This is a genomic window from Micromonospora sp. NPDC049175 (assembly GCF_043197345.1).
GTDB lineage: Bacteria > Actinomycetota > Actinomycetes > Mycobacteriales > Micromonosporaceae > Micromonospora.
Genome location: NZ_JBICSY010000001.1, coordinates 1,030,546 through 1,145,888, shown reverse-complemented (window position 1 = coordinate 1,145,888; position 115,343 = coordinate 1,030,546). Strand labels below are relative to the sequence as shown.

104 protein-coding genes and 2 pseudogenes (2 of these 106 only partly in view) are annotated in these 115,343 nt (G+C 72.3%); 77 read left to right on the top strand and 29 right to left on the bottom strand.

The features are described 5' to 3' along the window. A protein-coding gene (locus ACGFH8_RS04800) for a MurT ligase domain-containing protein (protein WP_393364511.1) crosses the window boundary here: on the bottom strand, positions 1-1,015 show its 5' portion. 233 nt of this gene lie to the left of the window's left edge; the window shows 1,015 of its 1,248 coding nt (coding positions 1-1,015); the start codon lies at positions 1,013-1,015; the stop codon falls past the left edge of the window. A gap of 355 nt (positions 1,016-1,370) precedes the next feature. On the opposite strand from ACGFH8_RS04800, the gene mraZ reads away from it, so the two are divergent. The 25 genes and pseudogenes from mraZ (at position 1,371) to ACGFH8_RS04675 (ending at position 28,358) form a co-directional block, all read left to right on the top strand. Then, positions 1,371-1,802: a division/cell wall cluster transcriptional repressor MraZ gene (gene mraZ / locus ACGFH8_RS04795; protein WP_393363395.1), complete on the top strand. Its 432-nt coding sequence runs from the start codon at positions 1,371-1,373 to the stop codon at positions 1,800-1,802. Positions 1,803-2,007: 205 nt separating this feature from the next. After that, a pseudogene (rsmH, locus tag ACGFH8_RS04790) lies at positions 2,008-3,117 on the top strand (16S rRNA (cytosine(1402)-N(4))-methyltransferase RsmH). Continuing rightward, positions 3,107-3,712, top strand: a complete 606-nt coding sequence (locus ACGFH8_RS04785; RefSeq protein WP_393363393.1) for a hypothetical protein — start codon at positions 3,107-3,109, stop codon at positions 3,710-3,712. The pseudogene rsmH and the gene ACGFH8_RS04785 overlap by 11 nt, the downstream one beginning before the upstream one ends. A gap of 3 nt (positions 3,713-3,715) precedes the next feature. Beyond that, a complete protein-coding gene (locus tag ACGFH8_RS04780) occupies positions 3,716-5,920 on the top strand; it encodes a peptidoglycan D,D-transpeptidase FtsI family protein (protein ID WP_393363390.1) in 2,205 nt (734 codons plus the stop codon). A gap of 91 nt (positions 5,921-6,011) precedes the next feature. Continuing rightward, positions 6,012-7,535 (top strand): UDP-N-acetylmuramoyl-L-alanyl-D-glutamate--2,6-diaminopimelate ligase, encoded by a 1,524-nt coding sequence (locus ACGFH8_RS04775; protein ID WP_393363387.1) that lies wholly within the window; start codon positions 6,012-6,014, stop codon positions 7,533-7,535. Next, positions 7,532-8,929 carry a UDP-N-acetylmuramoyl-tripeptide--D-alanyl-D-alanine ligase gene (gene murF / locus ACGFH8_RS04770; protein ID WP_393363384.1) on the top strand — a complete coding sequence of 466 codons (1,398 nt, stop codon included), beginning with the start codon at positions 7,532-7,534 and terminating at the stop codon, positions 8,927-8,929. Before ACGFH8_RS04775 ends, murF begins: the two co-directional genes overlap by 4 nt. Next, the gene (mraY, locus tag ACGFH8_RS04765) at positions 8,926-10,050 is read left to right on the top strand and encodes a phospho-N-acetylmuramoyl-pentapeptide-transferase (protein WP_393363381.1); all 1,125 of its coding nucleotides are present in this window, start codon (positions 8,926-8,928) and stop codon (positions 10,048-10,050) included. The genes murF and mraY overlap by 4 nt, the downstream gene beginning before the upstream one ends. Before the next feature lie 222 nt (positions 10,051-10,272). Further along, entirely contained in the window at positions 10,273-11,718 is a 1,446-nt protein-coding gene (locus tag ACGFH8_RS04760; RefSeq protein WP_393364508.1) for an FtsW/RodA/SpoVE family cell cycle protein, read from the top strand. Beyond that, complete coding sequence (murG, locus tag ACGFH8_RS04755; RefSeq protein WP_357556319.1) at positions 11,718-12,824, top strand: undecaprenyldiphospho-muramoylpentapeptide beta-N-acetylglucosaminyltransferase; 1,107 nt, start codon at positions 11,718-11,720, stop codon at positions 12,822-12,824. Before ACGFH8_RS04760 ends, murG begins: the two co-directional genes overlap by 1 nt. Continuing rightward, complete coding sequence (murC, locus tag ACGFH8_RS04750; protein ID WP_393363378.1) at positions 12,821-14,386, top strand: UDP-N-acetylmuramate--L-alanine ligase; 1,566 nt, start codon at positions 12,821-12,823, stop codon at positions 14,384-14,386. Before murG ends, murC begins: the two co-directional genes overlap by 4 nt. After that, positions 14,383-15,201, top strand: coding sequence for a cell division protein FtsQ/DivIB (locus ACGFH8_RS04745; RefSeq protein ID WP_393363375.1), 819 nt, complete (start codon positions 14,383-14,385; stop codon positions 15,199-15,201). The genes murC and ACGFH8_RS04745 overlap by 4 nt, the downstream gene beginning before the upstream one ends. 245 nt (positions 15,202-15,446) lie before the next feature. Further along, complete coding sequence (gene ftsZ / locus ACGFH8_RS04740; protein ID WP_357251061.1) at positions 15,447-16,562, top strand: cell division protein FtsZ; 1,116 nt, start codon at positions 15,447-15,449, stop codon at positions 16,560-16,562. Between the two features lie 9 nt (positions 16,563-16,571). Beyond that, the gene (locus ACGFH8_RS04735) at positions 16,572-17,315 is read left to right on the top strand and encodes a YggS family pyridoxal phosphate-dependent enzyme (protein ID WP_393363372.1); all 744 of its coding nucleotides are present in this window, start codon (positions 16,572-16,574) and stop codon (positions 17,313-17,315) included. A 189-nt stretch (positions 17,316-17,504) separates the two neighbouring features. Then, entirely contained in the window at positions 17,505-18,197 is a 693-nt protein-coding gene (locus ACGFH8_RS04730; protein ID WP_393363369.1) for a cell division protein SepF, read from the top strand. Between the two features lie 31 nt (positions 18,198-18,228). Continuing rightward, the gene (locus ACGFH8_RS04725; protein WP_030334503.1) at positions 18,229-18,534 is read left to right on the top strand and encodes a YggT family protein; all 306 of its coding nucleotides are present in this window, start codon (positions 18,229-18,231) and stop codon (positions 18,532-18,534) included. A 44-nt stretch (positions 18,535-18,578) separates the two neighbouring features. Further along, entirely contained in the window at positions 18,579-19,385 is an 807-nt protein-coding gene (locus tag ACGFH8_RS04720; RefSeq protein WP_357251070.1) for a DivIVA domain-containing protein, read from the top strand. Positions 19,386-19,465: 80 nt separating this feature from the next. Further along, on the top strand, positions 19,466-20,290 hold the full coding sequence (locus ACGFH8_RS04715; RefSeq protein WP_393363365.1) for a hypothetical protein: 825 nt from the start codon (positions 19,466-19,468) through the stop codon (positions 20,288-20,290). Between the two features lie 11 nt (positions 20,291-20,301). Continuing rightward, positions 20,302-20,607: a DUF167 domain-containing protein gene (locus tag ACGFH8_RS04710; protein WP_393363362.1), complete on the top strand. Its 306-nt coding sequence runs from the start codon at positions 20,302-20,304 to the stop codon at positions 20,605-20,607. Positions 20,608-20,629: 22 nt separating this feature from the next. Beyond that, the gene (locus ACGFH8_RS04705) at positions 20,630-22,129 is read left to right on the top strand and encodes a potassium/proton antiporter (RefSeq protein WP_393363359.1); all 1,500 of its coding nucleotides are present in this window, start codon (positions 20,630-20,632) and stop codon (positions 22,127-22,129) included. 227 nt (positions 22,130-22,356) lie between these two features. Beyond that, positions 22,357-22,776: a TraR/DksA C4-type zinc finger protein gene (locus ACGFH8_RS04700; RefSeq protein ID WP_124770807.1), complete on the top strand. Its 420-nt coding sequence runs from the start codon at positions 22,357-22,359 to the stop codon at positions 22,774-22,776. 65 nt (positions 22,777-22,841) lie between these two features. Then, positions 22,842-23,456, top strand: coding sequence for a signal peptidase II (gene lspA, locus ACGFH8_RS04695; protein ID WP_393363356.1), 615 nt, complete (start codon positions 22,842-22,844; stop codon positions 23,454-23,456). Continuing rightward, positions 23,453-24,397, top strand: a complete 945-nt coding sequence (locus ACGFH8_RS04690; RefSeq protein WP_393363355.1) for an RluA family pseudouridine synthase — start codon at positions 23,453-23,455, stop codon at positions 24,395-24,397. The genes lspA and ACGFH8_RS04690 overlap by 4 nt, the downstream gene beginning before the upstream one ends. Before the next feature lie 42 nt (positions 24,398-24,439). After that, positions 24,440-25,471, top strand: a complete 1,032-nt coding sequence (locus tag ACGFH8_RS04685) for a hypothetical protein (RefSeq protein WP_393363352.1) — start codon at positions 24,440-24,442, stop codon at positions 25,469-25,471. 95 nt (positions 25,472-25,566) lie between these two features. After that, entirely contained in the window at positions 25,567-27,321 is a 1,755-nt protein-coding gene (locus ACGFH8_RS04680; RefSeq protein WP_393363349.1) for an ATPase, read from the top strand. Positions 27,322-27,377: 56 nt separating this feature from the next. Further along, positions 27,378-28,358 carry a DUF2567 domain-containing protein gene (locus ACGFH8_RS04675; RefSeq protein WP_393363346.1) on the top strand — a complete coding sequence of 327 codons (981 nt, stop codon included), beginning with the start codon at positions 27,378-27,380 and terminating at the stop codon, positions 28,356-28,358. On the opposite strand, the gene ACGFH8_RS04670 is transcribed toward ACGFH8_RS04675, so the two are convergent. Beyond that, complete coding sequence (locus tag ACGFH8_RS04670; RefSeq protein WP_393363343.1) at positions 28,273-28,977, bottom strand: LON peptidase substrate-binding domain-containing protein; 705 nt, start codon at positions 28,975-28,977, stop codon at positions 28,273-28,275. The genes ACGFH8_RS04675 and ACGFH8_RS04670 overlap by 86 nt on opposite strands. Before the next feature lie 106 nt (positions 28,978-29,083). Between ACGFH8_RS04670 and hisD the strand changes: the two genes are divergently transcribed. From hisD to hisF, 12 genes are all read left to right on the top strand, one after another. Further along, positions 29,084-30,406: a histidinol dehydrogenase gene (gene hisD, locus ACGFH8_RS04665; RefSeq protein WP_393363340.1), complete on the top strand. Its 1,323-nt coding sequence runs from the start codon at positions 29,084-29,086 to the stop codon at positions 30,404-30,406. Continuing rightward, positions 30,403-31,494 carry a histidinol-phosphate transaminase gene (locus tag ACGFH8_RS04660; RefSeq protein WP_393363337.1) on the top strand — a complete coding sequence of 364 codons (1,092 nt, stop codon included), beginning with the start codon at positions 30,403-30,405 and terminating at the stop codon, positions 31,492-31,494. Before hisD ends, ACGFH8_RS04660 begins: the two co-directional genes overlap by 4 nt. Beyond that, a complete protein-coding gene (gene hisB, locus ACGFH8_RS04655) occupies positions 31,491-32,102 on the top strand; it encodes an imidazoleglycerol-phosphate dehydratase HisB (RefSeq protein WP_393363334.1) in 612 nt (203 codons plus the stop codon). The genes ACGFH8_RS04660 and hisB overlap by 4 nt, the downstream gene beginning before the upstream one ends. Further along, positions 32,102-32,275, top strand: a complete 174-nt coding sequence (locus ACGFH8_RS04650; protein WP_393363331.1) for a hypothetical protein — start codon at positions 32,102-32,104, stop codon at positions 32,273-32,275. The genes hisB and ACGFH8_RS04650 overlap by 1 nt, the downstream gene beginning before the upstream one ends. Beyond that, on the top strand, positions 32,272-32,904 hold the full coding sequence (hisH, locus tag ACGFH8_RS04645; RefSeq protein ID WP_393363328.1) for an imidazole glycerol phosphate synthase subunit HisH: 633 nt from the start codon (positions 32,272-32,274) through the stop codon (positions 32,902-32,904). The genes ACGFH8_RS04650 and hisH overlap by 4 nt, the downstream gene beginning before the upstream one ends. A 36-nt stretch (positions 32,905-32,940) precedes the next feature. Further along, positions 32,941-33,264 carry a hypothetical protein gene (locus ACGFH8_RS04640; protein ID WP_393364505.1) on the top strand — a complete coding sequence of 108 codons (324 nt, stop codon included), beginning with the start codon at positions 32,941-32,943 and terminating at the stop codon, positions 33,262-33,264. 14 nt (positions 33,265-33,278) lie between these two features. Beyond that, positions 33,279-34,004 (top strand): bifunctional 1-(5-phosphoribosyl)-5-((5-phosphoribosylamino)methylideneamino)imidazole-4-carboxamide isomerase/phosphoribosylanthranilate isomerase PriA, encoded by a 726-nt coding sequence (gene priA, locus ACGFH8_RS04635; RefSeq protein WP_393363325.1) that lies wholly within the window; start codon positions 33,279-33,281, stop codon positions 34,002-34,004. Next, a complete protein-coding gene (locus ACGFH8_RS04630; protein WP_393363322.1) occupies positions 34,001-34,390 on the top strand; it encodes a RidA family protein in 390 nt (129 codons plus the stop codon). Before priA ends, ACGFH8_RS04630 begins: the two co-directional genes overlap by 4 nt. A gap of 80 nt (positions 34,391-34,470) precedes the next feature. After that, entirely contained in the window at positions 34,471-34,917 is a 447-nt protein-coding gene (locus ACGFH8_RS04625; protein WP_393363319.1) for a MarR family winged helix-turn-helix transcriptional regulator, read from the top strand. 5 nt (positions 34,918-34,922) lie between these two features. Continuing rightward, positions 34,923-35,354: an organic hydroperoxide resistance protein gene (locus ACGFH8_RS04620; RefSeq protein ID WP_393363316.1), complete on the top strand. Its 432-nt coding sequence runs from the start codon at positions 34,923-34,925 to the stop codon at positions 35,352-35,354. A gap of 46 nt (positions 35,355-35,400) precedes the next feature. Then, positions 35,401-36,396, top strand: coding sequence for an NADP-dependent oxidoreductase (locus ACGFH8_RS04615; protein ID WP_393363312.1), 996 nt, complete (start codon positions 35,401-35,403; stop codon positions 36,394-36,396). Between the two features lie 76 nt (positions 36,397-36,472). Next, a complete protein-coding gene (gene hisF, locus ACGFH8_RS04610) occupies positions 36,473-37,240 on the top strand; it encodes an imidazole glycerol phosphate synthase subunit HisF (protein ID WP_393363309.1) in 768 nt (255 codons plus the stop codon). Between the two features lie 5 nt (positions 37,241-37,245). On the opposite strand, the gene ACGFH8_RS04605 is transcribed toward hisF, so the two are convergent. Both ACGFH8_RS04605 and ACGFH8_RS04600 read right to left on the bottom strand, forming a co-directional pair. Beyond that, on the bottom strand, positions 37,246-37,707 hold the full coding sequence (locus tag ACGFH8_RS04605; protein WP_393363307.1) for a hypothetical protein: 462 nt from the start codon (positions 37,705-37,707) through the stop codon (positions 37,246-37,248). 102 nt (positions 37,708-37,809) lie between these two features. After that, the gene (locus ACGFH8_RS04600; RefSeq protein WP_393363304.1) at positions 37,810-38,478 is read right to left on the bottom strand and encodes a YitT family protein; all 669 of its coding nucleotides are present in this window, start codon (positions 38,476-38,478) and stop codon (positions 37,810-37,812) included. Between the two features lie 59 nt (positions 38,479-38,537). Between ACGFH8_RS04600 and ACGFH8_RS04595 the strand changes: the two genes are divergently transcribed. After that, the gene (locus tag ACGFH8_RS04595) at positions 38,538-39,995 is read left to right on the top strand and encodes a PLP-dependent aminotransferase family protein (RefSeq protein WP_393363301.1); all 1,458 of its coding nucleotides are present in this window, start codon (positions 38,538-38,540) and stop codon (positions 39,993-39,995) included. Between the two features lie 63 nt (positions 39,996-40,058). Here the strand turns inward: ACGFH8_RS04595 and ACGFH8_RS04590 are convergent, their stop codons facing one another. The 3 genes from ACGFH8_RS04590 to ACGFH8_RS04580 form a co-directional block, all read right to left on the bottom strand. Continuing rightward, entirely contained in the window at positions 40,059-41,885 is a 1,827-nt protein-coding gene (locus ACGFH8_RS04590) for an AMP-dependent synthetase/ligase (protein ID WP_393363299.1), read from the bottom strand. 138 nt (positions 41,886-42,023) lie between these two features. After that, the gene (locus tag ACGFH8_RS04585) at positions 42,024-42,899 is read right to left on the bottom strand and encodes a terpene synthase (protein ID WP_393363296.1); all 876 of its coding nucleotides are present in this window, start codon (positions 42,897-42,899) and stop codon (positions 42,024-42,026) included. A 199-nt stretch (positions 42,900-43,098) separates the two neighbouring features. Continuing rightward, on the bottom strand, positions 43,099-43,728 hold the full coding sequence (locus tag ACGFH8_RS04580; protein ID WP_393363293.1) for a TIGR03085 family metal-binding protein: 630 nt from the start codon (positions 43,726-43,728) through the stop codon (positions 43,099-43,101). Positions 43,729-43,951: 223 nt separating this feature from the next. Here ACGFH8_RS04580 and ACGFH8_RS04575 point away from each other — a divergent pair, with 223 nt between their 5' ends. From ACGFH8_RS04575 to ACGFH8_RS04565, 3 genes are all read left to right on the top strand, one after another. Continuing rightward, a complete protein-coding gene (locus ACGFH8_RS04575) occupies positions 43,952-45,835 on the top strand; it encodes an ABC transporter ATP-binding protein (RefSeq protein WP_393363290.1) in 1,884 nt (627 codons plus the stop codon). Between the two features lie 56 nt (positions 45,836-45,891). Next, a complete protein-coding gene (locus ACGFH8_RS04570) occupies positions 45,892-47,670 on the top strand; it encodes an ABC transporter ATP-binding protein (protein ID WP_393363287.1) in 1,779 nt (592 codons plus the stop codon). A 92-nt stretch (positions 47,671-47,762) separates the two neighbouring features. Further along, positions 47,763-48,512, top strand: a complete 750-nt coding sequence (locus ACGFH8_RS04565; RefSeq protein ID WP_393363284.1) for a DUF2470 domain-containing protein — start codon at positions 47,763-47,765, stop codon at positions 48,510-48,512. Between the two features lie 124 nt (positions 48,513-48,636). Here ACGFH8_RS04565 and ACGFH8_RS04560 read toward each other — a convergent pair whose 3' ends face one another. The 3 genes from ACGFH8_RS04560 to ACGFH8_RS04550 all read right to left on the bottom strand — a co-directional run bounded on the left by ACGFH8_RS04560 (position 48,637) and on the right by ACGFH8_RS04550 (position 50,803). Then, positions 48,637-49,233 carry a TetR family transcriptional regulator gene (locus ACGFH8_RS04560; protein ID WP_393363281.1) on the bottom strand — a complete coding sequence of 199 codons (597 nt, stop codon included), beginning with the start codon at positions 49,231-49,233 and terminating at the stop codon, positions 48,637-48,639. Between the two features lie 62 nt (positions 49,234-49,295). Further along, entirely contained in the window at positions 49,296-50,051 is a 756-nt protein-coding gene (locus ACGFH8_RS04555; RefSeq protein ID WP_393363278.1) for an ABC transporter permease, read from the bottom strand. Beyond that, positions 50,048-50,803, bottom strand: coding sequence for an ABC transporter ATP-binding protein (locus ACGFH8_RS04550; RefSeq protein ID WP_393363275.1), 756 nt, complete (start codon positions 50,801-50,803; stop codon positions 50,048-50,050). The genes ACGFH8_RS04555 and ACGFH8_RS04550 overlap by 4 nt, the downstream gene beginning before the upstream one ends. 194 nt (positions 50,804-50,997) lie before the next feature. On the opposite strand from ACGFH8_RS04550, the pseudogene ACGFH8_RS04545 reads away from it, so the two are divergent. From ACGFH8_RS04545 to ACGFH8_RS04530, 4 genes and pseudogenes are all read left to right on the top strand, one after another. After that, positions 50,998-51,684: pseudogene (locus tag ACGFH8_RS04545) on the top strand (phosphoribosyl-AMP cyclohydrolase); the annotation flags it as partial. Between the two features lie 180 nt (positions 51,685-51,864). After that, entirely contained in the window at positions 51,865-52,296 is a 432-nt protein-coding gene (gene hisI / locus ACGFH8_RS04540; RefSeq protein ID WP_393364502.1) for a phosphoribosyl-AMP cyclohydrolase, read from the top strand. Positions 52,297-52,354: 58 nt separating this feature from the next. After that, the gene (locus ACGFH8_RS04535) at positions 52,355-53,908 is read left to right on the top strand and encodes an anthranilate synthase component I (RefSeq protein WP_393363272.1); all 1,554 of its coding nucleotides are present in this window, start codon (positions 52,355-52,357) and stop codon (positions 53,906-53,908) included. Continuing rightward, positions 53,905-54,495, top strand: coding sequence for a Trp biosynthesis-associated membrane protein (locus tag ACGFH8_RS04530; RefSeq protein ID WP_393363269.1), 591 nt, complete (start codon positions 53,905-53,907; stop codon positions 54,493-54,495). Before ACGFH8_RS04535 ends, ACGFH8_RS04530 begins: the two co-directional genes overlap by 4 nt. Positions 54,496-54,524: 29 nt before the next feature. Here the strand turns inward: ACGFH8_RS04530 and ACGFH8_RS04525 are convergent, their stop codons facing one another. Then, a complete protein-coding gene (locus ACGFH8_RS04525) occupies positions 54,525-54,794 on the bottom strand; it encodes a hypothetical protein (protein ID WP_393363266.1) in 270 nt (89 codons plus the stop codon). A gap of 488 nt (positions 54,795-55,282) precedes the next feature. Here ACGFH8_RS04525 and trpC point away from each other — a divergent pair, with 488 nt between their 5' ends. The 3 genes from trpC to trpA are packed head-to-tail and all read left to right on the top strand — an operon-like array spanning position 55,283 to position 58,165. Next, a complete protein-coding gene (gene trpC / locus ACGFH8_RS04520) occupies positions 55,283-56,086 on the top strand; it encodes an indole-3-glycerol phosphate synthase TrpC (RefSeq protein WP_334631255.1) in 804 nt (267 codons plus the stop codon). Positions 56,087-56,121: 35 nt separating this feature from the next. Then, the gene (gene trpB / locus ACGFH8_RS04515; protein WP_393363264.1) at positions 56,122-57,360 is read left to right on the top strand and encodes a tryptophan synthase subunit beta; all 1,239 of its coding nucleotides are present in this window, start codon (positions 56,122-56,124) and stop codon (positions 57,358-57,360) included. Position 57,361: 1 nt separating this feature from the next. Beyond that, entirely contained in the window at positions 57,362-58,165 is an 804-nt protein-coding gene (gene trpA, locus ACGFH8_RS04510; protein WP_393363261.1) for a tryptophan synthase subunit alpha, read from the top strand. A 50-nt stretch (positions 58,166-58,215) separates the two neighbouring features. Here trpA and ACGFH8_RS04505 read toward each other — a convergent pair whose 3' ends face one another. Next, positions 58,216-58,854 carry an NUDIX hydrolase gene (locus tag ACGFH8_RS04505; protein WP_393363259.1) on the bottom strand — a complete coding sequence of 213 codons (639 nt, stop codon included), beginning with the start codon at positions 58,852-58,854 and terminating at the stop codon, positions 58,216-58,218. Positions 58,855-58,956: 102 nt separating this feature from the next. Between ACGFH8_RS04505 and lgt the strand changes: the two genes are divergently transcribed. Together lgt and ACGFH8_RS04495 are read left to right on the top strand one after the other, a co-directional pair. Beyond that, on the top strand, positions 58,957-60,129 hold the full coding sequence (gene lgt / locus ACGFH8_RS04500; protein ID WP_393363256.1) for a prolipoprotein diacylglyceryl transferase: 1,173 nt from the start codon (positions 58,957-58,959) through the stop codon (positions 60,127-60,129). A 15-nt stretch (positions 60,130-60,144) separates the two neighbouring features. Continuing rightward, positions 60,145-61,332: an FAD-dependent monooxygenase gene (locus ACGFH8_RS04495; RefSeq protein ID WP_393363253.1), complete on the top strand. Its 1,188-nt coding sequence runs from the start codon at positions 60,145-60,147 to the stop codon at positions 61,330-61,332. Between the two features lie 18 nt (positions 61,333-61,350). Here the strand turns inward: ACGFH8_RS04495 and ACGFH8_RS04490 are convergent, their stop codons facing one another. Further along, a complete protein-coding gene (locus tag ACGFH8_RS04490) occupies positions 61,351-62,196 on the bottom strand; it encodes a GNAT family N-acetyltransferase (protein WP_393363250.1) in 846 nt (281 codons plus the stop codon). Between the two features lie 166 nt (positions 62,197-62,362). Here ACGFH8_RS04490 and gltB point away from each other — a divergent pair, with 166 nt between their 5' ends. The 4 genes from gltB (at position 62,363) to ACGFH8_RS04470 (ending at position 70,739) form a co-directional block, all read left to right on the top strand. After that, on the top strand, positions 62,363-67,048 hold the full coding sequence (gene gltB / locus ACGFH8_RS04485) for a glutamate synthase large subunit (protein ID WP_393364499.1): 4,686 nt from the start codon (positions 62,363-62,365) through the stop codon (positions 67,046-67,048). Further along, a complete protein-coding gene (locus tag ACGFH8_RS04480; RefSeq protein WP_393363247.1) occupies positions 67,041-68,576 on the top strand; it encodes a glutamate synthase subunit beta in 1,536 nt (511 codons plus the stop codon). Before gltB ends, ACGFH8_RS04480 begins: the two co-directional genes overlap by 8 nt. A 174-nt stretch (positions 68,577-68,750) precedes the next feature. Further along, on the top strand, positions 68,751-70,136 hold the full coding sequence (locus ACGFH8_RS04475; RefSeq protein ID WP_393363244.1) for an MFS transporter: 1,386 nt from the start codon (positions 68,751-68,753) through the stop codon (positions 70,134-70,136). A 69-nt stretch (positions 70,137-70,205) separates the two neighbouring features. Continuing rightward, complete coding sequence (locus tag ACGFH8_RS04470; RefSeq protein WP_393363241.1) at positions 70,206-70,739, top strand: hypothetical protein; 534 nt, start codon at positions 70,206-70,208, stop codon at positions 70,737-70,739. A gap of 592 nt (positions 70,740-71,331) precedes the next feature. Here the strand turns inward: ACGFH8_RS04470 and ACGFH8_RS04465 are convergent. Then, positions 71,332-72,867 (bottom strand): M1 family metallopeptidase, encoded by a 1,536-nt coding sequence (locus ACGFH8_RS04465; protein ID WP_393363239.1) that lies wholly within the window; start codon positions 72,865-72,867, stop codon positions 71,332-71,334. A 169-nt stretch (positions 72,868-73,036) separates the two neighbouring features. Between ACGFH8_RS04465 and ACGFH8_RS04460 the strand changes: the two genes are divergently transcribed. The 3 genes from ACGFH8_RS04460 (at position 73,037) to ACGFH8_RS04450 (ending at position 79,358) form a co-directional block, all read left to right on the top strand. Beyond that, positions 73,037-75,754 carry a hypothetical protein gene (locus ACGFH8_RS04460; RefSeq protein ID WP_393363236.1) on the top strand — a complete coding sequence of 906 codons (2,718 nt, stop codon included), beginning with the start codon at positions 73,037-73,039 and terminating at the stop codon, positions 75,752-75,754. 116 nt (positions 75,755-75,870) lie between these two features. Then, positions 75,871-78,414, top strand: coding sequence for an FtsK/SpoIIIE domain-containing protein (locus tag ACGFH8_RS04455; protein ID WP_393363233.1), 2,544 nt, complete (start codon positions 75,871-75,873; stop codon positions 78,412-78,414). A gap of 2 nt (positions 78,415-78,416) precedes the next feature. After that, a complete protein-coding gene (locus ACGFH8_RS04450) occupies positions 78,417-79,358 on the top strand; it encodes a hypothetical protein (protein ID WP_393363230.1) in 942 nt (313 codons plus the stop codon). A 127-nt stretch (positions 79,359-79,485) separates the two neighbouring features. Here ACGFH8_RS04450 and ACGFH8_RS04445 read toward each other — a convergent pair whose 3' ends face one another. The 3 genes from ACGFH8_RS04445 to ACGFH8_RS04435 are packed head-to-tail and all read right to left on the bottom strand — an operon-like array spanning position 79,486 to position 80,896. Then, positions 79,486-79,959: a hypothetical protein gene (locus ACGFH8_RS04445; RefSeq protein WP_393363227.1), complete on the bottom strand. Its 474-nt coding sequence runs from the start codon at positions 79,957-79,959 to the stop codon at positions 79,486-79,488. After that, entirely contained in the window at positions 79,953-80,744 is a 792-nt protein-coding gene (locus ACGFH8_RS04440; RefSeq protein WP_393363225.1) for a hypothetical protein, read from the bottom strand. Before ACGFH8_RS04440 ends, ACGFH8_RS04445 begins: the two co-directional genes overlap by 7 nt. Continuing rightward, positions 80,741-80,896, bottom strand: a complete 156-nt coding sequence (locus ACGFH8_RS04435; RefSeq protein ID WP_357374398.1) for a hypothetical protein — start codon at positions 80,894-80,896, stop codon at positions 80,741-80,743. Before ACGFH8_RS04435 ends, ACGFH8_RS04440 begins: the two co-directional genes overlap by 4 nt. Before the next feature lie 346 nt (positions 80,897-81,242). Here ACGFH8_RS04435 and ACGFH8_RS04430 point away from each other — a divergent pair, with 346 nt between their 5' ends. The 3 genes from ACGFH8_RS04430 (at position 81,243) to ACGFH8_RS04420 (ending at position 82,714) form a co-directional block, all read left to right on the top strand. After that, complete coding sequence (locus ACGFH8_RS04430) at positions 81,243-81,461, top strand: winged helix-turn-helix domain-containing protein (protein ID WP_393363222.1); 219 nt, start codon at positions 81,243-81,245, stop codon at positions 81,459-81,461. Between the two features lie 179 nt (positions 81,462-81,640). After that, positions 81,641-81,928, top strand: a complete 288-nt coding sequence (locus ACGFH8_RS04425; protein WP_231394634.1) for a DUF6244 family protein — start codon at positions 81,641-81,643, stop codon at positions 81,926-81,928. A gap of 342 nt (positions 81,929-82,270) precedes the next feature. Then, a complete protein-coding gene (locus ACGFH8_RS04420; RefSeq protein ID WP_393363219.1) occupies positions 82,271-82,714 on the top strand; it encodes a hypothetical protein in 444 nt (147 codons plus the stop codon). A 167-nt stretch (positions 82,715-82,881) separates the two neighbouring features. Here the strand turns inward: ACGFH8_RS04420 and ACGFH8_RS04415 are convergent, their stop codons facing one another. Together ACGFH8_RS04415 and ACGFH8_RS04410 are read right to left on the bottom strand one after the other, a co-directional pair. Continuing rightward, positions 82,882-83,337, bottom strand: a complete 456-nt coding sequence (locus ACGFH8_RS04415; protein WP_393363217.1) for a Fic/DOC family protein — start codon at positions 83,335-83,337, stop codon at positions 82,882-82,884. Positions 83,338-83,455: 118 nt separating this feature from the next. Then, complete coding sequence (locus ACGFH8_RS04410; protein WP_393363214.1) at positions 83,456-84,046, bottom strand: Panacea domain-containing protein; 591 nt, start codon at positions 84,044-84,046, stop codon at positions 83,456-83,458. A gap of 241 nt (positions 84,047-84,287) precedes the next feature. Between ACGFH8_RS04410 and ACGFH8_RS04405 the strand changes: the two genes are divergently transcribed. The 5 genes from ACGFH8_RS04405 (at position 84,288) to ACGFH8_RS04385 (ending at position 91,552) form a co-directional block, all read left to right on the top strand. Next, complete coding sequence (locus tag ACGFH8_RS04405) at positions 84,288-87,779, top strand: DEAD/DEAH box helicase family protein (RefSeq protein ID WP_393363211.1); 3,492 nt, start codon at positions 84,288-84,290, stop codon at positions 87,777-87,779. Next, positions 87,776-89,266: a hypothetical protein gene (locus ACGFH8_RS04400; protein ID WP_393363208.1), complete on the top strand. Its 1,491-nt coding sequence runs from the start codon at positions 87,776-87,778 to the stop codon at positions 89,264-89,266. Before ACGFH8_RS04405 ends, ACGFH8_RS04400 begins: the two co-directional genes overlap by 4 nt. Continuing rightward, the gene (locus ACGFH8_RS04395; RefSeq protein WP_393363205.1) at positions 89,263-90,762 is read left to right on the top strand and encodes an N-6 DNA methylase; all 1,500 of its coding nucleotides are present in this window, start codon (positions 89,263-89,265) and stop codon (positions 90,760-90,762) included. Before ACGFH8_RS04400 ends, ACGFH8_RS04395 begins: the two co-directional genes overlap by 4 nt. 77 nt (positions 90,763-90,839) lie before the next feature. Continuing rightward, the gene (locus ACGFH8_RS04390; RefSeq protein ID WP_393363202.1) at positions 90,840-91,151 is read left to right on the top strand and encodes a hypothetical protein; all 312 of its coding nucleotides are present in this window, start codon (positions 90,840-90,842) and stop codon (positions 91,149-91,151) included. Then, a complete protein-coding gene (locus tag ACGFH8_RS04385) occupies positions 91,148-91,552 on the top strand; it encodes a hypothetical protein (protein ID WP_393363199.1) in 405 nt (134 codons plus the stop codon). The genes ACGFH8_RS04390 and ACGFH8_RS04385 overlap by 4 nt, the downstream gene beginning before the upstream one ends. Here ACGFH8_RS04385 and ACGFH8_RS04380 read toward each other — a convergent pair. Together ACGFH8_RS04380 and map are read right to left on the bottom strand one after the other, a co-directional pair. Then, positions 91,549-91,995: a nitroreductase family deazaflavin-dependent oxidoreductase gene (locus ACGFH8_RS04380; protein WP_393363197.1), complete on the bottom strand. Its 447-nt coding sequence runs from the start codon at positions 91,993-91,995 to the stop codon at positions 91,549-91,551. The two genes, ACGFH8_RS04385 and ACGFH8_RS04380, sit on opposite strands and share 4 nt — an antisense overlap. A 56-nt stretch (positions 91,996-92,051) precedes the next feature. Then, positions 92,052-92,870, bottom strand: coding sequence for a type I methionyl aminopeptidase (gene map / locus ACGFH8_RS04375; protein ID WP_393363194.1), 819 nt, complete (start codon positions 92,868-92,870; stop codon positions 92,052-92,054). Positions 92,871-92,970: 100 nt separating this feature from the next. Here map and ACGFH8_RS04370 point away from each other — a divergent pair, with 100 nt between their 5' ends. Then, the gene (locus ACGFH8_RS04370; protein WP_357374410.1) at positions 92,971-93,237 is read left to right on the top strand and encodes a helix-turn-helix transcriptional regulator; all 267 of its coding nucleotides are present in this window, start codon (positions 92,971-92,973) and stop codon (positions 93,235-93,237) included. Positions 93,238-93,409: 172 nt separating this feature from the next. Here ACGFH8_RS04370 and ACGFH8_RS04365 read toward each other — a convergent pair whose 3' ends face one another. Continuing rightward, positions 93,410-94,399 carry an SEC-C domain-containing protein gene (locus ACGFH8_RS04365; RefSeq protein WP_393363191.1) on the bottom strand — a complete coding sequence of 330 codons (990 nt, stop codon included), beginning with the start codon at positions 94,397-94,399 and terminating at the stop codon, positions 93,410-93,412. A 105-nt stretch (positions 94,400-94,504) separates the two neighbouring features. Then, positions 94,505-95,971, bottom strand: a complete 1,467-nt coding sequence (locus tag ACGFH8_RS04360; protein ID WP_393363188.1) for an MFS transporter — start codon at positions 95,969-95,971, stop codon at positions 94,505-94,507. 206 nt (positions 95,972-96,177) lie between these two features. Between ACGFH8_RS04360 and ACGFH8_RS04355 the strand changes: the two genes are divergently transcribed. Then, positions 96,178-96,753, top strand: coding sequence for a TetR/AcrR family transcriptional regulator (locus tag ACGFH8_RS04355; RefSeq protein ID WP_393363186.1), 576 nt, complete (start codon positions 96,178-96,180; stop codon positions 96,751-96,753). 110 nt (positions 96,754-96,863) lie between these two features. On the opposite strand, the gene ACGFH8_RS04350 is transcribed toward ACGFH8_RS04355, so the two are convergent. After that, positions 96,864-98,222, bottom strand: a complete 1,359-nt coding sequence (locus ACGFH8_RS04350) for a pentapeptide repeat-containing protein (RefSeq protein ID WP_393363183.1) — start codon at positions 98,220-98,222, stop codon at positions 96,864-96,866. Positions 98,223-98,384: 162 nt separating this feature from the next. Here ACGFH8_RS04350 and ACGFH8_RS04345 point away from each other — a divergent pair, with 162 nt between their 5' ends. Continuing rightward, positions 98,385-100,589 carry a M48 family metalloprotease gene (locus ACGFH8_RS04345; protein ID WP_393363180.1) on the top strand — a complete coding sequence of 735 codons (2,205 nt, stop codon included), beginning with the start codon at positions 98,385-98,387 and terminating at the stop codon, positions 100,587-100,589. A 12-nt stretch (positions 100,590-100,601) separates the two neighbouring features. Further along, the gene (locus ACGFH8_RS04340; protein WP_393363177.1) at positions 100,602-100,994 is read left to right on the top strand and encodes a hypothetical protein; all 393 of its coding nucleotides are present in this window, start codon (positions 100,602-100,604) and stop codon (positions 100,992-100,994) included. A gap of 27 nt (positions 100,995-101,021) precedes the next feature. Here ACGFH8_RS04340 and ACGFH8_RS04335 read toward each other — a convergent pair whose 3' ends face one another. Next, entirely contained in the window at positions 101,022-101,894 is an 873-nt protein-coding gene (locus ACGFH8_RS04335; protein ID WP_393363174.1) for an aldo/keto reductase, read from the bottom strand. 86 nt (positions 101,895-101,980) lie between these two features. Between ACGFH8_RS04335 and ACGFH8_RS04330 the strand changes: the two genes are divergently transcribed. From ACGFH8_RS04330 to ACGFH8_RS04315, 4 genes are all read left to right on the top strand, one after another. Then, a complete protein-coding gene (locus tag ACGFH8_RS04330; RefSeq protein ID WP_393363171.1) occupies positions 101,981-102,433 on the top strand; it encodes a YciI family protein in 453 nt (150 codons plus the stop codon). A gap of 133 nt (positions 102,434-102,566) precedes the next feature. After that, positions 102,567-103,949: an FAD-binding oxidoreductase gene (locus ACGFH8_RS04325; protein ID WP_393363168.1), complete on the top strand. Its 1,383-nt coding sequence runs from the start codon at positions 102,567-102,569 to the stop codon at positions 103,947-103,949. Between the two features lie 199 nt (positions 103,950-104,148). Beyond that, positions 104,149-105,597: a pyruvate kinase gene (pyk, locus tag ACGFH8_RS04320; protein ID WP_393363165.1), complete on the top strand. Its 1,449-nt coding sequence runs from the start codon at positions 104,149-104,151 to the stop codon at positions 105,595-105,597. Continuing rightward, on the top strand, positions 105,594-106,478 hold the full coding sequence (locus ACGFH8_RS04315) for an acyl-CoA thioesterase (protein ID WP_393363162.1): 885 nt from the start codon (positions 105,594-105,596) through the stop codon (positions 106,476-106,478). Before pyk ends, ACGFH8_RS04315 begins: the two co-directional genes overlap by 4 nt. A 74-nt stretch (positions 106,479-106,552) precedes the next feature. Here ACGFH8_RS04315 and ACGFH8_RS04310 read toward each other — a convergent pair whose 3' ends face one another. Next, on the bottom strand, positions 106,553-107,221 hold the full coding sequence (locus ACGFH8_RS04310; RefSeq protein ID WP_393363159.1) for a YceI family protein: 669 nt from the start codon (positions 107,219-107,221) through the stop codon (positions 106,553-106,555). Positions 107,222-107,478: 257 nt separating this feature from the next. Between ACGFH8_RS04310 and ACGFH8_RS04305 the strand changes: the two genes are divergently transcribed. From ACGFH8_RS04305 to ACGFH8_RS04295, 3 genes are all read left to right on the top strand, one after another. Continuing rightward, positions 107,479-107,943, top strand: coding sequence for an Rrf2 family transcriptional regulator (locus ACGFH8_RS04305; RefSeq protein WP_357410768.1), 465 nt, complete (start codon positions 107,479-107,481; stop codon positions 107,941-107,943). A gap of 255 nt (positions 107,944-108,198) precedes the next feature. Beyond that, entirely contained in the window at positions 108,199-109,215 is a 1,017-nt protein-coding gene (locus tag ACGFH8_RS04300) for a sulfite exporter TauE/SafE family protein (protein WP_393363154.1), read from the top strand. A 704-nt stretch (positions 109,216-109,919) separates the two neighbouring features. Continuing rightward, on the top strand, positions 109,920-112,205 hold the full coding sequence (locus ACGFH8_RS04295; protein WP_393363151.1) for a cellulose binding domain-containing protein: 2,286 nt from the start codon (positions 109,920-109,922) through the stop codon (positions 112,203-112,205). 200 nt (positions 112,206-112,405) lie between these two features. Here the strand turns inward: ACGFH8_RS04295 and ACGFH8_RS04290 are convergent, their stop codons facing one another. Next, on the bottom strand, positions 112,406-113,416 hold the full coding sequence (locus tag ACGFH8_RS04290) for an LLM class flavin-dependent oxidoreductase (RefSeq protein WP_393363148.1): 1,011 nt from the start codon (positions 113,414-113,416) through the stop codon (positions 112,406-112,408). Between the two features lie 72 nt (positions 113,417-113,488). Then, the gene (locus tag ACGFH8_RS04285) at positions 113,489-113,968 is read right to left on the bottom strand and encodes an Lrp/AsnC family transcriptional regulator (RefSeq protein WP_393363145.1); all 480 of its coding nucleotides are present in this window, start codon (positions 113,966-113,968) and stop codon (positions 113,489-113,491) included. Between the two features lie 102 nt (positions 113,969-114,070). On the opposite strand from ACGFH8_RS04285, the gene ACGFH8_RS04280 reads away from it, so the two are divergent. Then, a complete protein-coding gene (locus tag ACGFH8_RS04280; RefSeq protein ID WP_393363142.1) occupies positions 114,071-115,231 on the top strand; it encodes a trans-sulfuration enzyme family protein in 1,161 nt (386 codons plus the stop codon). 11 nt (positions 115,232-115,242) lie between these two features. On the opposite strand, the gene ACGFH8_RS04275 is transcribed toward ACGFH8_RS04280, so the two are convergent. Then, positions 115,243-115,343 carry the 3' end of an NAD-dependent epimerase/dehydratase family protein gene (locus ACGFH8_RS04275; RefSeq protein ID WP_393363139.1) on the bottom strand. The gene runs 550 nt beyond the window's last position, so only the last 101 of its 651 coding nucleotides appear in the window; its start codon lies off the right edge, out of view; the stop codon is at positions 115,243-115,245.

Genomic DNA, 115,343 nt, shown 5'->3' with positions numbered 1-115,343 from the left:
CGAGGCCGTCGGGGTCGCGCGCGTTTATGGAGAGCAGGGTCGGTGCGTCGTCGGCCATGTCGAACGCCTCCAGCCAGCTGGCCGGGTTCTTCGCCAGCAGCAGCCGGATGTTGCGCCCGTCCTTGTCGACCTGCGCGTAGCGGCCGGCCACCGAGGTGACGATGCCGAGGCGGGACACCGCGTCGACCGGGCGTACGCCGAACTCGGCGGCCACCGCCAGCGCGGTCGCCGCGTTGCCGAGGTTGACCTTGCCGGGCAGTTGGAGGGAGACCTTGTGCCAGGCGCCGGTGGGGTCGAGCACCCCCTCGTCCTCGACGACCCAGTGCGGCTCGGGTCGGCGCAGTGGGCAGCCGGTGCACCACCACTGCTCGCCGGAGCGCTGGATGGTGGAGCCGCACTCCGGGCAGACCCAGGAGTCGTCGTGCCAGCGCTGACCGGCACTGAACCAGGTCACGTGCGGCGGGTTGATGCCCTGGGCGGGGTCGCCGGGCGGGGTGGCCGCCCAGACCACGAGCGGGTCGTCGGCGTTCGCCACCACCCGGACGTTCGTGTGCCGGACCAGCGCCGCACGCCAGAGCTGCGCCATCATGGCGACCTCCTTGGCGCGGTCGAGCTGGTCGCGGGAGAGGTTGAGCAGCGCGACCACGTGCGGCTCGGTCGCCTCGAGGACCTGGGCGAGGTAGTGCTCGTCCACCTCCAGCACCGCGTACGGGGTGCTGCCGGCCTTGGCCAGTGCCGAGGTGTGCCCGCTGGGCATGTTGGCGCCGAACGAGTTGGTGGCGACCCGGCCGAGCACGCCGACCGCAGCGGAGGTCAACCGGGTGGTGGTGGTCTTGCCGTTGGTGCCGGAGACGAGCGCGATCGCACGCCCGGCCGACAGGTGGGCCAGCAGGTCCGGGTCGATCTTCAGGCCGATCCACCCGCCGATCACCGAACCGTCGCCACGGCCGGCCGCCCGGGAGAGCGCCGCGGCGGTCCGTGACACGGAGCTGGCCACCTTGGCCCGTAGGGGCATTTTCGCGTCCGTCACGCGAGCGAGGTTACCGGACCGCCAGCCCCGCCAGATCGCCGCCGACGGTGAACCGTTCGGCCGTGGTGGCGGCGCGGGCGGCCGGGAGGACCTCCACCGGACGGAGTCGATCTATGTCGGAAAGCGGACCACGCCGGCGGGCCGGCGCGGCCCTCCACTCCGCTCCACCCCTTGTGACGTGCTGTTTTGCCGCCGGATCGGACACGCCACGCGGGCGAATCTGGTTGCAGGTGGAGGGAAGTGGAGTAGAGTGGGGACCAATGGTGAGGCCGGGAGGGCTCACCGGCCCGGGGGGTCAGCGGCGCCGCGAACGCCGCTCAGGGGCGAGGGGGTTGGGCCGGTGTTTCTCGGCACCCACACTCCACGCCTGGACGAAAAGGGCCGGTTGATCCTTCCGGCCAAGTTTCGGGATGAGCTGGCGGGGGGTGTCGTGGTCACCAAAGGGCAGGAGCGCTGCCTCTACGTCTTCCCGACCCCTGAGTTCCAGCGGATCGCGGACCAGTTGCGCGCGCAGCCGATGACGCACAAGGCGGCCCGGGCCTACAGCCGGGTCTTCTTCGCCAGCGCGCACGACGAGGTTCCGGACAAGCAGGGTCGGGTAACCATCCCGGCCCACCTGCGGACGTACGCCGCGCTGGACCGCGACCTGGTGGTGATCGGCGCGAGCACGCGGGTGGAGATCTGGGACAAGACAGCCTGGGAGACCTACCTCGCCGACAGCGAGGACGACTTCGCCGACATCTCGGAGGGGGTGCTGCCCGGCGGTCTGTAGGGCGGAACGGCGCCCGACGTACTGCGAGATCTCCAGCCGCTTTCGAGTTCCTGGCACCCCTTCCCCGGTGCCAGGCGCACGATCCAGTCATCGGGCGACGGTCCGGTGTCCGGCGGGAGCGGATGGGGATCTGGCGGTACGACGGCAGCGCCGTCCGACGACAGGCGCACGAGGAGAACGGACGTTTCAACCAGTGGGGGTCAACATGGGGGAGTTGCGCGGCACGCACGTGCCGGTGCTGCTCGAGCGGTGTCTTGAGCTGCTGGCCCCCGCGCTGGGTCGAGGCGGCCGGACGGTCCACGTCGACGCGACGCTCGGCCTGGCCGGGCACGCCGAGGCGGTGCTCGAGGCGCACCCGGAGACGGTCCTGATCGGGCTCGACCGGGACACCGAGGCGCTCGCTCACGCGCGGGTCCGGCTGGCCCGGTTCGCCGATCGGGTGCATCTGGAGCACGCCGTCTACGACGAGTTGCCCGAGGTGCTGGACCGGCTGGGCTATCCGGGCATCGACGGCATCCTGTTCGACCTGGGTGTGTCGTCGTTGCAGTTGGACGCGCCCGACCGCGGGTTCGCGTACGCCCAGGACGCGCCACTGGACATGCGGATGGACCAGACCCGGGGAGTGACCGCCGAAGAGGTGGTCAACACCTACGCGCATCCGGACCTGGCCCGGGTGCTGCGGGTCTACGGCGAGGAGAAGTTCGCCGGCCGGATCGCCTCGGCGATCCTGCGGGAGCGGGAACGCGGCCGGATCACCTCGTCCGCGCGGTTGGCGGAACTGGTCCGGGAGTCCATTCCGGCACCAGCCCGACGAACGGGTGGGCACCCGGCAAAGAGAACGTTTCAGGCTTTACGGATCGAGGTAAACAGAGAGCTGGCAGCGCTGGAGTCAGCGCTGCCATCCGCGCTCGACGCACTGACCGTGGGCGGTCGCATGGTGGTCCTGTCCTACCACTCCCTGGAGGACAGGCTCACCAAGGTGGCGCTCGCGGACCGGGTCCGCAGTAAGGGCCCGGTCGACCTCCCGGTCGAGCTTCCCGGGTCGGGTCCGACGTTCCGGCTGCTCAGCCGGGGCGCCGAACTGCCCGGGGAGGCGGAGGTCGCCGCGAACCCGCGCGCCGCCTCGGTGCGGCTACGGGCCGCGGAGCGACTCGACCCGAACGCGACAGAGCAGGGGCGGACCGACCGCGAACGGTCTCGCCGACGGGTGAAGGGAATGCACCAACCGGGCACGGGGTCCGCCTGATCCGTGGGGGGTCAGGGGCACCGGGACGGCAGAGGGACGGACGTTGAGGGGGAGGGACATGAACATTGACAAGCGCGGCCGCCGGGACGTCACCGGCGGCGGGCAGCGCGCACCGCGGTCGGGGGGCCGGACCGCGGCGGAGCGGGCTCCGCGCCTCGGAAACGGTACGCCACGCATCGATCGAGTGAACCAGCAGGGGGAGACTCGCGCCCGGGGGGCGCGCGAGTTCCCGACCGAGGGCGCCGCCGCGCTGCGGCCGGTCGAGAAGGCCGCCGGCGCCACCGGCGCCCGGTCGCCGCGGCTGCGGGTGGCGCCGCCGCCGCCGATCTCGGTGCCGCGTGCGCCGTTCGCGGCGCTGATCGTGGTGCTTGTGGTCGGTGGGGTGCTGGGCATCCTGGCGGTCAACACCAAGATCAATGAGAACGCGTTCCGGTTGGAGCGGCTGCAGCAGCAGCAGGCTCGACTGGACCTGGAGAAGCAGCAGTTGGACAAGCAGATCGCCGAGTACGAGGCGCCGGGCAACCTGACCGCCGAGGCGCGGCGGCTGGGCCTGGTGGACGCCGGCGAGCCGGGCTACATCCGGCTGCCGGACGGCAAGACCATCGGCGTGCCGCAGCCGGCCACCGGTAAGCCGTCGGTGACCAGCCAGGGTGCGGGAGGCTGACCGGTGCCACGAAGGTCGGACGAGCCGCGCCGGGACCCCACGGGGTCCCGGCGCGGTTCTTCGCGTGACGGCAGCCCCACCGACCCCGAGCCGCGCACCGGCGAGCCGGGCATCGGGGGCATCTCCGGCGCCCGCGCGTACACGCCACGGGGTCGGACCGTCCGCGACGAGCGCGGCACGCCGCCGCGTGGTGTGGGCGCCGAGCAACGGCGTACCCCGCGTAGCACCCGCTCCGGCGATCCGTTCCGGCCGGCGTTGCAGGTGCTCGACGGCGGTCGGGCCGCCGCCCGGGCCGGTCGCCGCGACGCCCCGGCCGCGGGACGGGGCGGCGTGGTGCGCACCGTCGCGCCGCGTACCCCCCGTGGGCCGGGCCTCGACGAGCCGCCGCCGCGCCGACGGACCACGCCGCGCGCGCCACGCCGCGCCGAGCGCCCGGCGGCCCGGCGGCCGTCCCGTAAGCCACCGCGCCCGCCGAAGCTTGCCGACTCGCGGCTGCGGCTGCGGCTGGGCACCGCCCTCGCCCTGACGTTGTTCGTGACCATCGGGATCCGGCTGATCTTCCTGCAGACCGTCGACGCGCCGGCGTACGCCGGTGGTGGCGTCGTCGACCGCACCCGCACCGTCGAACTGCCGGCGCCGCGGGGCGCCATCTACGACTACCGGGGCGAGCCGCTGGCGCGCAGCGTCGAGGCGCGGTACGTGTTCGCCGACCCCACGAAGGTCGAGGACCAGGCGGCCACCGCCAAGGCGCTCTCCCCGCTGCTCGCCATCCCGGCGTCGAAGCTCGTCGCGCTGATGAAGCCGCGCAAGCTGGACAACGGCAAGGAGTCCACGTTCGCCTACCTGGCCCGGGGGGTGGAGATCGCGACCGCCAAGCGGGTGCAGGCTCTGGAACTGCCCGGCATCGGGGTGCACCGCGACGAGCGTCGCGAGGTGCCTGGGGGTGACCTGGCGGCCAACCTGATCGGCTTCACCAGCCAGGACATGGTCGGGCTGGAGGGGCTGGAGGCTCGCTACGACGGCGTGCTCGCCGGGCAGGACGGTCAGCGGCGGTACGAGGCCGGCCTCGGTGACCTCGCCGCGGCGATCCCGGGCGGCTACAGCCAGACCACGCCCGCCAAGCCGGGCAGCTCGCTGGGCCTCACCATCGATCGCGATCTGCAGTACCGGACGCAGCAGATCCTCAGCGCGGGCATGGCCCAGCTGCGGGGCGGCACCGGCGCGGCCGTGATCATGGAGATTCCCTCCGGCGCGGTGCTGGCCCAGGCCAGCAATCCCACCTACAGCGCGGCGAAGCCGACGGACAGCGACCCGGTCGAGCGGGAGGACGCGGCCACCAGCTTCATCGTCGATCCCGGTTCGGTGCACAAGGCGATCACCTACGGCGCGGCGCTGCAGGAGGGGGTGATCACTCCGGACACCACCCTGCCCATCGCCAACCGCATCAAGATGGGCGACACCTGGTTCTCCGACACGCACCCGGCCGGTGGCAAGCGGATGAGCATCCCCGGGATGCTCGCCTACTCGTCGAACGTCGGGGCCATCACCGTCGCCGACAAGCTCGGCCGGGACCGGTTGATCGACTACCAGAAGCGGTTCGGGCTGGGCAAGCCGACCGGTGAGGGAATGCCGGGGGAGGCCGGCGGGCGACTGCTGCCGGCCGAGGAGTGGAGCGGATCGTCGGCCGGGTCGGTGCCGATCGGGCACAGCGTCGACGCCACCCCGTTGCAGATGGCCGCCGCGTACGCCGCGATCGCCAACAACGGCACCTACGTGCAGCCGCACCTGGTCAAGGAGGTGATCGGCCCGGACGGCAAGCGCACCCCGGCGCCCGCTCCGGTGACCCGGTCGGTGCTCAGCCCGCAGAACGCGGCGGCCCTGCGCACCATGCTGGAGGCGGTCACCACAGTCGACCACGCCACCGGGCTCACCGCCGCGGTCCCCAGTTACCGGGTCGCCGGCAAGACCGGCACCGGCCTGCGGTTCGTCGACGGCAAGCAGCAGTCCGGCGAGGTGTCCTCCTTCATCGGCATGGCCCCCGCCGAGAACCCCCGGTACGTGATCGCCGTCTTCGTGTACGCGCCCAACTACGGGGGCGCGGCGGTCGCCAATCCGGCGTTTCGCGACATGATGCAGTTCACCCTGCGTCACTATCGCGTGCCGCCGTCCACAGGTTCGGCACCCAAGTTCGTGGTCTATCCGCGCTGAGCAGCGGTGGCGGGACATCATCGGTGGGTGCCGACGAACCACCGGGGCGGCTGTACGGCCGGAACCGGACGACCGGGTAGGGTCTGACGCCGTGCCTGGCAATCCACGTCCACGTACCGTGACCGGAGTCCGGCTCGGTGACCTCGCCGTCCGGCTCGCCGTCGACCTCCCGGCGGACGCCGCCACGGTGACCGTCACCGGGGCGACCCACGCCAGCCAGGAGGTCCGCCCCGGCGACCTGTACGCGGCGCTGCCCGGCGCCCGTCGACACGGCGCGGAGTTCGCCGCCGGCGCGGCCGAGGCCGGCGCGGTGGCCCTGTTGACCGACCCGGCCGGCGCCGAGCTGGCGGCGGCGAGCGGTCTGCCCGCCCTGGTGGTGCCCGACCCACGCGCGGTCCTCGGCGAGCTGGCCTCGGCGGTCTACGGCGACCCGACCGCCGCGCTCACCGTGATCGGCGTGACCGGCACCGCCGGCAAGACCTCCACCGCGTACCTGGTCGAGTCGGGGCTGCGGGCCGCCGGGCACACCACCGGGCTGATCGGCACCGTGGAGACCCGCCTCGGTGACCTGGTGATCGACAGCGTGCGCACCACCCCCGAGGCGACCGACCTGCACGCGATGCTGGCCACCGCCCGCGAGCGTGGGGTCACCGCCGTGGTCATGGAGGTCTCCAGCCACGCGCTGGCCATGGGCCGGGTGGGCGGTGTCCGGTTCGCCGTGGGGGGCTACACCAACTTCGGCTCCGACCATCTGGACTTCCACGCCGACAGCGACGACTACTTCGCCGCGAAGGCCCAGCTCTTCGACGGGCGCTGCGCGGTCGAGGTGCTCAACCAGGACGACCCGGCGTTGCAGCCGCTGCACAAGCCGGCCACCGTCACCTACTCGGCGGCCGGTGACCGGGGCGCGACCTGGTGGGCCGACGGCGTGGGCGGCGAGGGGTACGCCCAGCGGTTCACCGCGCACGGCCCGGACGGTGTGGTCCTCTCCACCGGGGTGGCGCTGCCCGGCCGGCACAACGTGGCAAACGCGCTGTTGGCCATCGCCGCCCTGGTGGGCGCCGGGGTGGACCCGGTGACCGCGGCGGCCGGCGTGGCCGCCTGCGGTGGCGTACCCGGCCGGTTGGAGCTGGTCGACAGCGTCGGGCCGGTGCGTGGGGTGGTCGACTACGCGCACAAGTCGGACGCGATCGTGGCCGTGCTGGCCGCGCTGCGGGAGCTGAGCGTCGGCCGGTTGATCTGTGTGCTCGGCGCCGGCGGGGACCGGGACCGGGGCAAGCGGCCGGTGATGGGCGCGGCCGCCGCCGAGGGCGCCGACGTGGTGCTGGTGACCGACGACAACCCGCGTACCGAGGATCCGGCGGAGATCCGCGCCGAGGTGCTCGCCGGGGCGTACCGGGCCGGCACGGCCGCCCGGATCATCGAGGTGTCCGGTCGGCGGGCCGCGATCGACGAGGCGGTTCGGTTGGCCGAGCCGGGCGACGTGATCGCGCTGCTCGGCAAGGGGCACGAGCGCGGCCAGGAGGTGGCGGGCGAGGTGTTTCCGTTCGACGACAGCGTCGAGCTGGCCGACGCGCTGCGGGCCCGCTTCGGAGACCTGGCGGGTCGGCGATGATCGCGCTGAGCCTGGCCGAGGTGGCCGCGGCGGTCGACGGGCGGCTGGTGGGCGCCGATCCGGCCGCCACCGTGACCGGTTCGGTGGAGTTCGACTCGCGCAAGGTGGGGCCCGGTTCGCTCTTCGTGGCCTTTCCGGGCGAGAAGGTCGACGGGCACGACTACGCGGTGACGGCGGTCCGGGCCGGGGCGGTGGCGGTGCTCGGCAGCCGCGAGGTGCCCGGGGTGCCGATGGTGCTCGTCGACGATGCCCTGACCGCGATGGGCCGGCTGGCCCGCGCCGCGGTGGACCGGCTGCCCGGGTTGACCGTGATCGGCGTGACCGGCTCGTCGGGCAAGACCACCACCAAGGATCTGATCGGTCAGCTCACCACCCGGCTCGGGGCCACGGTGGCGCCGCCCGGGTCGTTCAACAACGAGCTGGGGCACCCGTACACCGCGTTGCAGGCCGGGCCGGACACCCGCTACCTGGTGATGGAGAAGGGCGCGCGCGGGATCGGGCACGTCCGTTACCTGTGTGAGCTGGTGCCGCCCCGGATCTCCGTGGTGCTCAACGTCGGCACGTCGCACATCGGCGAGTTCGGCTCGCAGGAGGCCATCGCGCAGGCGAAGGGCGAGCTGGTCGAGGCCCTGCCGCCGGACGGGCTGGCCGTGCTGAACGCCGACGACCCGCGGGTGGACGCGATGGCGAGCCGGACGCGGGCCCGGGTGGTCCGCTACGGCGAGGCGTCGGACGCCGACGTGCGCGCCGAGGACGTCACGCTCGACGAGCGGGGACACCCGTCGTACACACTCGTCACCCCGGAGGGGAGCGCGCCGGTGCGGCTCGGGCTGGCCGGCCGGCACCAGGTCGGCAACACCCTCGCCGCGGCGGCGGTGGCCCGGGAGCTGGGCATGCCGCTGACGGAGCTGGCGACGGCCCTCGGCGAGTTGGGGCTGGTGTCGACCCGCCGGATGGACGTCTTCGACCGCCCCGACGGGGTGACGGTCATCGACGACTCGTACAACGCCAACCCGGCCTCGATGGCGGTGGCGGTGCGGGCGCTGGCCAGCATGGGTCACGGACGGCGTACCGTCGCGGTGCTTGGTTACATGGCCGAGCTGGGTCCGTTCGAGTACGACGGCCACGCCGAGGTCGGCCGACTCGCGGCCGAGCTGGGCGTCGACCGGCTGCTCGTGGTGGGCGAGCCGGCCGCGCCGATCCACGAAGGCGCGACAGCGGTAGCGAACTGGGGAGGAGAGTCGGTGCTGCTCACCGATCAGGCGGCGGCCGTCGAGGTGCTGCGAGGCGAGCTACGACCGGGCGATGTCGTCCTGGTCAAGGGCTCCCGGTACCGGACCTGGGAGGTGGCCGACGCCCTGCGCGCCGACACCGGTGGGGAGTCGACCCGATGAGGGCGGTCATCGTCGCCATCGGGGTGGCCTTCATCGTCTCGCTCTTCTGCACCCCCATCGCGATCAAGGTGTTCACCCGGCTCAAGGCCGGTCAGCCGATCCGGTCCGACGGCCCCGCCATGCACCAGGGCAAGAAGGGCACGCCCACGATGGGTGGCGTGGTCTTCATCCTGGCCACGGTGATCGCGTACGTGGCCGGGCACCTGGCCCTGACCACCCTGCCGGACAAGCAGATCGCCCAGGTGGAGCCGACCATCACCGCGCTGGTGCTGCTGGGGCTGATGGTCTTCTCCGGCGCGGTCGGTTTCCTCGACGACTTCCTCAAGGTGCGCAAGCGCAACAGCGCCGGTCTGAACAAGCGCGGCAAGTTGCTCGGGCAGATCCTGGTCGGTGCGGTCTTCGGGGTGATCGCGCTGTGGTTCCCGAGCACGATGACCGACGGTTCGGGCGTGGCGACGAACACCGAGACGGTGGGCAGCACGACGCTGAGCTTCATCCGGGACATCGACTTCCTGGAGGTCAGCAAGGTCGGCGCGGTGATCATCTTCATCTTCGTGGTGATGGCCGCGACGAACGGCGTGAACCTCACCGACGGTCTGGACGGTCTGGCCACCGGCGCGTCGGTGATGGTGCTGGCCTCGTACGCGCTCATCGCGTTCTGGCAGTACCGGCACTGGTGCGCCGACCCGAACTACACGCAGCCGTACTGCTACGAGGTCCGCGACCCGTTGGAGATCGCGCTCATCGCCGGGGCGGCGGCCGGGGCCTGTGTGGGCTTCCTCTGGTGGAACACGTCCCCGGCGCGGATCTTCATGGGCGACACCGGGGCGCTGGGGTTGGGCGGTCTGATCGCCGGCATGGCGATGTCGACCCGCACCATCCTGCTGCTGCCGATCATCGGCGGGCTCTTCGTGATCATCACGATGTCCGTGGTGATCCAGATCATCTCCTTCAAGACCACCGGCAAACGGGTGTTCCGGATGTCGCCACTACAGCACCACTTCGAGCTGGCCGGCTGGAGTGAGGTCAACATCGTGGTGCGCTTCTGGATCATCGCCGGCATCGGGGTGGCCATCGCCCTGGGCCTGTTCTACAGCGAGTTCCTCGCCAACATGACCTGATCCGCGGGACGACACGCCCGGTGTGTCGTTGTGGGCCGCTCGGGCGCGTTCAGCGGTGATGATGTCGGGGTGGGGGAGGATCCAGGCACCGACGACAGGACAGCCGGCCGGCCGCGACGGTCACCGGGCGCGACGCGTACCGCGGAGGCCGGCGCGCCGCCGGACGACGCGCGCGGCCCGGAACCGAATGCGACACCGCGCGCGACCGAACCGGCGACGCCCGTGCCGCTGCGCGGGTGGGACGCGGCCGGCGGGCTCGCCGCGCTGCGCGGCCTGCTGGACCGGCCGCTGGCGTCCTACTACCTGCTGTTGTCCAGCGCCGGCCTGCTGCTGCTGATCGGGCTGACCATGGTCTTCTCGGCGACAAGCGTGAAGGACTACGCCCAGGACGGCAACGCCTCGGCCTCGGTGACCAAGCAGGCCATCTTCGCGGTGATCGGCATCGGGGCGTTCTGGGCCTGTCAGCGCCTGCCCGCCAGCACCTACCGCTCGCTGGGCCGGCCCCTGCTGTTCACCTCGATCGCGTTGCTGCTGGTGCTCAACCTGCTGCTGGCCTACGCGCGCCTCACGAGCCAGAAGTCGGGGCAGATCGGCCCGATCGAGGCGCGGCTGAACTGGCTGTTCATCGGCGGAATCCAGGTGCAGCCCTCCGAACTGGCCAAGTTCGCGCTCGTGCTCTGGGGCGCGCACGTGATCGCCCGCAAGGGGGCGGCGCTGGGCTGGTGGCGGGAGCTGGCCACCCCGCTCTTCCCGGTGATGGGCCTGCTCTTCGTCCTGGTCGGCTACAACGACACCGGCACCATGCTCTGCCTGCTGGCCCTGGTGGTCGGTCTGCTCTGGGCCGCCGGCGTACGGATGCGGGTCTTCGGCACCCTGACCGTGGTCGGTCTGCTCGGCGTCGGGCTGCTCATCGCGGTGGCCTCGCTGGGCGCCGGCTCCGGCGAGAAGGGCGCGGACAACTACCGCCTGGCGCGACTGACGCTCTTTCTCAACCCACCGCCGCCGGACAAGTGCGGAGACCCGTGTTACCAGGTCTACCAGGGTCGACTGGCCATCGAGCACGGCGGCTGGTTCGGCGTCGGGCTGGGCAAGGGCAGCGCGAAGTGGGACTGGCTGCCCGAGGCGCACAACGACTTCATCTTCGCGATCATCGCCGAGGAGCTGGGCGTGATCGGGTGCGTCGTCATCCTCAGCCTGTTCGCGGTCCTCACGTACACCGGGTTGCGGATCGCCAGGCGGGTCGACGATCCGTTCCGCCGGCTCGCCGCCGCCGCCGTGACCACCTGGCTGGTCAGCCAGGCGGTGATCAACATCGGTGGGGTGGTGGAGCTGCTGCCGATCACCGGCCTGCCGCTGCCGTTCATCTCCGACGGCGGAAGTGCCCTGGTCGTGACGTTGGCCGCGATCGGCATGCTGGCATCCTTCGCCCGTGCCGAACCCGATGCGGCCAGAGCACTGCATGCCCGTCCGCCGGCCCGGTGGGTCCGACTACTCTGGGCCCCGTTGCCGCCGCTTCCCGGCCGGCGCCGCCGACCGGCGACGCCGCCGCCGGCTGGCCGAGGGTCCGTGCCCCGGTCCCGCGAGCGGCGCCACGACGACCAGGCCGCGCCGCGCGGGGTCCGCCAGGACCGCAGCCGCGGGGGTACGGCGAGCGAGAGGAGACGCTGATGGGTCCGCTGCGTTCGGTGGTGCTCGCGGGAGGTGGCACCGGGGGGCACATCTACCCGTTGCTCGCCTTCGCCGACTGCCTGCGCCGACACGACCCGGGCGTCCGGATCACCTGCCTCGGCACACCCAAGGGCATGGAGAACGACCTGATCCCGCCGCAGGGCTACGACCTGCGGCAGATCCCCGCGTACCAGCTGCCCCGATCGGTCAACATGAACCTGGTCCGTACCCCGGGGCGGATGTGGACCGCGGCGCGCGCCGCGGGCAAGGTGATCGACGAGGTGAAGGCCGACGTGGTCGTCGGCTTCGGTGGGTACGTCTCGGTGCCGGCCTACCTCGCCGCCTGGCGCCGGGAGCTGCCCATGGTGATCCACGAGGTGAACGTGCCGCCGGGTGTGGCCAACCGGCTGGGCATGAAGTTCACCAAGAACATCGCCGTCGGCTTCCCACACCAGCCGAGCCAGGCCGAGTCGCTGCGCGACGCCACGATCGTCGGGGTGCCGCTGCGCCGCAGCATCGCGGGGCTGGACCGGTACGCGCTGCGTAACGCCGCCCGCGCCCACTTCGGGCTCCGCCCGGACCTGCCGGTGCTCTTCGTCTCCGGCGGCTCGTCGGGTGCCCGTTCGATCAACCTGGCGGTCTCCGGGGCGGCCAAGGAGCTGGCCCGCAACGGCGTGCAGGTGCTGCACGTGATGGGCGCCCGCAACGAGCCGGTGCCGATCCCCACCGACCTGCCGGTGCCGTACGTGACGTTGCCCTACCTGTCCGAGATGGAGCTGGGCTACGCCGCCGCCGACCTGATGCTGGCCCGGGGCGGGGCGATGACAGTCGCCGAGGTGGCCGCGATCGGGCAGCCCACGATCTACGTGCCGTACCCGCACAGCAACCAGGAGCAGCGGCGCAACGCGCTGCCCGTGGTGGAGGCCGGCGGCGGGCTGCTCGTCGACGACGCGGAGCTCACACCGGACTGGTTGGAGCGCACCGTCATCCCCCTCATCCGCGACCCCCAGCGGTTGTACGCGATGGGCGCCGCCGCGGCGGCGTACGGGCGGCGCGACGGTGACGAGGCGTTGCGCTCCTTCGTCATCGCGGCGGTGGCCCGATGACGGCGCAGTTCACCCCGGCCGGCACGCTCACCGCTGAGGACCTGGGGGCCGTCCACCTGATCGGGGTGGGTGGGGTGGGCATGCTCGGCGTGGCCCGGCTGCTGCTCACCCGGGGCATCCGGGTGTCCGGCAGCGACCTGCGGGAGTGGCCCTCGCTGGAGGGGCTGCGGGCGCTCGGCGGCACCATCCACCTCAGCCACGAGGCGAGCAACCTCGACGGCGTGGACACCGTCGTCTACTCGTCGGCCATTCCGCAGGACCACCTGGAGCTGGTCGAGGCGCGTCGGCGCGGCCTGCGGGTGCTGCACCGCTCGGAGGCCCTGGCCGCGGCGATGACCGGCCGTCGGGCGGTGGCGGTCGCCGGCACCCACGGCAAGACCACCACCACCTCGATGGTGACGATGGTGCTCCAGCAGGCCGGTGTGGACCCGTCCTTCGTGATCGGCGGGGAGATCTCCGAGGTCGGCTCGGGCGCCCACCACGGCACCGGCGAGCACTTCGTGGTCGAGGCGGACGAGAGCGACCGCTCGTTCCTCATCTACCGCCCGTACGTCTCGATCATCACGAACGTCGAGGCCGACCACCTGAACACCTACGGCGACTACGCGACGCTGGAGGCGGCGTTCGTGGAGTTCGCCCGCCTCACCGACCCGGACGGGTTCATCATCACCTGCGCCGACGACCCGGGCGGTCGGCGGCTGGCCGAGAGCCTGCGCGCCGAGGGGCGGCGGGTGTTCACCTACGGCGAGGCCGCCGACGCCGACCTGCGGTTGACCGAGATCGTCTCCTCCGCGCGCGGTGTTCGCTACCTGGCCGCGATCGACGGCCGGTCGCTCGGCGAGTTCCGCCTGCCGGTGCCGGGGCGGCACATGGGGCTGAACAGCGCCGCCGCCGTGCTGGCCGCGTACCTGCTGGATCTGCCGCTGGAGGCGGCCGAGACCGCGCTCGCGGTCTTTCCCGGCGTGCGACGGCGCTTCGAGCGCAAGGGTCTCGCGGACGGCGTGCTGGTCTACGACGAGTACGCCTACCACCCGACCTCGATGACCCTCGCGATGCAGACGCTGCGTGAGGTGGCCGGGGACGGACGGTTGATCGTCGTCTTCCAGCCCTACCGGCTGTACCGCACCCGCGACAACCAGGCGGAGATCGCCGAGGCGCTGGCCATCGCCGACGAGGTGGTGCTGCTGGAGGTCTTCGGGCCGGGCGAGCTGCGGCAGCCCGGCGAGGGTTCGGCGGCGCTGATCGCGGCGGTGGACCTGCCCGCCGACCGCAAGATCTTCGTGGAGTCGTGGGAGCAGGCGCCGGTCGAGGTGGCCCGCCGGGCCCGTTCCGGGGACGTGGTGGTCACCATGGGCGCCCCGCCGATCTCGCTGATGGGCGACGAGTTGCTGGCGGCCCTGGGTGAGCGCACGGACGGCCCGGTGCCGACCGCGACCGTCGACCCGGCGGCCACGTCCCCGGCGATCACCGACTCGGTGCGGGGTGGGACCACGGCCGGCGGCGACGGAGCGGCTCTCGGTGGCACCGCCGCGCCCGGCGGCGCGGCGCCCCTGGCCGGATGAGTCCCGGCCCGGCCCGGGGGCGGACCAGCGCCGCCGACGGTGGCGCCCCGCGCCGTGGCCCGGCGCGGCGGTGGCAGCTCGTCCGGGCGGGTCGCGACGCGGTACCGCCCTCGACCCGCCGGTTCATGGCTCGTGCCCGGCAGCGTCGCATGCGTGCGGCGCTGCCGTGGGCGGTGGCGGCCGGGGTGCTGGCGTTGGCCGGGCTGGTCGCCTGGACGGTGCTCGGCACCGGGTTGTTCGGGGTCCGGGAGGTGCGGGTGGAGGGTGCCGGGCTGGTCACCCCGGTCCAGGTGCACGACGCGGTCCGCGTGCCGGACGGGGTGCCGCTGGCCCGGGTGGACCTGGCCGCCGCCGCCCGCCGGGTCGGTGCGCTGCCGGCGGTGGAGCGGGCCACTGTCTCCCGGGACTGGCCCGACGTGCTCGTGGTCCGGGTGACCGAGCGGACTCCGGTGGCGGTGGTGCCGCAGGGGGCGGCGTTCGCCCTGATCGACCGGAGCGGTGTCGCGTTCCGGACGGTGGACCGGCGTCCCGCCGATCTGCCGCAGGTGTCGGTGGGCCAGCCGGCCGCCGACGACCCGGGCACCCGGGCCGCGCTGGAGGTCCTGGCCGCGCTGACCCCGCAGCTCCGCGCGCAGTTGGTGGACCTGAAGGTGGAGGGGTTGGCCCGGATCAGCCTGCGGTTGCGGGGGGATCGGACGGTGGTCTGGGGCGACGCGACCCGGGGGACGGACAAGGCCCGGGTGGCCACCGCCCTGCTGGGTGAGGACGCCAACCGGATCGACGTGAGCGCGCCCGATGTGGTGACCTTTCGCTGACCGGGGAGCGCCAACGGAGGTGACCCGTCGCGCTCGGCTCGGCGACACGCCGGTCGGGTCCTTGGCTCATCGCGCGGTGGCGCTTACGTTGCCCCGAAGAGGAACAGTGGTTGACATAACTGTAAGCCTCTAGTAGAGGGTGAGGGTTCACCTCTGAGCCTCGCTGGTGACAGCTGTCGTCGGCCGCTGGTCTGGCCACGCCGTAACCGGTCGGCCGAAGCCAATCTCGAAGGAAAGGACCGGAGATGACACCTCCGCACAACTACCTGGCGGTCATCAAGGTCGTCGGCATCGGGGGCGGCGGGGTCAACGCCGTCAACCGGATGATCGAGGTTGGGCTCAAGGGCGTCGAGTTCATCGCGATCAACACGGATGCCCAGGCGCTGCTGATGAGCGACGCCGACGTCAAGCTCGACGTGGGCCGGGAGCTGACCCGCGGCCTGGGCGCCGGCGCCAACCCCGACGTCGGCAAGAACGCCGCCGAGGACCACCGCGACGAGATCGAGGAGGTGCTCAAGGGCGCCGACATGGTCTTCGTGACCTGCGGCGAGGGCGGCGGCACCGGCACCGGTGGCGCGCCCGTGGTGGCCAACATCGCCCGCAAGCTCGGCGCGCTGACCATCGGCGTGGTGACCCGGCCGTTCTCCTTCGAGGGCAAGCGCCGCCAGGTGCAGGCCGAGACGGGGATAGACGAGCTGCGCAACCAGTGCGACACGCTCATCGTGATCCCGAACGACCGGCTGCTGGCCCTGGGCGACCGCAACATCAGCATGATGGACGCGTTCCGCACGGCGGACCAGGTGCTGCTCTCCGGTGTGCAGGGCATCACCGACCTGATCACCACCCCCGGTCTGATCAACCTGGACTTCGCCGACGTCAAGAGCGTGATGAGCGGCGCCGGCAGCGCGTTGATGGGCATCGGCAGCGCCCGCGGGGAGAACCGCGCGGTCGAGGCGGCCGAGGCGGCCATCTCCAGCCCGCTGCTGGAGCAGAGCATGGACGGCGCGCGAGGCGTGCTGCTCTCCATCGCCGGAGGTTCCGACCTGGGCCTGTTCGAGATCAACGACGCGGCCCAGCTGGTCACCGACGCGGCCCACCCGGACGCCAACATCATCTTCGGCGCGGTCATCGACGACGCGCTCGGCGACGAGGTGCGGGTGACGGTCATCGCGGCGGGCTTCGACGGCGGCACTCCGGCGTACAAGGCGGCCGAGCCGACCCGCAAGACCAACACCAACCAGCCGGCGCCGCAGAGCACCCCGGTGCCGGCGCCGGTCAGCAACCCGACACCGGCCCAGTCGCCGCGTCGCGTGCTCTTCGACGACGTGGACGTCCCCGACTTCCTCAAGAACGGGTCCTGAGCACCGCCGATGACCGACAGCTCAGCCACGGTACGACCGGACCGGCACGCCGAACTGGCGGCCGGCCTGGCCCAGATCCGGTCCCGCATCGCCGACGCCTGCGCGTCTGTCGGTCGGGACCGCGCCGAGGTCACGATGATCGCCGTGACGAAGACCTACCCGGCCAGCGACGTGGTGGCGTTGGCCGGGCTCGGGGTGACCGACATGGGGGAGAACCGCGACCAGGAGGCGGCCGGTAAGGCCGCCGAGGTGGCCGCCGCCGGAGTCCGTCCACGGTGGCACTTCATCGGCCAACTGCAGCGCAACAAGGCCCGCTCGGTGGTCCGCTACGCCGACGCGGTGCACTCCGTGGACAGCGTCCGGTTGGCCCGGGCGTTGGCGGCCGCGACGGCCGACCGGGAGGTGCCGCTGGACGCCATGGTCCAGGTGAGCATCGACGGCGACGCGGCCCGGGGCGGAGCGCTGCCCGGTTCGGCCGATCCGGGCGCCGGGTTGGAACCGGTGGCCGAGGCGATCGCCGACGCGCCGGGGATGCGTCTGGTCGGTCTGATGGCGGTGGCTCCGCTGGGTTGGGAGCCGGACCGGGCCTTCGCCCGCCTCGCGGAGGTCGCCAGTGCGTTTCGGACGGTCCATCCGGGAGCCACCGGATTGTCCGCGGGTATGAGTGGAGATTTCGACATCGCGATCCGATACGGCGCGACACATGTCCGCGTCGGTAGCGCGTTGCTCGGAATGCGTCCCACGCTGCGGTAGCCTGACCGCGAGACAAGCAAATTACATCAGTGTTGTTTCAGGGGCGGCGTCTCCTGGTCGGGGTCGTGCGCGCGACGCGAATCGCGTGCTTGGGGGATTGCGGTTCCGGTCCGATGGGCATGGTTGTCCACTCGCGACGGGCGACATGGCACGGGGGCGCGTGCCGCACGGCGGACGGAAGGGCGCGGGATGGGTGCACTGCGCAAGGCGGGGGTCTGGCTCGGTCTGGTCGAAGAAGACGACGAGCGGGCCTACGACGACGGTGGCTACGACAAGGGTGGCTACCGCGACTCGCGGTACCGGCAGAGCCGGTACGCCGAGGAGTTCGCCGACGAGGACGAGGACGACGCCGAGGAGCCGCCGGCTCCCCGGTCGCGCGCCAGTGAGCGGGGTCGACTCTCCGAGCGGACGAGCGGGCGGTTGAGCGAGTCCGAGCGTGGTGACAGCGAGCGCCCGGAGCGGGTCGAGCGGTCCAGCGTACGGTCGATCACCAGGTCGTCGGCGGGCGAGACGTCCGGCGCGCTGACGTACCACACCCGGGACAATCTGGCCCTGGCGCCGCAGGTCACGTCGCGGGAGCGGGCGCTGCCCGAGGAGGAGCAGCGATACCAGATCACCACGCTGCACCCGACCACGTACCGGGAGGCGCGCACCATCGGTGAGCACTTCCGTGACGGCGTCCCGGTGATCATCAATCTCACCGAGATGGATGAGGCGGATGCCCGCCGTCTGGTTGACTTCGCGGCCGGACTGGCGTTCGGCCTGCGCGGTACGATCGAGCGCGTGACCAATCGGGTGTTCCTGCTCTCACCGGCTAACGTCCAGGTCACCGCTGAGGACAAGGCCAAGATCGCTGAGGGCGGCTTTTTCAGTTTGAGTTGACCCCCGCCCGACCCGAGGGACGTCGCTGACCGTGTTGTCGATCTTACTGCAAGTGCTGTACCTGATCCTTTATGTCTTCCTGCTTTTGCTTCTGTCCCGGTTCGTGTTGAGCGCCGTCCTGCAGTACGGCCGACGCTGGCAACCGGGCCGTGGCGCATCGGCAGGATTGGAATCCGTGTGGAGCGTCACTGATCCCCCTCTCAACGCGTTGAGGCGTGTGATCCCTCCGCTGCGAATTGGTACCGTGAGCATCGACCTGGCCTCCCTTGTGCTCCTGGTTATCCTGTTCGTGCTGATGGAGTTCGTGTTAGGGCCGTCGATCAGGGCATCTGCCTGATGACCGACGCGCTTTCGCGGCCGCAACTGACCCGAGGAGTTTCGATGCCGCTGACCCCGGCCGACGTCCACAACGTCGCCTTCAAAAAGCCGCCGATCGGCAAGCGGGGGTATGACGAGGAGGAGGTCGACGCCTTCCTGGACGAGGTCGAGCGCGAGCTCGCCCGTCTCATCGAGGAAAACAACGAGCTGCGCGCCCAGGTAGAGCGCGGCGGCCGTGGTGGTGCCCCCGCGGGCCCCGGCGGCGACGCCCGACTGGCGGCGGAGCTCAACGACGTCAAGGCCCAACTGGACCGGGTGCAGCGCGACAAGTCGGCGGCCGAGCAGGCTGCCCGCGCGATGCAGGCCGAGCTGGAGCAGGTCCGCGCGACCGGCGGCCCGGCCGGCGGCGTCACCGGTGACGGTGAGCAGCAGGCCCTGCGCGTGCTGATGATGGCCCAGCGCACCGCCGACGACCACGTGTCCGACGCGCGCCGCGAGGCCGACCAGCTGCTGTCCGAGGCTCGTGGCAAGGCCGAGGAGGTGACCCGCGAGGCTCGCGCGAAGGCCGACGCCCTGGAGCGGGACGCCCGCCAGCGGCACCAGGAGGCCATGGGCGGCCTGGACGCCAAGCGCACGGCCCTGCAGAAGCACATCGAGGAGCTCAAGCAGTTCGAGCGCGAGTACCGCACCCGGCTCAAGGCGTACCTGGAGAGCCAGCTGCGTGACCTCGACGGTCGTGGCCAGGGCCTGGAAGCCGAGATGACCCGCTCCGAGGCAGGCCGGGTCGCCGGCGGCAACGGGCTGGCCGCTGCGGGCCTCGCCGGTTCGTACGGCAGTGGGCGTTCCGGCGCCCTCGAAGCCGGACGCTGAGCGCCGGCCGGCGATCGTTCTCCGCACATGGTGACGGTCGCCGGCCCTGTCTGGACGGTACGACGCGGCGGGGGTGAGCCGTGATAGTCGCAAGTCTTCTGCTCATCCTCGTCGCAGTGGTGCTCCTGGTGCTCGGCCTGGCCGGTGGCTCCAGCTTCATGTTGATCATCTCTATCGCGGCCAGTCTGCTGGCCGCCGTGGCGTTGGTGGTGGGTGCCCGTCAGGCAGCCGCCAACCGTGCGACGGCGGATCCCGGCCGGACCGGCCGGTGGCAACCCGACCCGCTCCGCACGGCCAGCCAGGCCACGCAGGGTGTCGCGTACGGGCCGCCGCTGGTCGAGCCGGAGGTGCCGGTCCAGCATGTGCCCACGACGGTCGGTACCGGCGGCACCGGGTGGCGGCAACCACCCGCGCCGCCGGTCGACCACGACGCACCCGCTGACGCGCCGCTCGACGACGCGCCCCCGTTCGACGGGCGGGCCGACGACGCGCTTCCGTTCGACGGGCGGGCCGACGACGTGCCGGGCTTCGACCCGCGGCTCGACGACGCGCCCCCGTTCGGAGAGTGGCCGCCGTTGGGGACGCCGGCTGACGACACGTCCCCGCCGGTCCGCCCGGTCAGCCCCGCGCCGTCGACCGACGACGATCCGAGCCACGGCGCCCCGGCCGCCGACGAGCCCGCCGAGCAGCGGGTCACTCCCGCCGAGGCCGCCCGGGTGGCGCGACTGACCGACGCCGTCGAGGTGGTGGACGGCCACCCCCGCTACCACCTCGCCAGTTGCCCGCATCTCGCCGGCCGGGTGCCCGAGACGCTGCCGGTCGCCGAGGCCGCCGAACTCGGTTTCACCCCGTGCGCGACCTGTGCGCCGGCCACCGCCCTGCTCGCCGACGCCCGGCCGATCTGAAGCGGCCCCCGGTGCCCGCGCAGGACACGCTCACCGTGGCGGTACGCGTGAAGCCCGGCGCCTCGTCCACCCGGGTGGGCGGCCGCTTCGACGGCCCGCACGGGCCCGCCCTCGTGATCGCGGTCCACGAACCGGCAGTCGACGGTCGGGCGACCGAGGCGGCTCGCCGGGCCCTCGCCGCTGCCCTGGGTGTCCGGCGGTCCGAGGTCGCCCTGCGCGCCGGCGCGGCCAGTCGGGACAAGCTCTTCCTCGTCGATCGGCCCAGCCCGGAGCTGTCCGCGGCGCTGCGCCTACTGCGCGACGGACCCGCCGAGTGAGGAACGCCCAGGCCGGGCAGCCGTGACGCCCGGCTTCGACATCGCGCTGCTGCTGGGGGCGGCCGTGCTGCTCGTCGCCGTCGGCGCGGTGCGGCTCTCCACCCGGCTGGGTGTGCCAAGCCTCCTGGTCTATCTGGCGCTGGGCGTGGCGATCGGCGAGAGTGGGCTGGGCATCCACTTCGACGACGTCGAGTTGACCCGTACCCTCGGCTTCTGCGCGCTTATCGTGATCATCGCGGAGGGCGGTCTGACCGCCCGGTGGTCCACGCTGCGACCGGTGCTGGGGCTGGCGTCGGCGCTCTCCACTGTCGGCGTGGTCGTGAGCATCGTGGTGGTCGGTGTCGCCGTGCACCTGTTGCTGGGGTTGGACTGGCGGTTGGCGCTGCTCTACGGCGCGGTGCTCTCGTCCACCGACGCGGCGGCCGTCTTCGCCACCCTGCGCCGGCTGCGGCTGCCGCCCCGCCTGGTGGCGACGCTGGAGGCCGAGTCGGGCATGAACGACGCCCCGGTGGTGCTGCTTGTGGTGCTGCTGTCGCACCAGGGCTGGTCGCACCCGTGGTGGTACGAGGTCCTGCTGGTCTGCTACGAGCTGGGCGTGGGCGCGGCGGTGGGCGTGGGCGCGGGCGTCGCCGGCATCTGGGCGCTGCGCCGGGCCGCGCTGCCCTCGGCCGGGCTCTACCCGATCGCCGCGGTGGGCATCACCGTGCTGGCGTACGCCGCGGGGGCGGTGCTGCACGCCTCGGGGTTCCTCGCCGTCTACGTGGCCGGGGTGCTGCTGGGCAATGCCCGGCTGTCGCACCGGCGGGCGATCCTCGGCTTCGCCGACGGGTTGGCGTGGCTCGCCCAGATCGGGTTGTTCGTGTTGCTCGGGTTGCTGGCCTCGCCGGGCCGGCTGGACGCGGCGGTGGTGCCGGCGGTGGTCGCGGGGCTGGCCCTGGTGCTGCTGGCCCGCCCGCTGTCGGTGGCCGTCTCAGCGCTGCCGTTCCGGGTGGGCCTCCGGGAACAGGCGTTCCTGTCCTGGGCCGGGCTGCGCGGGGCGGTGCCGATCGTGCTGGCGACAATTCCGCTCTCCGAGCGGGTGCCCGGCGCGGAGCGCCTCTTCGACGTGGTCTTCGTGCTGGTGGTGATCTTCACGCTGGTGCAGACCGGCACGCTGGGGCCGTTCGCCCGCCGGTTGCGGGTGACCGCGCCGGCGGAGGCCACCGAGATCCATCTGGAGACCGCGCCGCTGGAGCGGATGCGGGCGGACCTGCTGCAGTTGGAGGTGCCGCCGGGCTCACGGTTGGCGGGCGTGCACGTCGACGAGTTGCGGCTTCCGCTGGGCGCGTCGGTCACCCTGGTGCTGCGGGACGGGGTGGGTTTCGTGCCCAGCCCGGGCACCCGGTTGAAGACCGGCGACAGTCTGCTGATCGTGGCGACGGCCGGGGTGCGCGACGCGGCCGAACGGCGGCTGCGGGCGGTCAGTCGGCGGGGTCGGCTGGCCCGATGGTTTGGCGAGTACGGGGATGAGGCGGTCGGTTGACCTGCTAGCGTTCCCTTTGCCCCAGTTAGGCAGGGCTCGGGGTAGTTAAGCGGTGCGACGGTGCGGCACGTTGTCGGACGCCTGTACGTTCCGTATTCTTGCCAACCTCCGGAGTGCGCGGCCATCGTCGCCGTGCGCCCCTTTTCGTACATCCAGGGGACGTCGTGGTTGACGCCCCCTGACCAGGTGCCGCGGACAACGCGGCTCCGCGGCCGAGGGAGCGACCCATGGCGAAGCCAGCCGACACCAGGACCGCCGGGCGCAAGCCGGTGGCCAAGGCCACCCGCAGCACCGCGGAGACCGAGAAGATCCGGGCGGCGCTGGCGGCGCGGCGGGACGAGCTTCGCGCCGAGTACGATCAGACGCTGAGTGAGATCACCGAGCTGCAGCGCGATCGGCTGACCGACTCGGCCGGGGACGACCAGGCCGACACGGGCACCAAGACGCTCGAGCGGGAGCAGGAGATCTCCCTCGCCAACAGCATTCTGGAACGGATCACGCAGGTCGAGCGCGCTCTGGAGCGTCTCGACGAGGGTGGTTACGGCTGGTGCGAGCGGTGCGGCAACCCGATCCCGGTCGAGCGCCTCGCCGCCTTCCCGTCGGCCACCCAGTGTGTGACGTGCAAGCAGCTGGAGGAGCGGCGCTGAGGTCCGCTCCCCGGCGGCGATGAGACGGTGAGCGATCACCGCCGAGACACCTCGATGGGGAGCGCATGACCGCAGCACCGTCCGCCGAACCCGGCCGCACCGACCCGGGCGGCGACAAACGTCGCCCCCGGGCCATCGCGATTCTCGCCGGAGTCGCCCTGGTGGCCCTGCTGGCCGACCTGGTCACCAAGCACCTCGCGCTCGCCGCGTTGACCGACCGGGAGCCGGTCCGACTGCTCAGCGGGGCCGTCTACCTGAGCCTGACCCGCAACAGCGGCGCCGCCTGGAGCATCGGCGCGGACCACACCTGGATCTTCCCGCTGATCACCATCGGTGTGGTCGGCTGGATCGTCTGGATGGCCCTGCGCCTGCGCTCGCTGCCGTGGGCGATCTGCCTCGGCCTGGTGCTGGGCGGCGCGCTCGGCAATCTCGTCGATCGGATCTTCCGGGCCCCCGCGCCCTTCCACGGGCACGTGGTCGACATGATCAGCCTCTTCGACCCGTACGGCCAGGTCTGGCCGGTGTTCAACCTGGCCGACAGTTCGCTGGTCTGCGGTGTGCTGCTGGCCATGCTGTTGGAGTTGACCGGCCGCCAGCGGGACGGCCGACGGGCCGGGCGCGACGGCGCCCCGGTCGAGACGGACGCCACCCAGGGCGCGGACCAGCGGGAGCGGGCATGACCTCCGCGTTCGCCGCAGGCGGCGACCAGCGTTCCCTCCCGGTCCCGGACGGCCTCGACGGCATGCGACTGGACCAGGCGGTGTCCCGGCTCTTCGGGCTCTCCCGCACCGCCGCCGCGGCCCTTGTCGACGCCGGGGACGCGCTTGTCGACGGCGCCTCCCGTGCCAACTCGCACAAGGTCAAGGCCGGCTCCTGGCTGGAGGTCACCCTGCCCGCCCCGGTCGCGCCGCCGACAGTCGTGCCGCAGGCGGTGCCCGGCCTGCGGGTGGTCTACGCCGACGACGACATCGTGGTGGTCGACAAGCCGGTGGGCGTGGCCGCGCACCCCAGCCCCGGGTGGACCGGTCCGACGGTGATCGGCGCCCTCGCCGCGATCGGGCACCGCATCTCCACGAGCGGCGCCGCCGAGCGGCAGGGCGTGGTGCACCGGCTCGACGTCGGCACCACCGGGATCATGGCGGTGGCCAAGAGCGAACACGCGTACACGGCGTTGAAGCGGGCCTTCAAGTACCGCGAGGTGGACAAGGGCTACCACGCGGTGGTGCAGGGTCACCTGGACCCGTTGCGCGGCACCGTCGACGCGCCGATCGACAGGCACCCCACCCACGACTACCGCTGGGCGGTGGTCTCCGGTGGTAAGCCGAGCATCACCCACTACGACACCCTGGAGGCGTTCCCGGCGGCCAGCCTCGTCGACGTCCGACTGGAGACCGGCCGGACCCACCAGATCCGGGTGCACTTCTCGACCATGCGGCACCCGTGCGTGGGTGACCTGACCTACGGTGCCGACCCCACCCTCTCGGCCCGTCTCGGCCTGGCCCGACAGTGGTTGCACGCCCGCGAACTGAGCTTCCTGCACCCCCGAACGGGGGACGAGGTCCGGTTCGTCAGCGACTACCCTGACGATCTGGACCGCGCGCTCCAGATCCTGCGTGACTGAGCGGCGACCGTCCGACACCGATCCGACGAGGGGATCCCGCCCGTGCGCGCCGGCAACCTGCTGCGGCAGTTGGACCAACGGTTGCTGCCGCCGCTGACCCGGGCCGTGACCCGGTTGGGCGACCGGCCGACCCGGTCCGGGGTGCTCACCTGGGCGGCCGCGCTGTCCGCGGCGGCGGTGCTGGGCACCGCGCTCTGGGCCGCCGACGAGACCCCGCTCGGCGACCGGACGGTGGGCGAGGTGACCCGGGTCGGAGTCTCCGACGGCGACTCCGTGCCCGGCTACCTGCGGTCCGCCGCCGCCGACCTGGCCGCGCTCGCCGAGACTCCCCCGGCCGCCGAGGACGGGACCTACGCGCTCGTCACACTCGTCGCGTACCTGCCGCCGCAGCGTCTGGCGACGGTGCTCGGCGACGTTCCGGTCTCGACGGTCTTCGGGCGGGTCCCGCTGCCGGGGCGGCAGACCGAGATCGTCAAGATTCCCGCGCTGCGGGTGCCGGACGACGTGGTCGCCGGAATGGGCGAGGTGGCGGCCCGCAAGGAGACCGAGGCCGCGGACTACCGGGCCAGGGCCACCGCTGTCGACGGCGACGGCGAGAGCGAACGGGAGTTGCGCGCGCTCTACGCCAGCGGCGCCGAGGTGGCGACGGCCGAGGCGGCCGCGTACCGCACCGGCTGCGCCTGCGTCTACGCGGCGGTGGTACGAGCGGCGCCGGCGGTGTTGCGCGGCATGGCGGCCCGGCCGGACGTGCGGGCGGTCGACCCCGCCCCGGAGGTTCACCGGCTGGACCGCACGGTCTTCACGCCGCCCCTGCCGGAGCAGCGTGACGTGGTGCGCCCGCCCGCCGACACCGGAGCGAGTCCGAAGCCGACGCCAGCCCAGCGGTCGGAGCCGGCCTCGCGCACCCCGGCGCCCACGGCGTCGGTGGGCGAATCGTCGGAACCCGCACCCGTCGTGACGATTCCGTTACCCGTGCCGTCCTCGCCGGAGCCCACCGAGCCGCCCCCGTCGAGCGTCACCACCTCGCCGGACGTCACCGACGCCGGCGAGCCGCCGACGCCCACGCCGTCGTGATCTGCGTCGGCTGGTGTGCGTTCTGAGGTGTGGTCCGAATAGGGTTTGCTTCGTAGCCTGTCAGACGAAGATCGATGGTGCTGGGAGGGCGGGCCGTGGAGGGCAGTGAGACCGGCTGGGGCCGGCCGGCCGAACCAGCGCCGCGGTGGCGTGCGTTGTTGGACCGCGCCCGGCTGGGCGGTCGCGGCGCGGAGCAGACCGAGCCGGAGCGGCGGGCCGACGAGGCGCCGCCGGACCCGCTGCCGCGACGTGCGGCCCCGAACGGGCACGCCGGGAGGGCGCCCGCCGTCGGGCATCCGGCGGATTCGTCGTACGGCGCGGACCCCGCCTACCGGGCCGAGGCGACCTACCGCGTCGACCCCGCCTATCGGGCTGAACCGACGTACCGGGCGGATCCCGCCTACGGGGCCGAGCCGGACTACCGGTCGGAGCCGGCGTACCGCTCCGAGCCGGCGTACCGGGCGGAACCGGCGTACCGCGCTGAACCGACCTATCGCGCGGAGCCGGACTACCGGGCGGAGCCGGACTACCGGGCGGAGCCGAACTACCGGGCCGAGCCGACCTATCGCGCCGAGCCGGACTACCGGGCCGAGCCGACCTATCGCGCGGAACCGGGCTATCGCGCCGAGCCGGGTTACCGGGCGGAGCCGGGCTATCGCGCGGAGCCGGAGCCGGGCTACCGCGCGGAGCCGGACTACCGGGCCGAGCCGGCGTACCGGGCCGAGCCGGGCTACCAGGCGGAACCGGCGTACCGGGCCGAGCCCGAGCCGCCGCCCCGCGCGCCCGAGGCCGCCCAGTCCCGCTACGCGCTGCTGGACAACGGCTACCGGCCGGGCGACCCGCCGGTGGAGTCGCGGTACGCGCTGTTGGAGACCGGCTACCAGCCGGAGACCGGCTACCCGGCGGCCGCGCCGCCACCCCCACCTGTCGCACCCCCGCCCACCCCGCCGGTCGTGCCTCCGACCACCCCGTCCGTCGGTTCGGCGGTCTCCGAACGCGCCTACCCGGCCCGGGTCGAGTGGCGCTCGCAGGGCGCCGACCCGGAGCTGGAGCGGGCCAACGGGGTGCTCCGCCGCGACCTGGGCACGCCCCGGGTGTTCGCCTTCGCCAACCCCAAGGGCGGGGTGCACAAGACCACCGCGACCGTGCTCGCCGCGGCCACCGTCGGCAGCGTGCGCGGGAAGGGCGTACTGGCCTGGGACGACAACGAGCTGCGCGGCACCCTCGGACTGCGCGCCGGCAGCGCCCGGCACGCCCGGACGATCCGGCACCTGGTCAGCGACCTGGCCCACATCGAGATCCTGGAGGACTCGACCCTGCTGGGTCGGCTCGACGACTACCTGCGGCACGCCTCCGACGGCTCGTACGACGTGCTGGCCGGCGAGGAGAGCCCGCGCTTCGCCCAACGACTGGACCAGTTCACCGTCCGGCGGGTGTTGGAGTTGCTGCGGCGCACCCACGACGTGGTCTGCGTGGACACCGGCAACAACGTGGAGAGCCCCAACTGGCGCACCGTGATGCAGGCCGCGGATCAGCTGGTGGTGACGACCGTCCCCCGCGAGGACGCGGCGTTCAGCGCCGACTGGATGCTCGACCTGCTGCACGAGGAGGGCATGGGCGAGCTGGCGGACAACGCGATCACCCTGATCTCCTGCCCGACCTCGGGCCGCTCGCCCCTGCAGGACGACCTGGAGCGGCACTTCGCCACCCGTACCCGGGGGGTGGCGGTGGTGCCGTACGACCCGGCGCTGGAGACCGGGTCGTCGATCGAGTACCACCAGCTCCAGCCGGAGACCCGGCAGGCGTGGCTGCGCGCGGCGGCGATGATGGTGGAGCCGTTCGCCCGGTGAGCTGGTCTGCCGCCACCGGGGCCCCGGCCGCACACCGGGCCTGAGAGGATCATCGGGTGAGCCCGGACAACCCCGACCGTGAGCGGCCCGTCGACGAGCCCGACCAGTCCACGCCGCCCCGAGCGTCGGGCACGACACCGCCGACCGCCGAGCCGCCGCCCGTGGGCGAGCCGCCGTCCGCGAGTGCGCCGCCGTCCGCGAGTGCGCCGCCGTCCGTGGGTGAGCAGCCGTCCGTGGGTGAGCAGCCGTCCGTGGGTGAGCAGCCGTCCGTGGGTGAGCAGCCGTCCGTGGGTGAGCAGCCGTCCGTGGGTGAGCAGTCGGCCGCGGGTGAGCCGCCGTCCGGCGGTGCCCTTCCGGGGGCGTACCAGAGCTCTCTGGAGCTGAGCTTCGACGAGCCGCGCCGTCCGCTGCGCGCCGTGGTGACGGTGCTGGGCACGGTGCTCGCGCTCGCCGTGCTGGGTGTGCCGTTCGGCCTGCTCTGGGCCGCGCTCGCGCCGGACACGCCGGTGGTCAAGACCGTCGAGGGGGCGATCTACGCCGACCCGCAACCGGAGCAGCCGATCGCCGCCGACGGGTGGTTCAGCCTGCTCGGGCTCGGCTTCGGGCTGCTTGTCGCGCTCGCCCTGTGGTTCGTGCTGCGGCGGCGGCGCGGCCCGGTGGGGCTGCTCGCCGCGGTGCTCGGCGCGTTGGTCGCCGCACCGGTGGCCTGGCAGGTGGGTAGGCGGGTCGGCCTGGCCACCTTCGACCGGCTGCTGGCCACCGCCCCGGCCGGGCAGGCCTTCACCAAGCCGGCCGACCTGCGGGCCGGTGGGATCGACTGGGTGCTCGGCGTGCTGCCGGTGCCGCACGGAAACCTGCTGCTGCCGGCGTTCGGCGCCGCGATCCTGTACACCCTGCTGGCCGGCTGGTCACGGTGGCCGGGGCTGCGCCCGGAGCCGGACCCGGCGGGGTTCAGTTGGGTGTCGGCGGGGACGCCAACTCCGACAGCGGCACCGGCACCGCCCGCACCTGACGAAGCAGAGCCACCTCGCGGTTGAGCAGCCGCAGCTCGGCACGGAGCCGGGCGGCGGTGTCGTCGATGGCCAGCAGCCGCTGGCGGTCGTCGACGGTGAGTGCCGCGGTCGCCGCCACCAGGTGGGAGAGCACCGTCGGGTCCTCCGGCAGTTGCTCGGAGATCTCCTCCGGATCGGAGCGGATCAGGCCCAGGTACTGCCGGAACACCGCGATCACCCGGGCGGCCAGCAGCTCGGCCACCTCGTCCGGCCCGGCCGGGTCGGGCAACCACTCCACGTCGGCGGTCAGGTAGGGCGCGACGGTGTCGTCGACCTCGGCGATCCGGAAGCGACGCCGGCCGACCGTGACGATGTCGAAGCCCCCATCGGCCAGCTCGGTCACCTGGCGCAGCTCGGCGGTGCAGCCCACCTCGTGCAGGGTGACGTCACCGCCGCCCGGCGTGGAGCGGGCGCCGGGACCGGCGGGCGCGACCTCCCAGCCGGACTGGATGGCCACCACGCCGAACTCGCGCGGAGCACCCTCGGGCAGGTCGACCAGGTGCCGCACCAGCGCCCGGTAGCGATCCTCGAAGATGTGCAGCGGCAGCACCAACCCGGGAAAGAGCACTGTTGCGAGCGGGAACACCGGCAGCCGTGCGGTCACATGGTCGAGCCTAACCAATCTCGCCCCCGGGGGCGTGGCCCGGCTCACCGTCCCGGCGGTCGGGCGGCTCGGGTGCGCTCCGCGCCGGCCGCCTAGACTCCCAAGGGTGCTGAATCGGATCGACCTGCGCGACGGTCTCGGTGACCCGCGCCGCCTGCTGCCCCGTGCCCAGCTCGACGTCTCGGTTGCCGTCGAGCGGATCCGCCCGCTGGTGGAGGCGGTCCGCGAGCATGGCTACCCGGCGATCCGGGAGGCCAGCGAGCGGTTCGACGGCATCTCCCCGCAGGTGCTGCGGGTGCCGGTCGAGGCGATCGCCGAGGCCGAGGGGGTGCTCGACCCGGCCGTGCGCGCCGCGCTGCTGGAGTCGATCGCCCGAGCCCGCAGGGTGCACGACGACCAGCGGCGCACCGACCACACCACGCAGGTGGTGCCCGGCGGCACGGTCACCGAGCGCTGGCTGCCGGTCGACCGGGTCGGCCTCTACGTGCCCGGCGGCCTGGCGATGTACCCGTCGACAGTGGTGATGAACGTCGTGCCGGCCCAGGCGGCCGGTGTGCGGTCGCTGGTGGTGGCCAGCCCGCCGCAGAAGGACAACGGCGGTCTGCCCGACGCCCGGGTGCTCGCCGCGTGCGCGTTGCTCGGCGTCGACGAGGTGTACGCCGTGGGCGGAGCCCAGGCGGTGGCGATGCTGGCGTACGGCGCGGCGGTCGACCCGTTGGGTGAGCTGCGGTGCGACCCGGTCGACCTGATCACCGGCCCCGGCAACATCTGGGTGACCGCCGCCAAGCGGTTGCTGCGCGGCGTGGTCGGCATCGACGCCGAGGCCGGGCCGACCGAGATCGCCATCCTGGCCGACGACACGGCCGACCCGGCGCACGTCGCCGCCGACCTGATCAGTCAGGCCGAGCACGACCCGCTCGCCGCGAGCGTGCTCGTCACCCCGTCGCTGACGCTCGTCGAGTCGGTCGAGCGGGAGTTGGCCCGGCAGGTGCCGGCGACCAAGCACGCCGAGCGTGTCACCACCGCGTTGACCGGCGAGCAGAGCGGCGTGGTCCTGGTCGACGACCTGGAGGCGGGGTTGCGGGTGGTCGACGCGTACGCGGCCGAGCACCTGGAGATCCAGACGGTCGACGCCCGGGAGTGGGCGCTGCGGGTCCGCAACGCGGGGGCGATCTTCGTGGGCGCCTGGTCGCCGGTGTCGCTCGGCGACTACTGCGCCGGGTCCAACCACGTGCTGCCCACCGGCGGCTGCGCCCGGCACTCCTCCGGGTTGTCGGTCCAGTCGTTCCTGCGCGGCGTGCACCTGATCGAATACACCGAGGCCGCTCTGCGTGAGGTGGCCCCACACGTGGTCACCCTGGCCGGAGTCGAGGACCTGCCCGCGCACGGCCAGGCGGTCCAGGCCCGTTTCCCGGGAGCGTCGGCGTGAGCGAGCGCGGCGAGCGAACCGGCCTGGACGACCTGCCGATCCGCGACGACCTGCGCGGGCTGTCGCCGTACGGCGCGCCGCAGTTGGACGTGCCGGTGCGACTCAACACGAACGAGAACTCCCACCCGGTGCCGGAGCCGGTGGTCGAGGCGATCAGCAAGGCGCTCGCGGCCGAGCTGCGGGAGTTGAACCGCTATCCGGACCGGGACGCGGTGGCGCTCCGCGCCGACCTGGCCGAATATCTCGGGCACGGGCTCACCGTCGACCAGGTGTGGGCCGCCAACGGCTCCAACGAGATCCAGCAGCAGCTCCTGCAGGCGTTCGGCGGGCCGGGGCGCAGCGCGCTCGGCTTCGTCCCGGCGTACTCGATGCACCCGCTGCTGGCCCTCGGCACCGGCACCCGGTGGGTGCCCGCGCGGCGCGGCGTCGACTTCGGTCTGACCGTCGGGGAGGCGGTCGCCCAGGTCCGCGAGCACCGACCCGACGTGGTCTTCCTCTGCTCTCCGAACAACCCCACCGGCACGGCACTGGACCCGGCGGTGATCGCGGCGGTGCTCGACGTCGCGCCCGGCATGGTGGTCGTGGACGAGGCGTACGCCGAGTTCGCCCGCCCCGGGACGGTCAGTGCCCTCGCGGTGCTGCCCGGCCACCCCCGGTTGGTGGTCACCAGGACGATGAGCAAGGCGTTCGGCTTCGCCGGCGGGCGGCTGGGTTACCTGGCCGCGGACCCGGCGGTGGTGCAGGCGGTGCAGCTCGTCCGACTGCCGTATCATCTGTCCACGCTCACCCAGGCTGCCGCCCGTGCGGCGGTGACCCACCGCGACACCCTCCTCGGTACGGTGAGCGCGATCATGGTGCAGCGGGACCGGATCGTGGCGACGCTGCGCGAGCGTGGGTTGCGGGTCGCCGACAGCGACGCCAATTTCGTGCTCTTCGAGGTGGGCGGCGACCAGACCACCGTCTGGCATGCCCTGCTGGCGCAGGGGGTGCTGGTCCGCGACGTGGGCCTGCCCGGCTGGCTGCGGGTGACCGCGGGCACCTCGGCCGAGACCGATGCCTTCCTTTCTGCAATGGAGACAGCGCAATGAGCCGGACCGCCCGGGTGGAGCGGATCACCAAGGAGACAAAGGTTCTCGTCGAGATCGACCTCGACGGTAACGGCACCGCCGAGATCAGCACCGGGGTCGGCTTCTACGACCACATGCTGAACCAGATCGCCCGGCACGGCGGCTTCGACCTGACCGTCCGCACGGTGGGCGACCTGGAGATCGACGCGCACCACACGATCGAGGACACCGCCCTGGCCCTGGGCGCCGCGTTCGACCAGGCGCTTGGCGACAAGGCCGGCATCCGGCGGTACGGCTCGGCGACGGTGCCGATGGACGAGGTGCTGGTCCGGGCCGCGGTGGACCTGTCCGGCCGGCCGTACGTGGTGCACGACGAGCCGGCGCTGGCCCCGTACATCGGGCCGGTCTACGCGACGAGCATGACCCGGCACATCTGGGAGTCCTTCGGTCAGGCGGCCCGGGTCACGTTGCACGTCGACGTGCTGCGGGCGGCCCGGCCGGGTGGCCACCCGGACGCGCACCACGTGGTGGAGGCCCAGTTCAAGGCCGTTTCCCGGGCGTTGCGTGAGGCGACCGCGATCGATCCCCGTGCGGCGGGCGCGATCCCGAGCACGAAGGGCACGCTCTGATGGGCGCCGCGTTGCCGACGCTGCTGCTGATCCTGGCGGGGGTGCTTGTCGGCGGTGCCTGGTCGTTGTACCGCCAGGGCGCGCCGAAGGCGGCGGTGTTCGTCACCGCGGTGCTCGCGGCGCTCGCCACGGTCGCCGGGGTGCTCCGACTCTTGCCGGGGGGCGACGCGTGAGCGCCGTGGTGGTGCTCGACTACGGCTCGGGCAACCTGCGCTCGGCGGAGCGGGCGCTGGCCGCCGCCGGCGCGGACGTCCGGGTGACCGACGACCTGGCCGCCGCTGCCGCCGCCGACGGCCTGGTGGTGCCGGGGGTGGGCGCGTACGCCGCGTGCATGGCCGGGATCGAGGCGCTCGGAGCGGGCCCGGTGATCGCCGAGCGGGTCGCCGCCGGCCGGCCGGTGCTCGGCATCTGTGTGGGCATGCAGGTGCTCTTCGAGCACGGCGACGAGCACGGCGTGGTGACCAAGGGGCTGGGGTTGCTGCCCGGCGGGGTGACCCGACTGGCCGCCACCAGGCTGCCGCACATGGGCTGGAACACGGTCCGGGCGCCCGAGGAGTCGGTGCTCTTCGCGGGGCTGACCGCGCAGAGCCGGTTCTACTTCGTCCACTCGTACGCGATGGGCGACCCGGCGGCGTTGGCCGCCGCCGGCGCCGTGGTGACCACCGCGCGGCACGACACGGATTTCGTCGCCGCGGTGGAGCGGGGGCCGCTCTCGGCGGCCCAGTTCCATCCGGAGAAGTCCGCCGACACCGGTGCCGCGCTGCTGCGCAACTGGCTCGCCACGCTGCCCACCGGTGGCTGAGCGTCGTTGCCCGCCGCCCGATTCGAGGGCGTCGCGGTGAGCCGGGAACGGGCTCGCCGGCGGGCGGAGCGGGAGGCGGAGCAGGCCCGGGAGCGGGCGGCTCGGCAGCGTCGGGTGGCGCGCCGGCAGCGCCGCCGCGCGGTGGTCCGCCGGTTGACCCCGCGGTTGCGACGCGGCCGTTCCGGGCGGCTGGCCCGGCACAGCCGGGGTGAGCGGGCCGCCATCGTGCTGCTCACCGGCGCGGCGCTGATTCTGATCTGGTCGTTCGTCGACAACCTGGCGTTGCGGATCGCGCTGATCGTGTTGTTGCTGCTCGTACTGCCGGCGATCGTCGTGATCGCCCTGGACCGCCGTACCTGATCGAGGAGAAGACGTTGAGCCTCACTCTGTTACCCGCCGTGGATGTCGCCGACGGCCGGGCCGTCCGGCTCGTGCAGGGCGCCGTCGGAAGCGAGAGCCACTATGGCGAGCCGTTGGACGCGGCACTGGCCTGGCAGCAGGACGGTGCCGAGTGGATCCACCTGGTCGACCTGGACGCGGCGTTCGGTCGGGGCACGAACGCGCACCTTCTCGCCGAGGTGGTGCGCCAACTGGACGTCAAGGTGGAGCTGTCCGGCGGCATCCGTGACGACGAGTCGCTGCGCGCGGCGTTGGGCACCGGGGCGGCCCGGGTGAACATCGGCACCGCGGCCCTGGAGGACCCGGTGTGGTGTGACCGGGTGGTGGGGGAGTACGGCGACCGGGTGGCCATCGGGTTGGACGTACGCGGCCACACCCTCTCCGCGCGGGGTTGGACGCGCGACGGCGGCGACCTCTACGAGGTGCTGGAGCGGCTGGACAAGGCCGGCGCGAGCCGGTACGTGGTCACCGACATCACCAAGGACGGCACGATGCGCGGTCCGAACCTGGACCTGTTGCGCGAGGTGTGTGCCCGCACCGACCGGCCGGTGATCGCCTCCGGCGGGGTGTCCACGCTCGACGACCTGCGGGCGTTGGCGACCCTGGAGCCGATCGGGGTGGAGGGCGTGATCGCCGGCAAGGCGCTCTACGCGGGTGCCTTCACGGTGGCCGAGGCGCTGCGGACCCTGGCCGAGGTGTGACTGTCACCCGGCTCTCCTCGGGTGGCCCGTGGGAGCGGATCTACGGCTACTCGCGGGTGGTCCGGGCCGGCGATCGGGCCTTCACGTCCGGCTGCACCGCGACGGTGGATGGTCGGGTGGTGCACGTCGGTGATGCCGCCGCGCAGACCGCGCAGGCGCTGCGGATCGGGTTGGACGCGCTGGCCGAGGTGGGTGCGGAGCCGGGTGACGTGGTCCGGACCAGGATGTACGTGACCGACCGGCGGCACGCCGACGAGGTGGGCCGGGCGCACAACGTGGTCTTCGGCGCGGTCCGGCCGGCGGCGACGCTGGTGGTGGTGGCCGGGCTGCTGGACCCGGAGCATCTGGTCGAGGTGGAGTTGGAGGCGTACCTCGGCGATCGCTGAGGTCGCCGGGTGAGCGCCGCGCTGGCCGCCTCCCGGCCTGATAAGTTGTGCACAACTTAATTGTGGGCTACGGTTATGCGGTGACCGATGACCTGGTGCTGCGCCGGCAGGTGTGCTTCGCGCTCTACGCCGCGTCGCGCGCCCTGACCGACGTCTACCGGCCGATCCTCGACGAGGTCGGGCTGACCTACCCGCAGTACCTGGTGCTGCTGGTGCTCTGGGAGCGCCCCGACGACGCCCCCACGGTGTCCGAGTTGGGCGCCGAGCTGCGACTGGACTCCGGCACGCTCTCCCCGCTGCTCAAGCGGCTGGAGGGGGCGGGTCTGGTGGCCCGGCGGCGGTCGGCCCGCGACGAGCGGCGGGTCGAGGTCGGCCTCACCGAGCAGGGCCGGGCGCTGCGCGAGCGGGTCTGCGACGTCCCGCTGCGCATCGCGCAGGCCACCGGGCTGGGCCTCGGCGAGCTGGTCGCGCTGCGCGACACCCTCACCCGGGTCACCGAGACCATCCACCGACAGAAGGAGCAGTGACTCTCATGCAGGTTCTCTACACCGCGTCCGCGACCGCCAGCGGCGACGGCCGCGACGGCCGCGTCGAGACCTCCGACGGCACCCTGGCGCTCGACCTGGCCGTGCCGAAGGAGATGGGCGGCGCCGGTGGGGCCGCCAACCCCGAGCAGCTCTTCGCCGCCGGCTACGCGGCCTGCTTCCACAGCGCGCTGCGGCTCGTGGGCCGCCGGGCCAAGGCCGACGTGAGCGACTCCGTCGTCGCCGCGGAGGTGGGCATCGGCCCGAACGGCAGCGGCGGTTTCGGGCTCACCGTGCGGCTCGTCGTCGACCTGCCCGCCGTCTCCCGCGAGACCGCCGAGCAGATCGTCGAGCAGGCCCACCAGGTCTGCCCGTACTCCAACGCCACCCGCGGCAACATCGACGTCGCGCTGACCGTCCGCGAGACCCTGGCCGCGTGACCGCGCGGCTCCAGGCCCCCACCCGCGGACGAGAGGACGACACCACGTGACCGGCAATCGTGAGATCCACCTGGCCAGCCGCCCCGAGGGCTGGCCCACCGAGGACACCTTCCGGATCGTCGACACCGACATCCCGAAGCCCGGACCGGGCGAGATCGTGGTCCGCAACCAGTACCTGTCCGTCGACCCGTACATGCGGGGGCGGATGAACGACGTCAAGTCGTACGTCGCGCCGTTCGCGCTCGACGCGCCGCTCGACGGTGCCGCGATCGGCGAGGTGGTGGCCAGCGAGGCGCCGGGCACCGCCGTCGGCACCACAGTCCTGCACGGGCTCGGCTGGCGGGAGTACGCGCTGCTCGACGCCACCGCCGCCCGGCCGGTCGACACGAGCGTCGCGCCGGTCAGCGCGTACCTGAGCGTGCTCGGCATGACCGGGCTGACCGCGTACGCCGGACTGTTGGGGGTCGCCGCCATGAAGCCTGGCGAGACGGTCTTCGTCTCCGCCGCGGCCGGCGCGGTCGGCAGCCTGGTCGGCCAGATCGCCAAGCTCAAGGGCGCCGGCCGGGTCATCGGCAGCGCCGGCTCGCCGGCCAAGGTCGAGCGGCTGCGGGCGCTGGGCTTCGACGCGGCCTTCGACTACCACGACGGGGTCCGCGAGTCGCTGCGCAGCGCGGCCCCGGACGGCGTCGACGTCTACTTCGACAACGTCGGCGGCGACCACCTGGAGGCGGCGATCTCGACCATGAACCTGCACGGCCGGGCCGCCATCTGCGGCATGATCGCCCAGTACAACGACACCGAGCCGCCCGCCGCGCCGCGCAACCTGGCACTCGTCATCGGCAAGCGGCTCACCCTGCGCGGCTTCCTGGTCAACGATCACAACGACATGCGGGCGGCTTTCGTCCGCGACGTCGCCGGCTGGCTGCGCGACGGCACGCTGTCCTACGACGAGACGATCGTCGACGGCATCGAGAACGCCCCGGCGGCGTTCCTCGGCCTGCTGCGCGGCGAGAACCTCGGCAAGATGCTCGTCAAGGTGTGAGTCCCGATCCGACGCGCGGCGGTGACCGGCCGCACCGGTCGGTCGTCGCCGCGCGTGCGGGCGATAGGCTCGCGGCATGACGGTGGCGGTACGGGTGATCCCCTGTCTCGACGTGGACGCCGGGCGGGTGGTCAAGGGTGTCAACTTCCTCGACCTGCGCGATGCCGGCGACCCGGTGGAGTTGGCCGCCGCGTACGACCGGGCCGGCGCCGACGAGCTGACCTTCCTCGACGTCACCGCGTCCTCCAGCGACCGGGGCACCATGCTCGACGTGGTGCGCCGCACCGCCGAGTCGGTGTTCATCCCACTGACCGTCGGTGGCGGTGTCCGCCAGGTCGCCGATGTCGACACGCTGCTGCGCGCCGGCGCGGACAAGGTCGGCGTGAACACCGCCGCCATCGCCCGGCCGGAGCTGATCGCCGAGATAGCCGACCGGTTCGGCCGGCAGGTGCTGGTGCTCTCCCTCGACGTGCGTCGGTCGCCCGGCGACGGCACGCCCAGTGGCTTCGAGGTCACCACGCACGGCGGCCGGCGGGGCACCGGCATCGACGCGGTGCGGTGGGCGCAGCGGGGCGCCGATCTGGGCGCGGGGGAGATCCTGCTCAACTCGATGGACGCCGACGGCACCAAGGCCGGCTTCGATCTGGAGCTGATCGCCGCGGTGCGGGCGGTGGTGGACGTGCCGGTGGTGGCCAGCGGAGGCGCCGGCGAGGTGGCCCACTTCCCGCCCGCGATCGGCGCGGGCGCGGACGCGGTGCTCGCCGCGAGCGTCTTCCACTTCGGCGAGCTGACCGTGGCCGAGGTCAAGGACGCGCTGCGACACAGCGGCCACCCGGTGCGCTGAGCGGGTCAGTGCCCGCCGGAGTGCCCCTCCGGTGACCGGCGGGGCGTGGGGATCGAGCGGACCGCGTATTCCTGGACGGCCGCCGCGTGGTCGGCCTCGTCCAGGCTCCAGTCGGCCCGGCCGGGTGCGTGTCGGCGGGTCAGCACGCCCTGCACGGTGTCCACCATGGTCGCCACGCCCGCCCGGGGGCGGGTGCGCCAGAGCTGCTCACCCTCGGTGGTGATCCGGAACCAGCCGTCGGCGACGCTCACCAGCCCGGCCCCGACCAGCCGCTGGACCGCGGCCTCCACCTCGTGCCGCTGTGGAATCGCGTGGTTGAGGTGATCGGCGGTGGAGAGCACGTCGGTCAGGCGGACGCCCTCCGGCCGTCGACTCGTCGCCGACCGGCGGTGCCGGCCCGCTCCGCTCGCGATCACCAGCGACACGAAGATCCAGGCGTCCGTCCATCGCCAACCGTTCTCCCCCATGCAGAGATGATGACGGCGCGCGTCGCGGAAGGGAACACCCACCCTCCCATCCGGTCTGCCGCACCACCACGACGTACCGGCTCACGGACGGTGGGTGAGGATTCAGCCGGCGGGGGCGACCGGGGCGGGGCTGCCCGGCGAGGGCGCGGCGTCGTCCGGCGCGGCGTCGGGCACCGCGAACAGCGGAATGAAGAGCTGGGCCAACGGACCGATGGCCAGCGCGTACGCGACGGTGCCCACGCCGACCTTGCCGCCGAGGAGCCAGCCGAGCGCCAGCACGGTGACCTCGATGACGGTGCGCACCAGCCGGACCGACCGGCCCGGCCGGCGGGCCACGAAGCCGGTCATCAGCCCGTCTCGGGGCCCCGGCCCCAGTCGGGCGCCGAGATAGAGGCCGGTGGCGGCACCGTTGGCGACGATCCCGGTGCTCAGCAGCGCGATCCGGACGCCGAGCGGGCCACCGGTCGGCAGGAGGGCCAGTGTGGCGTCCACGACGAGGCCGATCACCACGACGTTGCTGACCGTGCCGAGGCCCGGCCGCTGTCGCAACGGAATCCACAGCAGCAGCACCAGCGCGCCGACGGCGATGGTGACGGTGCCGAAGGAGAGCCCGGTCCGCTTGGACAGCCCCTGGTGGAACACGTCCCAGGGGTCGAGGCCCAGGGTGGAGCGGATCATCAGGGCCATGCTGACGCCGTAGAGGACGAGCCCCAGATAGAGCTGCGCCAGTCGCCGGACCGGCCGCTGCCGCAGATTGCCAATCAGTGCCATGCATGCCACTCTAGGTGCCAATCCTCGCCGAGGAAGATGCCAATATCCGAGGAGTGGTCATGACTGGGCAGGTGCGAGGCGTCCAATTGGCCCGTCTGCTCGGCCAGTGGCACGCCCTGCCGGGCCGTCGGCGCAGCCCCGACTACGCCGCTCTGGCCGGGGCGGTGCGCGGGCTGCTCGCCGACGGCCGGCTGCCGCTGGGCGTCCGACTCCCGGCCGAACGGGAGCTGGCCGAGGCGCTGCGGATCAGCCGGACCACTGTCACCGCCGCGTACCGGCAGTTGCGGGAGACCGGGCACCTGGCCAGCCGCCGGGGCGCCGGGAGCTGGACGATGCTGCCCGGCAACCACCGGGTGGCCAGCACCGGCCTGTGGACCCCGCTCGACGACCGGGACATGCTCGACCTCGGCGTCGCGGCGCTGGCCGCCCCGCCGCAACTCCTGACGGCCGCCCGGACGGCCACCGAGGACCTACCCCGCTATCTGGGCGGGGCCGGCTACCACCCGACCGGCATCATCGAGCTGCGCGAGGCGGTGGCCGGCACGTACACCGCTCGGGGTCTGCCGACCTCGGCCGACCAGATCATGGTCACCAGCGGCACCCAGCACGCCCTGGACCTGGTGTTGCGACTCGCGCTCGCCCCCGGCGGCAACGTCCTGGTCGAGTCCCCGACCTATCCCAACGCGCTCGCCGCGCTGGCCGGCCGACGGGCCCGGATCACCACCCACGGCCTGGCCGCCGACGGCGGCGGCTGGGAGCCCGACCTGCTGCTGGGCAGCCTCCGCCAGACCCGGCCCAAGCTGGCCTACCTGATCCCGGAGTTCCAGAACCCGACGGGGCACCTGATGCCCGCCGCGCTGCGGGAACGTGTGGTGGCCGCCGCCCACGCCGTCGGCACCGACCTGGTCGTCGACGAGTCCTTCGTGGACCTCGCGCTGGACGGCACCGAGGTGCCGCCCCCGGTCGCCGTCCACGACCGGCACAGTCGGGTGATCAGCATCGGCGGGATGAGCAAGTCCTACTGGGGCGGCCTGCGGATCGGCTGGGTGCGCGCCTCCGCGCCGCAGGTGCAGCGGCTGGCCGCCGTCCGGGTCGGGGTGGACATGGCCAGCCCGGTGCTGGACCAACTGGTCGCGGTGCACCTGCTCGCCGATGCCGACGCCATCGTCGCCGACCGCCGCGTCCAGTTGACCGGCCAGCGCGACGCCCTGCTCGGCGCGCTGGCGCACCGGCTGCCGGACTGGCGGGTCACCGTGCCACGAGGTGGCGTGACGCTCTGGGCCGAGTTGGACGGCCCGGTCTCCAGCGCGCTGGCCCGGGCCGCCGAGGAGGTCGGCGTACGACTGGCGCCCGGCCCCCGGTTCGGCCTGGACGGCACCATGGAGCGTTTCCTGCGACTGCCGTTCACCCTGCCCGCCGCGGACCTGGTGGAGGCCGTCGGACGGATCGCGGCGGTCCGCTACGACCTGGACCGGACCGGGCCGCAGCGGTGGCGGGAGCCGGCCGTCATCGCCTGAGCCCCGTCGACGGGAAGCCGGTGGCACCCACCCGGGCGTGGGTGCGGGGCCACCGGCGACGCGTCACAGCTCGGCGAGGGTGCCGGCGTACATCTTGTCGATCTCGCCCGCGAAGTTGCTCTCCACACCGCGCCGCTTGATCTTCAACGACGGGGTGATCTCGCCGTCCTCGATGGTGAGGTCGCGGGGCAGGATGGCCACCTTCTTGATCTGCTCCCAGCGGTTGAGCTTGGCGTTGAGTTGGGCGACGTACTCCTCGACCATCGTCTGGGCCTCCGCCGAGGTGACGATCTCGGTGTAGTCGCGCCCCTCCAGCGGCCCGCCGGCGACCCAGCCCCGGATCGCGTCCGGGTCCAGCGTGATCAGCATCGTGCAGAAGTTGCGCGCCTGGCCGACGACGACCGCCTGCGAGGTGTACGGGCAGATGGCCTTGAACAGCCCCTCGATGTGCGACGGCGCGACGTACTTGCCGCCGGAGGTCTTGACCAGGTCCTTCTTGCGGTCGGTGATCTGGAGATAGCCCTGCTCGTCGAGGGTGCCGATGTCACCGGTACGGAAGAACCCGTCCTCGGTGAACGCGGCGGCGGTCTCCTCCGGCAGGTTGTGGTAGCCGCGCATCACCGGCCGACCGCGCAGCAGGATCTCGCCGTCGCTGTCGATCCGGCACTCCAGGTCGCCCATCGCCCGGCCCACCGTGCCGATCTGGAGCCCGCCCGGCGGGTTGACGAAGTTGCCGGCGCTGGTCTCGGTCAGGCCGTAGCCCTCCGAGATCGGCAGGTTCGCCGCGGCGAAGAAGCTGGCGATCTCCGGACTGAGCGGAGCGGCGCCGGAGACCAGCACCCGCATCCGGCCGCCCAGGCGGGCCTGGAGCTTGCTGAACACCAGCTTCTCGGCGAGCGCGTACTGCAGCTTCAGCCCGCCCGGCACCGGCATGCCGGCCTGCTCCAGGGCCACCTTCTGCTTGCCGACCCGGACGCCCCAGGCGAAGATCTTCGCCTTCGCGCCGCCCGCGCTCTGCGCGGTGGTCACCGCCCGGTTGTAGACCTTCTCGAACACACGGGGGGCGCCGCACATCAGCGTCGGACGGATCACCGACAGCAGGTCGACGAGCTTGTCCACCCGCCCGTCGACGTAGGTGGGCAGCCCCACGTGGGTGGCGCCGCAGAGCAGCGTCTTGCCGAACGAGTGGGACAGCGGCAGCCACAGGTACTGCAGATCGTCGTCGAGCAGCAGCCCGGCCTCGGCCTGCGCCACGGCCTCCCAGCACCAACCGCCGTGCAGCAGCTCGACACCCTTGGGCCGGCCGGTGGTGCCCGAGGTGTAGATCAGGGTGGCCAGGTGGTCGGGGCCGATGCCGGCCACGAGCATGTCGATCAGTTCCGGTTCGGCGGCCAGCGCACGGGCGCCCCGCTCCTCCAACTCGGCGAGCGTCAGTTGGGGGATCGTGGCGGTCGGGTCGACGGCGCCGTCGAGGAGCACCACGTGGGTCAGCGCGGGCAGGTCGGCGCCGCCGGCCTTCGCCGCCTGGGTCGGGTTCTCCGCGAACAGCACCTTCGACCCGGAGTCGGCGAGGATGTACGTCGCGTCCGCCGGCTCGGTGGTCGGGTAGATGGTGGTGGTCGCTCCACCGGCACACATGATGCCGAGATCGATGATCACCCAGTCCAGTCGGGTGTTGGCGAGGATCGCGACCGGGTCCTCCTGGCCGATGCCCAGACCGTGCAGGCCGGCGGCGACCGCCTTGGCGCGCTGGCCGACCTGCTCCCAGGTCATCCAGACCGGCCCCGAGTCGTCGGCGTTCGGGGACGCGAACGCGTGCCGGTCGGGGGTGGCCGCCACGCGCTTGAGGAACATGTCCGGGATGGAACGGTACGGTACATCGAGAGCCATCGCTGTAGCCGCCTTCGGGGGTGGTGGCGTGACGGTCGTCACGTCATGATGGTTACCGAAGAGTATTGCCTGGCGCGGTGCGTCGGCTAGCCCCGGTGATCGTCCGGCCCTCCCACCCCGCCGCCCGGTACGGGCGAATCAGGCGTACCGGGCGGCCACGACTGACCAGTCGTAGGTGGCACGGACCCAGTTCCGCCGTGCGGCCAGCGCGTGGCGCAGGCCCTCGTCCTCGTCTGCCAGCAGCGTCTTCTCGACATCGAGGTACGCGTCCAGCCCCCGGTTGAACCGGTCCGCCGCGGCCCGCAGCGCGCTCGCCTCGTCCGCGCCGCTGTCCCGGGCGAGCACCGTCACCAGGTTGTGCGCGTCCGGGTCCACCTGGCTCTCCTTGCCGTAGGAGAAGAGATCGTTGCACCAGCAGACCAGGTCCACCGCCAGCACGTCGAGGGCGACAAGCGCCGGATGGGCGCGCTGGGTCGGCCCGAGCTGCTGGGGCGCCGCCAGGTCGGTGAGCGTGAGACACGGCCGTACGCCACCGATGTGTCGCCGCAGTTGCACGTACTCCGCGACCTCGGGCACCCGCCGACGCTCCCGGTTGGCCGCCTCCCAGAGCAACGCCAACAGGTACTCCCGCATCTGGCTGACGAACCGCAACAGCAGGGCCGGGTGGTCGTGCAGCCGGGTGCGGCGGCACAGGTCGTGCAGCGCGTCGCCGAGCGGCCCGACGGCGGGCGGTACGACGTCCGGGTCGCCGCAGCGGTCCAGCACGTCGATCAGAGTGCTGATCGCCGGCCCCAGCCGGGTCGGGTCGGCGCCGAGGCCGTCCTCGTCACAGGCGTCGTCCATCACGAAGAGCCAGCTGATCAGGTCGGTGAGCAGGCGTAACCCGTCCACGGATCCGTCCGGGCAGGCGCGGCCGGCCAGGCCGGCGGCGTCGGCCCGGTGCAGCCGCTGCACACGCTGGCTGGAATCGACCAACCCGAACGCGCGCGCCCACTCGACGCTCTCGCCCGCCACCTGCTCCGTGGCCCCATGGCGCCCCGCACGAAAAGGAGGCTCCCGCAGCGCCGAAATCGCAAATTTCCGCACAGTGCGCCCCCACTTCGTACCGCTCGGCGCGGAGCGGCGCGGTGAAGCGTACGGGAGGAGGCATCAGCGTGTTTCGCTGGGTGTGGGCAACGCCACACTTGACTTGTGACCGTTTAAGCTCAGGGAGTCACATGCCCAGGTTGGCGGCCCGCAGGCGACGTGCGGCGGCTGTCGTGCCGTCCAGTTGGACCCGCGCCACCCGCTGCCGACCGGAGAGGAACAGGGTCAGCTCGGCGGGGGCGCCGACCAACCGCAGCGGCTCCCCGCCCCGACCGACGGAGATCTCGCCGTGACCGGGCGCCTGCACGTAGAGGTCCGCCGGAAAGCGGCGCAGGACCAGCCGGGCCAGCGGGGCGGCACGCTTCCACAAAGTGCGCTGCAGGCCGGCGGGCAGGTCGCGCGGTTGCCACCCGGAGCCGGCCCGCCGCACGTCCTCGTGGTGGATGAAGAACTCCATCGTGTTGGCCAGCTCGTCGGTCAGGGGATTGCTGACCGGGCTCCACAGCGGCGGACGTCGTACCTGCGCCACCAGCTCCGGGTAGGGCCGCGCGGCGAGGCGGCGACGCACCCGTTCGGCGTAGCCGCGCAGCGGCGGCAGCAGGATCCCGCCGGCCGCGTCCGGGCGGCGTTCCCGCAGCACCAGGTGCGCGGCGAGGTCACGGGTCACCCACCCCTCGTTGATCGTCGGGGCGTCCGGCCCGAGGGCCAGCAGGAGATCGGCCAGCGCCTCGCGCTCGGCTCGGGCGTACCGCGGCATCTGCCGATCGTAGGCCCGGTCGCTCGTCGGCGCGCGACACCGGCCGCCGACTCGTCGCCCGCCGCCCGCCGCCCGCCGCCCGCCGCCCGCCGCCCGCCGCCCGCCGCCCGCCGCCCGCCGTCATCCGGGTACGTGACGGTCGACATATCCCGACCGGGTCGGCAGTGCTGGCCCCGACCGGTAAGGATGAGGGAGATAATTGCGGCTTACGGCGGGGGAAAGCGTGGCGAGCAAGACAAGTCGGGACGTGCTCAGCCGAGGGCTGGGGGTCCTGCGGCAGGCGATCCGCGAGCAGCCCCGGATCTTCTCGGTCGCGGTCGTCGGCAGCGTGCTCTTCGGCGGCATGATCATCGTCAGCGCTCGGGTCGTCGGGACCGTCATCGGCGAGGTGGCGCTGCCGGCCATCTCGCGCGGCGAGGTGGGCGCCGGGACCCTGGCGTTGGCCGCGGCCGCGCTGTTCGGGATCAGCGTGCTGCGGGTGGCGGGCATCTTCGGGCGTCGGCTCGGCGCCGGCTACATGCAGTACCGCCTCCAGGCCTCCTACCGGCGCCGGGTCACCCGCCGTTACCTGGAGCTGCCGCTGTCCTGGCACCACCGCAACTCGACCGGCACCCTGCTGTCCAACGCCAACTCCGACGTGGAGGCGGCCTGGTACCCGATCGCGCCGCTGCCGTTCGCCGTCGGCACGCTCGTGATGCTCGTCGGCGCGATCGTGTCGCTCTTCGCCACCGACTGGGCGCTGGCCCTGGTGGGCCTCGCGGTCTTTCCCGCGCTGTTCGCGCTCAACGTCGTCTACTCCCGCCGGATGGCGCCCCGACAGGCTCGGGCGCAGCGCCTGCGCGCCGAGGTCAGCGGCATCGCCCACGAGAGCTTCGACGGCGCCCTGGTGGTCAAGACCATGGGCCGCGAAGCCCAGGAGACCGCCCGGTTCGCGGGTCGCGCCGGTGAGCTGCGCGACTCGCTGATCGCGGTCGGTCGGCTGCGCGGCGTCTTCGACCCACTGTTGGAGACCCTGCCCAGCCTCGGCACCCTCGCCGTGCTCGTGGTCGGGGCGTTCCGGCTGCGCCAGGGCGCGATAAGCGTGACCGAGTTGGTCAGCGTGGCCTTCCTCTTCACCGTGCTGGCCTTCCCGGTCCGGGCCATCGGGTGGGTGCTGGCCGAGCTGCCGCGCAGCGTCGCCGGCTGGGACCGCGTCCGCCGGGTGCTCGACGCGACCGGCGAGATGCCGTACGGGCAGCGCGTGCTCGACCAGGACGGCGCCGGGGCGGCCACCCTCACCTTCCGCGACGTGCACTTCTCCTACCCGCCGGCCGAGGCGCACCAGACCGGCGCGCAGGTCCTCGGCGAGGTCGGCTTCACGGTGCCGGCCGGTCGGACGGTGGCCCTGGTCGGGCCCACCGGCGCCGGCAAGTCCACAATCGCCTCGCTGGCGGTGCGCCTCGTCGACCCGGACTCCGGCGCCGTCACCCTGGACGGGGTGGACGTGCGCGAGCTGACCGCCGCCTCGCTGGCCGGCACCGTGGCGCTGGTCGCCCAGGTGCCGTTCGTCTTCGACGACACGGTCCGCGCCAACATCGCCCTCGACCGGCCGGGCATCGACGACGAGGCGGTCTGGGCGGCGCTGCGGCTGGCCGAGGCGGACGGGTTCGTCGCCGCGCTGCCCGACGGTCTGGACACCATGGTCGGCGAGCGGGGCACCTCGCTCTCCGGCGGGCAGCGGCAGCGGCTCACCCTGGCCCGCGCGCTCGCCGGCCGGCCGCGCCTGCTGGTGCTCGACGACGCGACAAGCGCTGTCGACCCGCGGGTGGAGGCGGCCATCCTGGCCGGGCTGCGGTCGTCGGCGGCCGAGCCCGGGGTGCCTGTCGCGTCGATCCTGGTGGTGGCGTACCGCCGGGCCACCATCGCGCTCGCCGACGAGGTCATCTACGTGGAGCAGGGACGGGTGCTCGCCCGCGGCACGCACAGCGAGTTGCTGGCCACCGTGCCCGGGTACGTCGACCTGGTCACCGCCTACGAGCAGGCGGAGGTCGAGCGCGCGCAGGAGAGCGCCTACGGCGACGAGGTCGCACCGTTGCCCTCGGGCCTGGAGATCGAGGTGGACCGGTGAGCGGGAGGAACGCGGCGAAGCGGAGCCCCGCGGTCGCGAACGAGAGGCGGGATCCGGTGACGACGACCGTGGACGGTGCCAAGCGGGAGGAGACGACCTGGCAGACCCTGCGCCGGGGTCTGGCGCTCTCACCGGAGTTGCGGACCGGCCTGGCCGGCACCCTGGCCCTGGCGTTGGTCTACATGATCGGCCGGGTGGCGGTGCCGGTCGCCGTGCAGCAGGGCATCGACCGGGGCATCGTCGGCGGTCTGAACCTCGACGTGGTCTGGTCGGTGGTGGCGGTCACCGCGGCGATCCTGACGGTCACGACGGTCTGCGGCTATCTGATGATGCGCCGGCTGTTCACGGTCAGTGAGACGGCGTTGGCGAACGTCCGGACGCGGGCGTTCCGGCACGTGCACGACCTGTCGATGTTGCACCAGCAGTCGGAGCGGCGCGGCTCGCTTGTCTCGCGGGTCACCAGCGACGTCGACCAGATCACCCAGTTCCTCCAGTGGGGTGGGGTGATCCTGCTCGTCAACCTCGGTCAGCTGGTGGTCACCACAGCCGTCATGCTCGCGTACTCCTGGCAGTTGACGCTCGTGGTGCTGGCCGCCTTCCTGCCCGCGGTGTTCGTGATCCGGCGGTTGCAACGCCGGCTGGGCTCGGCGTACGCGACGGTGCGTCAGCGCACCGGCACGCTGCTCGGCACGATCGGCGAGAGCGTGGTGGGCGCGCCGGTGATCCGGGCGTACGGGATCGCGGGCCGCACCGAGCGGCGGTTGGACGAGGCCATCGACGGGCAGCGGCTGGCGCAGCAGCGGGCGATCCGGATCAGCATCGTGGGCAGCTCGGTGGGCGAGCTGGCCGCTGGGCTCGCGCTGGCGGGTGTGGTGGTGCTCGGGGTGACGCTGGGGGTGGACGGCACGCTGTCGATCGGCCAGTTGACCGCGTTCCTGTTCCTGGTGACGCTCTTCATCCAGCCGGTGCAGATCGCCACCGAGGTGCTCAACGAGGCGCAGAACGCGATCGCCGGCTGGCGTCGGGTGCTGGACGTGCTGGACGTCGCCCCCGACGTGGCCGACCCGGGGGAGCAGGGGCGCAAGCTGCCGGCCGGGCCGCTGGACATCCGGTTCGCCGGTGTGCGGTTCGCCTATCCGGGTGGCCCGCCGGTGCTGCACGACATCGACCTGGAGATTCCGGCGAAGAGCCGGGTGGCGGTTGTCGGCGAGACCGGCAGTGGCAAGACCACGTTCGCCAAGTTGCTGACCCGTCTGATGGACCCGTCGGCCGGGGCGGTGCTGCTGTCCGGGGTGCCGCTGGCGGAGGTGCGGTTCGACTCGCTGCGCTCCCGGGTGGTGATGGTGCCGCAGGACGGGTTCCTCTTCGACGCGACGGTGGGGGACAACGTCCGGTTCGCCCGGCCGGAGCTGACCGACGAGGAGCTGAGCGTGGCCTTCACCGAGCTGGGCCTGTCGGACTGGCTGGAGGGTCTGCCGGCGGGTCTGGACACGCCGGTCGGCGAGCGCGGCGAGGCGCTCAGCGTCGGTGAGCGGCAGTTGGTCGCACTGGCCCGCGCGTACGTGGCCGACCCGGACCTGTTGGTGCTGGACGAGGCGACGAGCGCCGTGGACCCGGCGACCGAGGTGCGCCTGCAACGCACCCTGGACGCGGTCACCAGGGGGCGGACCACCCTCGCGATCGCACACCGGCTCTCCACGGCGCAGGCCGCCGACGAGGTGATCGTGGTGGACCGGGGTCGGGTGGTGCAGCGCGGCCCGCACGACGAGTTGGTCCGTGACGCCGACTCGGTCTATGGCCTGCTCTACGCGTCCTGGCTGGAGCAGACCCGATGACGCGCTCCGGCTGCGCCGGCTTGGTGGACGCCGACGGCGAGGTGCTCTAGGCTCCGGGTTAGGCAAGCCTAACCTTCGAAGGAGGTCGCGCCATGCGGCCCAACCCCGCCGAGATCGTCCGTACCCTCGTCGCCGGCCGCCTGCCCGGTCTCGTGCATCTCGCGCACCGGCCGGGCCCGCACCACGCCCGGCACGTGACCGACCCGGACGGGCGGGTGCTGCTGTTGGTGCCGGTGGCCAGCCACCTGGCCGCCGCGCTGCGACCGGCCGCCGGGGTCAGCGACGTCGCGGTGGTGCTCGACGTGCTCGACCTGCCACCCGCCGCCGGCGCGCCGGGTCTGGGTCGGGCCTGGGTCTCCGGCTGGGCCGGCGAGCTGCACGGCGACGAGGCCCGCCAGGCGGCGCTCGACTTCGCCGCGGTGGAGCCGACCGGCGACCTGCTCGACCTGGGCACCCGGTTCCGGCTGTTCCGCTTCGAGGTGGTCGAGGTCCGTTGGGAGCGCGCCGGCCTCGTGCGCCGGATCGACCCGGGGGAGTACGCGGAGGCGGAGCCGGACCCGGTGCACCCGGTCGAGGCACGTCTGCTCGCCGACCTCGCCGAGTGCCACGGCGCCCAGGTGACCGCGTACCTGCGCCAGCAGCTCGGCCTGACCGAGCAGACCGTCGACGGGCCGCCCCGGGTGGTGCGCATCGACCGCTACGGGCTGGTGGTCGCCCTCGGCCACCCCGGCGCCCGACGGCGGATCCGGTTGGCGTTCCCCGGCCCGGTGGCCGACCCGGCCGACCTGCCGCGACTGCTGCCGCCGCTACACCTCCCCGCCAACACCCGCCCCCCGCGCTGACCCACCCCGACCCACCCCGTCCCCACCCCTGCCGTGCGCCGATCTTGCACTTTCGGTCGCCGGAATGCGTTAGTTATCCCTTTTTGTCGGGACAGTAAGTGCAAGATCGCGAGGGCGTCCGGGGTCAGGTCGGCAGGGGGCCCGTCAGGTAGCGCTGGATCGTCGGGCCGACCGCGGCGACAAGGGTCTCCGGGTCGGCCGAGGCGACTGGCTCCAGGCGCACCACGTGCCGCATCATGGCCAGGCCGATCATCTGGGTGGCCACCAGGGAACCGCGCAGCGGCAGCTGGGCCGGATCGACGTCGAGTTGTTCGAGCACCCGCCGCAGCACCTGGGTGGCGATGAACTCGCGCAGCAGTCGGGCGGTCCACTCGTTGCTCACCGCGGAGCGCAGCAGCGCCTGGGCGGCGGCCCCGGCCGGGGAGTCCCAGATGCCGAGGAAGGTGCGCACCAGGCGCTCACCGGCGCCGTCCGGGTCGCCGGCGAGCACCTTCGGCACCAGCTGACCGGGGTCGAACGGGAAGTTCATCGCGGCGAGGAAGAGCTGGTCCTTGCTGCCGAAGTAGTGGTGCACGAGCGCCGGGTCGACGCCTGCCGTGCTGGCGATGGCGCGGATCGAGGCGGCGTCGTAGCCCCGCTCGGCGAACGCCGTGCGCGCCGAGTCGAGGATCGCCTCCCGGGTGTCCGGGTTGCCGGGTCGCCGGCCGGTCCGCCGCGTCATCGCCGCCCTTCGTTCGTCCACCTGGGCAGCCGTGGGCCGGCCGGCCCACGGCTGCCGCGGTCTCACCCGCTGCGTCGGCGCAGGGTGGCCGCCGCGAGCACCAGCGCCAGCACCACCGCGCCGAGCACCACCGCCACGTCCCGCCACATTGTGCCGGTCGGCTCGGCGTGGGCGCCGACCTCCTGCAACGCCTCGATGGCGTACGACAGGGGGAAGGCGTCACCGAGCGCCTGGAGCCAACCGGCCATCTCGTCGCGGGCCACGAACAGCCCGCAGAGCAGCAGTTGGGGGACCACCACGACCGGCAGGAACTGTACTGCCTGGAACTCGGTGCGCGCGAAGGCGCTGCACAGCAGCCCGAGGGCGACGCCCAGCACGGCGTCGACGACCGCGATCCCGATCACCAGCCAGCTGCTGCCGGCGGTGTCCAGATCGAAGATCCAGTACGCCACGGCGGCGGCGACGGCCGCCTGCGCGGCGGCGGCCAGCCCGAACGCGATGCCGTAACCGAAGAGCAGGTCGAGCTTGCCCAGCGGTGTGGTGAGCAGACGCTCCAGGGTGCCGGAGGTGCGTTCGCGGAGCATCGCGATGCTCGTCACCAGGAACATGATCACGAACGGGAAGATGCCCAGCAGCACCAGCGCGACCCGGTCGAACGTCGTGGGCTGCCCGGGCGGGGTCGGTTGGTCGGCGTACATGAAGTAGACGAGGGTGAGCAGGACGGCCGGCACCACCACGAGCAGGGCGATGGTGCGGCGATCGTGCCGGAGCTGACGCAGGATGCGGCCGGTGGTGGCCGCCAGGATCCGGGGGTTCATAACTGCTCCTGTCCGGCTTGCGGGGCGGTGGTGGTCGGAGCCGCCTCGCCGGCCCGGATCAGGCGCAGGAACGCCTCGTCGAGGTCGTCCACGCCGGCGGCGGCGCGGATGGCGGCCGGGCTGTCGTCGGCGATCAACCGCCCCTGGCGGATCAGCAGCAACCGGTCGCAGCGGGCCGCCTCGTCCATCACGTGGCTGGACACCAGCAGGGTGGTGCCCGCGGCGGCCATCGCGTGGAACCGGGCCCACAGGTCGGCCCGGAGCACCGGATCCTGACCGACTGTCGGCTCGTCGAGGATCACCAGCTCCGGCTCCCCGACCAGGGCGCAGGCCAGCGACGCCCGGCTGCGCTGGCCGCCGGAGAGGGTGGCGACCAGTTGGCCGGCGGCCTCGGCCAGCCCGACATCGCCGATCGCCCGGTCGGCCTCGACCCGCCCGCGCCCGTAGAGGGCCGCGAAGTAGCGGGCGTTCTCCCGGACGGTCAGGTCGGCGTAGACGCTCGGCGCCTGGGTCAGGTAGCCCACCTGGTGCCGCAGCGCCGGGGCGCCGGCCGGTTGACCGAGCACGGTGACCGTCCCGCCGCTGACCACCTGCACCCCGACCACGGCGCGCATGAACGTGGTCTTGCCACTGCCGCTGGGGCCGAGCAGCCCGGTGACGGCGCCGCGCGGGACCTGGCAGCTGATGCGGTCCAACACCCGCCGCCCACCCCGGTCGACGACCAGGTCACGGACGGCTATCGCGTCGTCCATCACATACCTCCCAAGAAACTCATCATCTGTTGAACTCAACGGTAGATGAAATGCTGCCCCCGGTGCAACGGCCAGGACCGACGATCGGTCGGCTACCGTGCGCCCGGCGTTAGAACGGGCAGTAGGCTTCGGACCGGACACCGAGTCCGCCAACGGGCATTGCGCACTGATGGGGCGTACGGCACGATGGCGCCGTGGGTCACGCTCCGTTACCGAATAGCGGTTTTCTCGAGGACTGGGCCGCGCGGTTGCGGCAGACCGGCGAGCGGCCGGTCGTCGGCATCCTGCTGCGCGGCAGCCACGCCCGCCGAGCCGCCACCGCACACAGCGACGTCGACCTCGACGTGCTTGTCGGCGGCGCGCCGTACGCCGCGCGGCAGGCGTACCTGGCCGAATCCGCAGGCCGGGTCACCCACGTCTCGGTCGCCGCGCGCGACGTCCGCTCCTGGGTGCATCGACTCGGCGAACCGGCCGACTGGGCGTTCGGGCTCCCGGTCACCGCCCCGGCGCGGCTGCTCTGGGCCGACCCGCACTGGCGGCCCCGCATCGACCTGCCGGTGCTCTGCCAGCCCGCCGAACCACCCCGCCTCGAGGAGCTGATCGCCACGCTCGGTAAGGCCGCGGCCGCCCGGTCCGCCCACGACCGACTCGGGATCCGGCTCGCCGTCGCCGACCTGGCCCGGCTCTGCCCATCGGTGCTGCGCCCGGCCAACCCGTCGGTGCGGGTCCACTCCCGCCGGGCGGCCTTCGCGGCGGCCCTGGACCTGCCGGTCGCCCCACCGGGCTACCGGGCGGACATGCTGCTCTGCCTCGGCCTGCGACCGGGCGCCACCGCCCAGCTGTTCTCCGCCGCCGTACGACTCGTCGCCGGCACCCTGCCGCTGATCCGGCCGTACGCCGAGGAGATCGCCGAGGTGGCCGGCGCGGACCTGGCCGCCGCCCTTGTCGACGGCCGGCTGGATCGGTACGTGGCCCAGCTGGCCCGGCCCGACGTGCCCGCGCCGCCGCCGCACCGGGAGCGGTCGCCGGTGCCCGCGCCACGTGCGGGACACTTGGACACTGTGTCCGTACCTGACTCGCCGGCGACCGGCGTCCCCAGCGCACCGAGCGACCCGATGGCATCCGGGTCGGCCCGCCCGTCCCGACTCGACGCGGCCATCGCGGCCCGGTTGCGCCGCACCGCCGACGGTCTGGTCGCCGCGGTGGTCCGCGCGCACGACACCGGCGAGGTGCTGATGGTCGCGTGGATGGACGACGAGGCGCTGCACCGCACCCTCACCACCGGCCGGGCCACCTACTGGTCGCGCAGCCGCCGCGAATACTGGGTCAAGGGAGCCACCTCCGGGCACCACCAGTACGTCCGCTCGGTCGCGCTGGACTGCGACGGAGACGCGCTGCTGGTCAGCGTGGACCAGGTCGGGGCGGCCTGCCACACCGGACACCGGACCTGCTTCTTCACCGAGTTGCCCGTCACCGCCCCGGAGGCCCGGTGAGCGCGCCCAGCGCGGCCCGGCGCAGCCTCGCAGCCGCGAACGAAAGGCAGACCCAGCCATGACCGACGGCACCGTCAGCCCCGAACTGGGCACCTTCACCGAGCTGGCCGCCGACTGGCGGGTGGTGCCGGTGACCCGGCGGCTCCTGGCCGACGCGGAGACGCCGGTCGGGGTCTACCGGAAGCTGGCCGGTGGGCCCGGCACGTTCCTGCTGGAATCGGCCGAGCAGGGGGTCGGCTCGGCCGGCCTGGCCTGGTCGCGATACTCGTTCATCGGCGTCCGCAGCAGCGCCACGCTCGTCGAGCGGGACGGCGTGGCGACCTGGCTCGGCCAGCCGCCGGCGGGGTTGCCCACCGAGGGCGACCCGGTGCGGGTGCTGCGGGAGACGGTGGCGGCGCTCGCCGGCCCGGTCGGCGACCCGTCCGACGATCTGCCGCCGCTGACCGGGGGCATGGTCGGTTACCTCGGCTACGACCTGGTGCGCCGCTTCGAGCGGCTGCCCGAGCTGACCGAGGACGACCTGGGCGTGCCCGAGTTGGGCATGATGCTCGCCACCGACCTGGTGGTGCTCGACCACTACGACGGCTCGGCGATCCTGGTCGCCAACGCGGTGCTGCCGCCGTTGGACGCCCCGGACCGCGCCCCGCAGGTCGCCGCCGCGTACCACCACGCGGTGGGCCGGCTGGACGCGATGACCACGGCGCTGTCCCGGCCCATCCCACCGATGATCTCCACGGTCGAGCGTCCGCCGGCCGGGGAGGTGCTCTGCCGTACGCCCGACGGCGGCTACCCGAAGGCGGTGGAGGCCGCCAAGGAGGCGATCCGGGCCGGTGAGTGCTTCCAGATCGTGCTGTCCCAGCGCTTCGAGCGGTCGACGCACGCCGACCCGCTGGACGTCTACCGGGTGCTGCGCACCAGCAACCCCAGCCCGTACATGTACCTGCTGCGCTTCGACGGGTTCGACATCGTCGGCTCGTCCCCGGAGGCGCACCTGAAGGTCACCGGCGGCGCGAGCGGGCGGCGTCGCGCGTTGCTGCACCCGATCGCCGGCACCCGGCCGCGTGGCGACACCCCCGCCGCCGACGCCGTGCTCGCCGCGGAGCTGCTCGCCGACCCCAAGGAGCGGGCCGAGCACGTGATGCTCGTCGACCTCGGCCGCAACGACCTGGGCCGGGTGTGTCAGCCCGGCAGCGTGGAGGTGCCCGAGTTCGCCACCATCGAGCGGTACAGCCACGTCATGCACATCGTCTCCACCGTCACCGGCACGTTGCGTGACGACCAGAGCGCGTTCGACGCGCTCGCCGCGACCTTTCCGGCCGGGACCCTCTCCGGCGCGCCGAAGGTCCGGGCCATGGAGATCATCGAGGAGTTGGAGCCGGTCCGCCGCGGCCTCTACGGCGGCACGGTGGGTTACTTCGGCTTCGGCGGTGACCTGGACATGGCGATCGCCATCCGGACCGCGCTGATCCGCGACGGCCGCGCCTACGTGCAGGCCGGCGCCGGGGTGGTGGCCGACTCGGACCCGGCCGCCGAGGACCAGGAGACGCGGAACAAGGCCGCCGCCGTGCTGGCGGCGATCGCCGCCGCCGAGACGTTGCGGCCGGCCCGATGAGGGGTGGCGAGCGGTCCGCCGTGGGCCGGCGTGAGTTGGCGTACGCCGTACTCCTCTGCCTGGTCGGCGCGGCCCTGGCGCTGTGGGCGGCGACGCGGACCTGGTCGGTCGAGCTGACCGTGCGCCCGGCGCCGCTGCCGCCGGTACGCGACACCCGTAGCGGGGCCGGGCTGCTGCCCTGGCTGCCGGCGTTGGCCCTGGTGACGTTGGCCGGTGGTGGCGCGGTGCTGGCCACCCGGGGCCGGCTGCGGCAGGTGCTCGGCGTGCTGCTCGGTGTGCTCGCGCTGGCCGTGGCTGCCGGCGGTGGGTACGGGCTGGGTGTCGATGTCGACGGCTCGGTGAACCGGCAGTGGCCGGTGCTCTGCCTGCTCGGCGGCCTGCTGGCCGCCGCGGGCGGTTTCTGGACGGCGGCGCGCGGTGGCGGCTGGCCGGCGATGGGCGCCCGGTACGAGCGGCCGGCCCGCACCGCGCCGCGGGCCGCGCCGGCGTCGACCGGTTCGCCGGAGTCGCCCGCGCCGATGGCCGGGCGGCGGACCACCGAGGCGTGGGACGCGTTGGATCGGGGTGAGGACCCGACGGCCGACTGACGGCGGTGGCCCGTTGCGGCCGGTGGGTGTCAGCCGACGGGCTGACGGTCCCGCCGCGGTCGTGACGTGGCGGCGCGGGCGGCGGTCAGTTCGGCCACCAGGCGGTTCAGTTCGGCGCGTTGGTCGGCGCGGGCCCGGTCGGCGCAGACCGCCTCCCAGGCGTTGCCCCGCGCCGTACGCATCCGACCCTCGCCCACCACGGCGCGTTCCACGCTGTGCACCACCCCGACGGCGAGCGACGCCACCGTCCGCGAGATGGTCGTCAGGCCGATGGTCGCTTGCGGCTCGGACATGCTCATGGTCACCTCGCACGAGGAGTGGCGATGGTCGGGGCAGGCGCGTCATCGAGTCTGCCTGAGGACGATGCTGGCCGGCTGACGTTTCGCCGCCGTGACCGCCCGGTCAACTGTCTCGCCCCGGCCGTGACCAGGGGCCGTCCGTTCGGCCTTGAGCTTGCTCACAACATCGATCGACGCCGTTGTCGTCGGGCGCCGGTCCGGAACTGGTGGCATGATCGATGCGACGGCACGGTCGGACCACGGCCGCCAAGGCTCCATACCGCGTGACGATTGTCGATACGGGAGGTGGCGCTGCGTGACATACCGTTCACGGCAAGTCGGCCATTATGCCGGAGCCCTTTTCGTGAGCAGCGCCATACCCCCGGCATTCGGCGTGGGTCGGCTGCCCCTAGCATCGGCCCATGACGCCCGGAGAGGGGAGTCCGTTGGTGACTGCTGAGCATGCGCACGCGGAGGGGGACGAGGCCGGTCAGGCAGCGTCCGTAAGCGTGCTCGATGAGATTCTGGCCGGCGTGCGTGAGGACGTCGCCCGACGCCAGGAGCAGGTTCCGCTGGAGCGGATCCGTGAACTGGCAGCGGCCGCGCCGCCGCCGCTGGACGCTTACGCGGCGCTGCGAAAGCCCGGCGTGGCAGTGATCGCCGAGGTGAAGCGCTCGTCGCCGTCCAAGGGGCGGCTGGCCGAGATCGCCGATCCGGCCGACCTGGCGGTCGACTACGCGGCAGGTGGGGCGCGCGCGATAAGTGTGCTGACCGAGGGGCGCTGGTTCGGCGGTTCGCTCGACGACCTGGCGGCCGTCCGTGCCGCGGTCACCGTGCCGGTGCTGCGCAAGGACTTCGTGGTCTCCAGCTACCAGATCCACGAGGCGCGTGCGCACGGCGCCGACCTGGTGCTGCTGATCGTCGCCGCGCTCGAGCAGAACGTGCTGATGGGTCTGCTGGAGCGGATCGAGTCGTTGGGCATGACCGCGCTTGTCGAGGTGCACGACGAGGAAGAGGCCGACCGCGCGCTGGAGGCGGGCGCTCAGGTGATCGGGGTCAACGCCCGTGACCTGCGTACCCTGGAGGTCGACAGGTCGGTGTTCGAGCGGATCGCGCCGGGCTTGCCCAGCAGCGTCGTCAAGATCGCCGAATCCGGCGTTCGTGGTCCGCACGACCTGATCCGGTACGCGTCCGCGGGTGCTGACGCGGTCCTCGTGGGCGAGGGCCTGGTCACCCAGAAGAGCCCTCGCGAAGCGGTCGCCGAGCTGGTCAACGCGGGCAACCACCCGGCAACGCCACGGCCGGTGCGCTGACCTCGCACCGGACGCCCCGATCGAGAGGATTTCCGATGAGCGCCGACGCGCTGGCCCCGGTGGCCGGCCCGCAGCCCGACTCCGCCGGCCACTTCGGCCGCTTCGGCGGTCGGTTCGTTCCCGAGGCCCTGGTGGCCGCGCTCGACGAGCTCGACGGGGCGTGGCGCACGGCGATGGCGGACGAGTCCTTCCAGGCGGAGTTCGGCGCGCTGCTGCGGGACTACGCGGGCACGCCGTCGCTGCTCTACGAGGCCCGGCGATTCTCCGCGAAGCTCGGCGCGCGGGTGTTGCTCAAGCGTGAGGACCTCAACCACACCGGCGCGCACAAGGTGCGCAACGTGCTCGGCCAGGCGTTGCTCACCAAGCGGATGGGCAAGACCCGGGTGATCGCCGAGACCGGTGCCGGCCAGCACGGCGTGGCCACCGCGACCGCCGCCGCCCTGTTCGACCTCGAGTGCGTGGTCTACATGGGCCAGGTCGACACCGAGCGGCAGGCGCTCAACGTGGCCCGGATGCGGATGCTCGGCGCCACTGTCGTTCCGGTCACCAACGGCTCGCGCACCCTCAAGGACGCGATGAACGAGGCGATGCGCGACTGGGTGGCGAACGTCGACGAGACGCACTACCTGATCGGCACCGCAGCGGGTCCGCACCCGTTCCCGGCGATGGTCCGCGACTTCGTCCGGGGCATCGGTGACGAGGCACGTCAGCAGTGTCTCGACCTGACCGGCGCACTGCCGGACGCGGTCACCGCCTGCGTCGGCGGCGGCTCCAACGCCCTGGGCATCTTCCACGCGTTCGTCGGTGACGAGGACGTGCGGCTGTACGGCTTCGAAGCCGGCGGCGACGGGGTGGCCACCGGCCGGCACGCGGCGAGCATCACCGGCGGGTCGGCCGGTGTCCTGCACGGCACGCGCACCTACGTGTTGCAGGACGCCGACGGGCAGACGCTGGAGTCGCACTCGATCTCCGCCGGCCTGGACTACCCGGGCGTCGGGCCCGAGCACGCCTGGCTGCACGACACCGGCCGGGCGCGTTACCTCCCGGTCACCGACACCGAGGCGATGGCCGCGTTCGAGTTGCTCTGCCGCACCGAGGGGATCATCCCGGCGATCGAGAGCGCCCACGCGCTCGCCGGCACCGTCGCGCTGGCCCCGAAGCTCGCCGCCGAGCTGGGTCGGGAGCCCACCATCGTGGTCAACCTCTCCGGTCGGGGTGACAAGGACGTGCACACCGCCGGCGACTACTTCGGCATCCTCGACAAGGAGCGGTGAGATGAGCCGGATCGGGGTGGCCTTCGACAAGGCCCGCGCCGACGGACGGGCCCTGCTGGTCGGCTGCATGCCGGCCGGGTTCCCGACCGTCGACGGCAGCATCGCGGCGATGACCGCCATGGTCGAGGCCGGTGTGGACGTCATCGAGGTGGAGATCCCCTACTCCGACCCGGTGATGGACGGGCCGGTGATCCAGAAAGCCAGTGACATCGCGCTGGCCGGCGGCGTCCGCACCAGGGACACCCTGCGCATCATCGAGGCGGTGGCGGCCACCGGCGCTCCGGTGGTCACCATGACCTACTGGAACCCGGTCGAGCGGTACGGCGTGGACGTGTTCGCCCGTGACCTCGCCGCCGCCGGTGGCACCGGTCTGATCACCCCCGACCTCATTCCCGACGAGGCGGCCGAGTGGCTGGCTGCCTCGGACGCGCACGGCCTGGACCGCACGTTCCTGGTCTCCCCGTCGTCCACCGACGCGCGGCTGGCGATGACCGTGCGGCACTGCCGCGGTTTCGTCTACGCGACAGCGGTCATGGGTGTCACCGGAGCCCGGACGGGCACCTCGGACGCCGCACCGACGCTTGTCTCCCGGGTCCGCGAGGTCACCGACCTGCCGGTGGGTGTCGGTCTCGGCGTGGGCACCGGCGCGCAGGCCGGCACCGTCGCCGGCTACGCCGACGGGGTGATCGTCGGCAGCGCGCTGATCAGGTGTCTGCTCGACGCCCCCACCGAGGCGGAGGGGCTGGCTGCCCTGCGCGCCCTCAGCGCCGAACTCGCCGAGGGCGTCCGCAACCCCACCCGCTGACGCCGTCCGCCGACCCGTCGCTGACGGAGGTGCGGTCGTTGACGGATGTGTCAGTGGCGCCGGGAGGGGTCCGCGGCCTCGCCGCGTTGCTCAGGTGGCTGCCCCGCGCCCCACCGCACGTCCTGCCCCGCTCCCGGCTGGCCGTCCTGGTTTGTCGCCGGCCAGCTCTCCGGGCCTGTCGCCGTTGCGCCCTCCTCGGGTGGGCGAGCCGCTGGCGGGGCGGCCTCGACGACGCCGGGCGCCCGGAGGACGTCGCGGAGCACGCCGGAGCGGCCGGCGGTCGCGTCGGCGACGGCGGCACGGGTGAGCGGGGTGACCGTCTCGGGCAGCGCGTCGGGGGAGTGCCAGGACAACCGACAACCCGGCGGTGGGTCGGCCGGCGGGCGGCCGTCGGTGGCGCGGGCCCGAAAAACGTGCACGAGTACGTCCGGAGACGGCCCGACCCGTCCGGCCGGCGTTTCCCCCGAGGGGCCGGCCAGGTGGTAGACGCCGATCAGGTCGATCAGCTCGATGGCGCGGCCGGTCTCCGCGCGGATGTCCCGTAGGGCCGCCCGCACCGGGCTCTCGGCCGGACGCAGTCGTCCGCCGGGCAACGCGTAGCGGCGGGTGCCCCGGCCCTGCTGGCAGAGCAGCACCCGGCCGACGTCGTCGGTGACGACCGCGGCGACCGCCCAGGTGAACGCGCTCATGGACAAAGAGCGTACGGCGGCGCAAACCAGAAGTCACCGAGATGCGGGCTCCCCGTGCCCGGGGTGCCGCTACGGGGGTGTGCAGCGGTAGCGTGTGCACCCGTGACCCTCGCCTCGCTGTCCCCCCAGGCGGCCCTGCCCAGTCCCAGCACCGCGGTCTGGCAACTCGGGCCGGTGCCGATCCGGGCGTACGCGCTCTGCATCATCGCCGGCATCGTGCTGGCCTGCTGGGTGACGGAGCGCCGGCTTCGGCAGCGCGGCGTCGCGCCCGGCGCGGTGCTCGACATCGCCGTCTGGGCGGTGCCGGCCGGCATCATCGGTGCCCGGATCTACCACGTCGTCACCTCACCGGAGAAATACTTCGGTGCCGGCGGTGAGCCGATGAAGGCGTTCGCCATCTGGGAGGGCGGCCTCGGCATCTGGGGCGCCGTCGCCGGTGGCGCGGTCGGTGCCTACATCGCCGCCCGGCAGCTCGGCATCCCGTTCGGCGTGGTGGCCGACGCGGTGGCGCCCGGGCTGGCGCTGGCCCAGGCGGTCGGCCGGATCGGCAACTGGTTCAACAACGAGCTGTTCGGCGGCCGGACCACACTGCCGTGGGGCCTGCAGATCCACCGGATGGACCCGGACAATCCGGGGCACGCGCTGCGTGACGACGCCGGGCAGCCGATCCTCGAACCGGGCCTCTACCAGCCGACCTTCCTCTACGAGGCGCTGTGGAACCTCGGCGTCGTCGCCCTGGTCCTCCTCCTGGACCGCAGGCTGAAGCTGGGCCGCGGCCGGGCGTTCGCGCTCTACGTGATGGGCTACACCGTCGGTCGGTTCTGGATCGAGCTGATGCGCACCGACGAGGCCAACCACATTCTGGGCGTCCGGCTCAACGTCTGGACCGCCGGCCTGGTCTTCCTCGGCGCGTTGATCTACTTCGTCCGGGTGCGCGGCCCACAGGACTACCTGATCCCGCTCGGCGCGGCGGCGACACCGACCCCGTCCCCCACGTCCGACCTGTCCCAGGTCGACCTCTCGGAGCAGGAGACCCCCGCGCGGGCCGCCGCCCCGGAGGGATATCGGGTGGTCAGCGAGGAGCAGTACGCCGCCTGGCAGGACACCGGCGTCATCCCGCCGGAGCGGGCCGCCAACCCGGGCGACGAGCCACTCGGTGACGCGGCATCCGTCGACGGCCCGTCGACCGACGACGAGTCGGTGGACGACCTGTCGGCTCCGCGTGCCGACCGGGCCGACGCCGCGGGCGTACGGCCCGCCGACCGGGACAGCTGAGCGGAGGCGGCACCGATGCGAAGCGCGGTGGTGGTCGGCGCAGGGGTCGGTGGCCTGGCAGTGGCCGGTGCGCTGGCCCGCTCCGGCTGGCAGGTCACCGTGCTGGAACGCGCCGAGCGGGTTCGCCCTGAGCCGACCGCGGTGGTGCTCTGGCCCAACGGCGTCCGCGCGTTGCAGGCCCTCGGCCTCGGCGCGGGCCTGGCCGCCATCGCCACCCCGCTGTCCGACGGCGGGGTCCGTCGCCCGGACGGGCACTGGCTCGTGCAGCCCCGGCCCATCCCGGCCGACCGGATGCCGGTGGTGGTGCACCGCGAGGACCTGCACGACGCGCTGATCGCGGGCCTCGGTGAGCGGGTCGAGCTGCGTACCGGCGTGACCGTGCGGCACGTCCGGGTCGAGCCGGGGGAACGGCCCGCGGTCAGCGACGGACGGCACACCATCGAGGCCGACCTGGTGATCGCCGCCGACGGCACGGACAGCGGCATCCGCCGCCAACTCGCCCCCGAGTCCCGGGTGGTCAGCTCCGGATGCGCCGCCTGGCGGGCCGTCATCCCCTGGTACCAGGCGCCGCGGCTGCCCGACGACCAACCGCTGGCCGGTGAGATCCTCGGCGCCGGTTACCGGTTCGTGGCCGCGTCGTTGGGCGATCGTGGCTCCTCCGGTGGGTCCAGCCGGGGCGGGATCTACTGGGTGGCCACCGCCGCCGGCGCCCCTCGTCCGGAACCGCCGGAGACCCAGCTCGCCCTGCTGCGCCGGTGGTACGCGGGCTGGCCCGCCCCGATCGGCGCGCTACTCGACGCCACCGACCCGGCCGACCTGGTCCAGCAGGAGGTCCGCGAGCTACGTCCGCTGCCCCGTGCCTACGGCTTCGGAGTCGGGCCGGGCGGGGTGGTGCTGCTCGGCGACGCGGCGCACGCCATGCCGCCGCACCTCGGGCAGGGCGCCTGCCTCGCGTTCGAGGACGCGGCCACGCTCGCCTCACTGCTGCGCGAGGCGCGACTGCCCGACGCGGTGCAGGCGTACGACCGGATTCGTCGCCCCCGGGCCACGACCGTGGTCCGGCAGACCCGGCGCATGTCGGCGGTGCTCCAGGCCCGGGGCCGGTTGGCGTTGCGCGCCCGGGACGCCGCACTCGGCACGATCAACTCCCGGCTGCTCTCCAACGCCGCCGCCTCCGCCGCCCAGTGGCGGCCCCCAGCCTGACCCGGGCGGCGGGAGCGGTCAGGCGATGAGGGCAGCGGGTTCGGCGATGCAGGCGGTGCCGATGCGGCGGAAGCCGACCCGCAGGTAGACCCGGGCGATGTCGTCGCTGCCCGCGGAGAGGAAGATCAGGTCGGTGCCGGCCGCGTGCAACTCCCGGGCGAGGGTGGCGGTGAGCGCGGCGCCCAGCCCGCGTCGCCGGGCGGCGGGCAGCGTGGCCACGCCGGCGATCTCCGCGACGTCGCCCACGCGCATGGCCATGCCGCTGGCCAGCGCGCCGTCGGTCGACGTGCCGGCGAGTGCGGAGATCCGTCGGCCGTCGGCGATCCGGGTCCGCTCCTCGTCGAGCGCGGCCACCTCCAACTCGGTGACGGCGGCGTCCCGTTCGGCCGGGCCGGCCGCACCGGGCGCGGTGCCGGCGGCGGCGAACGCCACCGCTGCCACCGCCCGCCGGGCCGCGACGTCGGCGGCGAGGCCGGGGGAGTCCGCGGCCAGTACCCGCACCGCCACGTCGGACAGGCTCGCCGGGTCGGGCAACGCGGCCGGGTCGAGCACCATCAGCGGCGCCTCCAGCACCTGCAGCCCCGCCGAGCGGGCCACCGCCAGCAGCTCGGGATTCGTCTCGTGCACCCACTCGAAGGCTTCCGGCAGACCCAGCTTGCGCTGCCGCTCGCGTACCGAGGTCACGTCGGCGAGTGACGGCGGCTCGGTGGCGCCGATGCGGGGGCGGGCGTAGAACGGCCAGCCGGCACCCTCGCGGACGAACAGCACCAGAGCGCCATGCTCCTCCGCGGCGGCGACGTCGCGGGGCACCGCATCGTAGAAGCGTTCCAACCGGTCGAAGATGTCCTTGTGTGACGGATCCACCGCGCGAGACTACACGTCCCAACCCTTGGACGGTGTGATCAATCTCGGGTGGCAGTACGCGCCTGGCCCTAACGTAGACTCAATAGACCCACGGGCCGACGTCGTCCCCATCATGTGATCAACCTGAGTGACGACAGGAGGCCCGGTGGCTCAGCCGTACGCGGAAATGACACAGCCGCACCCGCACAGCCCGCAGGCGTCCCCGATGCCCGGCGCCCGCCCGTCCGCCCAGGGCCTCTACGACCCCAGGCAGGAGCACGACGCCTGCGGGGTGGCCTTCGTGGCAGACCTGCACGGCCGCCGTTCACACGCGGTCGTCGCCAACGGGCTCGGCGCGCTCTGCCGCCTGGACCACCGCGGCGCCCGGGGCGCGGAGCCCAACACCGGCGACGGCGCGGGCATCATGATCCAGGTCCCGGACGCGTTCCTGCGCGCGGCGGCCGGCGTCGCGCTGCCCCCGGCGGGCGAATACGCCACCGGGCTGGTCTTCCTGCCCGACGACGACGCCGGCGAGGCGCGCGCCCGGCAGGTGGTCGAGAAGTACGCGCTTGTCGAGGGTGCCGAGGTGCTCGGCTGGCGGGACGTGCCGATCGCCCCGGAGGGGCTCGGCGAGACCGCCCTGGCGGCGATGCCCCGGGTCCGGCAGGTCTTCGTGGCCGCGCGCCGGCTCACCGACTCACCCGCCGGCCCGGCCGGCTCCGCGCTGAGCGGCATCGAGCTGGACCGGGTGGCGTTCTGCCTGCGCAAGCAGGCCGAACGGGAGACCGCCGAGCGGGGCGTGCCGGCATACTTCCCGTCGCTGTCCAGCCGGACGATCGTCTACAAGGGGATGCTCACCCCCGACCAGTTGCCGGCGTTCTACCCGGACCTGCGCGACGAGCGGGTGGACAGCGCGATCGCGCTCGTGCACTCCCGCTTCTCCACGAACACGTTCCCGTCCTGGCCGCTGGCGCACCCGTACCGGTTCATCGCCCACAACGGCGAGATCAACACGATCCGCGGCAACCGCAACTGGATGCAGGCCCGCGAGGCGCTCCTGCGCTCGCCGAACGTGCCGGGCAACATCCGGCGGGTCTTCCCGGTCTGCACCCCCGCCGCGTCCGACTCGGCGAACTTCGACGAGGTCCTGGAGCTGCTGCACCTGGCCGGGCGGAGCCTGCCGCACGCGGTGCTCATGATGATCCCCGAGGCCTGGGAGAACGACCCGGGGATGGAGCCGGCGAAGCGTGCCTTCTACCGCTTCCACGCCAGCCTCATGGAGCCGTGGGACGGTCCGGCGTCGGTGGCCTTCACCGACGGCGAGATCGTCGGCGCGGTGCTGGACCGCAACGGGTTGCGCCCGGGGCGCTGGTGGCAGACCGACGACGGGCTCGTGGTGCTCGGCTCCGAGGCCGGCGTGCTCGACCTCGACCCGGCGCACGTGGTCGCGAAGGGGCGGCTCCAGCCGGGCAAGATGTTCCTGGTCGACACCGTGGCGGGCCGGATCGTGCACGACGAGGAGATCAAGTCCGAGTTGGCCGCCGCCCAGCCGTACGCCGAGTGGCTGCACGCCGGGCTGATCGAGCTGGGTGACCTGCCGGCCCGCGAGCACACCGTCTACACGCACGACTCGGTACGCCGCCGGCAGCAGACCTTCGGCTACACCGAGGAGGAGCTGAAGATCCTGCTCGCGCCGATGGCCCGCACCGGCGCCGAGCCCCTCGGCTCGATGGGCACGGACACCCCGATCTCGCCGTTGTCGACCCGGCCGCGGCTGCTCTACGACTACTTCCATCAGCTCTTCGCCCAGGTCACCAACCCGCCGCTGGACGCCATCCGCGAGGAGTTGGTGACCAGCCTGGCGTCGACGATCGGGCCGGAGGGCAACCTGCTCGACCCGGGCGCGGCGAGCTGTCGGCAGATCGTGCTGCCGCACCCGGTGATCGACAACGACGAGCTGGCCAAGATCCTCTCCATCGACGAGGACGGCGACCTGCCCGGCTTCAAGGCGGTCCGGGTGTCCGGCCTGTACCGCATCCGGGAGGGCGCCGCCGGGATCAAGGCGCGGCTGACCGAGATCTGCCGGCACGTCTCCGAGGCGATCGAGGACGGCGTCCGCATCCTGGTGCTCTCCGACCGGGACTCCAACGCCGACCTGGCGCCGATCCCGTCGTTGCTGCTCACCGCCGCCGTGCACCAGCACCTGGTGCGGGAGCAGACCCGCACCCAGGCGGCGCTGATCGTGGAGTCCGGCGACTGCCGGGAGGTGCACCACGCCGCGGTCCTGATCGGCTACGGCGCGGCGGCGGTCAACCCGTACCTGGCGTTCGAGTCGGTCGAGGACATGATCCACACTGGCGCGCTGGCCGGTGTGGAGCCCGCCGCGGCGGTACGCAACTACGCCAAGGCGCTCGGCAAGGGCGTCCTGAAGATCATGTCGAAGATGGGCATCTCGACTGTCTCGTCGTACTGCGGTGCGCAGGTCTTCGAGGCCGTCGGCCTGGACACCCGGCTGGTCGAACGCTATTTCCGGGGCACACCCAGCCGGATCGGCGGGGTCGGCCTGGCCGGCGTGCACACCGAGGTGGCCGCCCGGCACGCGCTGGCCTGGCCCCCGGCCGGCACCGCGGCCTCCGCCCGACTGGAGGTCGGCGGCGAGTACCAGTGGCGCCGCGAGGGTGAGCTGCACCTGTTCAACCCGGAGACGGTCTTCCTGTTGCAGCACGCCACCCGCAGCCGGCAGTACGACGTTTTCCGGCAGTACACCGCGAAGGTCGACGCGCTCGCCGCGCAGGCCGGCTCGCTGCGGGGGTTGTTCACCCTGCGCACCGGGCTGCGCCCGGCGGTGCCGATCGAGGAGGTCGAGCCGGCCACCGAGATCGTCAAGCGCTTCGCCACCGGCGCCATGTCGTACGGGTCGATCTCCGCGGAGGCGCACGAGACGCTCGCCATCGCGATGAACCGTCTCGGCGGCAAGTCCAACACCGGTGAGGGCGGCGAGGACGTCGACCGGCTGCACGACCCGCGGCGCCGCTCGGCGGTCAAGCAGATCGCCAGCGGTCGGTTCGGTGTGACGAGCGAATACCTGGTCAACGCGGACGACCTGCAGATCAAGATGGCCCAGGGCGCCAAGCCCGGCGAGGGCGGTCAGCTGCCCGGCAACAAGGTCTGGCCGTGGATCGCCCGTACCCGGCACGCGACCCCCGGTGTCGGTCTGATCTCCCCGCCGCCGCACCACGACATCTACTCCATCGAGGACCTCGCCCAACTCGTGCACGACCTGAAGTGCGTCAACCCGGCGGCCCGGGTGCACGTCAAGCTGGTCAGCGAGGTCGGCGTCGGCACGGTCGCCGCCGGGGTGGCGAAGCTCAAGGCGGACGTCATCCTGATCTCCGGCCACGACGGCGGCACGGGCGCCTCCCCGATGAACTCACTCAAGCACGCCGGCACCCCGTGGGAGCTGGGGCTGGCCGAGGCGCAGCAGACCCTGCTGCTCAACAAGCTGCGCGACCGGGTCACGGTGCAGGTCGACGGCCAGCTCAAGACCGGCCGGGACGTGCTGGTCGCGGCGCTGCTCGGCGCGGAGGAGTTCGGCTTCGCGACCGCGCCGCTGATCGTCGAGGGCTGCGTGATGATGCGGGTCTGCCACCTGGACACCTGCCCGGTGGGCATCGCCACCCAGAATCCGGTGCTGCGGGAGCGTTTCACCGGCAAGCCGGAGTTCGTGGAGAACTTCTTCCTGTTCCTCGCCGAGGAGGTCCGGGGCTACCTGGCCGAGCTGGGTTTCCGGTCCATCGAGGAGGCGATCGGGCAGTCCGAGCTGCTCGACGTGGCCCCGGCGCTGACGCACTGGAAGGCGCACGGATTGGACCTGACGCCGGTCCTGCACCTGCCGGAGCTGCCCGCCGGCGCGTCCCGACGTGGCATCCGCGCCCAGGACCACGGCCTGGACCAGGCGTTGGACAACGAGCTGATCGCGCTGGCCCGTCCGGCGCTGTCGGAGGGCGCGCCGGTGCGGGTCGAGGTGGCGGTGCGCAACGAGCACCGCAGCGTCGGCGCGATGCTCGGCGGCGAGGTGACCCGTCGCTTCGGCGGTGCCGGCCTGCCCGAGGACACCATCGAGTTCGTGCTGCACGGCACGGCCGGGCAGTCGTTCGGCGCGTTCCTGCCGCGCGGGGTGACCCTGCGCCTGCACGGCGACGCCAACGACTACGTGGGCAAGGGCCTCTCCGGGGGCCGGCTCATCGTCCGTCCGGACGCCGCCGCGCCGTTCCTTGACCCGGACGCCGAGCCGGGGCAGCGGGCCGAGGACCAGATCATCGCCGGCAACACCATCCTGTACGGGGCCACGGCGGGTGAGGTCTTCCTGCGCGGTCGGGTGGGGGAGCGGTTCGCGGTCCGCAACTCCGGCGCGGTCGCCGTGGTCGAGGGCGTCGGTGACCACGGCTGCGAGTACATGACCGGTGGCACGGTCGTGGTGCTCGGCGCGACCGGGCGCAACTTCGCGGCCGGCATGTCCGGCGGCACGGCGTACGTGCACCACCTGGATCGTTCGCGGGTCAACGGGGAGCTTGTCGACCTGGCGCCGCTGGGCGAGCAGGAGCAGTCGCTCCTGCACGAGTTGGTGCAGCGGCACGTGGCCGAGACCGGGTCGGCGGTCGCCGAGGAGCTGCTCAAGCGTTGGCCGGAGGCGGTGGCCGAGTTCACCGCCGTGGTGCCCCGCGACTACCGCCGGGTGCTGGAGATCATGAAGGCCGCCGAAGCCGCCGGCCGCGACGTCGATGACGCGGTGATGAGCGCGCTCAGCGTGCCGTCCGCCGCGCCGGTGCCGCCCGCCCCGCGGGTGGCGGCCCAGGAGGTGGCACGTGCCTGACCCGAACGGTTTCCTGCGCTACGACAGGCGTCTGCCGGCCCGCCGCCCGGTGTCGGTGCGGATCAGCGACTGGCGCGAGGTGTACCCGCCGGCCGGCGAGGACCTGGTCCGTGAGCAGGCCACCCGCTGCATGGACTGCGGCATCCCGTTCTGCCACGACGGCTGCCCGCTGGGCAACCGCATCCCGGACTGGAACGACCTGGTCCGCACCGGCAACTGGGACGCCGCGGTGGAGTCACTGCACGCCACCAACAACTTCCCGGAGTTCACCGGTCGGCTCTGCCCGGCGCCCTGCGAGGCGGCGTGCGTGCTCGGCATCTCCGGCGGCCAGCCGGTGACCATCAAGCAGGTCGAGGTGGAGATCGCCGACGCCGCCGCGGCGCGCGGGTTCACCCCTCGCCCGGTGCCGGCGCCGTCCGGTCGGTCGGTCGCCGTCGTCGGCTCCGGGCCCGCCGGCCTGGCCGCCGCCCAGCAACTGGCCCGCGCGGGTCACGCGGTGACGGTGTACGAACGCGACGACGCGATCGGCGGCCTGCTCCGGTACGGCATCCCCGACTTCAAGTTGGAGAAGCGGCACATCGACGCCCGGCTGGCGCAGCTCGCCGCCGAGGGGGTGCGCTTCCGCACCGGGGTGAACGTCGGGGTGGACGTCACCGCCGAGCAGTTGCGCGCCGAGCATGACGCGGTGCTGTTGGCCTGCGGCGCGTTGCAGGGCCGGGACACCCCGGAGACCCCGGGGCGGGTGCTGCGGGGCGTACACCAGGCCATGGCGCACCTGGTCGCGGCGAATCGCGCGGTCGCCACCGGGGCCAGCGGCGAGCCGGGCGTCCCGGCCACCGGCGAGGGCCGGCCGGCGCGTGCGCTGCTGCCGGACGGCACCCCGATCGACGCGGCCGGCAAGCACGTGGTGATCATCGGTGGCGGTGACACCGCGGCCGACTGTCTCGGTGTGGCGCACCGGCAGGGGGCCGCTGGCGTGCACCAGCTCGACCTGTACCCGCAGCCGCCGCAGGGGCGTGACGAGGCACGGGATCCGTGGCCGACCTGGCCGTGGGTGCTGCGCAGCTACCCGGCGCACGAGGAGGGTGGCGAGCGGGTCTTCGCCGTCGCGGTGCAGGAGTTCGTGGACGACGGCACCGGCCAGGTGCGGGCGGTGCGGATCGCCGAGGTGACCGTGGAGAAGCGCGACGGTCGGCGGGTCGTCACCGTGGTGCCGGGCTCCGAGCGGGAGCTGCCGGCCGATCTGGTGCTGCTGGCGATCGGCTTCGAGGGCACCGAGCAGCAGCCGTTGCTGGCCCAGTTCGGCGTGACCCGCAATCCCCGGGGCGCCGTCGACGCCCGCGACGACTGGCAGACCGACGCCGACGGGGTGTTCGTGGCCGGTGACATGCACCGGGGCGCGTCGCTGATCGTGTGGGCCATCGCCGAGGGGCGGGCGGCGGCCGCCGCCATCCACGGCTACCTGGGCGGTGTCGGTGCGCTGCCGGCCCCGGTGGGTCCGGCCGCGCAGGCTCTCGCCGTTCGCTGAGGTGCGGGCGTCCGGTCGGTGGGGCGGTTCCGCCGCCGCACCGGCCGGACATTCCCGCTGGTGAAGCCACTCACAAAGGTGGGCAAAGAGGTTTAGGCGGGCAAGACTTGCCGGCTGCCGAACCGCACTGCGATCGGCATGAATGATCATGCTGCCGATCGCTGGAGGTTCGTCGTGGCCAGAGGTGCCACCTTCGCCGCGCTGCGCCACCGCAACTACCGGATCTGGGCGCTCGCCGGATTCGTCTCGGTCATCGGCACCTGGATGCAGGTCCTCGGGGTCAACTGGTACGTCCTGAAGGAAACCGGCTCCGCGACGTCCATGGGCTTCGCCGTGCTGCTCCAGGCGGCGCCCACGCTGCTGCTCAGCGTCTGGGGCGGCGTGTTGGCCGACCGCCTGCCGGCCCGCCCGCTGCTGATCGCCGCCCAGGTCGCCCACGCGGCGCTCGCCGCCGGACTGGCGGCGGTCGCCCTGACCGGGGTCGGCGGCCTGCCGCTGATCTTCGCGATCTCGCTGGGCACCGGTGCCGTCTCGGCGATCGAGGGCCCGGTGATGGGCCGCTGGGCCGCCACCCTCGTCGACCGGGAGACACTCGGCAACGCCCTGGCGCTCGGGTCGCTCACCAACTCCGCCGGGCGCATCCTCGGTATGAGCCTCGGTGCCGTGGTGGTGGCCGCCGTCGGGCCAGCCCTGCTGTTCGGCATCAACGCGGCGAGCTTCGCCGCCGTGGTGGTGGCGCTGTTCGCGGTACGTCCGGGCACCCCGCCGATGGTCACGGCGCGGAGCGGCGGCCGGGCCCACGACGGCGTCCGCGCCGGTTTCGCGTACCTGCGCGGGCAGCCGGTGCTGCTGCTCGCGCTCGCCCTGTCGTTCGTGCTGGGCAGCCTGGGCCGCAACTACCAGGTGACGATGGCCGCGATGAGCGACGGGCCACTGCACGCCGGCGCGTCCGGCTACGGCGTCCTGTCGACAGTGTTCGCGGTCGGGACCGTGGTGGGCGCGCTCGTCGCGGCCCGCCGACGGTCCCTGGACTACCGGACCCTGGTCGCCGCGGGTCTGTTCGCCAGCGGGCTGCAGATCGTCGCCGGCCTGGCGCCGGGAACCTGGAGCTTCGCCGCGATGATCCTGCCGATCGCCGCCGCCGCGGTGGTCATCGACACCACCGTCGGCACCCGCGCCCAACTCGACACCGACGGCGCGATGCGGGGCCGGGTGCTCGCCGCGCTGGCGGTCACCGGCTCGGTCTCGGCCGCGGTCGGCGCTCCGCTGCTCGGCTGGCTCGCCGAACACGCCGGGCCGCGCCAGACGCTCGTGCTCGCCGGATCCGCCGCCGCGATCGCGACGGTGGCGGCGGCCGTCGCCCTGGACCGCCAGCACGCCCGCGCGGCCCTCGCGCTTGTCGCGCCACGCCCCCGTCATCCGGTACGGCGAGTGGCGTTCCGGGCCGCCCGCCTCGTCCGACCCGCCGGGGCGGTCTGTGTCATCGCGCCCGCCGGGGTGGGGGTGGGCGCGTCCCGACTCGGGGTGTTGGCCACCGCCGGACCGGCGGCGCGTCGCTGAGACGGCTGTCACCCCGGGAGGCCGGCTCGCGGGACCTGACGACACGAAGATCGTCGTTACGCTGCGATCATGGAGATCGAGGAGCGCCTACGGTGGACCCGTCGGTGGTTGTGGATCGTGCTGATCGGGCTTTTCCTGAGCGGTGCCACCGCTTTTCCGCTGGAGATCGAGGTGCGCTGGCTGCTGCGCGTACTGGACCCGCTGGCCGGCCAACTGCCCGCCCTGGTCGACTGGATCGAGCGGGTGCACACCGGGCTGGTGACGGCCGGCGAGGACTACCCGTTCCTGCTCTACGGCACCGACTGGTTGGCCTTCGCCCACCTGGTGCTGGCGGTGGCGTTCTGGGGGCCGCTGCGTGACCCGGTGCGCAACGTCTGGGTCGTGCAGGTCGGCATGATCGCCTGCGCGGGCATCGTCCCACTGGCGTTGATCTGCGGCCCGATCCGGGACATTCCCTGGTTCTGGACGCTCATCGACCTGTCCTTCGCGGTCGGGGCGTTCCCGCCGCTCTGGTTCGCCTACCGCCACATCCGCGCCATCGAGGCGAGCACGGCGGATGCGCCAACTGCCCCCGCCGTTCCCCGAACGGGCGTCGTCAGCTAACTGGTCGGGCGGGGTGAGCAATACCCCTGCGGCACCTGTAGAGCTGCCCCAGATATGGGGCAGCGACGTTCGGGCCCAGCCCGGTTTGCCCGTTGTCCTGGCTCTGGCTGCTTGGTCGCTTGGTCGCTTGGTCGCCCGGTTGGCCGGTGGCCCGGTGGGCCGGTTGGCCGGTTGGGCGGTTGCCCCATTGCTGGGGCAGCTCTACAGGCAAGCACCAGAGTGGTCGGGCCTGCCGGGTTGCGGGGGCAGCGCTTCGGCAGGGCGGACAAACGCCGGAGCGGTGGGACACCGCGAGCGCGCGCCAGGGGAGGCAGGGCGTCGGGGCAGGTCGTCGGGCGGCCGGAAGCGCGGCGGGGGCAGGCCGTCGGTCGGCCGGAAGCGCCCTCCGGCGGGGCGGCGGGCGCTTCCGGTCGGCACCGACTCCCAAGGCCTGTTTCATCAGAACTGGCCGGCCTGCGGCGGGCCCGGACGACGACCGGCGGCGTTGCGGTTTCGTTCGGATACCGGTGTTGTATCCGGACGAAACCGCGCCTTGCCGGATCGCCGCCCGGACTCCGCCTCGGCTCGACCGCCCCTATGAAACGGGCCTTAGTTAGTGGGGCAGCAGGTCGTGGGACTCGCGGATCTTGTCCCAGGACTTCGGTTCGGTCGGCGCGGCCGTGGCCTTGCGGGCGGCGGTGGCCACGTCGGGTCGGCCGGCGGTGAACAGCCAGGTGGTGAACAGGTCGTCCAGGTCCAGCCCGGAGATCTGCTCGGCGAGCGCCTGGAACTGCTCGATGGTGCCGTTGCCGTACCGGTGCTCGGCGGTCCACGCCGGCAGGATCTCGAAGAACGCGTCGTCGCCGACGGCCAGCCGTAGCTGGTGCAGGGTCATCGCGCCCCGGTCGTAGACGGCGTCGTCGAAGATCCGGTCCGCGCCCGGGTCACCGGGCAGCACCTGCCAGAACTCGTCGTCGGCCGGGTAGCTGGCGTAGGCGAAGTCGAACACCTCCTGAGCGGTGCCCTCGCCCTGCTCCTCGGACCAGAGCCACTCGGCGTACGAGGCGAAGCCCTCGTTGAGCCAGATGTTGCGCCACTCGGCCACCGAGACCGAGTCACCGAACCACTGGTGGGCGTTCTCGTGCGTCACCACGTACGTGTTGGCGCCGCGCCGCCAGAAGCCGGGCCCGTACACCGGTCGGGTCTGCGTCTCGAGCGCGAAGCCGATGCCGTCGACCGGGCCGGCCACGCCGCCCTGCGCCTCGAACGGGTACGGGCCGAAGATCCCGCTCTCCCAGTCGACGATCTCGGCGGTCCGCTCGATGCTGGCCCGTGCGGCCGGCCCGAGCGCACCCAGCGAGGTGCTGTACGCGTTGACCACCGGCTGGCCGCCGGGGGTGGTGTCGGTGACGATGTCGTACTGCCCGATGGCCATGAAGGCCAGGTAGGGGGCGGTGGGGGAGGTGGTGCGCCAGATCCACCTGGTGCGGTTGCCGGCCTCGGCCGCCGGCGGCCTCGGCTGCACGCCGTTGCTGATCACCTCGACGCCGGTGGGCACCGACACGGAGATGTCGAAGGTGGCCTTGTCCAGTGGGTGGTCGTTGCTCGGGAACCACCACCACGCCGACTCGGGCTCGTTGACGGCGAGGGCCCCGTCGTCGGTACGGGTCCAGCCGGTGTAGCCGCCGACCAGGGTCTCCGACGGGATGCCGGAGTAGCGCACCACGATGGTGAGCTGCTGGCCCCGGGTCACCGTGCGGGCCGGGGTGACCACCAGTTCGTGTGCGCCCGCGGTGCTGGTGGTCGCCGCCCATCCGTTGACCCGCACCGACTCGACGTCGAGCAGGAAGTCCAGGTTGAACGCCGAGAGGTCCTGCGTGGCGGTGGCGAGGATCGTGGTGGTGCCGCTGAGCTGGTCGGACGCCGGGTCGTACCGCAGTCGGACGTCGTAGTGCTCGACGTCGTAGCCGCCGTTGCCGTAGTCGGGGAAGTAGGTGTCGCCCAGGCCGGGTGCGCCGGGTTGCGGCGCGGCGGTGACGACGGGTCGCCCCCAGCCGGTCGGGGCGGCCTGGCCGGGCGTGCCGGCGAGCATTGTGCCGGCGGTGGTGAGGGTCAGGGCGGCGGTGGCCGCCGTGAACATTCGTCGCACGGGGTGGACTCCCTCCATCGGGTGTTCGCCACGCAAACCTAATCGACAACGGTGGACGTCGCGGCCCGTCGCGCCCGGCCTGTCGTCGGCGTCCCCGCTGGACGGCCGGCCGCCGGTCGCTGGCGTGCCTTGCGGCGCAAGGTCACACTGTGTGGATCGGAGGTGACGCGTGCGGCGATCCGAGGTGCCCAGGCGCGAGTTGATCGGCCAGCGACAGCCGCCCGGAGGGCGGGACCGGCTACCGGCCGGCGGGCTGGAGTTCTTCGCGCTGCTCGCACGGCTGCTGCGACGACCCCGCCGCGGTGACCGGCGACTGCCGCTGCTCTGGCTGGTCCGCTCCGACACCCTGGTCCGCGCCGACACCTCGGATCTGATGGCGCCGCTGCGCCGGTTCCTCGGCCAGGGGCCCCGACGGCGGGTGCCGCACGCCGTGCTGGACGCCGACGCGCCCCCGGGCGCCGGGGACGTGCCGGCGTTGCTGCGCGAACTGCACCGGCAGCTCTCCCTGGAGGCGTTCGGCGCCGCGCGGCTGCGCTTCCGGCACTATCCGCTCGCCGACTGGCTGATGCACCAGAGCCTCAGCTTCGGCACCGACGCCGACGACAGCCGGGCGGCCCTGGTACGCCGGCTGCGGGATCGCCGGGGGACGCGGACCCCCGAGGCGCCGCCCTCCGGTGGTGACGCGGTGAGCATCGCCTCGCAGGTGGTGCTCTGGCTGGTCCGCCGCGCCGTGCCGAGCGTGGTCTTCCGGGCCGCCGTCTCCGGCCGGGTGCCGGTGCTCGGGCGGCACTACAACTGGTTCATGCGCCAGCAGTACCTGGCGCCCCGGCAGTCGGTCACCTTCCTCGGTTTCGCCGAGCGCCTCACCGCCGGCTGGCGCGACGGCGAGCAACCCGACCAGGTCAACAAGCTGCTGCTGCACGCGTTCCTGGAGGACCTGCGGCAGGCGTACCGGCGTCGGCCCTGGCGCCCGTCGGACTGGCGGCGCACCGCGTACCCGGCGCTGCTGCTCGATCACGTCGCTCCCGGCAACGTCGGCGGCGAGCTGGTCCGCCTGATCGGCGACGTCCGCACCGAGACCGGCCGCAACGACCCGCTGCTGATCGTCGCCTCCGGCGGGCAACCCCCACCGGAGCTGCCCGAACCGCACCCGTTGACCGAGGCCGACGAGGCGTACGACGAGTGGGCCGAGGCGTTGCCGGAGATGCGGCGGCTGCGCCGCAAGGCCGCCTGGCTGGTGGCGTTGCGGCCCGACGACACCGACACCGGCCCGCCGTCGCGGGGCGGGATGCGACCGTTCTCCGCCCCCGACCCGCCCTGGTGGTCGCGGCGCTTCCTGCCGGCCGCGCTCTGCCTGGTGCTGCTCGCCGCGGGTGGTGTGTGGGTGGGCAGCCGGTGGGGGCCGGGCTGCCACCCCTCGCTCACCGGCGGCCGGGTCTCGGTCGAGGTGGCCGGCAGCGGCGAGTGCGTCGGCTACAGCGACAGCGCGGCGCAGGTGTTCAACAACGACCCCGGCCAGGACCGGCTGCGCACCGTTCAAGAGCGCATCTTCGCGCAGAACCGCGCCGCCGAGGAGGTGTGGCAGCGCAGCGACCGACGCCGGCCCTTCCTCACCCTCGTCTACCTGGGCACGCTCACCGGCAACCGGACCCGCGCCGACGAGGAGTCGTACGTCTCCGAGCGGGAGGAGTTGGAGGGGATGGCGACCGCCCAGTACGCGTTGCTGAAGGAGTCGGCCGGCGCCGACGGCGCCGCGCTGCTGCGGATCGTGGTGGCCAACGGTGGCCGGCAGATGGTCTACGCCGACCGGGCGGTGGCGATGCTCGCCGAGCTGGCCCGGGACGACCCCACGGTGCTCGGGGTGGTCGGGCTGGTGGAGAGCCGGACCAGCACCGCCCGCGCGTTGCGCGAGCTGAACCAGATCGGCCTGCCGGTGTTGGCGCCCACCCTGTCGGCCGACAAGATGGACGCCAACTCCCGCCTCTACCTCCAGATCTCCGCGCCGAACAAGGACCAGGTGAAGCTTGTCGACGCGTACGCCCAGCAGGTGCTGAAGGCCAACGAGGCGCACGTCTTCTACACCACACTGGAGGGCAGCACGCTCACCGAGGACCTCTACGTTGGCACCCTCGTCGACGGGCTCCGACAACAGTTCGGCCCCCGGATCACCCGCCTCGACGAGTGGCGCAACGGGCAGCGGCTTGTCGACGAGTGCGGGTACCCCGGGTTGCTCTTCTACGCGGGTCGATGGTCGGAGTTCGACGGTTTCCTGCGGGCGCTGCGCGAGTGCGGCGGCAACCCGCCCCGCCACCTCGTGGCCGACGACTCGGCCAACCGGTACATGGCCAACCCGGGTCTACGCGCCGCCGCGCCCGGGAACCTGCCCGTCACGTACGTCTCCAAGGCCGCGCTGGCCACCTGCGCCGCGCTGCGGGCCGCCCAGGACCGGCGCGACGACGACGCGCGGGCCAGCTTCCTGTCCTGGATCCAGGCCGACGACCTGCTCGACCCTCCGCGCTGCCGACCCGGCTCCGAGGAGCAGGTCGGCGAGCGGGTCAGCCTCGCCTACGACGCGTCGATGATGATGGTCCGGGCGGTGGAGAGCCTCGCCGCCCGGCTGCACCACGCCGACCCCCGGCAACGCTGGGAGCCGACCTCGGTCAACCCGGTGGGCGTGCACGCCGAGGTGCTCCGGCAGAACGCCGGCCAGGGCTACCCGGGGGTCGCCGGGCTGATCCGGTTCACCCCCGACTCGGGTGAGCCGGTCGACAAGCGGCTGGCCCTGATGCGGGTGGAGCGGGTGCCCGACGTGGCGACGGCACCCGTGGAGGTGTTCCGCTGCGGGGTGGCCGACGCGTCCACCCCGGCGGCGTGCGGTCCGGTGTGACACGTCCGCACGGGACTGTCCGGTTGCCACCGACGTCCGTTAGGGTTCCTGGGACCAGGCGGCGTTGGCGTTGGGGGCAGAGGTTGGGCAGGCTCGCGTCGGCGTACGGGCAGGCGGTGAATGCCCACCGGGCGGCCCGAGCGCACCTGGACGCCGCCCGTAACGCCCTCGGCGCGACGCCGGCGGCCGTGGCGCCGACAGGTGCCGCCGAGCTGGTGGCCCGCCTCGCCCACCTCGGTGGCGCCCTGGCCACTCCCGCGCCGGGCGTCACGCCGCTGACCGACGAGCCGACCGCCGTGCGGATCGGCGCGGCGTCCACCCCGGACGGCGGCTTTCCGGTGCTGGTGCCGCTCGGCGGCGGCCACCACCTGGCGTTGGACGCCGACGTCCGGGACCCGCAGGTCGCCGGTTTGTTGCGGGCGCTGGTGCTGCGGCTGGTCGCCACCGCGCCACCCGGTCAGGTCCGGGTCGCCGGCATCGACACCGCCGCGGTGGGCGCCACCTTCGGCCCGCTGCGCCCGTTGCTCGACGCCGGGGTGCTGAGCCCGCCGGCGACCGGCGAGGCCGAGGTGGCCGCGCTGCTCGACGCCGCCGAGCGGCACGCCCGCGCGGCACAGCACGCCCAGCCCGCCGCCCGGCACCTGCTGGTGGTGGTCGCCACCGCCGCGCCGCCGCCGCGCGAGCTGGCCCGGCTCGCCGCGCTCACCCACGCCGGCCCGGCCGCCGCCGTCTGCGTGCTGCTCGCCGGCCACCCGTCCCGGCTGCCCGGCGAGACCCCGACGCCGCTGGGCGGCACCACCGCGATCCGGCTCAACCAGGGGTACGCGCACGTCGGCGACCCGCCCGGCGCCCCGTTCAGCGCCGACGGCACCGGTCTCACCGCTCCCGTGCTGCTCGACGGTGACCCTCCGTCCGCGTCGGTACGCGCGCTCGCCGAACACCTGGCCACCGCCGCCCGCCGCTCCGACGCGCTGCCCTTCACCGACCTGCTGCCCGAGCGGCGCTGGGTCGAGTCGGCCGGCAACGGCCTGCGCACGGTGATCGGTCGGGCCGGCGGTACCGCGCCGACCGTCGACACCCCACTGACGCTCGCGTTCGACGACGCCACCCCGCACTGGCTGGTCGGTGGGCGTACCGGCGCCGGCAAGACCGTCTTCCTCCTCGACGTCCTCTACGGCTTGGCCGCCCGGTACTCCCCCGCCGAGTTGCAGCTCTACCTGCTCGACTTCAAGGAGGGCGTGAGCTTCACCGAGTTCGTGCCCACGAGTCGGGACCCGTCCTGGCTGCCCCACGCCCGTGCCGTCGGCATCGAATCCGACCGCGAGTACGGTCTCGCCGTCCTGCGCGAGCTGCGCCGGGAGGCGCAACGCCGGGCCACCGCCCTGAAGCGGCACGGTGTCACCAAACTCGCCGACCTGCCCCGGGACAATCCGCTGCCGCGCATCGTGGCGGTCATCGACGAGTTCCACGTGCTGCTCGCCGGCAACGACGCGCTGGCCCGTGAATCCGTGGACCTGCTGGAGGAGTTGGCCCGCAAGGGCCGCTCGTACGGCATCCACCTGGTGCTGGCCAGCCAGAGCATGACCGGCATCGAGGCCCTCTACGGGCGGGCCGAGGCGATCTTCGGGCAGTTCGCGTTGCGGGTGGCGCTGCCCGGCGGTGGTGGGGTGCTCGACCAGCTCAACACCGCCGCCGCGGCCCTGCCGATCGGTTCCGCAGTGGTCAACACCGCCGCCGGCGCGGTCGGCGCCGACACGGTGCTGCGCTTCCCCGACGCGCACGCCGCGGCGGCGGACCTGGCCGCGTTGCGCCACGACCTGTGGCAGGCCCGGCCGGCGGGCTCGCGGGCACCCGCGGTCTTCAAGGGGTACGAGGCCGCGCGGGTCGAGGACGACCCCACCTTCGCCGGGTTGCGCCCCGGTGGGCGGCGTCCGATGGCCCTGGTCGGCCGGACCGTCGACGTGCACGGCACCACCGCGCTGTTCCTGATGGACGCCACCCCCGGCCGGCACCTCGCCGTGGTGGGCACCGCGCCGGCCGGCGCGGACGTGCTGCGCGCCGCGACGCTCAGCCTGGCCCGCCAGCACCACCCCGGCGACGTCCGGTTCCAGGTGGCCTCCCTGGTCACCGCCGCCGCCGGTGTCGCCGACGACACCGAAACCGCCCTCCGGGCCGCCGGCCACGAGGTGCGGCGCCTCGACGCCGTCGGGCTGCGCGAGCGCATCGCCGCGCTGGCCGCCGAGCCCGCCGGCCGCGAATACCTCGTGGTGTTCGGGATGGACGCCGCCGCGCCGGTCCTCGGGGCCACCGACCCGAGCACCTTCCGCTCCGGCCTGGACGACCTGCGTACCGTCCTGCGCCAGGGCCCCGGGCAGGGAGTGCACCTGCTCGGCTGGTGGCGTGGGCTGCGCCGGCTCGCCGACGACCTCGGCGGCACCCAGAACCGCGACGACGTCGCCTGCCTGGTGGCGCTCAACGTGCCCGGAAGCGAGCTGGCCCTGCACCTCGGCACGCACGACCTCGCCTACACGCCCCGCGCCGACCGGGCGCTGCTGATCGACCGGCACGACCAGCGGACCCGACTGATCGTCCCGTTCGCCGGCGAGGCAGACGAGCCGGACTTCGCCGGCCAGGCAGACGAGCCGGACAGGGAGCGGTGACGGTGTCCTTCGAGGAGTACGCGGCGCTGGCCCGACAGCTCGCCGAGCAGCACCGTGCCGGGGAACAGCACGCCGCCGCCGAGTCCGCGCGCCGCCGTGACCTGCACGCCGCCGTCGACTACCTGCACCAGCGGCTCACCGCCCAGGGCCAGCGCCTCGACCAGCTCGGCCACGCGATCGGCGTCGACCAGCCACCCGCCGCCCCTGTCCCTGCCTCGGGCCCTGCCCCTGCCTCGGGCCCGGGGGCGGGACAGAGGGCGTGGACGGCTGACGAGACCGGCGCCTGGCCCAGCCCGCCGTCTGGCGCCGGGTCGCCCTCCGCTCCCGGCTCCGGGTCGTCTCCCGTTTCCGACGCTGTCAGGGTGCCCGGAACCGGGGACGGGGCATCCGACGGCGCAGCCGGCGGGTCGGGGCGGGCGGGGGTCGGGGCGTACCCCCAGGTGCCGGCGGCGGAGGGGCGGCTGGCGTTGCCGACGACGACGGCGAGCCCGGCGGGCGCCGGGGTGCCGGCGCAGCGGGCGGCGGCGGTCGACCCGGTGGTGGAGCTGGAGCTGGCCCGGCGGATGGCCGACGAGGCCGACCGGCACGGGCAGCAGGCGGAGTTGCTGGCCCAGCGGCCGGCGCTCCTGCCGACGTGGTCGCCGCTGGCGCGGGCGGTCGCCGTCTACGCCGGTTGTGGGGCCGCTGCCGGTGTGGTCATGCTGGCCCTGGTGCTGGCCTCCGGCGTGGGCATTGTGGACGGGTTCACCCTCGGCGCGTGGATCTGCGCGGGGTTGCCGGCGGTGGCGTTCTTCGGCGGGTACCTGGTGCTGGGCCGGTGGGGGCGGCCCGCGATGGTCGCCGGCACCCCGCCGCGTTACCTGCCGCTCGGGTTCCTGATCTGTTTTCTGCTGGTGCCGATGGCGTACTGCGCCTACCTGCTGCTGGTCCGCGGCCTGCGCTGAGCCCCGCCGCGGTCCTGCCCGACCCGCGCCCGGCTTGATCGACTCGGGTTTCAGGAAGGCGGGGTGTCCGGGCCGCTTGGACACGCCGCCTTCAAGGAAACCGAGTCGATCTTTCGCTCCGTTGCGCTCACTGCCGGTCGGACTGGACTGGTGCGCCTGCCCGCTGGCGATCCGTGCCCTGCGGCGAATCGTCGGCGGTGTGTGCGGCGGTAACCAGGATTTCGTCGAGTTCGCGGTCGGTGAGGCATTCGTCTTCGAGCAGCCCGAGCAGCAGCACCGTCCGCGCGACGATCGCCGCCGCGTCGTGGGGCACCGGCGGACGCTCACCGAGCGCCGCCCACACCAGCGCCTCGGCCAGCACCGGGTCGACGTCGTGCCCGGTCGCGTCGTAGCGTTCCCGGGCGGACGCCACGAACCGGATCACCGGCGCCCGATCCTGCCCGGCGACGAACCGACGCCGGACCGCTACCAACAGCGCACCGGCGAGCAGATCCGCGTACCGCCGCCAGTCCGACTCGGCAAACCGGCCCAGCAGGCGTTCGTGGCCGCGTAGCCGCCCACTCAGCAGGCCGCGAAGCGCCGCCTGCGGGTCGCTCACCATCGTCGCTCCCTGATCATCGCGAGTGCTCTCCGGTGTGGGCGTGGCCTGGTCAGTCGATGCCGCCTGGTCACCAGCGCGCTCGCCGACCGGCAGCCGCGGGCGATCACGTCGGCGCCGCCGGCGTCGCTGTCGTTGTCGTGGTCGGCGTGGCTGGCCCTGTCGTGGTCGGCGTGGCTGGCACCGTCGGCGTCGTTGTCGTTGTCGTTGTCGTGGTCGGCGTGGCTGACCCTGTCGTGGTTGGCGTCGTTGTCGGCGTGGGCGTGGGCGTGGGCGTGGGCGTGGGCGTCGGCGTCGCGGTGGCTGGTGGGCTGGGTCGGTGGGGGCGGTGCCGTCACCGAACATCCGGTCAGTGCCGCCACCGAACGCTCGATCCGGCACCCGCCGACCGCGAGGCGGGCAACGACAAGGTCCAATCGGGTGATCGCCGCCGCGAGGTGCCGGGCCGCGACCACGTCCGCCACCTCCCGGGTACGCCGCAGCCGGTCCTCGGTCGCACCCAACCGCCAGCGGACCCGGGCGGCCAGCGCGGCGGCCCGGTCCGCGTCGACCCGAGCGGCGTGCAGACCGGCGAGCAGGTCCCCGACCGAGCCTCCCGGTGATTCCCGATCAGCGGCCAAGCCGGCGTAGACCAGGCTCAGCGCCCGCCAGCACTCCGTGACCGCGTCCTGCCAGGGCAGCCGCCGGCCGGGCGGCCCTGCCCCGTGTAACTGTGCACCGGCCCGATCGGCGGCGGAGATGGTCGCCAGCCAGGCGGCACGTAGATCGTCCAGAGTGTCGGCGCTCATTCGCCCGCCTCGGCACTGGACTTGACCAGCAGGGCGAAGCGCACATCGGTACAGGGGTAGTCGACACCGCACTCGCACAGCCAGCGACGCACCACCCGGGGCGGATGGGCGAAGAGGACGTCGTCGGCGTCCTCGACGTCCTGATCGGACACGAGACGACGGCGGTTCTCGGCTGGGGCTGGGGCTGGTGGGTCGGTGGGGGATTCGTCGGGTCGATCGGGCATCGGGTGGCTCCCGTCGGGGGTTGTCTCCTAGCTGCTCACGGCTCCTGCGTCGGGGCGGCGTGCGGGCACGCCCCGGGACGCCCGGCCGAACGGGGGGACCGACCGACCGGGCGCTTCCTGCGCGGTGGGAACGACCAGCTCCGGGTTTGCAGACCAGGGAGCCGGTCGACTCGAACTTTGTCACACTAGTCTGTACAAGTCAACGACAGACTAGTCCGTTCTTGTACTGACAAGTTGGGTGTGATCAAATGGCGGTGCAGACCAGGGAGACGACATGCCCGCCAAGCCCAAATGGGCGCAGCTCGCGGACCATATCCGAGAGCAGATCGCGTCCGGTGAACTCGCCCCAGGTGACAAGCTGCCTTCCACCTCCCAGCTCCGTGTTGAGCACGGTGTATCGGCCGGTGTGGTGCGGCAGGCGATTCTCGTCCTACAGACCCAAGGCCTTGTCGAAGGCGTTCATGGGCTGGGCGTCTTTGTCACTGAGCACTGAGCAGGCCACCCCCGACCAACCGGTGATCGCGCTTCTCGGCGAAGTTTCAGTCTGCAACGTGGCTTGAGTTTGGACGATCTGTTGCTTCTGTCATGACGAGAGAGCGATCAGGCGGTCGCGCTGGGTGCGCGAATCTCGTACGCTCCCATGTGGTCTCTGCCGGTGCGGTGGTGGAGGCGATGGTCGATCACGGGGAGGTGCGCGTGAGCGCAGCACAGATCATCGCGAGGTTGGCGGCGGCGTCGCAGAAGCTGGACGAGGCGAAGGCCAAGACCGCGGCGGCAGCACAGGACGCGGCCGAGGCGCGGGCGCTCGTCGCCGGTGCGCTTGAAGGTGTGGCCGCTGGTCCGCTGGTCGGCATGATCGATTCCTACCGTCAGGCGCTCGCGCAGGCATCCCAGGGTGGCGACCCGGCCAAGCAGCACGTGCAGGAGACGATCGCCAAGGTCCGAGCGCTGGGAAACTGACCACGGGTGGTGGCAGCGCAATCCACCAACCACCCGCAGTGGTGACTCCGACCATTCGTCCTCATGTCCCCCGGCAGTCTGAAAACCCTCCGAATCGCCGGGAGGGTGCTCGTGCTCGCCGAAACGCTGATGCGCGAGACATTGCACAGCCCTCCAGCCGGCGGGAACGGGTGAGCGCGGAGGCAGTCGGTTTCTGGGCGTCGGCTGGTGGGGCCGCTTGGGCAACAGTCGCCGAGTTTATGCCAGTGCTGCCGAAGGCGGTCGCCGGGACGCTCTTGGCGACGGCGGCCACAGTCAGCGCCGGCAAGTCATGGTTGAAGAGGCGCCAAGAGAGGAATCAAAGTGAAGATCAATAGCTCCGCCGAAGCCGTGATGCGGGCCATAATCCATGCCGCCGTGCAGCGCGATTTCGCACAGCTCGATGAGCGCTTGCGCGCTCTCAATGACGCCGACACGGCTGCCGCAACCGTCGAACTTGCGCTGGGCCTTGTCGGCTTCCTGATGGTCGACATCCATGAGGGTCGGCCGAGCGACGATCAGATTTCAGCGGTGGCTAAGGAAGTCGCTGAAGCAGAATCCTGGGCCCAACCAACCCACCGCGAGGTGGCGGACTTCTTGATGAGACTGATGAGGGGTGAGCCGTTCACGGTGGCAGTCCCCAGTGAAAACGTCATCATCCTGGCATTCGTCGTCGCCGCGAACCTGCTGTCCTCATGCCGCCGGGACGATGAGAAGTGGTGGGACTATCTCGATCGGGTGGAGGCAACGATGGAGGCGGCGAGGTGACCCACCTGGCTGAGCCGTCGTCCGGGGCAGTGGATGCTTGGGTGGCTTCCGCATCGGCTATCTGCCACCGGGCGAGCCCGCGGCCCTTCGCTGCGGGATGAGCCCTCATGTGCCACACGCCGCACGGGCACGAGACTGCGAAAGAACGCCTTCCGCCACCGGCGGCGTCAGCTCAAGCGGCGGACGACCGGACGCAGAACCGTGACAAGTAAGCTCGTGTCGGTGCTGGTCAGGTGCTCGCGGCACGCTGCGATGTTGTCAGCCTCGCTTAGCTCCGACCAGTCAAGCAGAAAGCCTGCGGCGGCGCCGAGCTGTCGGAGGAAGGATCGGATCGCTCGGCCGTTGCCCTCGCGGAAGGGGTGACAGACGTTCAACTCGCCGTAGTAGTGGGCGAGTGTCTCGACGAACGCTTCGTGCTTCAGGCCGAGAAGGAAGCCGTCCTTGCTGAGTCCGCTGAGGATCGTGCTCACTTGGTCGTCGATGTATCGCCAGTGACAGAAGCGCGCTCCCGGCTTACTGATGTCGACGGTCCTGGTCTGCCCGGCCCAGTCATACAGATCGCCGAACAACTTCCGATGGAACGCCTGCAGGTGGTCGAGGCCGTAGCTGCCCGGGATCATCATTCGGGATGCTTGAACCTCCCGAATCGAGGTCAGGCGAAACTCCGCCTCCCGAAGGATGACGGGATCCGTGATTCCTAACTTGTTCTTGAGGCAGGCGGTCCCTGGCCAGCAGTACGGATCATGCACCCTTGAGGCGAGCAATCTCTTGAGAGACCAGCTCGTCCGCGCTGATCAAACCCGATGCCACATCGCGGAGCTTGTCCTGCCAGTCCTGGTCGAACTCCTTGCCTTCCAGGGCGGCGTTCGCAGTGGCTAGACCGACAGCGGTCTCCGTGTTCGCGATCTGCCGCGCATAGTACGTCCGCATAAGGTCAGTGCTTATCCTTGCCGACGAACTGGCCGACTCGGGAAGCGCACCGCGGGCAGCCCTCCAGGGCAGCTCGTTGTGCGTCATGAGGGACAGCTCGCTCGCCGAGAACTTGCCGTACTCATCAGTGACCCACTGGACGGTCCTGTGTTGGTCTGGTGTCAGGCGTGCGGCCTCCCCGTGTGGCCACTCAGACACGATGAGCTGCCTACGGTGGTGTCGGTAGAGAGGTGGAACGACGGGGCCCTCCCGCCAAGCTTCGATCGGCTCGGGGAACAACAAGGCTCCCTCGCGCGCCAGATGCCACCCCTGGCAGTAGTAGACGAGTTTTTCCAGTTTCATCGCGGTGACACTGCCGAGTTTGCTGAGCACCGCTGCTGCGACATCGTGAGCGGTAGCCATCTGGTAACACCCCCTACCTTGGCCTGGCTTCGAGACTAGCGATCGGTTGGACGCTTCGCTGACTCTGGGCTGTGGTGTCGAGTCGACTTCAATCCTATAGGCAAGGCGAACCAGGCAATAGAACGTACGTTCGACCTGCTGCCGCTGTCGGAAAGCTGTCACCGCGCGTGGTACGGGCTGTGCAGAACGGTGATCTTCCCTATCCTGACGTGTTCACCGCAGGCTAGCCACGTGGAGTGTCGTGGATCCTCGACAGGTACGACGTCTGGCAGAGCAGTCCGCCAACTTCGGGTTCCTCAAGGAACACCCGCTGCTGGTCTGGTATGGCGCGGGCGCTGAACTGCTCGTCTATGTCGACGCTCAGTCGGCGATGTTCAAGATCCGTGCCTTCGGCGACGAAATGGCCAAGGACCTGGTCCGCCGCACCGGTGTGCGGCCGCAGCAGAACAACTTCTACCGCCGGGTTGAGGCGCTCTACGCCGACGGCACCCTGGTGCCGGAGATCTATCAGGCTTTCGACCGTCTCCGGGATCAGGGCAACAAGGCCGTACACGATCACCTGGGTGAGGTGCGTGCGGCGCTGGACATGCTCCGGACCTGCTTCGAGCTGGGGGTCTGGTTTCATCGGGCACTGACCGGCGACCGGACTCCGCTCGGCTTCGTGCCACCATCCCCGCCACCCCAGCAGGTGTCGCAGAGTATCGCCGACGGGCTCCAGGCGGAGATCCAGCGCTACAAGGACGAATTGGCGCAGACCAAGCTCCTGCTGGAAGGCAAGGCGTCGCTGGCCCAGGCCCAGGCCGATGCGATGGTCGCCGCGGATCGCGCCGTTCGCGATGCCGACGCCCGCCGCGAACAGGCGGCTGTCCTGGTGGCGAGCCTCGAGCCGGCGGCCGAGGCGGAGCAGGCGGCGCTGGACAGCAAGGCGACGGCCAAGGTCTCGGCCGCTCGACGCGAGGAGTTCATCGCCCGCGCCCGTCGTGCCTCGCACGAACCCCTCAACGAGATGCAGACCCGGGTCGAGATCGACCGGCAGTTGGGCGCTGCCGGCTGGATCGTCCAAGACGAGAGCCAGATCAACCTCTGGGCGGGCGCCGGCGTCGCCGTCCGCGAGGTGACCCTGGCGGCGGGCCGGGCCGACTACCTGCTCTACGTCAACCAGCGGCTGGTCGGCGTGATCGAGGCCAAGCGGGAGGGGACCGCGCCGCGCGGTGTCGAGGCGCAGCTCGACCGCTACCTCAACGGGCTCACCGCCGAGCAGAAGCTCGCCGCGTGGCACCGGGACGATCCGCTGCCCTTCGGCTACGTCGCCACGGGCACCGAGACCGCCTTCGTCAACCGGCTCGACCCGTTCCCCCGTACCCGTGAGATCTTCGCCTTCCACCGGCCGGAGACGTTCGCGCGGTGGATGCGGGAGGCCGACGACGACCCGGCAGCACCGACGCTGCGGGCGCGGCTGCGGCGGATGCCCGCGCTGGACCGGCTCGGCCTGCGGCCCGCCCAGGTGGACGCCATCGACGGGCTGGAACGCTCCCTCGCCGAGGATCATCCGCGTTCGCTGATCCAGATGGCCACGGGTGCCGGCAAGACGTTCACGGCGGTCACCAGTAGCTACCGGCTGCTGAAGCACGCCCGCGCCGCGCGGATCCTGTTCCTGGTCGATCGCAACAACCTCGGCAAGCAGACCCTGCGGGAGTACGCGGGCTACCAGACCCCGGACGATGGACGGAAGTTCACCGAGCTGTACAACGTCGATCGGCTCTCCGGAGCCGGGATGCTCGACTCCTCGAATGTGGTCATTTCCACCATCCAGCGGCTGTACGGCGCGCTGCGCGGCGACGAGTTGCCGGACGTGGACCTCGACGACCGGGCGTACGACGACTACGAGTTGGACGAGCCGGCCGATGTCGCCTACAACCGGCAGCTTCCGCCGGAGACATTCGACCTGATCGTGGTCGACGAGTGCCACCGGTCGATCTACGGCAAGTGGCGGGGCGTCATCGAGTACTTCGACGCGTTCGTGGTCGGGCTCACCGCCACGCCGGTCAAGCAGACGCTGGGCTTCTTCCAGCAGAACCTGGTCTCGGAGTACACCTACGAGCAGGCGGTTGCCGACGGCGTGAACGTCAGCTTCGACGTGTACCGGATCAAGACGGAGATCACCGAGAAGGGCGCCGACATCGAGGCCGGGACCGTCGTTCCGCTGCGGGACCGCCGCACCCGGGCCGAGCGCTACCAGGAGCTGGAAGACGACTTCACGTACGGCGGCAACCAGGTCGGTCGGTCGGTGATCTCGAAGGGGCAGCTCAAGCTGGTGCTGGAGACGTTCCGGGAGAAGCTCTTCACCGAGATCTTTCCCGGCCGGTCGACCGTGCCGAAGACGCTGATCTTCGCGCGGGACGACAACCACGCCGAGGAGATTGTGCAGATGGTCCGGCTGGTCTTCGGGCGGGGCAACGACTTCGCCGCGAAGATCACGTACGCATCCCGAAAGGGTGGCGACAACCCGGACACCCTCATCCAGGCGTTCCGCAACAGCCCGGAGCTGCGCATCGCGGTGACCGTCGACATGATCGCCACCGGCACCGACGTACGGCCTCTCGAATGCGTCTTCTTCCTCCGGCCGGTGCGCAGTGCCACCTACTTCGAGCAGATGAAGGGCCGTGGTGCCCGCACCATCGATGCTGCCGAATTCCAGGCTGTCACGCCCGACGCCGAGGTCAAGGACCGGTTCGTCATCGTCGATGCGGTGGGCGTCACCGAAGCGGACCTGGACGAGGCCGTGCCCCTGCAACGGCACTCCGAACGGCAGATCTCTCTACGCGACTTGCTGAAGAAGGCCGGCACGCTGACCGCCGACCCGGACGAGGTGGCCACGCTCGCCGCCCGGCTGGCCCGGCTGGACCAGCAGTTGACCGATGACGAGCGCGCCGAACTGGCCGACCTAGCAAACCAGCCGCTGACCGGCATCGTGCGGGGCCTGGTGGATGCGGTCGCCCCCGAACAGCTCAACCCTGCGAAGGAAGCTGGCCCTGACGCTGTCCGCGACCTGCTGACCGGCGCGCTGCGCCCGCTTGCCGCGAACCCGGCGCTGCGCGAGCGCATCCTGGAGATCCGCCGTGCGCACGACATCACCATCGACGAGGTGAACGCCGACAAGCTGATCTCGGCAGCCGGTGTGCCGCCTGAGGAACGTGCCCAGGTCACCGTCAAGAGCTGGCACGACTATCTGGAGGAACACCGCGACGAGATCACGGCGTTGCAGGTCTTCTTCGAGGGCCGGGGACGGGTCGGCTACGACCAACTCAAGGAGCTGGCGGCGCGGATCGCCCGGCCGCCGCAGGCGTGGACGCCAGAGTCGCTGTGGAAGTCGTACGTGCTGCTCGGCCGCACCGCGGAGGCATCGGGCAGCAGGGGAGTGACGGATCTTGTCAGCCTCATCCGGTATGAGTTGGGGCTGGATCAGGAGCTGCGCCCGTACCGCAGTCTCGTCGAGGAGCGCTTCCGTGGGTGGCTGCTCCGGCAGGAGCAGGCGGGCGCTACGTTCACTGCCGATCAGGCGTGGTGGCTGGAGAGGATCAAGGACGTGATAGCGGTCAGCGTGGAAGTCACCCCCGACGACCTGGAGGGCGCGCCGTTCAGTGAGCGGGGCGGGATCGACGGGTACGCGGGCGCGTTCGGCAAGCGCGCTGAGCCGCTGCTCAACGAACTGAACCAGGAGTTGTCCGCGTGACCGAGGTGCCCTTCGACATCCCAGATTCTTGGAGGTGGGCGACCTTCGGTGATGTGGCCCGCGTTGCTTCCAACTTGGTGGACCCCGCCGATCACGCGGAAGCGCCTCACATTGCGCCTAATCATGTCGAGTCGGGCACTGGCCGTTTGCTGCCTTATCGCACAATCGCAGAAGACGGGGTAGCAAGCCCTAAGCATCATTTCTACCCAGGCCAGCTCGTATATTCAAAAATCCGACCCTACTTGGCTAAAGTCGTAGACGTCGACTTCGAAGGCCTTTGCAGTGCTGACATGTACCCAGTCGATGTGTTTATCGATAGGCGATTCTTGTTCCACTGGATGCTTACTCCTACTTTCACTGCTGCGGCTGCCGGTCACCAAGCCCGAACGGTGCTCCCCAAGATCAACGAACGTGCTCTATTGCAAATATTGGTACCCGTTCCGCCGCTTGCCGAGCAGCGCCGCATTGTCGCCGCCCTCGAAGATAATCAATCGCGCCTCGATGCGGGTTTGGCTCCTGTCGAAGCTGGCTTGCGTAGAAGTCGGCTCATGACTGAACGTCTCGCCGATCGCGCGGTTCGAGGGCTTTCGCACGGGGTGTCGCAGAGGGCTGTTGGGCTTCAGCCTTCGGGTGATGAACTTGAAGAGCAGGTATTTCGCCGAGCACGGAAGCGGATCGAGCCCGATCCGATGCCGGGGTTTGATCTGCCAATCGGTTGGGCTTCGGTCAGCCTGGGGATGTTGAGCTACGACTGGGGCTATGGAACGTCAACGAAATGTGATTATAGTGCGCCCGGTTCGCCGGTTCTTCGGATACCGAATATCCAGCGAGGTGAGGTCAACCTGAATGACATTAAGAACGCCCTCGACGAGTCGTTGGATCTCAGCAACTACTTCCTGAGCCCAGGCGATATCTTGTTCGTCCGCACCAACGGCAGCCGGGACCTGATCGGCCGCGTTGCCGTTGTGCGACAGGTGCTGTCTATGGCCTTCGCCTCCTACCTGATCCGGTTCCGGCTTTCGACTGACCTCGTGGAGCCCGGGTGGATAGCCCTGGTTGTCTCCAGCTCGGATTGGCGTAGGCGCTTGGAACGAGCAGCGGCCTCCTCCGCCGGCCAGTACAACTTGAATTCGAGGCTGCTCTCCTCATTGCCGATTCCGCTCCCCTCCGTGCCGATGCAACGTCACCTACTTCAGGAGCTAGGGGAGACGACGGCGGTGGCCGATCGATTGAGCGAGGCGCTCACCTTGGTGAAAAGCAAGGGCTTATCACTCCGTCGCTCACTACTTGGTGAGGCGTTTGCGGGCCGGCTGGTGCCGCAGGATCCGAACGACGAGCCGGCATCGAAGCTGTTGGAGCGGATCCGCGCCGAGCGGGCAGCCGCGCCGCCGAAGCAGAAAACCCGTCGACGTACCCAGAAAGAGCTGCCAGCTCCGCCGACCAGAGTGACCGGCGACAACTACCAGCAGGAGGCATTGCCGCTGTGAGCACTGTGGATTCGCGCCGGTTGGTGCAGAAGCTGTGGAACTACTGCGACGTCCTGCGCGACGACGGCGTCTCGACCATCGACTACGTGGAGCAGTTGACGTTCCTGCTCTTCCTGAAGATGGCCGACGAGCGGGCCAACCGGTCGATCCGGCCCGAGCAGATTGTGCCGGACGAGCTGAGCTGGCAGACGCTGCTCGACGCCGAGGGCGACGCCCTGGAGGTGCAGTACCGCCACATCCTCACCGGCCTGGCCCGGGAGGGCGGCACGCTCGGCACGATCTTCCGCAAGGCGCAGAACAAGATCCAGGACCCGGCGAAGCTCAAGCGGCTCATTGTTGACCTGATCGACAAGGAGCAGTGGTCGCAGGCAGGCGTCGACGTCAAGGGTGACGCCTACGAGGAGTTGCTGGCCAAGGGCGCCGAGGACACCAAGTCCGGTGCCGGCCAGTACTTCACCCCGCGAGCACTGACCGCCGCGATGGTCGACTGCATGCAACCCACTCCCGACGACACGATCACCGACCCGGCCTGCGGGACAGGTGGTTTCCTGCTCGCCGCGTTCGACTACATCCAGCGTCACCACGGCAGTGCCCTCACGCCGGACCAGCGTCGCCGCCTCGCCAACGGCGCGATCACCGGCACCGAGCTGGTCGACGGCACCGCCCGGTTGGCCGCGATGAACATGCTGCTCCACGGCATCGGCACCCCCAGCGGCGACTCCCTGATTGCGATCAAAGACGCTCTCGGTAAGGAACCAGACCGCCGCTACAGCCTGGTCCTCGCGAACCCGCCGTTCGGCCGCAGCTCCTCGATCCGCATGATCGGTGAGGACGGCCGCTCTACCCGCGAGGAGCGGGAGATCGAGCGGAACGACTTCTGGGCCACCACCGCCAACAAGCAGCTCAACTTCGTCCAGCACATCGCCTCACTGTTGGAGATCGACGGCCGGGCCGCGGTCGTCCTGCCGGACAACGTGCTCTTCGAGGGCGGTGCGGGGGAGACGATCCGCCGCCGGCTGCTCAAGCAGTACGACCTGCACACCATGCTGCGCCTACCCACCGGCATCTTCTACGCCGGCGGAGTGAAGGCCAACGTGCTCTTCTTCGAGCGCAAGCGCGCTCGCGAGGAGCCGTGGACCCAAAAACTCTGGGTGTACGACTTCCGCACCAACCAGCACTTCACGCTGAAGCAGAACCCGCTGCGCCGCGACCATCTCCAAGACTTCGTCGACTGCTACCTACCGGGCAAGGACCGCGCCGATCGGGTCGAAACCGAGCGGTTCAAGGCGTTCTCCTATGAGGAGCTGATCGCCCGCGACAAGGTGAACCTCGACATCACCTGGCTCAAGGACGCCTCCCTGGAGGACGCCGACGCGCTCCTGCCGCCGGAGGTGATCGCGCAGGAGATCGTCGAGGACCTGGAGGCGGCGCTGCGCGAATTCGCCGCCATCGCGGAAGCCCTGTCGTCGCGTGCCGCCCAAGCCACGGACACCTGAGCAGGCGCAGGCGGCGTCAGAACAGGTGACCAGCGTGTCGCTATGGGTAACCGGTGCGATTCTGTAGGCTCGCTGGTATGACCGGATCGGTGAGCAAGAAGTCATTCTCGCTTCCGCAGGACGTGGCGGAGCGCTTGGAGCGTGAGCCCAACGCCAGCGCGTACGTGGTCGACACGATTCGGGCACGAATGCGTGCCGAGGATCTCGATGCCGAACTGGCTCGCCGGGGCATGACCGTGACGGCGGAGGGGCAGGCCCGTGCCCGGGTCCAACGCGCTCAGGTCGAGCAGGAATGGTCGCCCGGGCGACGCGCCGCGTTGCGTGACCGTTCCCGTCGCGCGGCAGCGGAGATGCTCGACGGCTCCGGCAGCCAGGCTCCGGCGGCATGACGAGTCCCGACGCGCCCTCGGTCCGGCTGATACTGGATCGGTCCGCGCTGCTCGCCTACGTGGCCGGATCCATGGATGTTGCCGAGCCAATCCACGAGGTCGCTCAGGACGGCGTTCGATTCGGTGTGCCGGCGGTAGTCGCGGCCGAGGTCTTGGCCGTGGTGGACGATCCGAGCGATCGAGCGGCGCTGCACCGACTGCTCGAACGTCCCGCCTGCGCGGTGCTGCCCACCTGGGGTGAGGATTGGCAGGAGTTGGCGTACTGGCGCGTGGTCACCGGTCGAGTTGACCTAGCCGCTGCCGTGATGGCTGTCCTGGAGCACGATGCCTCGGTGCTGACCAGCGAGGTCAAGGCGTACGGCGACGGCGGTGACCTTCCTGTCATCCAGTTCCCTGGCTAGGGCGCGCGTTCGATGACGACCACGGGGATCTCGCGGTCGGTGCCCTTCTGATAGCGGGCGTACGTCGGGAAGACCTTCGTCATGACCGGCCACAGCCGGGCCCGCTCCTCGCCCGTCGCCGTCCGCGCCCGCCCGGTGAACCGTTCCGCGCCCACCTGTACCTCGACCGTCGGGTCGGCGCTCAGGTTCAGATACCAGGCCGGGTGCGTGTTGGCGCCCCCGTTGGACGCCACCAGCAGGTAGTTGTCGCCGTCGCGGCCGTACATCAGGGCGGTGCGGCGTCGTTTGCCCGTTCGGCGTCCGCGGGTGGTGAGCAGCAGCGACGGTACGCCGTAGAAGGTGTCGCCGTCGGCGCCGTCGGTCTGCACGTAGCGTCGGATGTGCTCGGCGACCCATCCGACCGGGCTGTCCTCGATCGTCTCGTGCTGCTCCTGCGCCGTCACGGCATTGTCTCCTTCGTCGGGCCAGGTCGGAGGTAGGCCGGGTGAAGCCGAGCCGGTCAGGACGTCGCGGTGGACTGTCCGCTGCGGTTGGCCGGTCGGGTGTCCTGCCCCGGGCGGGTGGTCAGCACCTGGGGGCCGGCCTCGGTGATCGCGACGGTGTGCTCGGAGTGGGCGGTGCGTGAGCCGTCCGCGGACCGGATCGTCCACCCGTCCTCGTCAAACTTGATCTTGTCGGTGCTGCGGCAGAACCACGGCTCGATCGCGATCGTCAGGCCGGGCTTGAGCTTCATGCCCCGGCCGGGCCGGCCGCTGTTGGCGACGTGCGGGGCCTCGTGCATGGTGCGACCGATGCCGTGCCCGCCGAACTCGTTGTTGACCTGGTAGCCGTAGCGGTGGGCGACCTCGCCGATCGCGGCGGAGACGTCGCCGAGCTGGTTGCCGGGCTGCGCGGCGTCGATCGCGGCGGTCAGCGCGACCTCGGTGGCCTCGATCAGCTTGAGGTCCTCCGGGGTGGGGGTGCCGACGATGACGGACAGCGCGGAGTCGGCGACCCAGCCGTCGATCCCGACCGCCATGTCGATGCTCAGCAGGTCACCGTCGCGCAGGACGTAGTCGTGCGGCAGACCGTGTAGCACGGCGTCGTTGACCGAGAGACACAGGACGTTGCGGAACGGGCCGCGGCCGAACGACGGCGCGTAGTCCCAGTAGCAGGACTCGGCGCCCCGCTCCTTGATCCGACGGCGCGCGTGGCGCTCAAGGTCCATCAGGTTGACCCCGACGGCGGCGACCTCATGCAGCTCCGCCAGCAACTCGCCGACGAATTGGCCGGTCACGGCCATCCGTTGGATCTCCTCGGGGGACTTCAGCTCGATCACGACCAACCCTCCCTGTCCGTAGCGGTATATTTATACCACGCCTCGGCGCGCCCGCCCGGATGGCGTTGCCGCTCCGCCGAGGCAGATCTATCCTGCTCACATGGTTCGCCCACCGCTCACCCCCGCGCAGATCGCCGCGGGTCAACGTCTCGGTGCGGCGCTTCGGGTCGCGCGAGGTGGCCGTCCCCTCGTCGAGGTGGCCCTGGCGGCCGGCATCTCGCCGGAGACGCTCCGCAAGATCGAGGTAGGTCGGCTCCCGGCGCCCGCGTTCGGCACGGTGGTCTGCCTCAGCGAGGTCCTCGGCGTCCAGCTCAGCGACCTCGCCGAGGTGTGGCTGGCCGACCTGCGGGTCCGCGAAGCCTCCTGAACGACCGTCCGCGACGGCACCTTGGAACGAACCGCGGCACCACGAACCGCGGCAGCCCGAAACGAAACGCGGCACCACGAAACGAACCGCGGCACCCCGAAACGAACCGCGGCAGCCCGGAACGAACCACTGCGACGGCACCCCGGGGGAGCGCCCGCGGCGTCCGGACCGGTCAGACGCGTGAGCGCGGCAGGCAGCACTTCTTGTACTTGGCGCCCGAGCCGCACCAGCACGCGTCGTTGCGGCCGGGCGGCCAGGCCCGCAGGTCGTCGGGGCCGGTCAGCGAGTCGGCGTACGCGTCCTGGGTCTCCTCGTCGGTGGGGTCGATGCCCTCGCGTTCGGCGAAGGCCGCCAGCCCGGCGACCGTGCCGACTGCCACACCCAGGTCCGTGCCGCCCATCTCGGAGGTGACGACGAGTCCGCGTTCGGTCTGGGCGCGGTGCTCGTCCCAGGTGGCGGGGTAGCTGTCGACGAGGGCGGGCCAGCGCAGCAGCAGCGCGGTGAGCTCCGCAGGCGGCCAGAACAGCAGCGTCGCCGGGCCGTCGTCGAGGGCGTCGAGCGCGTGGTTGCTCGCGGCGCGCAGCCGGTCGGCGAGGTTGTCGTACTCGTCGTGGGGTAGGCCCTGCTCTTCGCGCAGGTCGTGTCGGTGCTGGGCCAGGCCGAAGATCATGGCGGCGGCCGCGTCCTGGGCGTCCTCGGACGCGTGCTGCTGGGCGCGGGTCCGTTCCAGGATGGCGTCCAGAGCCCCGGTGAGCCATTCCACAGCCGTGTCGGCGTGGCCGGACTCGGCCAGCTCGTCGATCAGGTACATAGAGTCGGGGTCGGTTTCCAGCAGCGGACGCAGGGCGGTCAGTTCGGCCATGCCCTCGTCGGTCCGCCCGAGGCGCAGCAGCAGGCCGCCGCGTACCCCTCGCGCGTACGTGTTGTCGTCGGGCTGTTCGGCGATGGCGCGGGTGGCCAGCGTGAGCGCGTCGGCCAGGTCGCCGGCCTGCTTCAGGATGTCCACGGCGACCAGCAGGGCGTACCCGGTGTCGTCGGGGTCGGCGACCCGCCCCTCGTCGACGGCGCTCACCAGCTCGGCGACGAGCGCGGCCGGGTCGGGGCTCTTCGAGCCCAGATTGTCGATCTCGTCGATGCGGTCGGCGGTCAGCAACTCGGACATGGGCGCATCCTGAAAGACGACGGGCGGTGGGTGGGGGAGCGGCCAGCCTACTCCCGGACACGGCGCGGCCCGGGCGGCGAACCGCCCGGGCCGCGCCGCGTTTCCTCAGCGGGTCGCGGGCATCGTGGCGAACTCGCCGGCTAGCTCCGACTCGACGATCGTCGCGGTGGACGGCCGGCGACCGGCCGACGCCCGCCGGGCGGACGGGACGGCGAGGGCCGCGAGCGCGGCGGCCAGGGCGATGGCCGTGAGGACGAGAAACCCGGTCGTGAAGCCGGCCTCCCGGGGCAGGCCGTTGGCCTGCGGGTGGGCGGTGATCACGCCGCTGACCACGGCGGCGCCGATCGCGCCTCCGATGGTGCGGATGTTGGCGTTCATGCCTGTCGCCACGCCGGTCTGGCTGGCCGGGACGCTGGCGACGATCAGGTTGGCCATCGACGCGAAGGCCAGACCGATGCCGAGGCCGACCAGGCCGCCGGCGATGGCGACCTCCCAGCGGGTGTCGTGCGCGGCGGCGAGCATCGCCGAGGCGGCCACGTTGAACGCGGCACCGGTGGCGAGCTGTGCCTTGGCGCTGAACACGGCCTGGAGCCGGCCGGCGACGAGACCGGCGACGAACATCGCGACGAGCATCGGCAGCATGAGCAGACCGGCCTGGCTGATGCTCGCCCCGAAGCCGTAACCGGCGGCGGTCGGGGTCTGCACGAACTGCGGGAGGAACGCGTACACGGAGAACATCGACGCGCCGTAGAGCAGGGCGACCAGGTTCGTGGTCCAGACTCCGGGCAGCCGCATCATCCGCATGTCGATGAGTGGGTTCTTCGACCGCAGTTCGGCGACCAGCCAGCCGGTCAGCAGCACCACGGCGAGCGCCAGCAGCGCGAGCACCCGGGTGGAGGTCCAGCCCCAGGCCGCGCCCTGGCTGATCGGCAACAGCAGCGCCACCAGCCAGCCGGAGAGCAGCAGGGTGGCGCGCCAGTCGATGCGCCCGGGGGTGCGGACCGGCGACTCGGGGACGAACAGGTGGGCGGCCACGGCGGTCAGCCCGACCACGACCATCGGGATCCAGAACAGCCAGCGGTAGTCGAGCGTGGTGACGATCGGGCCGGCCAGCACGATGCCCAGGCCACCGCCGACGGCGACGATCGCCGAGATGGCGGCCACGGCCGTGGAGACCCGCGCGGCGGGGAACTCGTCGCGGATGATGCCGAACGACAGCGGGAAGACCGCGCCGCCGATGCCCTGCACGACCCGGGCGAGGATGAGGACGCCGATGTTCGGCGCGATGGCGGCCAGCAGGCAGCCGAGCGCGAGCGCGGCAAGCGAGACGACGAGCATCCGCTCCTTGCCGACCATGTCGCCGACCCGTCCGAGGATCGGCGTGAAGATCGACGCGGAGAGCAGGTAGGCGGTCAGGACCCAGGTCACGGTGTTCTGGGAGGTGTGCAGATCCTGCTGGATGGTCGGTAGCACCGGGGTGATCAGCGACTGGAGCATCGCGAAGAACCCGGCGCCGGCCGCGAGCACGGTGAAGGTGAGCCGGCGCGAGCTGCGCCGGGAGGTTACTGCCACGAGAGAAAACTCCCTGAGTACGTACTGAGCCCGTCGTCTGCGGCGGGCAGGGCTGTCGGTCCGGGCGATCGGGTGGCCAGGCGGCGATCGGGCGGGTACCGAGGTAAGCTAACCGGAGGCAGGCCTCCGGGGTTTCCGGAGGGGTGCCTCCACTAAGCTAGCGGAGGGTTGCCTCCGGATGCAACCAGGTTGAGGTGACGCACGTCATGACCAGCGCGGGGCAGGCGCCCGAGGTCTTCGCCCAGCGGCCCAAGCGGGCCGATGCGCGGCGTAACTACGACGCTTTGGTCGCGGCGGCGCGCGAGGCGTTCGCCGAGAACGGCGCCGCCGCCTCCCTGGAGGACGTGGCCCGACGCGCCGGCGTGGGCATCGGCACGCTCTACCGCAACTTCCCCAGCCGACGGCACCTCTTCGAGGCCGTCTACGTCGAGGAGGTCCGGGCGCTGAGCCGCTCGGCCGAGGACCTCGCCGAGCTGCCCCCGTGGGACGCGCTCGTCGCCTGGCTGCACCGTTTCGTCGCGTACGTCGCCACCAAGCGGGCGCTCGCCGAACAGCTGCTGCACGACTCGGAGATCTTCGCGAGCTGCCGGACGGAGATCTACGCCGCCGGCGAGCCGCTGATGCGCCGCGCCCAGGAGGCCGGCGTCGTCCGTGCCGACGTCAGCTTCGACGACGTGATACGCCTGATCAGCGGCCTGACCATGGCCCAGTTCGCGTCGCCCGAGCAGCGTGACCGGGTGCTCGGCGTCGCCCTGGACGGCCTACACGCCCCCGCCCGCTGACCAGCGCCCCGCCCGCCGCCCAGAGCACCCTCGCCCGCTGACCGGCGCGCCCCCGCCCCGCTGACCAGCGGCCCGCCCCGTCGACAAGCGCCCCGCCCGCTGACCCGCCGTCAGCGGTCGACCAGCAGCAGCCACTCGTCGTCGAGCCGTTCCACCACCGTGCCCGCCGGCCAGCGGTGACCGAGATCGACGATCGCCCGGGCCTGGTCGACCTGCGGTGGCCGGCTGAACTGTGCGTCGCGGAAGCTGGCCATGCTGTGGAACCGGGCCCGGCCGAAGTTCGCGGCGTCGGTGAAGCGGGCCCGGTCGAACAACGCCTCCGCGCCGAACACGGTCCACCGGAACAGCGCCATGCTCCGGAAGCGAACGGAGTGGAAGTCGGCCGACCGGCCGAACTCGGTGTGTTCCATCGACAGCGAGGCGTCGAAGACGGCCTCCCGGAACGTGGCGCTGTCCTCGAAGCGGGTCGCGTCGAAGCTGGTCGGCTGACCGAACGTCGCCCGGCGGAACGAGGTCAGGCCGGCGAAGGCGGACCGCCGACAGGACAGGCCACCTGTGAACGCCGCCCCGTCGAAGCTGACCAGACCCCCGACGCGAGCGCCGTCCAGCATGACCTCACCGTCGGCCGTGAGACCCTCGAAGGCCACGTCGCCGAAGGTCGCCGCCCCGAGCAGGAGCCGCCCCCGGGTCGTCGCGCCCGCGAAGGTGGTCGTACCGGTGAACGCCGCCGCCGTGAAGGTCGCGTCGACGAGCGTGCAGCCCGCGGCGTCGAAGTCGACGAGCGTGGCACCGGTCAGGTCGAGCGTCAGCTCCGGCCAGTGGGTCGCGTCGTCCGCGCGCAGGTGTCGGGTGAGCACGCGCTGCGCGGTGCGCCGGACCTCCGTCTCGCGCGGCTCGCCGTCCGGCGCCGGCATCCGCAGGTACGCGCAGAGCACCGCAGCGATCGTCGCGCGCTGCCGAGGGTTGTCCTGACCGAGGCGTTCCAGGGCGTGCAGGCCGCCGAGGCGTACCGCCGCGCTGTCGTTGCCGAGCAGCTCGACGGCCCGGGTGTAGAGCTCGGTCAGCCGCCGCTCCGCCGCGTCGTGCTCGGCCGCTGCGGACTGCCGGTCCTGCTGGCGTTGCGCCGCCTCGGCCACCGACTCGGCGTGCGCCTGCACCCGGTCGCGGTGGGCCTGGTCGCGGGCGGCGACGCTCTCCTGGTGCCGTTGCGCGCGTTCGGCGATCCACTGGCGTCGGGCGGCCAGCAGCAGGGCCAACCCTCCGCCGGTGCCGGCGACCACGGTCAGGCCGGTGCGGATCGCGTCGATGCGCAGCGTGGCGCGGGTGTCCGCCTGGCTGGCCCGGTCGGCCTCGGCGAGCAGCAGGCCCAGCACCAGCCAGCCCAGGGCGGCGGCGACCAGCAGGCCGACAAGCACCAGCCACCACGGCATCACCCGTAACTGGCGCTCGGGGGGTTCGTCGGCGACCACGGCCACAGCATGCCATTCGCACTCACCACCCCGGGGTGCGCGGCGGTGAATGTCGGGTGGGCGACGTTCCTGGGAAAGGGGGTGCCGGACATCAGACGTGCTCGATAACCTGCTGCCGCTGTCCAATCGCGACAGACGTGACGTCCCAGAGGAGCAGCGCGCATGACCGAGCCGCACACCGTGCCGCCGGAGGGCACCCCGCCGACCGTGCCGCAGCTCGACGTCCGGGCGGCCGAGCCACCGACCGCCGCCGCCCCACCGACCACCGGCGGCTTCGCCGACCGGCCACCCGGCTATCCGAGTGCGCTGGTCTGGCTGCGCGCCGGGATCCTGCGGGACTGGCGGGGCGTGCTCGGCGCGTTCGTCGCCACCTGGTTCTACCTGCCGCTCGCGCTGCTCCTGGCGTTCTGGAGCGGTCTCACCTTTGCCGTCACCGGGCTCTTCGCCGGCGCGTTCGGCGCCGACGACCAGGTGCCCCAGGTGCTGCGCGACGCCCCGGTGATCGGCTCCCTGCTGGAGGCATTCCTGACCCGCTCCGGCGGGGTGCTCGGCGGCGTGACCGGCTTCGTCGCCGGGTTCCTGATCGGCTTCCTCTCCGTGCTGGTGGTGCCCTGGCTGGGCGCCACCGACGGCCCCATCGCGCTGGCCACCGGCCTGGTCGGCACGGTGGCCGCGGCGGCGCTGATCGGGGTGCTCTACACCCTCTACCGGGTGCTGCTGGAACCGCGCCTGCTCGTGGTCTCCGGCGCCCGCCAGCCCAGCCGCCGGGAGTACGCAAAGCTGCGCCCCGTGCTGGACGAGTGCGCCCGGCGGCTCGGCCTGACCAGCGTGCCCCGGCTGCTGATGGAGGACGACCCGGTCCTGAGCAACGCCCGCACGTACGCGCGGCACGTGGTGGTCACGACCGCCGTGCTGACCGAGCCGGACGACGAGGTCGCCGCGCTGCTCAGCCACGAGCTGGTGCACTGGCGCACCGGCGACGAGATCACCAGCGCCTTCGTCCGTGGTGTCGGCCTGCCACTGACCCTCGCGCACGCCCTGCCGACCTGGCTGATGCGGACGTTCCCGCACCCGGGCACCAACTTCGTGGTCTTCCTGTTCTTCTGGCCGGTGCTGCTCACCATGCGCTACGTGGTGCTGCCACTGCACGCCCGCGACGTGCGGGCGGCCGAGTACCGGGCCGACCTCGGCGCCGTGCTCACCGGGCACGTCGACGGGATGCGGCGCGTCCTGGAGCGGCGGCTGTCCTTCGAGACCGGCCGCAGCGGCTGGGACGAGGCGGTCTGCGCCACCCACCCGCCGCACGAGCTGCGGCTCGACGCGCTGGATCGGGCGTCGGTGGCGGGGGTGCCCGCCGGCGCGGACGAGCCCGTCACCGTCGAGCGGCTGTTCGGCCACTCCGGCCCGGTCGGCACCCGTCGCACCTGGCTGCTGGTCGGCGTCCTCGTGCTGGCGGCCTGCGTCGGCACCGGCGGGCTCGGCGTGGTGCAGTGGGCGTTCTTCCGACCGCAGGCGGCCGTCGACGGATACTTCTCCGCGCTCGCCGACCGGGACAGCGACGCCGCGCTCGACTTCCTGAGCGGGCAGGGCGGTGTCACCGACCGCAAGCTGCTCGCCCAACTGCTGCGCGCCAAGGGCTACCGACCGCCGACCGACGTCAAGATCACCAAACTGGACCGGGACGGCGACAGCGCCACCGCCACCGTGGCGTACCGGTTGGCCGGTGAGCGGCGCACCACGGAAGTCGCCCTTCGCCGCGACGACGAGACCACCCTCGGGCTCTTCCACGGCTGGCAGGTGAGCGGCGGGCTGACCCCGCTCGACACCCCGATCGCCGGCCCCGGGGCGCAACTCAACGGGCTGGCGCTGCCGGGCGCCGCCGAGGGCCCCGCGCTGGTGCTGCTGCCCGGCGAGTACACCGCGACCGGCCCGGCCAGCGCGCTCAGCGAGACGCCGAGCGAGACCGTGGCGGTCGGCCCGGGGCAGAGCGCGGCGACCCTCCAACTGGCCCCGGTGCTCAAGCCGACGGCCGGCGAGGCCGTCGAGGCCCAGGTACGCGCCTGGCTGGACGAGTGCGCCAAGCAGACGATCGCCGCGCCGCCGGGCTGCCCGTTCCGCTACTACGGCGGCGCCGCGCAGAAGGTCACCTGGAAGATCCTGGAATACCCGAAGATCGCCGTCGAACTGACCGGACCGGCCAGCGCGCAGGTCACCACCCCGAGCGAGACCCGGGGCAGGGTGCAGGTCAGCGGCACCACCACGTACTTCGGCACCAACACACCGTTCGCCGACGAGGACACGGTGACCGTCGGGGGCGTCGCCACCGCCGACGGGGACACCATCGCCTTCCGCCCCGCCACCGACTGACCGGGAGCAACAGTGACCGACAGTGACACCGCCGCGCGGCAGCCGGTCCGGCTGACCATCAGTCCGCGGCACCGGCAGGCGCCGCCTGTCGCCCTGCTCGACTGGATCCAGCGCAACCCGCAGTACCGGCCTGTCGTCCGGCAGGCCGGCGGCGGCGGTGGACGGCCGGGCTTCACCGACGCGGTGATCATCGCGGTGCTGGCGCAGGGGCTGCTCCCGGGCCTGTTCAACCTGCTGCAGTCCTGGGTCGACCAGCAGCGCACCGAGGCCAGCGTGCGGATCCAGGCCGGGGACACCGAGGTGGAACTACAGGTGAGTGGACGCACCGACTCGGCTCGCCTGCTGGCCCAGGCGACCGAGGCGCTGCGGGCCGCCCGGGAGCCCGGCACGGACGCCGCCGACTGACACCGGCGCCGTCCGCGCCGCAGATCCTTAGCTCGCCTTGGCCAACGACTCGAACTCGTCGTCGGTGAGCCGTACGTCGGCCGCGCTCACGTTCTCCTCCAGGTGCGCCACCGAGGACGTGCCGGGGATCGGCAGCATCACCGGCGACCGGCGCAGCAGCCAGGCCAACGCGAGCTGTGCCGGCGACGCGCCGTGCGCGGTGGAGATGGCGTCCAGCGGGCCGCCGGGGCGGGCCAGCTCGCCGGTGGCGATCGGGAACCACGGGATGAACGCCAGGTCGTTGCGCTCGCAGTACTCCAGCACGTCCTCCGCGCTGCGGTTGGCGAGGTTGTACAGGTTCTGCACCGACGCGATCGTGGTGATCCCGCGTGACTCCTCGATCTGCGCCACGCTCACCTCGGACAGCCCGATGTGTCGGATCTTGCCCTCCTGCCGCAACAGCGCCAGCTCGCCCAACTGGTCGGCGAGCGGCACCTTCGCGTCGATCCGGTGCAGCTGGTAGAGCGGGATCGTGTCCAGGCCGAGGTGGCGCAGGCTCAGCTCACACTGCTGGCGCAGATACTCCGGGCGGCCCACCGGACGCCAGTCGCCCGGGCCGGAACGGGTCAGCCCGGCCTTGGTCGCGATGACCAGGTCGTCGGCGTACGGGTGCAGGGCCTCGCGGATCAGCAACTCCGAGACGAACGGCCCGTACGAGTCGGCGGTGTCGATGAACGTCACGCCCAGCTCGACGGCCCGGCGCAGCACCCGGACCGCCTCCGCCGGGTCCTTCGGGTCACCCCAGACACCGGGGCCGGTGATCTGCATTGCCCCGTAACCGAGCCGGTTGACGGTGACGTCCCCGCCGATCCGGTACGTGCCGGACGCCTTCGCGGGCTGCTCACTGATGTTTGTCGCCATCGGTAGATGATCCCCCGGAATTCGACCGGTATGCCGGGCGTGACCCGACTGTGTGCGCGGACACGTCACCCGGCCACCGGGGCCAGATGACGGCAAGCGCCCGGTACGACAGGGACGTCCGTGCGACGCTGGCGGGGCCGGTGCCGTTCGGCGCGACGGCGGAGGGAGCACCCATGGCGGGAGTGCCGCAGGTCAACTTCGCGCTCGACACGTACGAGTGCATCGTGATCTATCCCGGCGCGGCCGGACGGGCCCTGCCCGCCGAGACCGTGCAGCGGTTGCAGGCCGAGCACGCCGAGCACATGCAGGCGCTCCAGCGAAGCGGCATCATCCTGGTCGCCGGTTCGGTGGACGGGCCGGCCCGCGAGCCGGAGCCACCGATCGGCTTCGGGCTGGCCCGCACCGGCAGCGTCGACGACGTCCGCAGCGTGTTGGAGGCAAACCCGGCGGTGCAGGCCGGGCTCTACCGGGTGGACGTGCTGACCTTCCTCTGCCCGGCCGGGTCGCTGGAGTTCCCCCTGGTCAAGACCGAGAGCTGAGCTGTCGGTCAATCGGCGGCTGTCGTGATGACGACGGCGCTCGGCGGTGTGACGGTGTTACGGTCGCGCCCTGCGAGGGCCGCCACCGGGGCGTACCCGGAAGCGTGGGGGCGGCCCCGGTCGAGGAGTCGCCATGATCTCCGCCGCCACCCCCGATGTCGCGAGGGCCACCGCCCGGCTGCGTGCCCTGCTCGGCGACCGGCTGTACGAGCCGGGTGATCCCGCGTACGCCACCACCACCCGGCTCTGGAACGGCGCGGTGCACCGCACGCCCGCCCTGGTGGCCCACTGTCGGGACGCCGACGAGGTGGCCCACGCGGTCCGCATCGCCGCCCGCTGTCACCTGCCCCTGTCGGTCCGCTCCGGCGGGCACGACTGGGCCGGTCGGGCGCTGCGCGACGGCGGCCTGGTGCTCGACCTGACCGGGCTGAACGCCGTCCGGGTCGACCCGGACGCGGCCACGGTGACCGTCGGCGGTGGCGCCACGACGGCCGAGCTGCTCGCCGCCGCCCGCCCGTACGACCTGGTGGTGCCCACCGGCGTGGTCCGCGACGTGGGCGTGGCCGGGCTCGCCCTCGCCGGCGGGTACGGCCCGCTCTGCGGCCGGTTCGGTCTGACGCTCGACAATCTGCTCGGCGCGGAGGTGGTCCTCGCCGACGGAAGCCGGGTCACCGCCGATCCCCGGCACGACGCCGAGTTGTACTGGGCGCTGCGCGGCGGCGGCGGGAACGTCGGCGTGGTCACCGAGCTGCGCTTCCGCGCGCATCGCCTGCCCGGCGTGCTGGCCGGCATGATCATGTTCGCGCTGGCCGAGGCGCCGGCCGTGCTGCGCGGCTACGGGGCGATCATCGCGGAGGCCCCGGACGAGCTGACCGTCATGACCGGCTTCCTGCCCGGCCCCGCCGGCGAGCCGATGATCTTCGTCTGCCCGTTCTACAGCGGGCCGGACCTGGACGCCGGGTTGCCGTGGATGGACCGGCTGCGCGACCTGGGCACCCCGCTCGTCGACCAGATCGCCCCGATGCCGTACGCGGACGCGCTGCGGATGTTCGACGGCGGCATGGTCGACGGCAACCACTACCTGTTGCGGACGCGCTGGCTGCCCGCTCGCACCGACGGTGTGGCCGACGTGCTCGTCGACGCGGCCCACCAGGTCAGCTCGCCGTTCTCGGCGCTGGCCGTGCACCACTTCCACGGCGCGGCCACCCGGGTTCGACTCGCCGACACGGCGTTCGGTCTGCGCGGCGAGCACCTGCTCACCGAGATCATCGCGGTCTGGGCGCCGGGCGAGCAGTCCGGGCCGCACCGCGAGTGGGCCGAGCGCACCTCGACGGCGCTCGCCCCGCACGCCCTGCCCGGTGGCTACCCCAACCTGCTCGCCCCGGAGGAGACCGACCGCGTCCGGCTCGCCTACGGCGCGAACTGGGCGCGGCTACGCCGGGCAAAGCGCCGCTACGACCCCCGTGACCTGCTGACCGCGGTGCCCACCCTGCCGCCGTCGGTGCACCCGCGGTGAGCCTTCCTCGGGAGCACCCCGACAGCGCACCCCGGCGGAGGCGTACGATTCCCGGCGCGCGGTCGCCGTTGCCCGTCGCCACAACGTTCCCGGTGCGGTTCCGCCCGCCGGCCCGACGCGCACCGCGCGTCGTTGGACACATGTTCCGCTGCCTGCAATGGGTCGGCCCCGAGTCCGACCTGAAGGAGAGACTAGCCTGATGGGCGTGACACGCCGCGTGAAGATCGTCTGCACCCTTGGTCCCGCCACCTCGTCCCCGGAGCGCATCCGGGGTCTCGTCGAGGCCGGCATGAACGTGGCGAGGCTCAACTTCAGCCACGGCAGCCACGCCGACCACGAGGCGGTCTATCGACTTGTCCGGGAGGCGTCCGAGGCGGCAGGTCAGCCGGTGGCGGTCCTCGCCGACCTGCAGGGCCCCAAGATCCGGCTCGGCCGGTTCGCCGACGGCCCGCACGAGTGGCGCACCGGCGACTCGGTCGTGATCACCGGTGACGACATCCTCGGCACCAAGGAGCGGGTCTCCTGCACCTACACGAAGCTGCCGCACGAGGTGAAGCCCGGTGACCGCCTGCTGATCGACGACGGCCGCGTCGCCGTCGAGGTCACCGACGTCACCGGCAACGACATCCGCTGCCTGGTCACCGAGGGTGGCCCGGTCTCCAACAACAAGGGCGTCTCGCTGCCCAACGTGGCGGTCAGCGTGCCCGCCATGTCGGAGAAGGACGCCGAGGACCTGCGCTTCTCCCTCGGCCTGGGCGTCGACCTGGTCGCGCTGTCCTTCGTCCGCTCGGCCGAGGACATCAAGCTCGTCCACAACATCATGGCCGAGGAGGGCGTCTACCGCCCGGTGCTGGCCAAGGTCGAGAAGCCGGAGGCGGTGGAGCACCTCGAGGCCATCGTGTCGGCCTTCGACGGCGTGATGGTCGCCCGCGGTGACCTCGGTGTCGAGATGCCGCTGGACCAGGTGCCCCTGGTGCAGAAGCGGGCCGTGCAACTGTGCCGGGAGAACGCCAAGCCGGTCATCGTGGCCACCCAGATGCTCGACTCCATGATCGAGAATTCCCGCCCCACCCGGGCGGAGGCCTCCGACGTCGCCAACGCGGTGCTCGACGGCGCGGACGCGGTCATGCTCTCCGGCGAGACAAGCGTCGGCAAGTACCCGGTGCTGACCGTCAGCACCATGGCCAAGATCGTGACGACCACCGAGTCCGGCTCGATCGGGGTGCCCCGGCTGCAGCACGACCCGCGTACCCACGGTGGCGCCCTCACCGTCGCCGCCTCGTCGATCGCGCGCGCCATCAACGCCAAGGCCCTGGTCGCCTTCTCGCAGACCGGTGACACCGTCCGACGGCTGTCCCGCCTGCACTGCGACCTGCCGCTGCTGGCGTTCACGCCGGTCCCCGAGGTGCGCGACCAGCTCGCCCTCACCTGGGGCGTGGAGACCTTCCTGATGCCGTTCGTGCAGCACACCGACGACATGTTCCGCCAGGTCGACCAGGCGCTGCTCGGTCTCGACCGGGCCAACCCCGGTGACTACGTGGTGATCGTGGCGGGCAGCCCGCCCGGCACCCCCGGCTCGACGAACACGCTGCGCGTACACCAGCTCGGCTCGCTCGTCGACGCCGCGTCGGCGCGGGCGCTGCAGTGAGCGACGGTCGGGTCGCGGTCGGCCAGGCGGCTGTCGACCAGCTGCTGGAAGTGCTGGACCTCGACCCGACCGGGGACATGGCCTTCCGGGGGATGAGCCCCCCGGTCGGCCCACAACGGGTGTACGGCGGCCAGGTCGCCGGTCAGGCCTTGGTCGCCGCCGGCCGCACCGTCGACCCGGAGCGGTTCGTGCACTCGCTGCACGGCTACTTCGTCCGCCCCGGCGACCCGGCCGAGCCGATCGCGTTCCAGGTGGAGAACATCCGCGACGGCAGGTCCTTCTCGGTCCGCCGCGCGGTCGCCCTCCAGCACGACAAGCCGATCTTCTTCATGTCGGCGTCGTTCCAGCGGGCCGAGGAGGGCCTGGACCACCAGGTCACGGCTCCCCTGGACGTGCCGCCGCCGCAGGACGTCCCGACGATGTCCGACCGGCTCTCCCGTTACCCGGAGCGGCTGGGCATGTGGGGTCAGATCCCGCGGCCGATGGACGTGCGGTACGTGGGCGAGCCCGGTTGGGTCCGTCCCGGCGACCGGCCGGCCGACCCGCACCAGCGTGTCTGGATGCGCATCGACGGCAAACTGCCCGACGATCCGCTGCTGCACGCCTGCGCGCTCACCTACGCCTCGGACCTCACCCTGCTGGACTCGGTGCTCTCCGCGCACGGCGAGGTGTGGGGGCCGGGCGGGTTGGTCGGCGCGAGCCTGGACCACGCGCTCTGGTTCCACCGGCCGTTCCGCGCCGACGAGTGGTTCCTCTACGACTGCCTGAGCCCGTCGGCGTCCGGCGCTCGTGGGCTGGCCACCGGCCGGATGTTCACCACGGACGGCCAGCAGATCGCCAGCGCCGTCCAGGAGGGCCTGCTGCGCCGCGTGGGCGCCTGACGCCTGCGCCGCGCCGCGTGGGCGCCTGACGCCTGCCTGCCTCCCCACCAGACCCCGGACGGTGCTCACACCGCTCAGGCCTGGTGGATGGCCTCGCCGGCGATCTCGATCTGCACCGTCTTGCCGACCAGGACCCCGCCGCTCTCCAACAGGACATTCCAGAGCAGGCCATAGTCCTCGCGGTCGATCTCGGCCGTCGCGCTGAACCCGAAGATGTTCTGCCCGTACGGATCACGACGAGCGCCGCCGAAATTCACCTCCAGGTCGACAGCCCTGGTGATTCCCTTCACGGTCAACTCACCGGTCAGCACGAATCGCCCGGGTACGCCCTCGGACTGCGGCGGAACAATCGGACTCCGGCCGCGCCCACCGAGCCGGTGGCTACGCAGGCGGGCCCATTGGAAGATGGGATCCTCCTGGCCCTGCCATTTGATGCCGGTGCTTCGATATTCGAGGGTGGGATAGCGCTCCACGTCGAGGAAGTCGGCACTCTTCAGATGCGTGTCCCGGTCGATGCTGCCGGTGGTGATACTCGGCGTGGAGATGGTCGCCGTCACCGAGGAGAGCAGCGGGTCCTCCGCCACGAAGATCTGTGCGGTGGCCTCGGCGAACTCGCCACGCACCGGGCTCACCATCATGTGCCGGGACAGGAAACCGATCCGCTTGTGCGCCTGATCGAGAAGATAGGTGCCAGCCACCGGGATGGTCATGCCATCCCAGGTGCGTGTGGCGATATCGGTCATCGTGTTGCCTTCCCCCCGATGTGTATCAATGTGCTGCCCGGCACCGCCGCAACGGACTGCCGGTCACGCCCCCGCCCAGCATAGGGACGTCCCATACCGCCATTCCGGCCCCCACCTTACGGTGGATCATGACGCACATTTACTGGTCCTCGACGACGGCCGCAACCGGCACGAATTGCGCGGATCCCATCGATGCCTAATCCGATCGGCCGAGGGTGGCCCGCCCGGCCGGTTGACCGGGGGCTAACCTTGCCGACATGCGCCTCTCCGCCCGGGTCGACTATGCCCTCCGCGCGGCCGCCGAGCTTGCCGCGACGGCCAGTGGTCCTGGGCGCGGCCGGCCCGTCACGGCCGACCAGATCGCCCGTGCCCAGGAGATCCCGCCGAAGTTCCTGGAGAGCATCCTGTTGCAACTGCGTCGGGGCGGCATCGTGCACGCCCAGCGCGGCCCGGAGGGTGGCTACTGGTTGGCCCGCCCGGCCGAGGAGATCTCGCTCGCCGAGGTGATCCGGGTGATCGACGGGCCGCTCGCCCACGTCCGCGGGCAGCGCCCTGAGCAGCTCGGCTACCACGGCCCCGCCCGCGCGCTCCAGGAGGTCTGGATCGCCCTGCGGGCCAGCGAACGGGAGATCCTGGAACTGGTCAGCGTCGCCGACGTGGCCGCGGGCACCCTGCCCGCGCGGATCACCGAGCTGGTCGCCGACCCCCGCGCCTGGATCTGAGCGCCGACCCGATCCCCAGCCCGGCGCTGTCCGCGTCATGCCGGCCGCGTCCGTCGCACGGCTCGCGCCCCGCACGTAGGCCGCGCGCTGTGCGTGCGGGCCGCGCCCGTGGCCGTGGGTCCTGAATGGAGACCGCGCGTCCCCGTCGCGTCGCCCGGTGGCGTCCCACCCACCGATCTGAGGCTTGACCCCGGCCGTCCCGTGCCGCATTGTCGACCAAGTCGATAGGAGATGCCGAAAAGTCAGGGGGCGCTCGTGCGCAAGCTACTGGTCCTCGCTCTGGTCGGGCTCGTCGCGCAGCTGATCGACGGCTCGCTCGGCATGGCGTACGGGCTGACCTCGTCCACTCTGCTGCTGGTCGCCGGGGTCGCCCCGGCTGCCGCCTCGGCCTCGGTGCACCTGGCCGAGATCGGCACCACGCTGGCCGCCGGGGTGGCGCACTGGCGCTTCGGCAACGTCGACTGGCGGGTGGTCACCCGCATCGCCCTGCCCGGCGCCATCGGTGCCTTCGCCGGTGCCACCCTGCTCAGCTCGATCTCGACCGAGGCAGCCGCCCCGTGGATGGCCGGCATCCTCTTCACGCTCGGCGCGTACCTGCTGGTCCGCTTCGCCCGACCGCTGCGTACCGACCGGGTCGGCAGTCGGCTACGCGGACGTTTCCTCGGACCCCTGGGCCTGGTTGCCGGCTTCGTCGACGCGACCGGCGGCGGCGGGTGGGGCCCGGTGGCCACCCCGGCGCTGCTGGTCTCCGGCCGCCTGGAGCCCCGCAAGGTGATCGGCTCGGTGGACACCGCCGAGTTCGTCGTGGCCGGTGCGGCCAGTGTCGGCTTCCTGATCGGGTTGGGCTCCGAAGGATTCCTGCTCCCGACCGTCGCCGCGCTGCTGATCGGCGGGCTCATCGCCGCCCCGCTGGCCGCCTGGTTGGTGCGCATCGTGCCCGCCCAACTGCTCGGCGCGGCGGTCGGCGGCGTGATCGTGCTGACCAACGCCCGCACGCTGATCCGCTCCACCGGACTCGACGGCCCGGTCCGCCCCGTCACGTACGCCCTGTTGGCCGCCGGCTGGTTGGCCGCCCTGGTGCTGGCCGTGCGCGCCCTTCGCCGCACCCGCCGGGTCCGCGCCGAGGCTGCCGTAGCCGCCGCGACCGCTTCCCCCGCCGCGACCGCGCCCGCCGAGTCGCCCGCCGAGTCGCCCGCCGAGTCGCCCGTCGTTGCTTCCGCCGGCGCGGTCGAGGCCGATCTCGCCGCCACGGGTACGCCCACCCCACGCTGAACCCCGTCCCGCCCCGCCCCCGCCGACGCTGAACCCGCCCCGCCCCGCCCCGCCCCGGCTCGGTCACATGTCGCTGTTGCCAGGGTCGAGGCACCAAGATCGTGCTCGATCGTGGATGTAGTGGTCTCCCGGAGCTTCGTGGCCACTACATCCACGATCGAGCGTGACCTTGACGGCCGCAGGCGATTCGACACCCGCTCCCGGTCCTCCGGACGGGTGCTCGTCATCAGGATCCGCGAGAGGGGGTGCGCCGCCGCCAGTTCGAACCCGTCGTCGGCGCGGACCCGCTGGGTGAACCGGTCGGCCAGCGCCACCCCAGAGCGGACGCGCGCCCGCAGCAACAAAGGCGGGGCAGGCCAAGGCGGGGCAAGCCAAGCCAAGCCAAGCCAAGCCAAGGCAAGGCAAGGCGGGGCAAGCCAGGGCGGGGCAAGCCAGGGCGGGGCAAGCCAGGGCGGGGCAAGCCAGGGCGGGGCAAGCCAGGGCGGGTGAGCCAGGGCCGGTACGGCATCCAGCAACGGTCATCGATGTTGCGCGGCGGAAAGCGCTTGCCCTACGATGCGCGGTGAGTCGGATCCGCGAGTTCCAGGGCGTTCACCCCCGATCAGATCGCCGTCCGCCGCCGTAGCGGCGGGACGGGTCCACCGCGCGTCCCGGGCAGGGCCGGTGGGCCGCCGCGATCATCCGCGGATCCTCGGAGGCAGTCCATGCACCCGTCCAGACATCGGCTGATCCTGCTCGCTGGCACGACGGCGGCCGCCGTCGTGGCTGGCACCCTCGGCACGGTGGTCGCCTCGGCCGCCGCCGTCGGCTGCCGGGTCGACTATCAAGTAACCAACCAGTGGCAGGGCGGCTTCGGCGCCAACGTCACCGTCACCAACCTCGGCGACCCGGTCGACGGGTGGGCCCTCACCTGGTCGTACGCGGCCGGGCAACAGGTCACCCAGGCGTGGAACGCCGTCGTCACCCAGTCCGGTGCCCAGGTCACCGCCCGCAACGTCGACCACAACGCCGGCATCGCCACCAACGGCACCGCCGCGTTCGGCTTCAACGGTTCGTGGACCGGCAGCAATCCGGTGCCGACCAGCTTCGCGCTCAACGGCACCGCCTGCACCGGCACCCCGGCCACCGACGGGCCGACCACCCCGCCGCCGACCACGCCACCCCCGACCACCCCGCCGCCGACCACCCCACCACCCACGACACCGCCTCCGACGACCCCGCCACCCACCACCCCGCCGGCCGGAGCGAAGCAGATGGAGAACCTGGACCGGGGGTTGATCAGCGTCCGTTCCGGCAGCGGCAACCTGGTGTCCTGGCGGCTGCTCGGCACCGAGACCTCCGGGGTGGCGTTCCACCTCTACCGGGGCTCGACCCGGGTCAACGCCAGCCCGATCACGGGCGCCACCAGCTACCTCGACAGCGGCGCGGCGGCCGGCTCGGCGTACGCCGTGCGGGCCGTGGTCGGCGGCGTCGAGCAGGCGGCGTCGGCGCCGGCCCTGCAGTTCGGCGCGGGCTACCTGGACGTGCCGTTGCAGGTCCCGGCCGGCGGCACCACGCCCAGCGGGGAGGCCTACACCTACAGCGCCAACGACGCCTCCGTCGGTGACCTCAACGGTGACGGCACCTACGAGATCGTGCTCAAGTGGGACCCGTCGAACGCCAAGGACAACTCCCAGTCCGGCTACACCGGAAACGTCTACGTCGACGCGTACACACTGACCGGCACCCGGTTGTGGCGGATCGACCTGGGTCGCAACATCCGCGCCGGCGCCCACTACACCCAGTTCCAGGTGTACGACTACGACGGCGACGGCCGCGCCGAGGTGGCCATGAAGACCGCCGACGGCACCCGCTCCGGCACCGGCCAGCTCATCGGCTCGTCGTCGGCGGACTACCGCAACTCCAGCGGCTACGTGTTGTCCGGCCCGGAGTACCTGACCATGTTCAACGGGCAGACCGGCGCGATCGCCTCCACCGTCTCGTACGACCCGCCGCGCGGCACGGTGTCGTCCTGGGGCGACTCGTACGGCAACCGGGTGGACAGGTTCCTCGCCGGCACCGCGTACCTGGACGGGCAGCGCCCCTCGCTGATCATGGCCCGGGGTTACTACACCCGCGCGGTCATCGCCGCGTGGGACTTCCGCAACGGCACGCTGACCAAGCGCTGGACGTTCGACTCGAACGCCTCCGGCAACGGCGCCGCCGCCGGCCAGGGCAACCACCAGCTCTCCGTCGCCGACGTCGACGCCGACGGCCGCCAGGAGATCGTCTACGGCGCGGCCACCATCGACGACAACGGTCGGCTGCTCTACTCGACCGGAAACGGGCACGGCGACGCGATGCACGTCGGTGACCTCGACCCGGGTCGCGCCGGCCTGGAGGTGTTCAAGGTCGACGAGGACGCCAGCAAGCCCAGCTCCTGGTTCGCCGACGCGCGTACCGGTCAGATCCTCTGGTCCACACCGGCCTCCGGTGACAACGGCCGGGGGGTCTCCGCGGACATCTGGGCCGGCAGCCCCGGTGCGGAGTCGTGGTCGTCAGCGGTCGCCGGCCTGGCCAACACCAGAGGTCAGAACATCGGCCGCAAGCCGTCGTCGGCGAACTTCCTCGCCTGGTGGGACGGTGACCCGGTGCGGGAGCTGCTCGACGGCACGAAGATCGACAAGTACGGCACCGGTGGCGAGACCCGGCTGCTCACCGGCAGCTCGGTGGCGTCCAACAACGGCACCAAGTCGACCCCGGCGCTCTCCGGCGACATCCTGGGCGACTGGCGGGAGGAGGTGATCTGGCGAACCACCGACAGCCGGGCCCTGCGCATCTACAGCACGCCCACGCCGACAAGCACCCGGATCCACACCCTGATGCACGACCCGCAGTATCGGGTGGCGATCGCGTGGCAGAACACCGCCTACAACCAGCCGCCACATCCGGGGTTCTTCATCGGCGACCAGATGGCCAGCCCACCCACCCCGAACATCTACCTACGTTGATCTGGCCCCTGGCGGTCCCGAGCGGGGTCGCCTAGGGTGGCAGGCACCGGGCCGCAGCCGCGGAATCCGCTCAGCTCCGGCCCGGTGCGCCACACCGCGGCATTCCCGACCCGTCCCGACCGGGAATGCCGTACCACCACCGGAACCAACATTAGGCAGCGTCGGGGTCGCCAGGGTGACGCTGACGTGAAGATCGTGTTTCATGCGTCCCGGTGCAGACCGCCCGCCACCTGCTCGGCGATCAACTCGTACGACCGCACCCGGTCGGCGACGTCGTACACGAGCGTGGTCAGCATCAGCTCGTCCGCGCCGGTGCGTTCCACCAGTTCGGTGAGCTGCCGGCGCACCGTCTCCGGCGAGCCCATCGCCTGACCGTCGCGGCGCTGGAGGACGAACTCCCGCTCGATCTCGGAGTATGGGTACGCCGCCGCCTCGTCGGGCGTCGACAGCGGCTCCGGCCGGCCGGAGCGCAGCTTCAGAAACGACAGCGCGCTCGGCCCCGCCAGCCACTCGGCCCGCTCGTCGGTCTCCGCGCACACCGCGTTGACCGCCACCATCGCGTACGGCTTGTCCAACCACTGCGACGGCCGGAAGTTCTGCCGGTACAGGGCCAGCGCCGGCAGGGTGTTGGCCGAACTGAAGTGGTGCGCGAACGAGAACGGCAGACCCAGCAGGCCGGCGAGTTGGGCGCTGAAACCGCTGGAGCCCAGCAGCCACACGGCCGGCTGCTCACCGCGACCCGGCGTGGCGATGATCTGCCCCGGCTTCGCCCCGCTGAAGTAGTTCATCAGGTCGGCCAGCTCGCGCGGGAAACCCTCCGCGGACAGGCCCTCCATGGTGCGCCGCAGCGCCAGCGCGGTCACCTGGTCGGTGCCCGGGGCCCGCCCGATGCCCAGGTCGATCCGACCGGGGTGCAGGGCCTCCAGGGTGCCGAACTGCTCGGCCACCACGAGCGGCGCGTGGTTGGGCAGCATCACCCCACCCGACCCGAGGCGGATCGTCGACGTGTTCGCCGCCAGGTGCGCCAGCAGCACCGCGGGGGCGGAGCTGGCGATCGCCGGCATGTTGTGGTGCTCGGCCACCCAGAACCGGTGGTAGCCCAACTCCTCGGTGCGGCGGGCCAACTCGGTGGTGGCCTCCAGGGCCGCGCCAGCGGTGGTGCCCTTGGCGACCGGGGCAAGATCAAGAACAGACAACGGTACGGTGATCACACGGTCAGCCAACCCGTCACCGACCGGATTTGTTCCAGCATGCGGGTTTTCGTCGGCCACCTCACCCGCCGCTCAGCCCATCCCGCGCGCCTGTTCGAAGATCAGGCTGGTCTGCGTGTGCTGCACCACCGGATCCACCGCCAGGTGGTCCAGCACGAAGTCCCGCAACGCATCGCCGGACGCCGCCCGCACGTGCAGCACGTAGTCCTCCGCGCCGGCCACGTGGAACACCGACACCACCCCCGGCAGCCGCACCGACCGGGCCCGGAAGGCATCCACCGCCGCCCGCTCGTGCGCGGTCAGCCGCACCGACACCAGTGCCTGCAACGGCAGGCCGAGCGCGGCCGGGTCCACCTCGGCGTGGAAACCACGGATCGCGCCCCGCTCCCGCAGCGCCCGGGTACGCGTCAGACACGTCGACGGCGCCACCCCCACCCGCTCGGCGAGGGCGTTGTTCGGCAGGCGGCCGTCGGCGGCCAACTCGCTCAGGATGGCGCGGTCCACCTCGTCGAGGGCCGGATACGGCCGCACATCGTTCGGCTCAGGAGACATCCGACCATCCTTGCCCGAATCCTTCGCTGAAACCACTGCCCCCGACAGAATCATCTGCCGACCCATTGCTTCCCAGGCGGAAGATGTTCGACGCTACCCGGCATGACAACGATGGACACCCGGGCCGTACACGCCGGTCGCGACGACCTCCGCACCCTCGGCGTGCACGTACCGCCCATCGACCTGTCCACCACCAACCCCCTGCCCTCGGTCGACGACGGCGGCGCCGCGTACGAACAACTCGCCACCGGCGGCACCCTCCCCAGCGAGGGCGGCGCCGTCTACCAACGGCTCTGGAACCCCACCGTCGCCCGCTTCGAAAGCGCCCTCGCCGAGCTGGAAGGCACCGCACAGGCCGTCGCCTTCGCCAGCGGCATGGCCGCCCTCACCGCCACCCTGCTCGCCGCCGCCCGCGACGACCGCCGGCACGTCGTCGCCGTCCGACCCCTCTACGGCGGCACGGACCACGTCCTCGCCACCGGCCTGCTCGGCACCACCGTCACCTGGGCCCGCCCCGACGAGGTCGCCGCCGCCATCCGCACCGACACCGCGCTCGTCATCGCCGAGACGCCCGCCAACCCCACCCTCGACCTGGTCGACATCGCCGCCCTCGCCGCCGCGGCCGGCGACGTCCCGCTGCTCGTCGACAACACCGTCGCCACCCCCGTCCTGCAACAACCCGCCCGCCACGGCGCCACCCTCGTCCTGCACAGCGCCACCAAGAGCATCGGTGGGCACGGCGACGTCCTCGCCGGCGTCGTCGCCTGCGACGACACCTGGGCCACCCGACTACGCCAGGTCCGCGCGGTCACCGGCGCGATCCTGCACCCACTCGGCGGCTACCTGCTGCACCGCGGCCTACAGACCCTGCCGCTGCGCGTGCGCGCCCAGCAGGCCACCGCCGAGAAGCTCGCCGGCTGGCTCGCCGGCCACCCCGCCGTACACCGGGTGCACCACCCCTCGACGCACGACCCGGCGGCGCTGGTCGGGCGTCAGATGTCCGGACCCGGCAGCCTGCTCGCCTTCGAGGTACGCGGCGGCGCACCCGCAGCGGCCACCGTCGCCGGCGCCTGCCACCTCATCACGCACGCGGTGTCCCTCGGCGGCGTGGACACCCTCATCCAGCACCCCGCCTCGCTCACCCACCGCCCCGTCGACGGCGACGCCAAACCCGCCGCCGGTCTCCTGCGCCTCTCGGTCGGCCTGGAAGACCCCGAGGACCTGCGCGCCGACCTCGCCCAGGCCCTCGCCACGATCGCCTGACCGGCGGCCGGTCACCGCAGCTCGCGGTTGCCCAACACCCGCGTCGGCGAGCCCTGCCGGGCCACCCGCAGCATCGCCCGACCGATCCCGTCGGTGGTGGTGACCTGGTTCG

Coding starts and splice junctions, on each gene's coding strand:
- ACGFH8_RS04785 (WP_393363393.1), top strand. CDS start 3,107: ATGAACATTGACAAGCGCGGCCGCCGGGACGTCACCGGCGGCGGGCAG.
- murF (WP_393363384.1), top strand. CDS start 7,532: ATGATCGCGCTGAGCCTGGCCGAGGTGGCCGCGGCGGTCGACGGGCGG.
- mraY (WP_393363381.1), top strand. CDS start 8,926: ATGAGGGCGGTCATCGTCGCCATCGGGGTGGCCTTCATCGTCTCGCTC.
- murG (WP_357556319.1), top strand. CDS start 11,718: ATGGGTCCGCTGCGTTCGGTGGTGCTCGCGGGAGGTGGCACCGGGGGG.
- murC (WP_393363378.1), top strand. CDS start 12,821: ATGACGGCGCAGTTCACCCCGGCCGGCACGCTCACCGCTGAGGACCTG.
- ACGFH8_RS04745 (WP_393363375.1), top strand. CDS start 14,383: ATGAGTCCCGGCCCGGCCCGGGGGCGGACCAGCGCCGCCGACGGTGGC.
- ftsZ (WP_357251061.1), top strand. CDS start 15,447: ATGACACCTCCGCACAACTACCTGGCGGTCATCAAGGTCGTCGGCATC.
- ACGFH8_RS04735 (WP_393363372.1), top strand. CDS start 16,572: ATGACCGACAGCTCAGCCACGGTACGACCGGACCGGCACGCCGAACTG.
- ACGFH8_RS04730 (WP_393363369.1), top strand. CDS start 17,505: ATGGGTGCACTGCGCAAGGCGGGGGTCTGGCTCGGTCTGGTCGAAGAA.
- ACGFH8_RS04720 (WP_357251070.1), top strand. CDS start 18,579: ATGCCGCTGACCCCGGCCGACGTCCACAACGTCGCCTTCAAAAAGCCG.
- ACGFH8_RS04700 (WP_124770807.1), top strand. CDS start 22,357: ATGGCGAAGCCAGCCGACACCAGGACCGCCGGGCGCAAGCCGGTGGCC.
- lspA (WP_393363356.1), top strand. CDS start 22,842: ATGACCGCAGCACCGTCCGCCGAACCCGGCCGCACCGACCCGGGCGGC.
- ACGFH8_RS04690 (WP_393363355.1), top strand. CDS start 23,453: ATGACCTCCGCGTTCGCCGCAGGCGGCGACCAGCGTTCCCTCCCGGTC.
- hisB (WP_393363334.1), top strand. CDS start 31,491: ATGAGCCGGACCGCCCGGGTGGAGCGGATCACCAAGGAGACAAAGGTT.
- ACGFH8_RS04650 (WP_393363331.1), top strand. CDS start 32,102: ATGGGCGCCGCGTTGCCGACGCTGCTGCTGATCCTGGCGGGGGTGCTT.
- ACGFH8_RS04620 (WP_393363316.1), top strand. CDS start 34,923: ATGCAGGTTCTCTACACCGCGTCCGCGACCGCCAGCGGCGACGGCCGC.
- hisF (WP_393363309.1), top strand. CDS start 36,473: ATGACGGTGGCGGTACGGGTGATCCCCTGTCTCGACGTGGACGCCGGG.
- ACGFH8_RS04605 (WP_393363307.1), bottom strand. CDS start 37,707: ATGGGGGAGAACGGTTGGCGATGGACGGACGCCTGGATCTTCGTGTCG.
- ACGFH8_RS04600 (WP_393363304.1), bottom strand. CDS start 38,478: ATGGCACTGATTGGCAATCTGCGGCAGCGGCCGGTCCGGCGACTGGCG.
- ACGFH8_RS04595 (WP_393363301.1), top strand. CDS start 38,538: ATGACTGGGCAGGTGCGAGGCGTCCAATTGGCCCGTCTGCTCGGCCAG.
- ACGFH8_RS04590 (WP_393363299.1), bottom strand. CDS start 41,885: ATGGCTCTCGATGTACCGTACCGTTCCATCCCGGACATGTTCCTCAAG.
- ACGFH8_RS04580 (WP_393363293.1), bottom strand. CDS start 43,728: ATGCCGCGGTACGCCCGAGCCGAGCGCGAGGCGCTGGCCGATCTCCTG.
- ACGFH8_RS04565 (WP_393363284.1), top strand. CDS start 47,763: ATGCGGCCCAACCCCGCCGAGATCGTCCGTACCCTCGTCGCCGGCCGC.
- ACGFH8_RS04560 (WP_393363281.1), bottom strand. CDS start 49,233: ATGACGCGGCGGACCGGCCGGCGACCCGGCAACCCGGACACCCGGGAG.
- ACGFH8_RS04555 (WP_393363278.1), bottom strand. CDS start 50,051: ATGAACCCCCGGATCCTGGCGGCCACCACCGGCCGCATCCTGCGTCAG.
- ACGFH8_RS04550 (WP_393363275.1), bottom strand. CDS start 50,803: ATGGACGACGCGATAGCCGTCCGTGACCTGGTCGTCGACCGGGGTGGG.
- ACGFH8_RS04535 (WP_393363272.1), top strand. CDS start 52,355: ATGACCGACGGCACCGTCAGCCCCGAACTGGGCACCTTCACCGAGCTG.
- ACGFH8_RS04530 (WP_393363269.1), top strand. CDS start 53,905: ATGAGGGGTGGCGAGCGGTCCGCCGTGGGCCGGCGTGAGTTGGCGTAC.
- ACGFH8_RS04525 (WP_393363266.1), bottom strand. CDS start 54,794: ATGAGCATGTCCGAGCCGCAAGCGACCATCGGCCTGACGACCATCTCG.
- trpB (WP_393363264.1), top strand. CDS start 56,122: ATGAGCGCCGACGCGCTGGCCCCGGTGGCCGGCCCGCAGCCCGACTCC.
- trpA (WP_393363261.1), top strand. CDS start 57,362: ATGAGCCGGATCGGGGTGGCCTTCGACAAGGCCCGCGCCGACGGACGG.
- ACGFH8_RS04505 (WP_393363259.1), bottom strand. CDS start 58,854: ATGAGCGCGTTCACCTGGGCGGTCGCCGCGGTCGTCACCGACGACGTC.
- ACGFH8_RS04495 (WP_393363253.1), top strand. CDS start 60,145: ATGCGAAGCGCGGTGGTGGTCGGCGCAGGGGTCGGTGGCCTGGCAGTG.
- gltB (WP_393364499.1), top strand. CDS start 62,363: ATGACACAGCCGCACCCGCACAGCCCGCAGGCGTCCCCGATGCCCGGC.
- ACGFH8_RS04470 (WP_393363241.1), top strand. CDS start 70,206: ATGGAGATCGAGGAGCGCCTACGGTGGACCCGTCGGTGGTTGTGGATC.
- ACGFH8_RS04445 (WP_393363227.1), bottom strand. CDS start 79,959: ATGGTGAGCGACCCGCAGGCGGCGCTTCGCGGCCTGCTGAGTGGGCGG.
- ACGFH8_RS04440 (WP_393363225.1), bottom strand. CDS start 80,744: ATGAGCGCCGACACTCTGGACGATCTACGTGCCGCCTGGCTGGCGACC.
- ACGFH8_RS04430 (WP_393363222.1), top strand. CDS start 81,243: ATGCCCGCCAAGCCCAAATGGGCGCAGCTCGCGGACCATATCCGAGAG.
- ACGFH8_RS04425 (WP_231394634.1), top strand. CDS start 81,641: ATGGTCGATCACGGGGAGGTGCGCGTGAGCGCAGCACAGATCATCGCG.
- ACGFH8_RS04415 (WP_393363217.1), bottom strand. CDS start 83,337: ATGATGATCCCGGGCAGCTACGGCCTCGACCACCTGCAGGCGTTCCAT.
- ACGFH8_RS04410 (WP_393363214.1), bottom strand. CDS start 84,046: ATGGCTACCGCTCACGATGTCGCAGCAGCGGTGCTCAGCAAACTCGGC.
- ACGFH8_RS04390 (WP_393363202.1), top strand. CDS start 90,840: ATGACCGGATCGGTGAGCAAGAAGTCATTCTCGCTTCCGCAGGACGTG.
- ACGFH8_RS04385 (WP_393363199.1), top strand. CDS start 91,148: ATGACGAGTCCCGACGCGCCCTCGGTCCGGCTGATACTGGATCGGTCC.
- ACGFH8_RS04370 (WP_357374410.1), top strand. CDS start 92,971: ATGGTTCGCCCACCGCTCACCCCCGCGCAGATCGCCGCGGGTCAACGT.
- ACGFH8_RS04365 (WP_393363191.1), bottom strand. CDS start 94,399: ATGTCCGAGTTGCTGACCGCCGACCGCATCGACGAGATCGACAATCTG.
- ACGFH8_RS04355 (WP_393363186.1), top strand. CDS start 96,178: ATGACCAGCGCGGGGCAGGCGCCCGAGGTCTTCGCCCAGCGGCCCAAG.
- ACGFH8_RS04345 (WP_393363180.1), top strand. CDS start 98,385: ATGACCGAGCCGCACACCGTGCCGCCGGAGGGCACCCCGCCGACCGTG.
- ACGFH8_RS04335 (WP_393363174.1), bottom strand. CDS start 101,894: ATGGCGACAAACATCAGTGAGCAGCCCGCGAAGGCGTCCGGCACGTAC.
- ACGFH8_RS04330 (WP_393363171.1), top strand. CDS start 101,981: ATGACGGCAAGCGCCCGGTACGACAGGGACGTCCGTGCGACGCTGGCG.
- ACGFH8_RS04325 (WP_393363168.1), top strand. CDS start 102,567: ATGATCTCCGCCGCCACCCCCGATGTCGCGAGGGCCACCGCCCGGCTG.
- pyk (WP_393363165.1), top strand. CDS start 104,149: ATGGGCGTGACACGCCGCGTGAAGATCGTCTGCACCCTTGGTCCCGCC.
- ACGFH8_RS04310 (WP_393363159.1), bottom strand. CDS start 107,221: ATGACCGATATCGCCACACGCACCTGGGATGGCATGACCATCCCGGTG.
- ACGFH8_RS04305 (WP_357410768.1), top strand. CDS start 107,479: ATGCGCCTCTCCGCCCGGGTCGACTATGCCCTCCGCGCGGCCGCCGAG.
- ACGFH8_RS04295 (WP_393363151.1), top strand. CDS start 109,920: ATGCACCCGTCCAGACATCGGCTGATCCTGCTCGCTGGCACGACGGCG.
- ACGFH8_RS04285 (WP_393363145.1), bottom strand. CDS start 113,968: ATGTCTCCTGAGCCGAACGATGTGCGGCCGTATCCGGCCCTCGACGAG.
- ACGFH8_RS04280 (WP_393363142.1), top strand. CDS start 114,071: ATGACAACGATGGACACCCGGGCCGTACACGCCGGTCGCGACGACCTC.